At 68.7% G+C, this 110,374-nt stretch carries 109 protein-coding genes and 1 tRNA gene (2 of these 110 running past the window's edge); 55 read left to right on the top strand and 55 right to left on the bottom strand.

From position 1 onward, the window contains the following. From NPA30_RS01565 to NPA30_RS01550, 4 genes are all read right to left on the bottom strand, one after another. A protein-coding gene (locus tag NPA30_RS01565; RefSeq protein WP_256800572.1) for a glutathione S-transferase family protein crosses the window boundary here: on the bottom strand, positions 1–537 show its 5' portion. The gene continues 123 nt to the left of window position 1, outside the view; 537 of the gene's 660 nt are visible here — the first part of the coding sequence; the start codon lies at positions 535–537; its stop codon lies off the left edge, out of view. Between the two features lies 1 nt (position 538). Continuing rightward, entirely contained in the window at positions 539–1,003 is a 465-nt protein-coding gene (locus NPA30_RS01560) for an SRPBCC family protein (RefSeq protein ID WP_256800571.1), read from the bottom strand. Beyond that, entirely contained in the window at positions 1,000–1,329 is a 330-nt protein-coding gene (locus NPA30_RS01555; RefSeq protein ID WP_256800570.1) for an ArsR/SmtB family transcription factor, read from the bottom strand. Before NPA30_RS01555 ends, NPA30_RS01560 begins: the two co-directional genes overlap by 4 nt. Positions 1,330–1,421: 92 nt before the next feature. Then, positions 1,422–2,360 carry a LysR family transcriptional regulator gene (locus NPA30_RS01550; protein WP_306228637.1) on the bottom strand — a complete coding sequence of 313 codons (939 nt, stop codon included), beginning with the start codon at positions 2,358–2,360 and terminating at the stop codon, positions 1,422–1,424. 95 nt (positions 2,361–2,455) lie between these two features. On the opposite strand from NPA30_RS01550, the gene NPA30_RS01545 reads away from it, so the two are divergent. Further along, on the top strand, positions 2,456–3,298 hold the full coding sequence (locus NPA30_RS01545) for an oxidoreductase (RefSeq protein WP_256800569.1): 843 nt from the start codon (positions 2,456–2,458) through the stop codon (positions 3,296–3,298). Positions 3,299–3,461: 163 nt separating this feature from the next. Continuing rightward, positions 3,462–4,931: a DHA2 family efflux MFS transporter permease subunit gene (locus NPA30_RS01540; protein ID WP_256800568.1), complete on the top strand. Its 1,470-nt coding sequence runs from the start codon at positions 3,462–3,464 to the stop codon at positions 4,929–4,931. A 19-nt stretch (positions 4,932–4,950) separates the two neighbouring features. On the opposite strand, the gene NPA30_RS01535 is transcribed toward NPA30_RS01540, so the two are convergent. The 3 genes from NPA30_RS01535 to NPA30_RS01525 form a co-directional block, all read right to left on the bottom strand. Next, entirely contained in the window at positions 4,951–5,874 is a 924-nt protein-coding gene (locus NPA30_RS01535; protein ID WP_256800567.1) for a cytochrome c, read from the bottom strand. Between the two features lie 62 nt (positions 5,875–5,936). Next, positions 5,937–6,389 (bottom strand): c-type cytochrome, encoded by a 453-nt coding sequence (locus tag NPA30_RS01530; RefSeq protein WP_256800566.1) that lies wholly within the window; start codon positions 6,387–6,389, stop codon positions 5,937–5,939. Between the two features lie 188 nt (positions 6,390–6,577). Then, entirely contained in the window at positions 6,578–7,180 is a 603-nt protein-coding gene (locus NPA30_RS01525) for a superoxide dismutase (protein ID WP_256800565.1), read from the bottom strand. 205 nt (positions 7,181–7,385) lie between these two features. On the opposite strand from NPA30_RS01525, the gene NPA30_RS01520 reads away from it, so the two are divergent. After that, on the top strand, positions 7,386–7,847 hold the full coding sequence (locus NPA30_RS01520; RefSeq protein WP_256800564.1) for a hypothetical protein: 462 nt from the start codon (positions 7,386–7,388) through the stop codon (positions 7,845–7,847). 9 nt (positions 7,848–7,856) lie between these two features. On the opposite strand, the gene NPA30_RS01515 is transcribed toward NPA30_RS01520, so the two are convergent. Continuing rightward, complete coding sequence (locus tag NPA30_RS01515; RefSeq protein ID WP_256800562.1) at positions 7,857–8,222, bottom strand: cupin domain-containing protein; 366 nt, start codon at positions 8,220–8,222, stop codon at positions 7,857–7,859. A gap of 11 nt (positions 8,223–8,233) precedes the next feature. Next, positions 8,234–9,103 carry a branched-chain amino acid aminotransferase gene (locus tag NPA30_RS01510; RefSeq protein WP_256800561.1) on the bottom strand — a complete coding sequence of 290 codons (870 nt, stop codon included), beginning with the start codon at positions 9,101–9,103 and terminating at the stop codon, positions 8,234–8,236. A 475-nt stretch (positions 9,104–9,578) separates the two neighbouring features. Between NPA30_RS01510 and NPA30_RS01505 the strand changes: the two genes are divergently transcribed. From NPA30_RS01505 to NPA30_RS01490, 4 genes are all read left to right on the top strand, one after another. Further along, positions 9,579–11,276, top strand: a complete 1,698-nt coding sequence (locus tag NPA30_RS01505; protein ID WP_256800560.1) for a sensor histidine kinase — start codon at positions 9,579–9,581, stop codon at positions 11,274–11,276. A 106-nt stretch (positions 11,277–11,382) separates the two neighbouring features. Then, on the top strand, positions 11,383–12,795 hold the full coding sequence (locus NPA30_RS01500; protein WP_256800559.1) for a methylmalonyl-CoA mutase family protein: 1,413 nt from the start codon (positions 11,383–11,385) through the stop codon (positions 12,793–12,795). After that, a complete protein-coding gene (scpA, locus tag NPA30_RS01495; RefSeq protein WP_256800558.1) occupies positions 12,792–14,909 on the top strand; it encodes a methylmalonyl-CoA mutase in 2,118 nt (705 codons plus the stop codon). The genes NPA30_RS01500 and scpA overlap by 4 nt, the downstream gene beginning before the upstream one ends. Before the next feature lie 122 nt (positions 14,910–15,031). Then, positions 15,032–16,081, top strand: a complete 1,050-nt coding sequence (locus NPA30_RS01490) for a magnesium transporter CorA family protein (protein WP_256800557.1) — start codon at positions 15,032–15,034, stop codon at positions 16,079–16,081. A 25-nt stretch (positions 16,082–16,106) separates the two neighbouring features. Here NPA30_RS01490 and NPA30_RS01485 read toward each other — a convergent pair whose 3' ends face one another. After that, entirely contained in the window at positions 16,107–17,288 is a 1,182-nt protein-coding gene (locus tag NPA30_RS01485) for an MFS transporter (RefSeq protein WP_256800556.1), read from the bottom strand. A 255-nt stretch (positions 17,289–17,543) separates the two neighbouring features. On the opposite strand from NPA30_RS01485, the gene meaB reads away from it, so the two are divergent. Then, the gene (gene meaB, locus NPA30_RS01480; RefSeq protein ID WP_256800555.1) at positions 17,544–18,533 is read left to right on the top strand and encodes a methylmalonyl Co-A mutase-associated GTPase MeaB; all 990 of its coding nucleotides are present in this window, start codon (positions 17,544–17,546) and stop codon (positions 18,531–18,533) included. Positions 18,534–18,581: 48 nt separating this feature from the next. Here meaB and NPA30_RS01475 read toward each other — a convergent pair whose 3' ends face one another. The 3 genes from NPA30_RS01475 to pcaD are packed head-to-tail and all read right to left on the bottom strand — an operon-like array spanning position 18,582 to position 21,491. After that, positions 18,582–19,583, bottom strand: coding sequence for an asparaginase (locus tag NPA30_RS01475; protein ID WP_256800554.1), 1,002 nt, complete (start codon positions 19,581–19,583; stop codon positions 18,582–18,584). 46 nt (positions 19,584–19,629) lie between these two features. Then, complete coding sequence (locus tag NPA30_RS01470) at positions 19,630–20,700, bottom strand: 3-carboxy-cis,cis-muconate cycloisomerase (RefSeq protein WP_256800553.1); 1,071 nt, start codon at positions 20,698–20,700, stop codon at positions 19,630–19,632. After that, positions 20,697–21,491, bottom strand: coding sequence for a 3-oxoadipate enol-lactonase (pcaD, locus tag NPA30_RS01465; RefSeq protein ID WP_256800552.1), 795 nt, complete (start codon positions 21,489–21,491; stop codon positions 20,697–20,699). Before pcaD ends, NPA30_RS01470 begins: the two co-directional genes overlap by 4 nt. A 127-nt stretch (positions 21,492–21,618) precedes the next feature. On the opposite strand from pcaD, the gene NPA30_RS01460 reads away from it, so the two are divergent. Next, the gene (locus tag NPA30_RS01460) at positions 21,619–22,575 is read left to right on the top strand and encodes a carbohydrate kinase family protein (RefSeq protein ID WP_256800551.1); all 957 of its coding nucleotides are present in this window, start codon (positions 21,619–21,621) and stop codon (positions 22,573–22,575) included. A 93-nt stretch (positions 22,576–22,668) separates the two neighbouring features. Here NPA30_RS01460 and NPA30_RS01455 read toward each other — a convergent pair whose 3' ends face one another. Next, positions 22,669–23,412, bottom strand: coding sequence for an outer membrane protein (locus NPA30_RS01455; protein ID WP_256800550.1), 744 nt, complete (start codon positions 23,410–23,412; stop codon positions 22,669–22,671). Between the two features lie 403 nt (positions 23,413–23,815). On the opposite strand from NPA30_RS01455, the gene NPA30_RS01450 reads away from it, so the two are divergent. After that, the gene (locus tag NPA30_RS01450; RefSeq protein WP_256800549.1) at positions 23,816–24,256 is read left to right on the top strand and encodes a c-type cytochrome; all 441 of its coding nucleotides are present in this window, start codon (positions 23,816–23,818) and stop codon (positions 24,254–24,256) included. A 69-nt stretch (positions 24,257–24,325) separates the two neighbouring features. Here the strand turns inward: NPA30_RS01450 and NPA30_RS01445 are convergent, their stop codons facing one another. After that, positions 24,326–25,237 (bottom strand): class I fructose-bisphosphate aldolase, encoded by a 912-nt coding sequence (locus NPA30_RS01445; protein ID WP_256800548.1) that lies wholly within the window; start codon positions 25,235–25,237, stop codon positions 24,326–24,328. Between the two features lie 108 nt (positions 25,238–25,345). On the opposite strand from NPA30_RS01445, the gene NPA30_RS01440 reads away from it, so the two are divergent. Then, a complete protein-coding gene (locus NPA30_RS01440) occupies positions 25,346–25,789 on the top strand; it encodes a hypothetical protein (protein WP_256800547.1) in 444 nt (147 codons plus the stop codon). 14 nt (positions 25,790–25,803) lie between these two features. Here NPA30_RS01440 and NPA30_RS01435 read toward each other — a convergent pair whose 3' ends face one another. After that, positions 25,804–26,721, bottom strand: coding sequence for a hypothetical protein (locus NPA30_RS01435; RefSeq protein WP_256800546.1), 918 nt, complete (start codon positions 26,719–26,721; stop codon positions 25,804–25,806). 219 nt (positions 26,722–26,940) lie between these two features. Here NPA30_RS01435 and NPA30_RS01430 point away from each other — a divergent pair, with 219 nt between their 5' ends. The 4 genes from NPA30_RS01430 to NPA30_RS01415 all read left to right on the top strand — a co-directional run bounded on the left by NPA30_RS01430 (position 26,941) and on the right by NPA30_RS01415 (position 31,078). Beyond that, the gene (locus tag NPA30_RS01430) at positions 26,941–28,956 is read left to right on the top strand and encodes an FUSC family protein (RefSeq protein ID WP_256800545.1); all 2,016 of its coding nucleotides are present in this window, start codon (positions 26,941–26,943) and stop codon (positions 28,954–28,956) included. Positions 28,957–29,084: 128 nt separating this feature from the next. Further along, complete coding sequence (gene rpsU, locus NPA30_RS01425) at positions 29,085–29,312, top strand: 30S ribosomal protein S21 (protein WP_256801525.1); 228 nt, start codon at positions 29,085–29,087, stop codon at positions 29,310–29,312. A 215-nt stretch (positions 29,313–29,527) separates the two neighbouring features. Next, the gene (locus NPA30_RS01420) at positions 29,528–30,388 is read left to right on the top strand and encodes a tetratricopeptide repeat protein (protein ID WP_256801524.1); all 861 of its coding nucleotides are present in this window, start codon (positions 29,528–29,530) and stop codon (positions 30,386–30,388) included. 156 nt (positions 30,389–30,544) lie between these two features. After that, a complete protein-coding gene (locus NPA30_RS01415) occupies positions 30,545–31,078 on the top strand; it encodes a DUF992 domain-containing protein (protein WP_256800544.1) in 534 nt (177 codons plus the stop codon). 83 nt (positions 31,079–31,161) lie between these two features. On the opposite strand, the gene NPA30_RS01410 is transcribed toward NPA30_RS01415, so the two are convergent. From NPA30_RS01410 to NPA30_RS01395, 4 genes are read right to left on the bottom strand one after another with little or no spacing between them, the layout of a single operon-like run. Then, complete coding sequence (locus NPA30_RS01410) at positions 31,162–32,562, bottom strand: NAD(P)(+) transhydrogenase (Re/Si-specific) subunit beta (RefSeq protein WP_256800543.1); 1,401 nt, start codon at positions 32,560–32,562, stop codon at positions 31,162–31,164. A 10-nt stretch (positions 32,563–32,572) separates the two neighbouring features. Then, on the bottom strand, positions 32,573–32,986 hold the full coding sequence (locus NPA30_RS01405; protein WP_256800542.1) for a proton-translocating transhydrogenase family protein: 414 nt from the start codon (positions 32,984–32,986) through the stop codon (positions 32,573–32,575). Continuing rightward, positions 32,986–34,143 carry a Re/Si-specific NAD(P)(+) transhydrogenase subunit alpha gene (locus tag NPA30_RS01400; RefSeq protein ID WP_256800541.1) on the bottom strand — a complete coding sequence of 386 codons (1,158 nt, stop codon included), beginning with the start codon at positions 34,141–34,143 and terminating at the stop codon, positions 32,986–32,988. The genes NPA30_RS01405 and NPA30_RS01400 overlap by 1 nt, the downstream gene beginning before the upstream one ends. Positions 34,144–34,200: 57 nt before the next feature. Then, entirely contained in the window at positions 34,201–34,434 is a 234-nt protein-coding gene (locus NPA30_RS01395; RefSeq protein ID WP_256800540.1) for an aa3-type cytochrome c oxidase subunit IV, read from the bottom strand. A 320-nt stretch (positions 34,435–34,754) separates the two neighbouring features. Between NPA30_RS01395 and NPA30_RS01390 the strand changes: the two genes are divergently transcribed. After that, a complete protein-coding gene (locus tag NPA30_RS01390) occupies positions 34,755–35,285 on the top strand; it encodes a PadR family transcriptional regulator (RefSeq protein WP_256800539.1) in 531 nt (176 codons plus the stop codon). 75 nt (positions 35,286–35,360) lie between these two features. On the opposite strand, the gene NPA30_RS01385 is transcribed toward NPA30_RS01390, so the two are convergent. After that, positions 35,361–35,924: a type 1 glutamine amidotransferase domain-containing protein gene (locus tag NPA30_RS01385; protein ID WP_256800538.1), complete on the bottom strand. Its 564-nt coding sequence runs from the start codon at positions 35,922–35,924 to the stop codon at positions 35,361–35,363. Positions 35,925–36,099: 175 nt separating this feature from the next. Next, positions 36,100–36,609 carry a regulatory protein RecX gene (locus NPA30_RS01380; RefSeq protein ID WP_256800537.1) on the bottom strand — a complete coding sequence of 170 codons (510 nt, stop codon included), beginning with the start codon at positions 36,607–36,609 and terminating at the stop codon, positions 36,100–36,102. A gap of 260 nt (positions 36,610–36,869) precedes the next feature. On the opposite strand from NPA30_RS01380, the gene NPA30_RS01375 reads away from it, so the two are divergent. Next, a complete protein-coding gene (locus NPA30_RS01375; protein WP_256800536.1) occupies positions 36,870–37,487 on the top strand; it encodes a TRAP transporter small permease subunit in 618 nt (205 codons plus the stop codon). After that, complete coding sequence (locus NPA30_RS01370) at positions 37,484–39,460, top strand: TRAP transporter large permease (protein ID WP_256800534.1); 1,977 nt, start codon at positions 37,484–37,486, stop codon at positions 39,458–39,460. Before NPA30_RS01375 ends, NPA30_RS01370 begins: the two co-directional genes overlap by 4 nt. Before the next feature lie 75 nt (positions 39,461–39,535). On the opposite strand, the gene NPA30_RS01365 is transcribed toward NPA30_RS01370, so the two are convergent. The 5 genes from NPA30_RS01365 to NPA30_RS01345 all read right to left on the bottom strand — a co-directional run bounded on the left by NPA30_RS01365 (position 39,536) and on the right by NPA30_RS01345 (position 44,104). Then, complete coding sequence (locus NPA30_RS01365; RefSeq protein WP_256800533.1) at positions 39,536–40,231, bottom strand: chromosome partitioning protein ParA; 696 nt, start codon at positions 40,229–40,231, stop codon at positions 39,536–39,538. A gap of 319 nt (positions 40,232–40,550) precedes the next feature. Then, positions 40,551–41,660 (bottom strand): TRAP transporter substrate-binding protein, encoded by a 1,110-nt coding sequence (locus tag NPA30_RS01360; RefSeq protein ID WP_256800532.1) that lies wholly within the window; start codon positions 41,658–41,660, stop codon positions 40,551–40,553. Between the two features lie 249 nt (positions 41,661–41,909). Continuing rightward, positions 41,910–42,242, bottom strand: a complete 333-nt coding sequence (locus NPA30_RS01355) for a nucleotidyltransferase family protein (RefSeq protein WP_256800531.1) — start codon at positions 42,240–42,242, stop codon at positions 41,910–41,912. Positions 42,243–42,416: 174 nt separating this feature from the next. After that, positions 42,417–43,523, bottom strand: a complete 1,107-nt coding sequence (locus NPA30_RS01350; protein WP_256800530.1) for a TRAP transporter substrate-binding protein — start codon at positions 43,521–43,523, stop codon at positions 42,417–42,419. Between the two features lie 137 nt (positions 43,524–43,660). Continuing rightward, entirely contained in the window at positions 43,661–44,104 is a 444-nt protein-coding gene (locus tag NPA30_RS01345) for a hypothetical protein (protein WP_256800529.1), read from the bottom strand. A gap of 202 nt (positions 44,105–44,306) precedes the next feature. On the opposite strand from NPA30_RS01345, the gene fabA reads away from it, so the two are divergent. The 5 genes from fabA (at position 44,307) to fumC (ending at position 49,067) form a co-directional block, all read left to right on the top strand. Continuing rightward, positions 44,307–44,846 carry a 3-hydroxyacyl-[acyl-carrier-protein] dehydratase FabA gene (gene fabA, locus NPA30_RS01340; RefSeq protein ID WP_256800528.1) on the top strand — a complete coding sequence of 180 codons (540 nt, stop codon included), beginning with the start codon at positions 44,307–44,309 and terminating at the stop codon, positions 44,844–44,846. Between the two features lie 102 nt (positions 44,847–44,948). Beyond that, the gene (gene fabB / locus NPA30_RS01335; RefSeq protein ID WP_256800527.1) at positions 44,949–46,166 is read left to right on the top strand and encodes a beta-ketoacyl-ACP synthase I; all 1,218 of its coding nucleotides are present in this window, start codon (positions 44,949–44,951) and stop codon (positions 46,164–46,166) included. A gap of 11 nt (positions 46,167–46,177) precedes the next feature. Further along, positions 46,178–47,041 (top strand): enoyl-ACP reductase FabI, encoded by an 864-nt coding sequence (gene fabI / locus NPA30_RS01330; RefSeq protein WP_256800526.1) that lies wholly within the window; start codon positions 46,178–46,180, stop codon positions 47,039–47,041. A gap of 292 nt (positions 47,042–47,333) precedes the next feature. Beyond that, complete coding sequence (locus tag NPA30_RS01325) at positions 47,334–47,498, top strand: CsbD family protein (protein WP_372338751.1); 165 nt, start codon at positions 47,334–47,336, stop codon at positions 47,496–47,498. A 177-nt stretch (positions 47,499–47,675) separates the two neighbouring features. After that, positions 47,676–49,067 (top strand): class II fumarate hydratase, encoded by a 1,392-nt coding sequence (fumC, locus tag NPA30_RS01320; RefSeq protein ID WP_256800524.1) that lies wholly within the window; start codon positions 47,676–47,678, stop codon positions 49,065–49,067. 62 nt (positions 49,068–49,129) lie between these two features. Here fumC and NPA30_RS01315 read toward each other — a convergent pair whose 3' ends face one another. The 6 genes from NPA30_RS01315 to NPA30_RS01290 all read right to left on the bottom strand — a co-directional run bounded on the left by NPA30_RS01315 (position 49,130) and on the right by NPA30_RS01290 (position 53,917). Continuing rightward, a complete protein-coding gene (locus NPA30_RS01315; RefSeq protein ID WP_256800523.1) occupies positions 49,130–49,309 on the bottom strand; it encodes a hypothetical protein in 180 nt (59 codons plus the stop codon). A gap of 187 nt (positions 49,310–49,496) precedes the next feature. After that, entirely contained in the window at positions 49,497–50,201 is a 705-nt protein-coding gene (gene hisG / locus NPA30_RS01310) for an ATP phosphoribosyltransferase (RefSeq protein WP_256800521.1), read from the bottom strand. Further along, positions 50,198–51,313 (bottom strand): ATP phosphoribosyltransferase regulatory subunit, encoded by a 1,116-nt coding sequence (locus NPA30_RS01305; protein WP_256800520.1) that lies wholly within the window; start codon positions 51,311–51,313, stop codon positions 50,198–50,200. The genes hisG and NPA30_RS01305 overlap by 4 nt, the downstream gene beginning before the upstream one ends. Positions 51,314–51,329: 16 nt before the next feature. Beyond that, a complete protein-coding gene (gene hisS, locus NPA30_RS01300) occupies positions 51,330–52,853 on the bottom strand; it encodes a histidine--tRNA ligase (RefSeq protein ID WP_256800519.1) in 1,524 nt (507 codons plus the stop codon). 154 nt (positions 52,854–53,007) lie between these two features. Beyond that, complete coding sequence (locus tag NPA30_RS01295) at positions 53,008–53,664, bottom strand: DNA-3-methyladenine glycosylase I (RefSeq protein WP_256800518.1); 657 nt, start codon at positions 53,662–53,664, stop codon at positions 53,008–53,010. A 58-nt stretch (positions 53,665–53,722) separates the two neighbouring features. Continuing rightward, positions 53,723–53,917, bottom strand: a complete 195-nt coding sequence (locus tag NPA30_RS01290; RefSeq protein ID WP_256800517.1) for a hypothetical protein — start codon at positions 53,915–53,917, stop codon at positions 53,723–53,725. A gap of 177 nt (positions 53,918–54,094) precedes the next feature. Here NPA30_RS01290 and NPA30_RS01285 point away from each other — a divergent pair, with 177 nt between their 5' ends. The 3 genes from NPA30_RS01285 (at position 54,095) to NPA30_RS01275 (ending at position 56,660) form a co-directional block, all read left to right on the top strand. After that, positions 54,095–54,814, top strand: coding sequence for a DUF2927 domain-containing protein (locus tag NPA30_RS01285; RefSeq protein ID WP_256800516.1), 720 nt, complete (start codon positions 54,095–54,097; stop codon positions 54,812–54,814). A 164-nt stretch (positions 54,815–54,978) separates the two neighbouring features. Further along, entirely contained in the window at positions 54,979–55,818 is an 840-nt protein-coding gene (locus tag NPA30_RS01280; RefSeq protein WP_256800515.1) for a L,D-transpeptidase, read from the top strand. Positions 55,819–55,958: 140 nt separating this feature from the next. Then, complete coding sequence (locus tag NPA30_RS01275; RefSeq protein ID WP_256800514.1) at positions 55,959–56,660, top strand: L,D-transpeptidase; 702 nt, start codon at positions 55,959–55,961, stop codon at positions 56,658–56,660. Between the two features lie 77 nt (positions 56,661–56,737). On the opposite strand, the gene NPA30_RS01270 is transcribed toward NPA30_RS01275, so the two are convergent. The 8 genes from NPA30_RS01270 to NPA30_RS01235 all read right to left on the bottom strand — a co-directional run bounded on the left by NPA30_RS01270 (position 56,738) and on the right by NPA30_RS01235 (position 63,866). Continuing rightward, positions 56,738–57,136 carry a YkvA family protein gene (locus NPA30_RS01270; RefSeq protein WP_256800513.1) on the bottom strand — a complete coding sequence of 133 codons (399 nt, stop codon included), beginning with the start codon at positions 57,134–57,136 and terminating at the stop codon, positions 56,738–56,740. Positions 57,137–57,222: 86 nt separating this feature from the next. Continuing rightward, positions 57,223–58,554 (bottom strand): glycolate oxidase subunit GlcF, encoded by a 1,332-nt coding sequence (gene glcF, locus NPA30_RS01265; protein WP_256800512.1) that lies wholly within the window; start codon positions 58,552–58,554, stop codon positions 57,223–57,225. 1 nt (position 58,555) lies between these two features. Then, on the bottom strand, positions 58,556–58,930 hold the full coding sequence (locus NPA30_RS01260; RefSeq protein WP_256800511.1) for a DUF5615 family PIN-like protein: 375 nt from the start codon (positions 58,928–58,930) through the stop codon (positions 58,556–58,558). Further along, positions 58,927–59,142, bottom strand: a complete 216-nt coding sequence (locus NPA30_RS01255) for a DUF433 domain-containing protein (protein ID WP_256800510.1) — start codon at positions 59,140–59,142, stop codon at positions 58,927–58,929. The genes NPA30_RS01260 and NPA30_RS01255 overlap by 4 nt, the downstream gene beginning before the upstream one ends. Positions 59,143–59,168: 26 nt before the next feature. Next, complete coding sequence (gene glcE, locus NPA30_RS01250; RefSeq protein ID WP_256800509.1) at positions 59,169–60,401, bottom strand: glycolate oxidase subunit GlcE; 1,233 nt, start codon at positions 60,399–60,401, stop codon at positions 59,169–59,171. Further along, positions 60,398–60,979, bottom strand: coding sequence for a Uma2 family endonuclease (locus tag NPA30_RS01245; protein WP_256800508.1), 582 nt, complete (start codon positions 60,977–60,979; stop codon positions 60,398–60,400). The genes glcE and NPA30_RS01245 overlap by 4 nt, the downstream gene beginning before the upstream one ends. Before the next feature lie 12 nt (positions 60,980–60,991). Next, positions 60,992–62,488: an FAD-linked oxidase C-terminal domain-containing protein gene (locus tag NPA30_RS01240; RefSeq protein ID WP_256800507.1), complete on the bottom strand. Its 1,497-nt coding sequence runs from the start codon at positions 62,486–62,488 to the stop codon at positions 60,992–60,994. Positions 62,489–62,579: 91 nt separating this feature from the next. Next, the gene (locus NPA30_RS01235; RefSeq protein ID WP_256800506.1) at positions 62,580–63,866 is read right to left on the bottom strand and encodes a DUF3422 family protein; all 1,287 of its coding nucleotides are present in this window, start codon (positions 63,864–63,866) and stop codon (positions 62,580–62,582) included. A gap of 155 nt (positions 63,867–64,021) precedes the next feature. Here NPA30_RS01235 and NPA30_RS01230 point away from each other — a divergent pair, with 155 nt between their 5' ends. The 7 genes from NPA30_RS01230 to NPA30_RS01200 all read left to right on the top strand — a co-directional run bounded on the left by NPA30_RS01230 (position 64,022) and on the right by NPA30_RS01200 (position 68,845). Then, positions 64,022–64,804: a (Fe-S)-binding protein gene (locus tag NPA30_RS01230; RefSeq protein ID WP_256800505.1), complete on the top strand. Its 783-nt coding sequence runs from the start codon at positions 64,022–64,024 to the stop codon at positions 64,802–64,804. Then, positions 64,801–65,328 (top strand): O-acetyl-ADP-ribose deacetylase, encoded by a 528-nt coding sequence (locus NPA30_RS01225; RefSeq protein ID WP_256800504.1) that lies wholly within the window; start codon positions 64,801–64,803, stop codon positions 65,326–65,328. The genes NPA30_RS01230 and NPA30_RS01225 overlap by 4 nt, the downstream gene beginning before the upstream one ends. After that, positions 65,325–65,789: a DUF29 domain-containing protein gene (locus tag NPA30_RS01220; RefSeq protein ID WP_256800503.1), complete on the top strand. Its 465-nt coding sequence runs from the start codon at positions 65,325–65,327 to the stop codon at positions 65,787–65,789. The genes NPA30_RS01225 and NPA30_RS01220 overlap by 4 nt, the downstream gene beginning before the upstream one ends. A gap of 4 nt (positions 65,790–65,793) precedes the next feature. Further along, positions 65,794–67,224, top strand: coding sequence for a LutB/LldF family L-lactate oxidation iron-sulfur protein (locus NPA30_RS01215; protein ID WP_256800502.1), 1,431 nt, complete (start codon positions 65,794–65,796; stop codon positions 67,222–67,224). After that, positions 67,221–67,898, top strand: coding sequence for a LutC/YkgG family protein (locus NPA30_RS01210; protein ID WP_256800501.1), 678 nt, complete (start codon positions 67,221–67,223; stop codon positions 67,896–67,898). Before NPA30_RS01215 ends, NPA30_RS01210 begins: the two co-directional genes overlap by 4 nt. Positions 67,899–67,959: 61 nt before the next feature. After that, the gene (locus tag NPA30_RS01205) at positions 67,960–68,592 is read left to right on the top strand and encodes a LysE family translocator (protein ID WP_256800500.1); all 633 of its coding nucleotides are present in this window, start codon (positions 67,960–67,962) and stop codon (positions 68,590–68,592) included. Positions 68,593–68,665: 73 nt separating this feature from the next. Then, positions 68,666–68,845 carry a hypothetical protein gene (locus NPA30_RS01200; RefSeq protein ID WP_256800498.1) on the top strand — a complete coding sequence of 60 codons (180 nt, stop codon included), beginning with the start codon at positions 68,666–68,668 and terminating at the stop codon, positions 68,843–68,845. A 98-nt stretch (positions 68,846–68,943) separates the two neighbouring features. Here NPA30_RS01200 and NPA30_RS01195 read toward each other — a convergent pair whose 3' ends face one another. Next, the gene (locus tag NPA30_RS01195; RefSeq protein WP_256800497.1) at positions 68,944–69,741 is read right to left on the bottom strand and encodes an SDR family NAD(P)-dependent oxidoreductase; all 798 of its coding nucleotides are present in this window, start codon (positions 69,739–69,741) and stop codon (positions 68,944–68,946) included. A 103-nt stretch (positions 69,742–69,844) separates the two neighbouring features. On the opposite strand from NPA30_RS01195, the gene NPA30_RS01190 reads away from it, so the two are divergent. From NPA30_RS01190 to NPA30_RS01175, 4 genes are all read left to right on the top strand, one after another. Beyond that, positions 69,845–70,609: a 16S rRNA (uracil(1498)-N(3))-methyltransferase gene (locus tag NPA30_RS01190; protein ID WP_256800496.1), complete on the top strand. Its 765-nt coding sequence runs from the start codon at positions 69,845–69,847 to the stop codon at positions 70,607–70,609. A gap of 122 nt (positions 70,610–70,731) precedes the next feature. After that, positions 70,732–72,105: a glutamate--cysteine ligase gene (locus NPA30_RS01185; RefSeq protein ID WP_256800495.1), complete on the top strand. Its 1,374-nt coding sequence runs from the start codon at positions 70,732–70,734 to the stop codon at positions 72,103–72,105. A gap of 114 nt (positions 72,106–72,219) precedes the next feature. Beyond that, entirely contained in the window at positions 72,220–73,107 is an 888-nt protein-coding gene (locus NPA30_RS01180) for a hypothetical protein (protein ID WP_256800494.1), read from the top strand. Positions 73,108–73,240: 133 nt separating this feature from the next. After that, positions 73,241–74,557 carry a hemolysin family protein gene (locus NPA30_RS01175; protein ID WP_256800493.1) on the top strand — a complete coding sequence of 439 codons (1,317 nt, stop codon included), beginning with the start codon at positions 73,241–73,243 and terminating at the stop codon, positions 74,555–74,557. Between the two features lie 85 nt (positions 74,558–74,642). Here NPA30_RS01175 and NPA30_RS01170 read toward each other — a convergent pair whose 3' ends face one another. Further along, positions 74,643–74,918, bottom strand: coding sequence for a DUF1127 domain-containing protein (locus tag NPA30_RS01170; RefSeq protein ID WP_256800492.1), 276 nt, complete (start codon positions 74,916–74,918; stop codon positions 74,643–74,645). 173 nt (positions 74,919–75,091) lie between these two features. Here NPA30_RS01170 and NPA30_RS01165 point away from each other — a divergent pair, with 173 nt between their 5' ends. Continuing rightward, a complete protein-coding gene (locus NPA30_RS01165) occupies positions 75,092–76,030 on the top strand; it encodes a LysR family transcriptional regulator (protein WP_256800491.1) in 939 nt (312 codons plus the stop codon). Here NPA30_RS01165 and NPA30_RS01160 read toward each other — a convergent pair. Continuing rightward, the gene (locus NPA30_RS01160; protein WP_256800490.1) at positions 76,014–76,832 is read right to left on the bottom strand and encodes a pentapeptide repeat-containing protein; all 819 of its coding nucleotides are present in this window, start codon (positions 76,830–76,832) and stop codon (positions 76,014–76,016) included. The two genes, NPA30_RS01165 and NPA30_RS01160, sit on opposite strands and share 17 nt — an antisense overlap. Before the next feature lie 134 nt (positions 76,833–76,966). Here NPA30_RS01160 and xseA point away from each other — a divergent pair, with 134 nt between their 5' ends. Further along, positions 76,967–78,565 (top strand): exodeoxyribonuclease VII large subunit, encoded by a 1,599-nt coding sequence (gene xseA, locus NPA30_RS01155; protein ID WP_256800489.1) that lies wholly within the window; start codon positions 76,967–76,969, stop codon positions 78,563–78,565. Positions 78,566–78,687: 122 nt separating this feature from the next. Here xseA and NPA30_RS01150 read toward each other — a convergent pair whose 3' ends face one another. From NPA30_RS01150 to NPA30_RS01135, 4 genes are all read right to left on the bottom strand, one after another. Next, on the bottom strand, positions 78,688–78,984 hold the full coding sequence (locus NPA30_RS01150) for a hypothetical protein (protein WP_256800488.1): 297 nt from the start codon (positions 78,982–78,984) through the stop codon (positions 78,688–78,690). Positions 78,985–79,009: 25 nt separating this feature from the next. Then, positions 79,010–79,573 carry a hypothetical protein gene (locus NPA30_RS01145; RefSeq protein WP_256800487.1) on the bottom strand — a complete coding sequence of 188 codons (564 nt, stop codon included), beginning with the start codon at positions 79,571–79,573 and terminating at the stop codon, positions 79,010–79,012. A 148-nt stretch (positions 79,574–79,721) separates the two neighbouring features. Then, positions 79,722–79,798 (bottom strand) — tRNA-His (locus NPA30_RS01140). Positions 79,799–80,060: 262 nt separating this feature from the next. After that, positions 80,061–80,528: a phasin family protein gene (locus NPA30_RS01135; RefSeq protein WP_256800486.1), complete on the bottom strand. Its 468-nt coding sequence runs from the start codon at positions 80,526–80,528 to the stop codon at positions 80,061–80,063. 260 nt (positions 80,529–80,788) lie between these two features. Between NPA30_RS01135 and NPA30_RS01130 the strand changes: the two genes are divergently transcribed. Further along, on the top strand, positions 80,789–84,655 hold the full coding sequence (locus tag NPA30_RS01130) for a PAS domain S-box protein (protein ID WP_256800485.1): 3,867 nt from the start codon (positions 80,789–80,791) through the stop codon (positions 84,653–84,655). A 55-nt stretch (positions 84,656–84,710) separates the two neighbouring features. Here the strand turns inward: NPA30_RS01130 and NPA30_RS01125 are convergent, their stop codons facing one another. Beyond that, the gene (locus tag NPA30_RS01125) at positions 84,711–86,663 is read right to left on the bottom strand and encodes an acetoacetate--CoA ligase (protein WP_256800484.1); all 1,953 of its coding nucleotides are present in this window, start codon (positions 86,661–86,663) and stop codon (positions 84,711–84,713) included. Between the two features lie 208 nt (positions 86,664–86,871). Here NPA30_RS01125 and NPA30_RS01120 point away from each other — a divergent pair, with 208 nt between their 5' ends. Then, a complete protein-coding gene (locus NPA30_RS01120; RefSeq protein ID WP_256800482.1) occupies positions 86,872–88,641 on the top strand; it encodes an AsmA family protein in 1,770 nt (589 codons plus the stop codon). A gap of 8 nt (positions 88,642–88,649) precedes the next feature. Here the strand turns inward: NPA30_RS01120 and NPA30_RS01115 are convergent, their stop codons facing one another. The 5 genes from NPA30_RS01115 to NPA30_RS01095 form a co-directional block, all read right to left on the bottom strand. After that, positions 88,650–89,462, bottom strand: a complete 813-nt coding sequence (locus NPA30_RS01115; RefSeq protein ID WP_256800481.1) for an ABC transporter permease — start codon at positions 89,460–89,462, stop codon at positions 88,650–88,652. An 85-nt stretch (positions 89,463–89,547) separates the two neighbouring features. Next, the gene (locus NPA30_RS01110; RefSeq protein WP_256800480.1) at positions 89,548–90,492 is read right to left on the bottom strand and encodes an ABC transporter permease subunit; all 945 of its coding nucleotides are present in this window, start codon (positions 90,490–90,492) and stop codon (positions 89,548–89,550) included. Beyond that, the gene (locus NPA30_RS01105; RefSeq protein ID WP_256800479.1) at positions 90,489–91,643 is read right to left on the bottom strand and encodes an ABC transporter ATP-binding protein; all 1,155 of its coding nucleotides are present in this window, start codon (positions 91,641–91,643) and stop codon (positions 90,489–90,491) included. Before NPA30_RS01105 ends, NPA30_RS01110 begins: the two co-directional genes overlap by 4 nt. 103 nt (positions 91,644–91,746) lie before the next feature. Beyond that, a complete protein-coding gene (locus NPA30_RS01100) occupies positions 91,747–92,841 on the bottom strand; it encodes a polyamine ABC transporter substrate-binding protein (protein ID WP_256800478.1) in 1,095 nt (364 codons plus the stop codon). 150 nt (positions 92,842–92,991) lie between these two features. After that, a complete protein-coding gene (locus NPA30_RS01095; protein ID WP_256800477.1) occupies positions 92,992–93,783 on the bottom strand; it encodes an aspartyl/asparaginyl beta-hydroxylase domain-containing protein in 792 nt (263 codons plus the stop codon). Between the two features lie 287 nt (positions 93,784–94,070). Between NPA30_RS01095 and NPA30_RS01090 the strand changes: the two genes are divergently transcribed. From NPA30_RS01090 to NPA30_RS01075, 4 genes are all read left to right on the top strand, one after another. After that, on the top strand, positions 94,071–95,549 hold the full coding sequence (locus tag NPA30_RS01090) for a glutamine synthetase family protein (RefSeq protein ID WP_372338722.1): 1,479 nt from the start codon (positions 94,071–94,073) through the stop codon (positions 95,547–95,549). An 8-nt stretch (positions 95,550–95,557) separates the two neighbouring features. Next, positions 95,558–96,850 carry an NAD(P)/FAD-dependent oxidoreductase gene (locus NPA30_RS01085; protein WP_256800475.1) on the top strand — a complete coding sequence of 431 codons (1,293 nt, stop codon included), beginning with the start codon at positions 95,558–95,560 and terminating at the stop codon, positions 96,848–96,850. 90 nt (positions 96,851–96,940) lie between these two features. Next, positions 96,941–97,147 (top strand): hypothetical protein, encoded by a 207-nt coding sequence (locus tag NPA30_RS01080; RefSeq protein WP_256800474.1) that lies wholly within the window; start codon positions 96,941–96,943, stop codon positions 97,145–97,147. A gap of 111 nt (positions 97,148–97,258) precedes the next feature. Beyond that, positions 97,259–97,393, top strand: a complete 135-nt coding sequence (locus tag NPA30_RS01075; protein ID WP_256800473.1) for a hypothetical protein — start codon at positions 97,259–97,261, stop codon at positions 97,391–97,393. 124 nt (positions 97,394–97,517) lie between these two features. On the opposite strand, the gene NPA30_RS01070 is transcribed toward NPA30_RS01075, so the two are convergent. Beyond that, positions 97,518–98,519: a GlxA family transcriptional regulator gene (locus NPA30_RS01070; RefSeq protein WP_256800472.1), complete on the bottom strand. Its 1,002-nt coding sequence runs from the start codon at positions 98,517–98,519 to the stop codon at positions 97,518–97,520. A 171-nt stretch (positions 98,520–98,690) separates the two neighbouring features. Here NPA30_RS01070 and NPA30_RS01065 point away from each other — a divergent pair, with 171 nt between their 5' ends. From NPA30_RS01065 to NPA30_RS01020, 10 genes are all read left to right on the top strand, one after another. Continuing rightward, positions 98,691–99,761, top strand: a complete 1,071-nt coding sequence (locus NPA30_RS01065) for a GlxA family transcriptional regulator (RefSeq protein ID WP_256800471.1) — start codon at positions 98,691–98,693, stop codon at positions 99,759–99,761. 161 nt (positions 99,762–99,922) lie between these two features. Next, positions 99,923–101,227 carry a quaternary amine ABC transporter ATP-binding protein gene (locus NPA30_RS01060; RefSeq protein WP_256800470.1) on the top strand — a complete coding sequence of 435 codons (1,305 nt, stop codon included), beginning with the start codon at positions 99,923–99,925 and terminating at the stop codon, positions 101,225–101,227. Beyond that, a complete protein-coding gene (locus NPA30_RS01055; RefSeq protein WP_256800469.1) occupies positions 101,143–101,997 on the top strand; it encodes an ABC transporter permease in 855 nt (284 codons plus the stop codon). The genes NPA30_RS01060 and NPA30_RS01055 overlap by 85 nt, the downstream gene beginning before the upstream one ends. A 49-nt stretch (positions 101,998–102,046) precedes the next feature. After that, positions 102,047–102,874 carry a glycine betaine ABC transporter substrate-binding protein gene (locus NPA30_RS01050; RefSeq protein WP_372338721.1) on the top strand — a complete coding sequence of 276 codons (828 nt, stop codon included), beginning with the start codon at positions 102,047–102,049 and terminating at the stop codon, positions 102,872–102,874. A 188-nt stretch (positions 102,875–103,062) separates the two neighbouring features. After that, entirely contained in the window at positions 103,063–104,316 is a 1,254-nt protein-coding gene (locus NPA30_RS01045) for a sarcosine oxidase subunit beta family protein (RefSeq protein ID WP_256800468.1), read from the top strand. A gap of 16 nt (positions 104,317–104,332) precedes the next feature. Further along, a complete protein-coding gene (locus NPA30_RS01040) occupies positions 104,333–104,656 on the top strand; it encodes a sarcosine oxidase subunit delta (protein ID WP_256800467.1) in 324 nt (107 codons plus the stop codon). Then, positions 104,653–107,637: a sarcosine oxidase subunit alpha family protein gene (locus NPA30_RS01035; RefSeq protein ID WP_256800466.1), complete on the top strand. Its 2,985-nt coding sequence runs from the start codon at positions 104,653–104,655 to the stop codon at positions 107,635–107,637. The genes NPA30_RS01040 and NPA30_RS01035 overlap by 4 nt, the downstream gene beginning before the upstream one ends. Next, on the top strand, positions 107,630–108,208 hold the full coding sequence (locus NPA30_RS01030) for a sarcosine oxidase subunit gamma (protein ID WP_256800465.1): 579 nt from the start codon (positions 107,630–107,632) through the stop codon (positions 108,206–108,208). The genes NPA30_RS01035 and NPA30_RS01030 overlap by 8 nt, the downstream gene beginning before the upstream one ends. A 17-nt stretch (positions 108,209–108,225) precedes the next feature. Next, a complete protein-coding gene (locus NPA30_RS01025; protein WP_256800464.1) occupies positions 108,226–109,575 on the top strand; it encodes an L-serine ammonia-lyase in 1,350 nt (449 codons plus the stop codon). A 155-nt stretch (positions 109,576–109,730) separates the two neighbouring features. Beyond that, positions 109,731–110,374, top strand: the 5' portion of a protein-coding gene (locus NPA30_RS01020) for an aromatic ring-hydroxylating oxygenase subunit alpha (RefSeq protein ID WP_256800463.1). 628 nt of this gene lie beyond the right edge of the window; only the first 644 of its 1,272 coding nucleotides appear in the window; it begins with the start codon at positions 109,731–109,733; its stop codon lies off the right edge, out of view.

The following is a 110,374-nucleotide window of genomic DNA, read 5'->3' as shown; positions in this document are numbered from 1 at the left end:
ATCCGTGTGCCGGATGAGACGGAGCACGGTCGTCATCAGGATGTCGGCAGCCGTGAACCGGCCGAGGAGGAAGTCGCGCGGTTCCAGCCATGCCGCCAATGCGTCCAGCCTCACCTGCACCGCCTCGACCGCTCCCGGCCGCCGAAGCTTCGCCCACTCCTCGCCGGGGTGCTGAAGATCCAGCACCGACAGGGCGTCGAGCGGTGGTTCGACCGTGTTGAGCGCGGCGAACATCCAGGCAAGCGTGTTGGCCCGTCCGGCCGCGTCCGTCGGCATCAGTTCCGGCGACACCTCCGCGATCCGGTGCAGGATGGCGCCGGATTCGAACACGTCGTGCCCGTCCGCCTCGAAGGCAGGGATCAGGCCGAAGGGATGCCTGCGGCGATAGCTCTCCGAATGCCGTTCGCCGAGATCGATCAGATCGACGTCGTACGCCAGGCCAGCCTCCTGCAGCGCCCAGCGGACGCGCAGGTCGCGTGCGAGACCCTGTGCGAAGGTCGGAACCCACCGGAACCCGGTGACGGTAATGCGCTCCATCTCAGTCCTCCTCTCCGGCGAACTCGCCGATCCGGCGGATGACCTTCGGCCATCCATTGCTCATGTTGCGGAATGCGAACTCGTTGCGCGGCAGGCGGAAGCCGGAATGGACGACACGAACCAGGGTGCCGCCCTCCGTCTGCGCCAGCGTCCAGGTCACGACCGTGTCGAGCAGCGAGCCGTACCCGCTGTTCGCCGCGCTGCCGCCCCGCCAGGAGTGGACGAGGCGCTTCAACGGAACGACGTCGAGCACCTCGCAGTGGATGGTGCCGTCCCACGGACCGGACGGCGTGGTCCGGTAGGTGAAGCGATTGCCGACCACCGGCTCGAAGCCGGTCGGCTCCATCAGCCATCGCGCCATCAGCTCGGGCGTGGTGAGCGCCTTCCACATCGCCGCCGCCGAATGCGGATAGCTCTGCTCGAGTGTGATGGCTTCAGTCTGTGCGTCTGCGTCCGACACGCTCATGGGTCGATCTCCTTCATGAGGTCGCTGAGACTGTCGAGGCGGCCACGCCAGAATGCGGCGTAGCGGTCCATCCAGTCGGCCACCGGCTTCAGTCCGTCCGGCCGCGCCCGATAGAACACCCGCCGACCCTCCGGTCGCTCGGCGACGAGGCCGGCCTGCTTCAGAAGCTTGAGATGCTGCGAGATGGCACCCTGCGTCACGCCGCTGCCGCGTGTGAGTTCGACCACCGTGATCTCCTCGGCATCGACGATGCGCTCCAGCACGGCGCGCCGTGTGGGGTCGGCAAGGGCCCGCAGGGCGGCGGTGACGGCAGCGGCTTGATCCATGCGAGATAGATTAGGCTCTGCTAATCCATTAGTCAAAGCTCATCATTTCATCGAGCTTCGAACTACGGTTCGAGGCCAAGCCGATGCTGCCGTCAGAGTGTCGTGCCGAACGGCAGCGGCACCTCGCGCGGCCGGCGGCGCTCGCGTAACGCGTCGACGAACGCGCGCAGCACCGGACGCATCTGTTCGCGCGACGAATAGTAAAGGTGGAAGCCCGGGAACGGCGGCGTCCAGTCGTCGAGCAGCCGCACCAGCCGACCCGCCTCGATATGGGCCGAGACCTCGTGGTCGAGGAGATAGCCGACGCCGAAACCGTCCAGCGCGGCCTGCAGCATGAGCTCCGGCTCGTTGAAGGTCAGCGGCCCGGTGACACGCACCTCCAGCGCCTGCCCGTCGCGCTCGAACTCCCAGGCGTAGATCGTGTCGGCGCTGATCATCCGGTAGTTGATGCAGCGCTGCCGCGTGAGATCGCGCGGATGTTCGATCGGCGCGGCCTGCGCGAGATAGCCGGGGCTCGCGACGACGGCCATGCGCAGATCCGGCCCGACCCTCAGCGCGATCATGTCGCGTTCGATCTTCTCGCCGAGCCGGATGCCGGCATCCAGTCGATCGGCGATGATGTCGCGATAGGCGTAGTCGATCAGCACCTCGACGATGGCTTCGGGATGGGCCGCGGCGAAGTCCGCCAACACCGGCCGCACGACCGCTTCGTAGGCCTGCCGTGTCGCCGTCAGCCGCAGCGTCCCGGACACCTGATCGCGTGCCTGGTCCAGCGCCATCAGGGCCGCGTCGATCCGTTCGAGCGTGGGATCCAGCGTCGCCAGCAACGTCGCCCCGGCTTCGGTGGGCGCGACGCTGCGGCTGTTGCGCTGGAGCAGCCTGTGGCCGAGCCGCCCCTCGAGCCGCCGGATGGTGTGGCTGAGATTGGAGGTCGATGTTCCCAGCGCCGCGGCGGCGCGGGTGAAGCTGCCGGACCGGGCGACCAAGGCGAAGGCGGCGAGATCATCGAGGCTGGCGGATCTCGGCATCATGCAATCTCGTTCAACGACCCTTGCGATAGATGAGATCTAATCGAACGACTGTCTGATCGCCACTTTCGCTTCATCAACCGATGGAGACTGATCCCATGATCGAGAAGAATGCCGTTTGGCTCATCACAGGCTGTTCCAAGGGGTTTGGCCGCGCCCTGGCTGAGGAGGCGCTCGCCGCCGGCTACCGGGTCGTCGTCACGGCACGCCGCCTTTCGGACGTCGAGGGACTCGTCGCCGCACACGCGGACGCCGCGCTTGGCGTTGCGCTCGACGTCACGGATCAAGCCGCCGTCGCCGCCGCGGTCGCGCAGGCCGAGGCACGCTTCGGCGCGGTCGACGTCCTCGTCAACAATGCCGGCTACGGCTACCTCGGTGCGATCGAGGAGGGCGACGACGCCGACATGCGCGCCCTGTTCGAGACCGACCTCTTCGCCCCGGTCAACCTCATCAAGGCCGTCCTGCCGGGCATGCGCGGCCGGCGGCACGGCCACATCGTCAATGTCAGCTCGATCGGCGGCCTCGTCACCTATCCTGGCGTCGGCTACTACAACATGGTCAAGGCGGGCGTGGAGGCCCTGTCGGATGCGCTGGCCAAGGAGGTCGGCCCCCTCGGCATCGGCGTGACGGTCGTGGCGCCCGGCGCCTTCCGCACCGACTTCCGCGGCCCCGACTCGATCAAGCAGTCGGCGACCCGCATCGACGATTACGCCGACACCGCCGGCCGGGCACGATCCGGCACGCAGGCCGGGCACGGCAAGCAGGCCGGTGATCCCGCGCGCGGCGCACGGGCCATCATCATGGCCGTCGAAGCGGAGCGCCCGCCGGTTCATCTCCTGATCGGCGGCGACGCCCTGGATCAGCTGCGGGCGAAGCTCGATGCGATGCGGAGCGAAACCGATGCCTGGGAGGCTGTGACGCGCGGCACGGACTTCGCCTGACCACCGATAGAGACTGCAGCGCCGCCGGCCCCGAGAGGGACCGGCGCGTTCGCTGGACACCCGGCGGATCACGGCGGCTGCCGCCGATGCGGCGGGAGCCTCTTGCGCTTTGCGATTGGTGACCTGAATAGCGCAGGGACATCCTCCTGTCCGGGACAAGCCTTTGACCGTCTCTCCTTCGCCGGCGGCCGAGCCGCATCCGCGGCGGTGGCTCGTGCTCGCCACCCTGCTTCTGGCCGGCTTCATGAACCTGATCGACGTGACCATCGTGAACGTCGCGATCCCGAGCCTGAAGGCGGATCTCGGCGCAAGCGACGCCGACGTCGAATGGGTGGTCGCCGCTTATATCCTCGCCTTCGCGCTCGGCCTCCTGCCGCTCGGCCGGCTCGGCGACATCGTCGGGCGCAAGCGCATGTTCCTCTGGGGCGTCGGCGCCTTCACCCTGGGCTCGGCACTGTGCGGCCTTGCGCCGAGCATCGGCACGCTCGTCGCAGCGCGGTTCTTCCAGGGCCTGTCCGGCGCAATGATGATGCCGCAGGTGCTGGCGCTGGTGCAGGTGACGTTTCCGCCGCACGAGCGCGGCTTCGCCTTCTCGTTCTTCGGCGTCACCGCGGGCCTGGCCTCGGTCGCAGGACCGCTCGCCGGCGGCGCGCTGATCTCGGCCGACATCTATGCGCTGGCCTGGCGCCCGATCTTCCTGGTCAACATACCCATCGGCATCTTCGCCGTCGCCGTCGGCAGTCTGCTGATCCCGCCGACGGAGCGCGCGCGCGGCACGGCCATCGACCTCGTCGGCGTCCTACTGGCGACCCTCGCCGTCTTTGCCGTCGTGTTTCCGCTGGTGGAGGGGCGCGAACTCAGCTGGCCGCTCTGGAGCTTCGTCATGCTCGGCGCGGCGCTGCCCCTCGCGGCCCTGTTCATCCTGTGGCAGAGGCGTCAGGCCGAGCGCGATGCACCCCAGCTGCTGCCGATCAGCCTGATCCGCAACCGCCACTTCGTCCTCGGCCTCGGCATGGTGACGGCCCTGTTCTCCGGCCTGCCCGGCTTCTTCTTCGTCATCGCGATCTTCCTGCAGATCGGCTTCGGCTTCACCCCGCTCCAGTCGGGTGTCGCCACGATTCCCTTCCCCGCCGGCGTCTTCATCGCCTCGCTGATCTCCGGCCGCTTCGGCAGCCGCCACGCCAAGCAGCGCCTCGTCGTCGGGCCGCTGATCCTGGCGAGCGGGATGGCGATCTTCTACGCCACGGTACTCGGCCTCGACGATACGCTGACGCATTGGGATCTCGTGCTGCCGCTCGGCGTCTCCGGCCTCGGCATGGGCGTGACCATCGCGCCGCTCTTCGCCACAATCCTGACGGTGGTGGGGCCGCGCGATGCCGGCTCCGGCGCGGGCGCGCTGCAGGCGTTTCAGCAGGCGGGCGGCGCCCTTGGCGTCGCCCTCGGCGGCCAGATCTTCTTCGGCATGCTCGGCGATGCGGACACCAGGGACGCCTATCGCGCCAGCCTGCAGATGTCGCTGATCTACGAGATGGCGGTGTTCCTGCTGCTGGCTCTCCTGGCAAGCCGGCTGCGGATCGGCACACCGGCCGGCGCGGCCGGTGCGGATCCTGCGTCCGTTCCTGCCGAGGCCTGACCGGCGCCCTCCGCGGAACTCAGTCGGACACTGGCGCGATCGCCTTCAGATAGGCGGCGATCGCCGTGCGGTCCTCGTCGGGCAGCCTGGCGAGGTTCTGCTGCACCTCGACCATCGCCCCGCCGACCGAGTCGAACTCCGGCGTGAAGCCGCTGGTCAGATACTCGACGATGTCGCTCTGCGACCAGGCGCTGATCTCGCTGCCGCCCGGCGTGATATTCGGCACCCGCCCCTTGCCTTCCGGGTTCGGTGCGCCGCCGAGCCAGTGCGTCAGATCGAGCCCGCCGGCGCCGGCGAGGGTGCGCGGCGTATGGCACTGGCCGCAATGGCCCGGCCCTTCGACGAGATACTGGCCGGCCTTGACAGCGCTCGAGGCGTCCGCCGGCAACGCGGCGATCGGACCCGGCCCGTCCATGAAGGCGCGCTTCCAGAGCCCCAGCCCGCGCCGGATGTTGAACGGGAAGGCGAGCTCGTTGTCGGGCGCCCTGCCCCCGACGGGCGGCAGCGTCTTCAGGTAGGCGAAAAGATCGGCGATGTCGCCCGGCCGCATGTGCGCGTAGGAGGTGTAGGGAAAGGCGGGGTAAAGATGTCGCCCCTCCGGGTCCACCCCGCGCTGCATGGCGTTGGCGAAGTCGGCAAGGCTCCACGCGCCGATCCCGTCCTTCGGGTCCGGCGAGATGTTCGGCGCGTGAAAGGTGCCGAAGTCGGTGACCAGCGGATCGCCGCCGGTGAGTTTCAGCCGGTCATCGCCCTTCGCGCTCGACGGCGCGTGGCAGGAGACGCAGCCGCCGGCCCAGAACAGTCGCTCGCCGCGCGCGGCGTCGCCCGAGCCTTCTGCCGGAAGCGCCGCGGCGTCGAGCCGCTGCGGCGCGCTGAGCAGCCAGAAGGCGCCGGCCGTGATCACGACCAGCGCGAGAAGCCCGATGAGCCCGCGCTTCAGCATCGCAGGTCACCGATCGTCAGAAGGGGCGGCATCCGAGATCCGATCCGGCCGCGGGCGAACCCTCAGCGCTCGACGCGGAAGTCCTGGTGGCAGCCCTTGCAGTTCTGCGCCACCATGCCGAAGGCCTGCTTGAAGGCGTCGACGTCCTGGGGCTTCTTGGCCATTGCCGCCTCGGTGTCCGACTGGAACTTCGCAAGCGCCGCCTTGAAGGCGTCCGGCTTGTCCCAGATCGCCGGCGCGGCCTCGGTCTTGCCGCCGGTCTTGCTGTCCTCGGGGAAATAGTCGCCGAACTTCACCGCCGTCTCGTGCAGGGTGGCGAACACCTCGTCCGCCTTGGCGGGATCATAGGCGACGTCGCCCTTGATCATCTGCGCCGCCGTCTTGGCGGCGCGGCCGTTGTCCTTCATCAGCTGCTGGCGGGCCGAAATGGCATCGAGGTTCTGCGCGAGCGCGGGTGCGAAGCTGCAGGCGACGGCAAGCGCGGCGACGAGGAAGCGGGAACGGGACGCGGGCATTCGGAAGTCTCCATGCTCGTGCCGAGAGGTCACCCGACCTCGCCGGCTGGCGCGGCACTTGAACCCGGCTGCGGCGCCTGCGCAACGCCCAATCGTCGCGGCCGCCTCACGTTGGCTTGAACACGCTGTCAAAGAAAAGGCCCCGCGCGTCGCGCAGGGCCCCGTTCACTGATCGGGGCGAGTGACCGTCAGCCGACAGCCTTCTCGTACATCTCCAGCACATGATCCCAGTTGATCAGGCTGTCGACGAAGGCCTCGAGGTACTTCGGCCGGGCGTTGCGGTAGTCGATGTAGTAGGAGTGCTCCCAGACGTCGACGCCGAGGATCGGCGAGGCGCCGTGCACCAGCGGGTTCTCGCCGTTCGGCGTCTTCATGATCTGGAGCTTGCCGTCCTTGACCGCGACCCAAGCCCAGCCGGAGCCGAACTGCGTCTTGCCGGCGTCGGTGAAGTCCGCACGGAACTTGTCGTAACCGCCGAGGTCGGAATCGAATGCCGTCTGCAGCTTGCCCGGGAGGCTCTTGCCGCCGCCATTCGGCTTCATCCACTGCCAGAAGTGGATGTGGTTGTAGTGCTGGCCGGCATTGTTGAAGAGGCCCTGGTTCTTGCCGAAGGACTGCTTCACCACCTCTTCCACCGGGAGGTCGCCCATGCCGGCGTCGGCCGCGAGCTTGTTGCCCGTCTCGACATAGGCGTTGTGGTGCTTGTCGTGATGGTACTCGAGGGTTTCCTTCGACATGTAGGGCTGCAGCGCGTCGTAGGCGTAAGGCAGCTCGGGCAGCGTGAAGGCCATGGTTCGTCTCCTTCTGGTCCTGAAATTCCGCTAGGGGCGAGCCCGCGGCCGGAACCCGGGCACCCGCTGGCGCGGTATGTAGTTCGAACGGGCGCGAAGGAAATGCAAGCCGCCCTTGCGGTCGCCGAGGGGTACGGCGTCGACGCGAAGCTCGCGCGGCCGCCGAAGGCCGCGCCTGTCGCATTCGACCGAGAAAGGATCAACGATGCGCCGCCTGTTGACCGCCATCCTGCTCGTCCTGCCGGGCGCCGCAAGCGCACAAGGCGCCTCGGTCGTGGACGAGGCGTTTTCCCGCGCCGGCTGCTACGCCCGCGTCTGGGACCGGTCCTGGCTGGTCGCCCATCCCGACCATGAGGCCGCCATGCTCGCGCTTGGTGCTGCCGCGGGTTCGACCGGAGGACCGGACCGCAATCTGAGGCTGACAATCCGCACCCGCGAGGGCGAGCGCTTCGACACTCCCGTCGCCTGCACGCCGAGCCCGGCCTTCGCCACGTGCGCCATTGCGGCGGGCGCCGGTCGCTTCACGCTCGGCGCGCTCGGCAGCGGACTTCGCCTGCAGCTGTCGGGGCCGCTGCGCGTCCAAGCGTCGGACGGCGCCATGCGGGACCTCGGCCTCACCGAGCCGCAGATCCACCTGCAGCCGGTGATCGCGGGCCTTTGCCGGTGAGGAACGCCCTCAGGCGTACTGTTCGGCAAGGCTGCGCGTGAGCGGGGTCGTCTCGTCGCCGGTGTGCCTGGTGGACTCCGGCTCGATCAGGAGGATCCAGCACTCCTCCTCGGCGACCGGATTGTGCCGCACGCCCTTCGGCACCGTCAGGAAGTCGCCTTCAGCGAGCTCGACGACGTGGTCCTCGAACTCGATCCGCATCCGCCCTCGGACGATGTAGAAGAGCTCGTCCTCGTCCTGATGCGCGTGCCAGACCAGTTCGCCCTTCACCTTGGCGACCTTCAGGAGCTGGTTGTTCACCCGGCCGACGATCTTTGGCGACCAGTGTTCGGTCACGCGCTCGAAGGCGGCGAAAAGGTTCTGTACCGGCAGCATCCCGTCCTCCGTCAGTTGCCAGCGCCGGCGCGGGCGCGGGCGAACCGCCAGTAGAGTTCGCGCGCCCGCTGGTACAGCGGCCCCGGCTGATACTCCCGCTCGTCGACCCGCGTCACCGGCACGACCTTGGAGTGGTTGCCGGTCGAGAAGACCTCGTCGGCTTCGAGGAAGTCGGCATGGGTCAGGCTCTTCTCGACCACCTCGGCGCCGTCCTCGCGCAGGAGCGCGATGACGCGCTGACGGGTGATGCCATTCAGGAAGGAGCCGTTCGGCACGGGCGTGAAGACCGCACCGTCCCTTGCCATGAAGACGTTGGAGGTGCCGGTCTCGGCGATGTTGCCGACGACGTCGCGCACCAGGGCGTTGTCGAAGCCGCGCGCGCGAGCCTCCATGATGGCGCGGGCGTTGTTGGGATAGAGGCAGCCCGCCTTGGCCAGCGTCGGCATGGTCTCGGGCGTCGGCCGGCGGAACGGCGAGAGCGCCAGCGAGAAGCCGGTGGCGGGGATCATCGGCGCCTCGTAGAGGCAGAGGAGGAAGCGGGTCGAGGCGGGATCGGCTGAGACGCCCATGTAGCCGCCGCTCTCGGCCCAGTACATCGGCCGGATGTAGACCGCCGTGTCGCCGTCGAACTTGCCGAGGCCCTCGTGCGTCAGTCGGGCGATCTCCGACGCCTCTAGCGTCGGCTGCAGGCCGAGGCCGGTGGCCGACCGGTTGACGCGCTCGCAGTGGCGGTCGAGATCGGGGGCGACACCCTCGAACCAGCGCGCGCCGTCGAACACGCTCGAGGCCATCCAGAAGCCGTGGGTGCGCGGACCGAACAGCGCCGGGTTGCCCTCCAGCCACTCACCGTCGACGAATGTCAGCGTGCGATCCTGCGCCATGCCGGCTCTCCTGTAGTCTGGAAGCGGCAGAGCTGCGGCCGCTGATTGGAAGCGGCAGCTTTAGAGCCTTTCGCCCGGCGATTGAAGGGCAACGCGGCGCGGATCACCCTGGCCCCCGGCCGCGGCCGCGTGGGGGCGCCTCCCAGGCGCCGAATCAGCAGCGCGTCCGCCGAGCGCTCGGCTCTTGCTCGGCTCTTGCGACCCGGGGGAGCGATCGCTCCGGCAAGCCGGACGAACACACACCGGGCACCCGTCGGGATCGTGGCGATCGTACGGCGCTTGCACCCCGCTTCGTCCTCGCCAGCACCCGGTGCCCGGTGCTCAGTGCTCAGTGCCCGATGAGGAGTGCCCGGCGGTGCCGCGGCTTCGGTCTGCGACCGTGCAGTCGTGGCGCAATCCTTCCAGCTGCCGTATACTGAGTCGTGTTCCGGCGGGCGTCTGCGTTCTGCCGCCTTGCCGTGCGACAGGAGAGGCCATGGCGATGACCTCGGATGCCCCTGCGTCGCTGCCCCTGAGACGCCGCCGCCTGCAGATCCGCCTCGGGCGATTGCTCCGCAGGCCGCCGCTGCTCGTCTATCTCGCCGGCTTCGCGCTCGTCGTGCTCCTCCCCGCCTTGATGTTCAGCGCGGTTCTGATCCTGCAATTCTCCCGCCAGCAGCAGTTGATTGCCGCGGCGCAAGTCGACGACACGGCGGAGATCGTGTCGAACGCGATCGACCGCGAGACCTTCGCGATGATCACCGCCGGGCGGGTTCTCGCCACTTCGCCGCTGCTCGACCAGGACGATCTCGAGACGTTCCACGAGCGCACGCTCGCCGCCCTGTCCAGCTCCAACACCTTCGCCGCGCTGGTCGACCCCAACCTCAACGTCGTGGTCAACACGCGCTCGGCCTTCCCCTCGCCGCTCGTGCCGCTGTCGCACACGGAGCAGGCCGAGAAGGTCTTCGCCACCGGACAGAGCCAGATCTCCGGCGTCTTCTACGGCAACAAGGCACGCGAACTCGTCTTCCACGTCGCGATCCCGGTCTTCCGGCAGGGCCGCGTGGTCTACGTCCTCGTCATCAACAAGACGACCGACTCGCTCGGCTCGGTGATCACCGACCAGAACCTGCCTTCGGCCTGGTCGGCCGTGGTGACCGACGCGACGGGCAAACGAATCTTCGCCGCGCTCGCCTCGAACGGCAAATATCAGAAGCAGCCGCAGGACGCGGCCTCCCAGACGACGGCCGACCAGCTCCTCGGCAACGCGTCGTCCGGCCGTCTCCTTGAAGCGAACTACGTCTCGCCGCTGACCGGGTGGACGACCACGGTCGCGGTGCCGCGCGCGGTCGTCGGGCAGGCGGTGCAGCGCTCCTGGCAGCTGCTCGCCACGGGCGGCATCCTTCTGATCGTCTTCTGCGTGGCGCTCGCGGTCTATGTCGGCAAGCGCATCGCGACGCCGATCCTGCGCCTCAAGGACCAGGCCGAGGCGATCGCCAAGGGCGAGCCGGCCCCGGCGATCAAGGCCGACATCGACGAGATCGGCGAAGTGTCGAAGGTGCTCGCGCAGGCTTCGCGCGAGCGGCTGGAGGCCGAGGAGCAGAACCGCTTCCTGATGCGCGAGATGACCCACCGCGCCAAGAACCAGTATGCCCTGATCGCCGCGATCGCCCGCCGGGCGGCCAAGGACAGTGCCGACACCAAGGAGTTCCTCGACACCCTGTCGCAGGCGCTCAACTCGCTGGCCCGCTCCGCCGACCTCCTGGCCGGCCACGAATGGGAGGGCGCCGCCCTCGCCGATCTGGTGGCGATGCAGCTCAACGCCTTCGGCGGTCGCCGCAACGAACAGGTGGTCATGTCCGGTCCGGCCCTGTGCATCAGCCCGGCCGCGGCGCAGACCATCGGCCTTGCCCTGCACGAGCTCGCCACCAACGCCGCCAAGTACGGCGCGCTGTCGGTGGAAGGCGGTCACGTGAGCGTGGAATGGTCGCTCGCGGAGAACTTCCGCCTCGTCTGGCGGGAGACGAACGGGCCGCCGGTGACGCCGCCCAAGCGGTCCGGCTTCGGGACGCTCGTCACCCAGCGGATGACCGCCCGGGGCCTCGGCGGCACGGTCGACATGGACTATGCGGCGAGCGGTGTCGTCTGGACGCTGACCGCACCGCTCGATGCGGTCGTGGCCGAAGCGGCGTGATCAAGATCGTCCCGCTGGCGCCGCTCTCAGGCGCTGCCGGCCGTGGCAGGCTGTTCCATCCGACACCGGCGCGTTCTAGGCTCGCGCTCGGGAGGAGATGCGGCCGGTGACAGACAGATCGGAAGACGTTCCCCTCGTCTCGGAGGCGGATTGGCGGGCGCTGGTGGAGCGCCAGTTGCATGGCGCGCCGTTCGAAACGCTGGAGACGCTTGCCGAGGATGGCTTCCGCTACGGGCCGATCCATGCCCGCCGGGGGGCGGAGCCCATCCTGCGGGAGGGCGCCGGTCGACCCTGGTCGGTCGTGCAGCGGGTGGACGACCCCGATCTTGGCCGCGCAACGCGCCAGGCAGACGACGACGTTAAGGGCGGCGCGACTGGCGTTGCCTTCTGCTTTGCCGGATCGCCGGCGGCGCGCGGCTTCGGAGTGCCGCTCGACGCCGACGCGCTCGCGCCGCTCATCCTGCACGACGCGGGCGACCGGGATGTCGCGCGGATCCGCCTCGAGCCGCACGCCGATCTCGCGGCCCTCGCGACCTTTGCCGGCCGTCTGACCCAGCTCGGCCGCCGAGGGGTGGATGTCGGTCTCGACCCCGTCGGCCCTCTTGCCGGAGTTGGACCGCGTCCGCACGATGCAGCCGACCTTGCGGCACGTTTTGCCGATGCGGTCCGGCAGGCCCATGAGGCCGGCGTCGTCGGGCGTTTGGTGGAGGCCGATGGACGCGTGTTCCACGATGCGGGCGCCACGCCGGCGCAGGAACTCGCGGCGGTCCTGGCGGTGGCGGTTCAAGCCCTGCGCACCCTCGATGGCGCCGGCATCACGGTCGGCGAGGCTGCCGACCGGCTGGGTCTGACCGTCGCCCTCGACCAGCGCGCCTTCATCGGAATTGCCAAGCTGCGCGCATTGCGCCTGCTCTGGGCCCGGCTGATGGAGCTTCTCGCCGGACCGGCGGCGCCGGCGCGCGTTCACGCCGAAACCTCGTTCCGCATGACCACGGTCCACGACGCGGAAACCGGGATCCTGCGCAACACGGTGGCCGCGTTCGCCGCAGGAGTCGGCGGCGCCGACAGCCTCACGGTCCTGCCGCACACGATCGCCGCCGGCCTGCCCGAAGCGAAGGCGCGTCGGCTCGCCCGCAATCTCCAGCTGCTGCTGATCGAGGAGAGCGGGCTGCACCACCTCGCCGACCCCGCGGCGGGCGCCGGCGGCCTCGAGGTCCTGACCGACCGCCTGTGCGAGGCGGCCTGGGCCGAACTGCAGCGGATCGAGGCGGAGGGCGGCATCCTGCGCAGCCTCGGCACCGGCCAACTTCAGACGCGCATCGCCGCCGCCGCGGCCGATCGGGAGGCGAAGATCGCCGCAGGCGAGGAGGTGATCGTCGGCATCAACCGCTATCGTGCGCCGAGCGAGGCTCCTGCCCCGGTCCTCACGATACGAGGCGACACGGAACAGGCTGCGACAGCAGTTCCGGGAGCTCTGACGCCGCGGCGGCTGGAAGCCAGGGCCGGAAGCGCCGCATGACGCTCCTCGATCTCAGCCGCATCGCCTGGCAGCGGCCCGCGCTCCCGCCCCGGGATGGCGGCGCGTCGCAGCCCGCTTCCGGCACCGCGGACCGCGCCGGGCTGCCCGAGCTCGACACCTGGCCGGGCCTGCCGCCATTCCTGCGCGGGCCCTACCCGACGATGTACGTCCAGAAGCCGTGGACGATCCGGCAATATGCGGGCTTCTCGACGGCGGAGGACTCGAACGCCTTCTATCGCCGCAACCTCGCGGCCGGGCAGAAGGGCCTGTCGGTCGCCTTCGACCTCGCCACCCATCGCGGCTACGATTCGGATCATCCGCGGGTTGCAGGCGACGTCGGCATGGCCGGCGTCGCGATCGATTCCATCCTCGACATGCGCCAGCTCTTCGACGGCATTCCGCTCGGCGAGATGAGCGTGTCGATGACGATGAACGGCGCCGTCCTGCCGGTGCTTGCGCTCTACGTCGTCGCAGCCGAGGAGCAGGGCGTGCCGCAGGCCGCCCTCACCGGGACCATCCAGAACGACATCCTCAAGGAGTTCATGGTCCGCAACACCTACATCTACCCGCCGGCGGCCTCGATGCGGATCGTCTCCGACATCTTCGCCCACACCTCGCGCGAAATGCCGCGCTACAACTCGATCTCGATCTCCGGCTATCACATGCAGGAGGCCGGAGCGACGGCCGACCTTGAACTCGCCTACACCCTCGCCGACGGGCTCGATTACGTGCGGGCGGGCGTCGCAGCGGGCCTCGATGTCGACCGTTTCGCGCCCCGGCTGTCCTTCTTCTGGGGCATCGGCATGCCGGTCTTCGCCGAGATCGCCAAGCTGCGGGCCGCGCGCCTCCTCTGGTCGCGCCTGATGCAGCGGCACTTCGCGCCGAAGGACCCGCGCTCCCTTGCGCTGCGCGCGCACTGCCAGACCTCAGGCTGGTCCCTGACCGCGCAGGACGTGATGAACAACGTCGTGCGCACCTGCGTCGAGGCGCTGGCGGCGACGCAGGGGCACACCCAGTCGCTCCACACCAACGCCTATGACGAGGCGCTGGCGCTGCCGAGCGAGGCCTCGGCCCGCATCGCCCGCAACACCCAGCTCGTCCTGGCGCTGGAAACGCAGACGACGGCCCTCATCGACCCCTGGGGCGGCTCGGCCCCTGTCGAGCGGCTGACGCACGACCTCGCGGCCGAGGCGATGGCGCACATCGACGAAGTCGAGGCGCTCGGCGGCATGGCCCGCGCCATCGAGGACGGCCTGCCGAAGCGGCGGATCGAGGCGGCGGCGGCGCGCACGCAGGCGCGCATCGATTCCGGCGAGCAGGCGGTGATCGGCGTCAACCGGCATTCACCGCAGGAGCCAGAACGCATCGACGTGCTGCGGATCGACAACGCCGACGTGCGCCGACGCCAGCTGGACAAGCTCGCCCGGCTGAAGGCCGAACGCGACCCCGCGCGCGTAGAGGCCTCCCTCGATGCGCTCACGGCCGCGGCCCGCGGCAGTGGCAATCTCCTCGCGCACGCGATCGAGGCGGCGCGTGCCCATGCCACCGTCGGCGAGATGTCGGCTGCGCTGGAGGCGGTCTTCGGCCGGCACGCCGCCGACACCAGGCCGGTCACCGGCGTCTATCTGAGCGAGGCGGGACCCATGCGCGACAGGGTGCTCGAGGTGCAGGCGCTGACGCGGAGCTTCGCCGAGGCCGAAGGACGTCGACCGCGCATCCTCGTCGCCAAGATGGGCCAGGACGGGCACGACCGCGGCCAGAAGGTGATCGCCTCCGCCTTTGCCGATCTCGGCTTCGACGTCGATGTCGGGCCGCTGTTCCAGACCCCCGAGGAGGCGGCCCGGCAGGCGATGGAGAACGACGTCCACGTCGTCGGCGTCTCCTCGCTCGCCGCCGGGCACCTGACGCTGGTGCCGCAGCTGATCGAGGCGCTTGCGGCCGAAGGACGCGGCGACGCGATGGTGGTCGTCGGCGGCGTCGTGCCGCCGCAGGACTTCGAGGCGCTGCGCCGGGCCGGCGTCGCCGCGATCTACCCGCCCGGAACGGTCATCGCCGAGGCCGCCGTGTCGCTCCTCGCCGAGCTCTCGGCACGGCTCGGACACGCCTACGCGTAGCGCTCAGCGCCATAGCGGCGCACGGCCGGCTTTCCGAGCGCGGCGCGATCGGCTAGAGGCTTGCCCGGCTCCTCGGGCCGCCCGTCCTCCTCAGCCCCAGCGGGGCGTCCCGGAGATCGCTGATGATCATCGTCTACCGCCATGCGGCCGGCCGGACCTATGCCGAGAAGGCGACGCCGCAGAACGTTCCCACCGACGCGATCTGGATCGATCTCCTCGATCCCTCCGCCGAAGAGGAGCGCGCGGTGGAGGCAGCCTGCGGACTGGAGGTGCCGACCCGCGAGGAGATGCGCGAGATCGAGGCGTCGAGCCGCCTCTACTCCGAGGGCAATGCCGACTTCATGACGGCGTCGATCGTCTATGGCCTCGAGAAGGGGATGCCGTCCTTCGCGCCCGTCACCTTCATTCTCGATGGCGTGCGGCTGATCACGCTCCGCTACACCGAGCCGAAGTCCTTCGTCCTCTATGCCTCCAAGCTCTGCAAGGCGTCGCCGCAGGAGCCCGGGCAGGCGCCGGATCTTTCCACCGCCGGCGAAGCGAACGCGGCGATCCGCAAGATCGTCGAGAAGGCGCCCTCGGGCGACTCGATCATGATCGGACTGATCGAGACGGTGATCGACCGGCTCGCCGACATGCTGGAGATGATCGCCGCCGATCTCGACCAGATCGGCACCGACATCTTCGCCGCCTCGAAGAACCGCAAGCCGACCGGGACGGCCGAATTCAAGGAAATCCTGGCCCGCATCGGCGCCGCCGGCGACTTCCACTCGCGCGCTCGCGAGAGCCTGGCGACGCTCGACCGCCTCCTGCCCTTCCTGCAGATGGCGCTCGACCGCCACAAGCCGGGCAAGGACACCAAGGCGCGGGTGAAGGCGATGGCGCGCGACATCCATTCGCTCAACGACTTCGTCGCCTTCCTGTCGCAGAAGACGAACTTCCTGCTCGACACGACCGTCGGGATGATCTCGATCGAGCAGAACGCGATCATCAAGATCTTCTCGGTGGCCGCCGTCGGGTTCATGCCGCCGACCCTCGTGGCGTCGATCTACGGCATGAACTTCAAGCACATGCCCGAGCTGAGCTGGCCCCTCGGCTACCCGATGGCGATCGGGTTGATGATCCTCTCGGCCGTGCTGCCGCTGGTCTATTTCCGCCACAAGAAGTGGCTGTAGGGCGGCAGCGCGTCGCGCTCGTCCCTCACACCGCCGCCGGCCGAGCCCGCAGCGCCACCGCCACGAGGAAGCCGACACCGGCCGCGAGTCCGCCGACGAGGAACACGCTGCCATAGCCGGCCCGGTCGGCAAGGAGACCCGCCAGTGGCCCGGTCAGACCATAGGCGAGATCCTGAAACGCCGAGAAGCCGCCGAGCGCCGTGCCGCGCAGATGCGGCTCGACGAGGCCGACCACTTCGCGTCCCATCGCCGGAAAGATCATCGAGCAGCCGAGGCCGGTGAGGAAGGCGCCGGTGAGCGCCGCGACCGGGTGCGGAACGCCCCAGATCAGGAATTGGCCGACCGTCTCCACCGCCAGCGAGCCGATCGCCACCGGCAGGCCGCCGATCCGGTCGGGCAGGTGGCCGAAGAGGACTCGCATGAGCACGAAGCCGGCGCCGAAGGCGGTCAGCCCGAGCCCGACATGGCTCCAGTCCCGCGCGATGAAGTAGAGCGCGAAGAAGGCGCCGATGGCGGCGAAGCCGATGCCCTGCAGGCAGATGACGAGGCCGTGCGGCCAGATCCGCCCGATCACCGCCCAGAACGGCGGACGGATCGCGGCGGGCTGCGGTGGCACGCCGGCAAGACCTGCGATCGCCATCAGGCCGAGGCCGGGAAGCACGGCCGCCGCGAGCATCGCGCCGACGAAGCCGACCTGGTCGAGGAGAAGGAGGCCGAGCGGTCCGCCGACGCCGAGGGCGCCGTAGAGCGCGGCCCCGACGAGGGCGAGCACCCGGCCCGAGCGGGCCGGACCGACGAGCCCGATGCCCCAGCCGATGACGCCGACGGCGACGAGGCTCTCGCCGACCCCGATCACCAGCCGCCCGGCAAGGAGGATCAGGAAGGCGGGGAGCGGCGGCAGCGCCGCAATGCCCGCGAGCGCCGAGGCGAACGCGCCGGCGACGTAGAAGCCGAGACCTGCGGAGACCGCGGTCCTCGCGCCGAGCCGGTCGGTGATGCCGCCGGCTCGACCGCGGCTGACGATGGTCGACAGGAATGCGATGCCGACCGCGAGCCCCGCGGCGACATTGCCGAAGCCGAGCCGGCCGGTGACGAAGACCGGCACGATCGGCAGCGCCATCGCGACGCAGAGATAGGATACGAAGAGAATGAGGATCAGAAGGTAGAGGCGGGCCGAGGTCGGGCCGCCCTTGTCCTGGGACGCCATGAAGGATCTCCTGGCTGATCCCGCCGGACGAAGCGCAAAAAAAGACGCACTCCGACCGGCAGGGTCGTGAAGTGCGTTGCATGACGTTAGACGCTTACGGTCAGCAGGGCTGACGGCGGTGCGTTAGGCCGCGGCGCCCGGGGTGTCAAGCCGGTGCCCGCGCCTCGCGAGGCTCGCGGCAGCGCACGACTTGCGGCTATCCTGCCGCAGGCGGAATCGTCCGCCCCGCCGGCCCTCGACGAACGCAGGAGCCCGATGCCAGAGCTCGACCTCGCAGACCTTGCCGGACGGATTTTTGCCGGTGAGCGTGCGGCCCTCGCTCGGGGGATCACCCTCGTCGAGTCGACGCGCCAAGATCACCGCCGCGCGGCGGCCGCCCTGCTGGAGCGGCTCGTCGCCTCTTCCGAAGCCGCGCTGCGCATCGGCGTTTCGGGCGTACCCGGCGTCGGCAAGTCGACCTTCATCGAGCGCTTCGGCTCGATGCTCACCGGCGCAGGGCGCCGCGTCGCCGTGCTCGCCGTCGATCCGAGTTCGGCCCGCAGCGGCGGCTCCATCCTCGGCGACAAGACGCGCATGGCGCATCTCGCGGCCGACCCGAATGCCTTCGTCCGCCCCTCTCCGACCAGCGGCACGCTGGGCGGCGTCGCCGGCCGCACGCGCGAGACGATCCGTCTGTGCGAGGCCGCCGGCTACGATGTCGTCATCGTCGAGACCGTCGGTGTCGGCCAGTCCGAAACCGCCGTCGCCGAGATGACCGACCTGTTCCTCCTGCTGATGCTGGCGGGCGGCGGCGATCAGTTGCAGGGGCTGAAGAAGGGCGTCCTGGAGCTCGCCGACATCGTCGCCGTCAACAAGGCAGACGGGGAGAACGTCGCGCGCGCCGGGACCGCGGCGGCCGAGCTTGCCGGAGCCTTCCGGATCCTTGGCGGCGAGAGCGCGCGCGTGCCGGTGCGCTGTGTATCCGGCCTGACGGGCACGGGCCTGCCGGAGCTATGGCGCGAGATCGAGGAACAGCGCGACGCGAGGACGGAGGGCGGCGCCTTCGAGGCACGCCGACGGGCGCAGGACGTCCGCTGGCTGCACGCCCTGCTGGAGGAAGGCCTCCGACGCCGCTTCCTCGCCGACCCCACCCTGCGCGCGGCGCTGTCGCAGGCCGAGCAGGACATCGCTGCAGGTTCCCGCTCCGCCCCGGCGGCGGCGGAGGCGCTGCTGCGCAGCGACGACGACTCCAGTCCCTCGTCGTGACCCTGACGAAGGGCAGAGGGCCCACGCCTCCCCGCGTCTGAAGTCCGATCAGGCGATCTTCGCCCGGATCGTGCCGACCTCGATCTTGTTCCAGTTGCGCAACGTCTTGTGCGCGAGCGCGCTATACGCCTCCGCCAGCTGCGGATCGGCCTTGGCGAAGATGAAGGCGAGCGTCGCCGCCGCGGCGACCTCCGAGGCCCGTCCGGCGCCGTCGTCGATCTTGAGCGCAAAGCCGAGGCCGAGCTCGGGCACGCCGCCGCAGAAGACGCCCTCGGCGCCGGTCTTCACGTAGACGCGGCCGGGCGCGGCCTGCATCAGCGCCACGCAGGCCCGGCCCGTGCCCGACATGTACCAGGGCTCGGCCATGGCCGCCTGCATCAGCCGGCGACCGGCCGTCGCCCGCTCGGCCGACACCCCGGTGCCGCCCGCGAGCTTGGCAAAGCCGAGCGCGAAGCCGGCGAGCGGCGCCGCATAGTTCGGAATGGAGCAGCCGTCGGTGCCGCGAACGTCCTCGCCGAGCGTGGCGCCGGTCAGATCCTCCATCGCCGCGCGGGCCCGCCGCTGCACCGGATGGTCCTTGCCCACATAGCCCGTCGGGTCCTCGCCGAGATGGACCGCGGTGCAGAGAAAGCCGGAGTGCTTGCCCGAGCAGTTGTTGTGCAGCTGACCGGGCTCTTCGCCGCGCTGGACCATCGCACGGGCGACGTCGAAGTTGGACGGCCAGTGGCAGCCGCATTCCAGCCGGCCCTCGTCGAGGCCGGCTCGTGCCAGGATGTCGCCGGCGAGGCGCACATGCTCCGGCTCGCCCGAATGCGAGGCGGTGGCGAGCGACAGCTCCTTCTCGCCGAAGCCGTAGGCATCGGCCGCGCCACTCTCGACCAGAGGCAGGCCCTGAAAGACCTTCACGGCCGAACGGGGAAACACCGGCCGCTCGACGTCGCCATGGGCGAGCAGCGCCGCGCCCGCGGCATCGACCACGGCGATGGCGCCGCGATGCAGGCTTTCCACACGCGGTCCGCGCGTCACTTCGACGAGTACGGGATTGCTCATGACTGTCCTTAAATGCGCCGGAGGCGGGATAGGGTCGTCGCCCTTGCTAGTCGTCCTTGCCGCCCGGCGCCAGCGACAGATGGGCGAGCACCTCGCCCGCAACACGCGTGGCCGCGCCGGTCGCCGTCGCCATCTGCGGCAGCAGCATCCACTCCAGGGTCCAGGCCGCGCCCGACCGCTCGTTCTCGTGCACCAGCGACTGATGCAGGCCGGCCAGAAGCGTGGCGTTGAACCGCGCGAGCGTGACGAGCACCTCCGGCCCGACCGGATTGCTCTTGTGCGGCATCGCCGAGGAACCGCCGCCGCCGGCAAGCTTCAACTCGCCGACCTCGTTCTGCAGCGAGAGCGCCGCATCCTGGCCGAACTTGCCGAGCACGCCCGTGACGAGCGACAGCCAGCTGGCAAACTCGGCGATCCCGTCGCGCTCCGAATGGAGCGAAGTGGCGGACGAGGCGAGCCCGAGTTCCGCCGCCACGTGGTCGGCCACCGCCTGATCCCGTTCGCCGAGGTCGGCGCGGTCGCCGACGGCGCCGCCGAAGCGCAGCACGAAGGCTCGGTCGGAGAGTTCCGATAGCCGCCCTCGGCACCGGGCCAAGGGATCGCGCCATGCGGCGAGCTTGCGCGCGAAGACCGTCGGCTTGGCGGCCTGCATCCGGGTGTGCGCCATGACGGTCGTCGCGCCGGCTTTGGCCTCCCACTCGTCGAAGCGCCCGATCAGATCCGCCAGACGACCGTCGATGATCGACGCCGCCCGCTTCAGGCGGATCGCCGCGCTCGCATCGATGACGTCCTGGCTGGTCGCGCCCTTGTGCAGCGCCTTGGCGGCCTGCGGCGAGAGCCGCGTGCGAAGCTGCTTCAGCAGCGCCGGCACGACGACGCCATCGCGCGCCGTGCCTTCGGCAAGGGCGTCGTAGTCGGCTTCGAACCTGGCAAGATCCATCGCAATCGACTCGGCCGCGGCGGGCTCGATCAGTCCCTCCGCCGCCTCGGCTCGAGCCAGCGCGCGCTCGAAGTCGAGCATCGCCTCGACGTCCGCAGCGGCATCGAAACAGGCGGCGAGTGCGTCGTCGCCGAGAAGCCGGCCGAGGATCGGATGCTGGAACGGCCCGACGCTCATCGGCCGCCCAGGTGCCGGTCGACGAAGCGGCGGATCAGGGCCGTCGTCGCCTCGGGCTGCTCGACGCAGGGGATGTGTCCGGCGTCCTTGATCACCTCCAGCGGGACACCGATCAGCTCGGCCATGGCGCGCACGAGATCGGGCGGTGTCGAGCCGTCCTGATCCCCGACGATGCAGAGCACCGGCTGGGCCAGCGCGCGGGTCGCCTCGGTCAGGTCGGCGTCGCGAATGCCCATGATCGTGCCGACGTAGCCCTGCTCGGGCGTCCGGGTCAGCATGGCGGTGTAGCCCGTATAGTCAGGGTTTTCCGACCGGCGATACGGCGGGGTGAACCAGCGCTCGAGGACGCTCTCGGCAATGCCGCCGAGACCCTTCTCCTCGATCGCCGCGATCCGCGCATTCCACATCTCGGCCGTGCCGATCTTCGGCGCCGTGTCGCACAGGACGACCGCCCGCACCCGGTCCGGCTCGGCACTCGCCAGGCCCTGCGCGATCATCCCGCCGACCGACAGCCCCACCATCACGAGGGCGTCGATCCCGACATGATCGAGCAGCGCCCGCAGGTCGGCGACGTGGTCGGCGATCGCATACGGCGGCTGCGGCGCCTCGGACAGGCCATGGCCGCGCTTGTCGTAGCGCAGGATCCGATACTCGGTCCCGAGCGCCGCGGCCACCGCGTCCCAGATTCGCAGGTCGGTGCCGAGCGAATTGGAGAACACGATCGCCGGAGCATCCTGCCGCCCCTCGTCGCGGTAGTGCAGCACCACCCCGTTCACCCGCGCGAATGCCATCGACGCCTCCCTGCGTTCGCCCCGTGCCCACCGAGCGGCGGGATTTTCCTGCGGCGGGTTTCCTGCTAGCGGCACAGCTATGGTGCGGCAAGGCCCGGTCCAGGGGCGCGGCCGAGGGAGGCTTTCGATGTTCTTGAGCTGCGGCGATTCGCTGTTCGACCTCTTCGCTGCGCAAGGCGGCGACATCGCCGAGGTCAGCCTCGCCGGCCGGGTCGGTGGCGCTCCACTCAACGTCGCGCTCGGGCTCGCCCGGCTCGGCCACCCCGTCGGCTTCTTCAGCAAGGTGTCGAGCGACCTGTTCGGACGCCAGATTCGCGGCTTCATGGCGCGCGAAGGCATCGACCAGCAGTTCCTGATCGCGACCGAGCGCAACACCACCCTTGCGATCGTCTCGCTCGATGCCGCGGGCGTGCCGACCTACAGCTTCGTGCTCGAAGGCACCGCCGATCGCTCGATCGAGCCGGGCGAGGTGCCGCGGAGCCTGCCCGACGCCGTGGAGGTCATCCACTTCACGTCCTATTCGACCGTCACCGAGCCGACCGCCTCGTCCCTGCTGCAGCTGGCACGGCAGGAGGCTGGCCGGCGCATCATCTCCTACGATCCCAACATCCGCGCCTCGGTGGAGCCCGATCTCGACCGCTGGCGGCAGAAGGTGTCCGAGATGGTGCCGCTGGCGACGCTGGTGAAGGCGAGCGACGAGGATCTCGCGCTGCTCTACCCGGGCCGCGCGGTCGAGAGCGTGCTGGCCGACTGGCTGGCGAGCGGCGTCGCACTCGCGGTGGTGACGCGCGGCGCCGAGGGCGCGACGGCCGTCACCGCCTCAGGGCGCAGCGCTTCGGCAAGGGGGCACGCGGTGAGCGTTGTCGACACGGTCGGCGCCGGCGACACCTTCCAGGCAGCCCTTTTCGCCGGCCTGAAGGAGAGCGGCCGGATGTCGCGGGATGGTATCGCAACGATCGACGAGGCCGGTCTCGCGGGTCTTCTCGATTTCGCCGTGCGGGCCGCGGCCGTCACCTGCGGGCGACGGGGCGCCGACCTGCCGACCCGCGCCGACCTCGGCCTGCCGCCCTTGCCGACCGCCTGACCCGCCTCGGCCCGTCGGACACATCGAAGAAAAAAGGGCCCGCCGGACCGAAGTCCGGCGAGCCCTTCTGCATGTTCTGGCTGAGCCGACCGCTTAGTTGAAGCGGTAGGACGCCTTCGCCCACACGGTGTGGAAGTCGAAGTCGTCGTCCGAACGGGCGTCGACCGTGGCGCCGCCGGTGCCCGGCAGATCCTCGAACTCGACCTTGTTGGAGCCGAGGTTGGTGTAGAGGTACTCCGCACCGATCGAGATGTTCGGCGTCACCAGGTAGTCGATGCCGCCGCCGACCGCGTAGCCGAAGTCGTTGTCGTCGTCATGGACATCCGCACCGGCCGGAACGTCCGAGTGCTTGGTGTCGAGGCTGGCATAGGCGAGACCGCCGGTGCCGTAGACCAGCAGGTTGCTGAAGGCGACGCCGGCGCGCAGACGAGCGGTGCCGAGGAAGTCGATCTCCTGCTGCGTGTTGTAGGTGGCGCCACCGGTGGTGAAGCCCTGGTTGCGCTCGGCGTCGATGTAGTTGGCATCGACCACCGCACCGATCACGAAGTTGTTGATCTGGTAGTCGTAGCCGGCGTGCACGCCGCCGATGAAGCCCGCGTCGTCACCGCCGCCGAACGCGTCGTCGACCACGCCAGCGCCGCCGAAGTCGAAGTTGTTGCTGTTGTCGCCGTTGAAGGCGACGCCAGCCTGGCCACCGACGTAGAAGCCGCTCCACATCGGCGAAGCAGGCGCGACCATCTCCACCGACGGCGCCGGCGGCTCGTCGTAGACGACGTCCGCGGCGAGGGCCGGGGTGACGAAGGCGGTGGACGCCAGGAGAAGGGCAAAGCGATTCATGACTGATACTCCAAAATGCCGTCCGAGGACGGCTCAGGTTCGATCGGCGTTCCGCATCAGGGCCGCTCGAAGGTTCGCAAAGTCCGGTCTGTGCCGGGCTCGCGGTGATTTATGGTTCGGCTGTTTGCCCGAACAATGGCAGGGATGTGTCTTCCTAAGTCACTGTTGCGATTGGGCAACTCTTAGCGCGCAGCCCGGAACGTCGAAGGACAGTCCTAAACCCGATGCGTTGCAGTCGATTTAACGAAGAGGGTTAATCGCAGGGGTTCGTTAGCCCTCCACCGATTAAAGGCGCGCTTGCGTCGCACCCTCCGCCCCGGCCGGTGCGACGCATGCGGCTGTCCTTCGCCGGCGCGCCGATCTACATTCGCGCCCGGGCACCTCGTATCGGTGTGGAGGATGAATGCGTAGAACTGCTCCCGTCATCGCCGCGGCACTGCTCGTGGCGAGCGGCGTGTCCGTCGCGGCGCAGACCGTCGGCGACGCAGATGCCGGCAAGAAGGTCTTCAACAAGTGCCGTGCCTGCCACGACATCGGGCCGGCCGCCAAGAACAAGATCGGACCGGAGCTGAACGGCATCGTCGGCGAGAAGATCGCGTCGGTCGAGAATTACAGCTTTTCCGACGATCTGAAGAAGTGGGGCGACGGCAAGTCCTGGAACGAGGAGCTGCTGACGACCTGGCTCACCAATCCGAAAGCCGTCGCGCCGAAGACCAAGATGGTGTTCCCGGGCCTGAAGAAGCCGGAGGAGATCACCAACGTGATCGCCTACCTCGCGAGCTTCGACGAAAGCGGCCAGCCGGCCGACCCCGCCGCTCAGCTCAAGGCTGCGGCCGGGCAGTAGGTCTCACGCAGGCGCAGGCAAAACCGGCGGCCGGCGCAGAACCGGCCGCCGCGGATCCGCGATCCGCCTTCAGGCGTAGACGTCGAGGACGTCCTTGAGGAGGGCCAGCGCTTCCGGCTTGGAGCGCTGGAAGGAATTGCGGCCGATGATCGAGCCGTTGCCGCCGCCGTCGCGGATGCCGCGAACCTCGTCCATCAGGGCGTCGCGGTCCTTCGAAGCGCCGCCGGAGAAGACCACCAGCCGCTTGCCGCCGAACGAGGACTGCATGATGTGGCGCACGCGCTCCGCGATGCTGCCCCTGGCGATGCCCTCGTAGCTTGCCCTGGCGTCCTTCAGATCGATCATGTCGGTCGGCAGCTTCACCTTGATGATGTTGGCGCCGATCAGCGCGGCCATATGCGCGGCATAGGCGACGATGTCGAGCGCCGTCTCCCCGTCCTTGGAGATCTTGCCGCCCCGCGGATAGGACCAGACGACGGTCATCAGCCCACAGGCCTTCGCCTCGAGCGAGATCTCCTGCAGCTCCTCCATCATCTCGTAGAAGTCGTCCGACCCGGGATAGATGGTGAAGCCGACGCCGACGCACCCGAGGCGCAGCGCGTCCTCCACCGACGCGGTGACCGCCTGATCCTGAATGGCGGACGCGGTCAGCGAGTTGGCGCTGTTCATCTTGAGGATCAGCGGCAGCTCCCCGGCGAAGGTGTCGGCGCCCTGCTGCAGCGAGCCGAGCGGCGCGGCATAGCCGTTGACGCCGGCTTCGATCGCGAGCTCGTAGAGGTAATGCGGGTCGTAGGCGGCCGGGTTCGGCCCGAAGCTGCGCGCCGGCCCGTGCTCGAAGCCCTGGTCGACCGGCAGGATCACCAGCCGCCCCGTGCCGGCAAGGCGCCCATGCATCAGGAGGCGCGCGATGTTGGTCTTCACACCGGGATTCTCGCCCTCGTACCAGGAAAGAATCTCACGCACCGCGTCGGTTCTGTACATTCGCCCGCTCCCGTCACTGTCGGCCTGATGGCCCCCGGCCTTCATCTATCGAAGATCGGCGTCCTGTCCATGCCTTCATGTATGACACCGGCGTCCGGTCCGCCGCACATGTCGAACTTGCCTTTACCTTTTGTGAACGATTCGGCCTCGTCCGGAGTTACTCCGCCACATCGGTTCACGGAGCCCAAGGCCATGCAGGTCGAGCACCCCCTTCCCGCCGGGTTCGGCGTCGACCCTTCGATGCTGATACCGGGAAGCGGCCTGAAGATGCCGCAGGTCGCCGACGGCCTCGTCGGGAGCGGTCATGCCGATGCACCGTGCCGTCTGGCGATACAGCCGATGCCGGCCCCATTCAGCGGAGCGCAGCGTCAGATCTTCGAGCCTGCCCGTCAGCAGGTGTCGCTCGATCCGGACAGCTTCTATCTCGGCGGCGGGCGGCATGACGAACCCGAACCCGAGCCGGCCGTATCCGAGCCGGGTGGCGTCATTCTCACCACGGCGATCGTCGGCGCGGTCCTCGCACTGATGGGTTATTTCCTCGATTTCGGCTGATCGACGGAAAACCCTCAACCCTGAGCGGTGACCAGCTTTCGGGGCGCACCAAGGAGACCGCCGACAGCGCCGGCAATCAGTCCCGCGAGCAGAACCACGAATGCAGCCAGCGCTGCCCGCGACATCCGCCGGGCTGTACGCGCCTCCGCTTCCTCTGCCTGTCGACGCACGGCCTGCAGACGGCTCGCGAAGGCTTCCAGGCGTGCGCTCGCGTCAGCCTGCGGGATACCGGCAGCGTCCGCGACCGCGACGACCGCAGCATGGCGCGTCTGCGCGTCGGCCTCCGAGGCGATGCCCGCAAGCACCACTTCACGCCGCGCGTCGGCGTCGAGCGGCGCGGCCGTATCGGCCTCGCGAGGCGCGGTCGGATCGGGGGCCGGTGCCGGAAGGGGGATCGCTGCAACCGGCTGGAACAGGTTGGTGTAAGCGTCTCCCGCCGCTGACGGGATGGCTGTCGTCGGATCGCCGTCCGGACTGGATCGCCTCAAGGCTTCGATGCCCGCGGCAAGGTCGCCCAGAGGCTCGCCGAGAAGGACGGCTCGGCCGTCGCCGAGGACCGCAAGAAGCACCAACGTCGCCACGATCCACGCGACGAGGCCGTGCAGCAGTCCGTCGCGGCGGCTCGCAAACCCGGCGAACCGGCCGGCGGCATAGGCGCCGATGAGCGTCGAGACGAGAATCGACCCGAGCGACCAGAGCCCGGCCGGCGAGGCGAGCATCCGCAGGCCTGCGGCGCGCACGTCGGAGGCGGCGGAGCCACCGGACTGCAGGCCGAGTCCGAGACCGAGCAGCGATGCCATCGCGTGCAGCATGAGGATCAGCAACGCACCGGCAAGTATCGCGCCCCACGAAATGCGGCGTATGCTGCCCATGACGATCCCGTTGCTCTTATCCACGCACACGCTCCCAGCCGGGCTGCACGCCGGCTTCACACTCCATCCAGATCTCCGCGGCAGCCGACGGTCCTGCGACCCTGACGTGCATCCGTCGCCACCCAAAGGATCGAAGCTGCATATCATCCCCGGTCCCGCGGTCCAACCGCACCCGGCACTTCGAAACGGCGCGACCGGCGGGCGGTCCGCAGCGGCGCATCCCTCTCCTTTCTGGCAGTCTCGGCGGAGCGGTCGCAGCCGATTCGAGTTTACCTTCCCATGACGTCCTCGCTCTCGATCCCGGCAGATCACGGCTCATCGCCGTTCGCGCGGCTGCGCTCATGGATCGCCGGCGACGATCCCGGGTTGACGCGGCTGCGCATGGCGACCCGCGTGACCCTGACGCTGCTGATCACAACCGGCCTTCTGATCCTCGTGCACGCGCTGATGCCCCTGCCGGCGACGGCGTACGGCATCGCGCTGATCACCGGGATGCAGGGTGCGCTCGTGGTGCGCGAGGCGCGGATCCGCGATCGCCTGGTCACCCGTCTCTACGCCGCCGGCGCCAGCTTCCTCTCGACCCTGTGCGTCGCGTTCACCGACACGAGCCCGCGCCTCACCGACGGTCTGTTCCTCGTGATGATCTTCGTCGCGGTCTATGCGCGCCGGTTCGGCGCACGCTGGAACGCCGTCGGGATGTTCGCCTTCATGTGCTACTTCCTCGGCGTCTATCTGCGTCCGTCGCCGGGCGATCTGCCGGGCGTCGCCCTCGCGTTGCTGCTGTCCGGGATCGTCGCCCATCTCGTGCGCAATCACCTTCTGCCGGAGCATCGGGCGCGGGATTTCCACCGCACCCTGATCGCGGTCGAGCACCGGATCGATCTGCTCGTCGAGGCGACGCGTGCGCTGAGCGACGGTGACACGTCGGCCCGCGCCCGCGCGGTCGCCGCGGAGATCCGCCTGAAGGAGGCGGTCCTGGGGGCCGAAGGCCTGCTGCCGGCCACAGCTCTGGCGGTCGCACGGGACGATGACGGTGGCGAAGGCGCGCTGGCGACCGCACTCTTCGACGTGCATCTGGCCGCCGAGGCGGTGCTTCTCGCGGCGCTTGCGGCGCCGGACGCGGCGGCGCGCCGTGATCCGAGACCGCCGTCCGCCGTCGCGCTGGCGTCGGAGCGCCTGCAGGCGGCGCGCCTCGATCTGCGGGCCGCGACGACACGGGTCGACGACGAGGCCTTCGACGCACCGCCGCCGACCCCGACGCAAGGCGGTGGCGGGATGGGCACGGGATGGCGCGACCCGTCCCTGCGCCTCGCGATCCAGGTGACGCTCGCCTCCGCCATCGCGATGGTGGCCGGCCAGGCGGTTTCGGAGACCCGGTGGACCTGGGCGATCCTGACGGCCTTCCTCGTCTTCACCAACACGCAGTCGCGTGGCGATACGCTGGTGCGCGCGTCGGCCCGCGCAGCCGGCACACTGATCGGCATCGTGGCCGGAATAGCAGTGGCGGTCTTGCTCGACGGTCAGACCACCGTGTCGCTCGTGCTGATCGTCGGCCTGATCTTCGCCGCCTTCTACTGGCTTCAGCTCTCCTATTCGGTGATGACCTTCTGCATCACCGTCGCAGTTTCGTTGCTGTACGGCCTGCTCGGGGAGTTCACCGCCGGCCTCCTCGTGCTCCGCCTGGAGGAGACGGTGATCGGCGCGCTCGCCGGGATCGGCATCGCCTTCCTCGTCTTTCCCCGCCGCACCGGCCACGTCGCGCACGCGGCTGCGGACGCCTTCCTCGCCGCACTCGACGACCTGCTTTCGGCGGCCACGGCCGGCAGCGGCGCGATGGATCTCCTGTCGCTGTCCCGCGTCGTGGACCAGCGCTACGCGGCTCTTGCCCTCGCGGCCCGACCGCTCGGCAGCAACTGGCAGATCGTGCGGCGGCCGGGACCCGTCCGGCGCGCGCTGCTGCGCTTCCTCGCCTGCACCTACTGGGCCCGCCGTCTCGCCCGGACCCTCGGCGAGACGCAGCCAGGCGAGGAGTCGCACACGCTGCCAGAGCCGGTCGTCGCGCGCATCAACGCGCTGCGGACGCAAGTCGCCGGGCTGCGCGAGCAACGCCGGGGCATCTTCGTCAGCGCCGAGACGGCGGCGCCTGCCCCGCGCGCGGCAGGCGAGGTCGACGCCTTGCCGCAGGCGCCCGACGCCATCGAGGCCCTCGACATGCTGGCGGCACTGCTCGCACGAATCGCGGGCGTCGCGCCCCCTGTCGCAGCCGCTGTGAGCGGCCGGTCATCCGACACCTGAACCTTGCGGCAGGTCTCGACATGGAGACGTCGGCCTGCTATCAGGCACGCCACTTGCGGGGCGCTGCCTCGCGAGAGGGTACGGTTGTTCAATCCTCTCCGCCATTCAACTTCGAGATGGAACGTTTCGTGCAGGTACTCGTACGCGACAACAATGTTGACCAGGCTCTCCGCGCGCTGAAGAAGAAGATGCAGCGCGAAGGCATCTTCCGCGAGATGAAGATGCGCAATTTCTACGAGAAGCCGTCGGAGAAGCGGGCACGCGAGAAGGCCGAGGCCGTGCGGCGCGCGCGCAAGCTCGCCCGCAAGCGGGCGCAGCGCGAGGGCCTGATGACGGGCGGCCGGGCGGCTCGCTGAGCGCCGCGACCTCTTTCGAACGGTAGCGGCTATCGACGGGTGGCGGGCGAAAGCTCCGCTGCCCTTTCTGCGTTTTCGGTCACAGGCGAGACGAGACCGTCCACCGCCGTCTTGAAGTCGCCGCATCAGCGGACACATGCGAAGGCATGGCTGTTTCAATTCGTCGGCGATGCCGGCCAGTCGAGGTTTGAGGAACTGAGCGCTTGACACAAACGATGGACCGCACTGCCCGCTCGTCCTCCTTCACGCGACCCCTGCCCCGGCGGTGCCGGCCGGTCCTCGCGGCACTCGGGGCGGCACTGCTGCTCGCCGCCTGCCAGACCGCCGGACCCGGCGCCCAGGCGATCCGGCTCGATCAGGCGCAGGGCTCGGCCGAGAACATCGACTCGCTGACCCGCACGATCGAAGCCAATCCACGCGACCCGGAGGCCTACAACGTGCGCGGCACCGCCTATGGCCGCGCCGGCGACTACAATAAGGCGGTCGCCGACTTCACCACCGCCCTGCAGCTCGATCCGAAGTTCTACCAGGCCTACGCCAACCGCGCGCTGGTCTACCGGCAGATGAGCGATCCGGCCAAGGCCGTTGCCGACTACAATGCCGCGCTGCAGATCAACCCGAACTACGACACGGCCTATATCGGTCGCGGCAACATCTACCGGCAGGCGAACCGCAATCGCGACGCGCTGCGCGACTTCCAGCGGGCGATCGATCTCAACACCACCGATCCGCGCGCCTATCACAATCGCGGCCTGCTCTATCAGCTGGACGGTCAGCACAAGCAGGCGATCGAGGACTTCTCGACGGCGATCTCGCTGCAGGCCGACGCGCCCGAGCCCTATTCGGGCCGCGGCGTCTCCTACCTGGCGCTCGGCGACGACGAGAACGCGCTGAACGACTTCAACATGGCGCTGCGGCTCGATCCCAACAAAGCCGAGTACTGGGCCAACCAGGCGCTCGTCTACGAGCGCAAGGGCGACCGCTCGCGCGCCTTCAAGTCCTACGCCAAGGCGGCCCAGCTCGACCCGAGCTACCGCCCCGCCAAGGACGGCATGTCGCGCACCAGCGGCTCCTGACGCCGCGGAGCAGCGCACGCAAGGCGGCAGCTGCAGTCGCAGCGCTGAAGGCCGTCCTGCGACGAACGCTGACGGCGCCTTCACGACTTGCGGCGGAACCCAGGCGGCACGCTCTGCATTTGGCTGGCAAACCTTCACCAGTCAGAGGAATTCATCATGCGTCTCCGCTCCGCCGCCCTGGCCCTTGCCGCCGGCGCCGCCGCCCTCGCGCCGATGTCCGCCTTCGCCGACGCCAAGCTCGGCACCCTCACCTGCCACAGCGACGGCCACACGGGCTTCATCATCGGCTCGTCGGACAACGTCGTCTGCGCCTTCACGCCGGCCAATGACGCGATAGGCGAAGAGGTCTATGCCGGCACGATCAGCAACATCGGCCTCGACGTCGGCATCACCGGCGAGACGCTGATGACCTGGACGGTGCTCGCGGCCAGCCTCGACACCTATGAGCCGGGCTCGCTCGCCGGCACATATGTCGGCGCCAGCGCCGACGCGTCCTTCGCCGCGGGCGGCGGCGCCAAGGTGCTGGTCGGCGGCCCGAGCGACGGCTTCACCCTGCAGCCGCTCAGCCTGCAGGCGCAGGAGGGTGTCAACGCGGCGCTCGGCGTCACGAACTTCACCCTGAAGGCGGCGCATCCGGTCGCGGTCGCCCCGGCGGCCACCACGACCACCACCGTCGTCGTGCCGAAGTAAGCTCCACACTTCGCCCGAAAGCGGAAGGCCCGCCGTCTCGCGACGGCGGGCCCTTTGCGTTTCCAATCCGACGCGCAGGGCGATCAGTCGGCCATCGCCTTGTTGATCTCCTCCACCATCTTCTTGGCGTCGGCGAAGAGCATCATCGTGTTGGGCTTGTAGAACAGGGTGTTGTCGATGCCGGCATAGCCCGAGCCGAGCGAACGCTTGACGAAGAGGCAGGTCGCGGCCTGGTCGACGTTCAGGATCGGCATGCCGTAGATCGGCGAACTCTTGTCGTCGCGCGCCGCCGGATTGGTCACGTCGTTGGCGCCGATGACGAAGGCGACATCGGCCTGGGCGAACTCCGAATTGATGTCCTCGAGCTCGAACACCTCGTCGTAGGGCACGTTGGCTTCGGCCAAGAGCACGTTCATGTGGCCGGGCATGCGCCCCGCCACCGGATGGATCGCGTACTTCACCTCGACGCCGGCCTGCTTCAGCTGGTCGGCCATTTCGCGCAGCGCATGCTGGGCCTGCGCCACCGCCATGCCGTAGCCCGGCACGATGATGACCTTGGCGGCGTTCTTCATGAGGTAGGCCGCGTCCTCGGCCGAACCCTGCTTCACGGTGCGGTCGCCGAGATCCTCCTGCCCGGCCGGCCCGGCGTCGCCGCCGAAGCCGCCGAGGATCACCGAGATGAAGGACCGGTTCATGCCCCGGCACATGATGTAGGACAGGATCGCGCCGGACGAGCCGACGAGCGCGCCGGTGATGATCAGCGCGAGGTTCTGCAGCGTGAAGCCGATGCCGGCTGCCGCCCAGCCGGAATAGCTGTTCAGCATCGAGACCACGACCGGCATGTCGGCGCCGCCGATCGGCACGATCAGAAGGCCACCCAGCGCCAGCGACAGAAGGATGATCAGCCAGAACAGGCCGTGGCTCTCGCTGGTGGCGAAGCCCACGATGCACAGCACCAGGACGACGGCGAGCGCGATGTTGATGAGGTGGCGCTGCGGCAGGAGGATCGGCTTGCCGCTCATCCGTCCGTCGAGCTTGAGGAAGGCGATGATCGAGCCGGTGAAGGTGATCGCGCCAATGGCGACGCCGATCGACATCTCCACCAGCGCCTCGCCGTGGATCGCTCCGACCGTGCCGATGCCGAGCGCCTCCGGCGCATAGAGCGCCGCGGCCGCGACCATCACCGCGGCGAGACCGACGAGGCTGTGGAAGGCGGCGACGAGCTGCGGCATCGCGGTCATGGCGATGCGCCGTGCGATCACCGCGCCGGTGCCGCCGCCGATGGCGATGCCGAGGACGATCAGCACCAGCCCGCCGAAGGAGGGTCGGGCGAGGAACAGCGTCGTCAGGATGGCGACGGCCATGCCGACCATGCCGAAGACGTTGCCCTGGCGGCTCGTCGTCGGATGCGACAGGCCGCGCAGCGCCAGGATGAACAGGACGCCTGATACGAGATACAGGAACGCGGCGAGGGTCTCGGACATCCGGCGTCCCTTACTTCTCTTTCTTGCGGTACATCGCCAGCATGCGCTGGGTGACGAGGAAGCCGCCGAAGATGTTGACGCTGGCGAGCACCAGCCCGACGAAGCCGAAGGTCGTGGCAAGACCGGAGGCGGAGATGCCGACCGCAAGCAGCGCGCCGACCACGATCACCGAGGAGATCGCGTTCGTCACCGACATCAGCGGCGTGTGCAGCGCCGGGGTGACCGACCACACGACGTAGTAGCCGACGAAGATCGCGAGCACGAAGATCGCGAAGTGGAAGACGAAGGGATCGACACCCGTGGCAGCGTGGACCGCCGTCGCCACCGGCTCGTGCAGCTGAACGATGCTGGCCCGCGCATCGCCGATCGCGACGCTCGCCCGGTCGAGCCCGTCAAGCGCGTTCTGGACGGTTTGATGTTCCATCAGGCAACGCCCTCCTCGGCGGCCACGGCCGGCGCCGGCGCAAAGCGCGGATGCACCACGCGGCCGTCCCGGGTCAGCATCGTCGCCTTCACCAGCTCGTCCTCGGGATCGATCCGGAGCGCCTTCGTCTCCTTGTCGATCAGGGTCTCGAGGAAGGCGAAGAGGTTCCTGGCGTAAAGCAGCGAGGCCGTGGCGGCGATCCGGCCGGGGACATTGACATGGCCGACCACCTTGGCCGGACCGACGCTCGCGACCGCGTCCGGTTCGACGCCTTCGACGTTGCCGCCGCGCTCAACCGCCAGATCGACCAGCACGGAGCCCGGCTTCATCGCGTCGATCATCGCCCGCGTCACCAGACGCGGCGCGGGACGGCCGGGGATCAACGCGGTGGTGATCACGACGTCCTGCTTGGCGATGTGGGCGGCGACGAGCTCGGCCTGCTTGGCCCGGTAGTCGGCCGACATCTCCTTGGCGTAGCCACCGGCGGTCTCGGCCTGGCGGAACTCGTCGTCCTCGACGGCGACGAACTTCGCGCCGAGCGATTCGACCTGCTCCTTGGCCGCCGGCCGTACGTCGGTGGCGGTGACCACGGCGCCGAGGCGCCGGGCGGTCGCGATCGCCTGCAGGCCGGCCACGCCGGCGCCCATGACGAAGACGCGTGCCGCCGGCACCGTGCCCGCCGCCGTCATCATCATCGGGAAGGCGCGATCGAAGACAGCCGCCGCGTCGACCACCGCCTGATAGCCGGCGAGGTTCGCCTGGCTCGACAGGACGTCCATCACCTGCGCCCGGGTGATGCGCGGCATCAACTCCATGGCGAAGGCGGTGACGCCGGCCTCGGCGAGCGCAGCGATCTCGCCGTCGTTGCCGAAGGGGTCGAGGATGCCGATGACGGCGGCGCCCGGCTTGTAGCCGCGGGCCTCGTCCACGCTCGGCCGGCGCACCTTGAGCACGACATCGGCGGCCGCAGCGTCCGGCGCTTCGCCGAGCGTCGCGCCGGCAGCCGCAAAGGCGTCGTCCGGGATCCGCGATCCCTCGCCTGCACCGCGCTCGACGACGACCTCGGCGCCCACGCCGACCAGCCGCTTCACCGTATCCGGCGAGGCCGCGACGCGCGGCTCTGCCGGGTCAATCTCTCTGGCAACGAAAACTCTCAAGCGACGCCTCCCCTCGCGCTTGCAGACGCCAAGGGCGTCCGGGATCAGGCGGAGCGGTCAGCGCGCCAGGACATACGCCACGACGAGGGCGACGATGAAGGTGAAGAGACCGCCGAAGATGCCGCCGGAGCCGACGAGGCCGACCGCCATCCCGAGCATGAGCGCGATGACGAAGATCGCGCCCCATTTGAAGGTGGCGAGGAAGAGCTCGTAGGTCGCCTCATGCTGCGGGTAGTCCATCTCAGCCGGCTTGCTGAAATCGTAGCCGTGGTCGGCGCTGTGCTCGGCCATGGTCGGCCCTCCCCTCGCGATGCCTCGTTCTGGCCACATACACGAAGCGGGACGGCGGTGGCAATCGGTATGCGCGGACGCTACCGCCACGCGGGGCCCTGCTGGCCCCGTGACACCCGACCATTCCTGATGCCCTGCACCGCGAGCCGGCGCCGCACCCCCGACTCCGAGGAGCGCCCCCGCCAGGTCTCTTGTATCTAGAAGTTATAAGATATATCTTGAGCCGATCGAAAGCGTTGAAAAGGATTTTGGAAATGCGATTTGGAATGGGACATCATCACCGGCGTGAAGATCACGGCTGCGGCCAGGACTGGCGCGCCATGCAAGCGGCCCGCTTCGGCCGCGACAGCATGGACTTCGGCGACATGCGCGGCGGCGGCCGCTTCGGCGGACGCCGGCGCATGTTCGACGGAAACGAGCTGCGGCTGGTGCTGCTGAAGCTGATCGCCGACGAGCCGCGGCACGGCTACGACCTGATCCGGGCGATCGAGGAGCGGACGGGCGGCGTCTATGCGCCGAGCCCGGGCGTCGTCTATCCGACGCTGACCTTGCTCAGCGACATGGGCCTGATCGCCGAGCAGGCGACCGAGCAGCCGCGCAAGCTGTTTGCGGTGACGGAAGACGGTACGCGCCATCTGGAGGAGCACGCCGACGAGGTGGTCGCCGTGCTCGCCCGCCTTGACGCGCTGCGCGACCAGCAGGATCGAGGCGGCGCGATGCCGCTGCGCCGTGCGATGATGAACCTCTGGACGGTCGTCGGCAATCGCATGCGCGAGCGGGTCGATCGGGAGAAGGTCAACGAGGCGGTGCGGCTGATCGACGAGGTGGCACGCAAGATCGAGCAGCTCTGACGCTGACCCGGCGTTCACGCAAAAAGAATGGCCGGCGCCCCGGGCGCCGGCCATTCTTCTACAATGCAGCGGGGGTCAGGCCGCCTGACGCTGCTGGTGCGGACCCTCCTGCACCTCCTCGACGATCTTGGCGACGAACGCCTCCAGATCGCCCGGGTTGCGCGAGGTGATCAGGCCCTTGTCGACCACGACCTCCTTGTCCATCCAGTTGCCGCCGGCGTTTTTCACGTCGGTCTTGATCGAATTGTAGGAGGTTACGTCGCGGCCCTCGATGACGCCGGCCTCGATCAGAAGCCACGGAGCATGACAGATCGCGGCGAGCGGCTTCTTGGAGTTGAAGAACTCACGCACGAACGTGACCGCCGAGTCTTCGGCACGCAGCTTGTCCGGGTTGATCTGGCCGCCGGGCAGGACGAGCGCGTCGTAGTCGGCCACCTTCACGTCGGACAGGACGCGATCGACGGGCACGGTGTCGCCCCAGTGATCCTTGTCCCAGCCCTTGATGGTGCCGGCCTCGAGTGAGACGACGTGCACGTCGGCGCCTGCCTGCTTGAGCTTGGCGAGCGGCACGGTCAGCTCCGCCTGCTCGAAACCGTCGGTGGCGAGGATCGCGATCTTGGCTTCGGTGATCTTCGGCATGATGTGCCTCCTTACGGTGGGACGCGCCGCGCAGATCCAGGGTCGTGGATGCCGGCAGCGTCGCGATGATCGGGGTTCGTGAAGTCAACGGCTGGCGGCCATCCGGGTTCCGCAGCACGGCGTGACGCACCCTTGAAGTCTTTGCCCGACCACATGAATTGGGCGTGGCGAGACCTCAGCCGTCACTCTGTTCGGCATCGACGGCCGCCACGGCATCGGCATAGGAGAACCCGGCGCGCATGACCGCCGCAATGTCCTTCTCCCGCCGTGCCTCCCGATCCCGGGTGCGATACGGCCCGAAGCGTCGCCGCTTGACGAAGGCGAACGCCGCCTCCCGATCGCTCGTCTCGTCGGCGGCGAGCACCGCCTCGACCATCCCCCGCTCGACGCCCTTCTGCGCAAGCTTGGCGGCCGCCATGCGCGTGGAGGCGCCGCGACGGCGCAGCGTCGCGAGCTTGGCGTCGGCAAAGCTGCGGTCGTCGAGAAGGCCGAGTTCGACGAAGCGCGCGACCGTCGCGGCGACGAGCGCGCCGTGATCTGCCGCCGCAGGCTCCACATCCGCCGTCGCGGCGGTGGCCGTGCGCCGGGCGACCTTGCGCTCGAGCACGCGCTGCAGGTTGGCCGCCGTCGAGCTGTAGCGCTCGAGATAGTGCGCCGCCGCCTTGAACAGCCACTCCGACGTCACCGGCCTCGCCTTCTGCTGTCGTGCTCCCCGTTGGCTCATGCGGCTCAAATGGACTTGCACCCGATTCGGAATCTAACTAACCAGCCCGAACGGGTTCGGACATCGTCATCCGGCTGGTCTAAAGCGTCCTTCAGTCCTCCGGCAACGAAGAAGTGGCTGCCTTCGAGGCAGCCGCCGTGCGACTTCGGCCGGCGTGTCGACGCGGGCCGAGAGCGCATGGATGCCGGTGATGGCCCGCGCGGACTTGCTTGGAGGAGATCATGACGGCGCTGCTTACGCTCTCGCGCGGCATCGATGCGGTGACCCGCTGGATCGGTCGGGGCGTGTCCTGGATGGTGCTCGTCGCGGTTCTGGTGAGTGCCGGCAACGCCATCGTGCGCAAGGCCTTCGACCTTTCATCCAACGCCTGGCTTGAACTGCAGTGGTACCTGTTCGGCGCAGTGTTCATGCTGGCCGCTGCCTGGACGCTGCAGAACAACGAGCACATCCGCGTCGACATCGTCTCCGGCCGGCTGAAGAAGCGCACGCGCGACTGGATCGACCTGATCGGCCACATCGTCATGCTGCTGCCCTTCCTGATCCTCATGGTCTGGCTGCTGATCCCCTATGTCTCGCTGTCCTACCGGTCTGGCGAGTACTCGCCGAATGCCGGCGGCCTGATCGTCTGGCCGGCCAAGGCGCTGCTGCTCGCGGGATTCATCCTCCTGCTGGCGCAGGCCTTCTCCGAGATCATCAAGCGCGCCGGCGTGCTCTTCGCCGGCATTCCGGATCCGACCCCGCAGCAGCACCCCGACCCCGCGGCCGATGAAATGCTGGCGACCGCTCCGGGCGAAGGCGCCGGCGAGCCGGCGACGGTGCACCAGGAGCACGTCCGATGATCGAGCTCATCGCGCACAACCTCGCGCCGATCATGTTCGCCTCGCTGGTGATCTTTCTCCTGCTGGGCTACCCCGTCGCCTTCTCGCTCGCCGCCAACGGCCTCCTGTTCTTCGTCATCGGCGTCGAGCTGACCCCTTATTCCGGCGGCGAGATCAACCTCTTCTGGCCGCTCCTCAACGCCCTGCCGGACAATTTCTACGGCAGCCGCGTGATGTCCAACGACACGCTGCTGGCGATCCCGTTCTTCACCTTCATGGGCCTGATCCTCGAACGCTCCGGCATGGCCGAGGATCTCCTCGACACCATCGGCCAGCTGTTTGGGCCGGTGCGCGGCGGCCTCGCCTATGCCGTCGTCTTCGTCGGCGCGCTGCTTGCCGCGACGACCGGCGTCGTCGCCGCATCGGTGATCGCCATGGGCCTGATCTCGCTGCCGATCATGCTGCGCTACGGTTACGACCGGCGGGTGGCGACCGGCATCATCGCCGCCTCCGGCACCCTGGCGCAGATCATTCCGCCCTCGCTGGTGCTGATCGTGCTCGCCGACCAGCTCGGCCGCTCGGTCGGCGACATGTACTCGGCTGCGATCGTGCCGGGCATCGTCCTGACCAGCCTCTATGTGGGCTACATCTTCCTCGTCTCGATGTTCAGAAAGGACAGTGCGCCGGCGATCCCGGTCGCGGCGCGCACGCTCGGCTCCGGCGTCCTGTCGCTGTTCGTGGCGCTCGCCGTCGCGGTCGGCCTGTCCTATGCGGCGACGCTGTGGTTCGAGCCGCGGGTGCCGCAGGCCGCCGGCATCTGGGGCGCCGTCTTCGGCGTCCTCGTGGTCTATGCCGCAGCGGTCGCGAACCGCGTCTTCAACCTGAAGATCATGTCCTATCTCGCCCAGCAGGTGATCATCGTGATGATCCCGCCGCTGGCGCTGATCTTCCTCGTCCTCGGCACGATCTTCCTCGGCGTCGCGACACCGACCGAGGGCGGTGCGATGGGCGCGGTCGGCGCGCTGATCCTCGCCTTCGCCAAGCGCCGCTTCTCCTATGACCTGCTGGTGCAGGCGATGGAGGCGACGACGAAGCTCTCGGCCTTCGTGATCTTCATCCTGATCGGTGCGCGGGTCTTCTCGCTCACCTTCTACGGCGTCAACGGCCATCTCTGGGTCGAGGAGCTTCTGACCTCGGTGCCGGGCGGGGAGACCGGCTTCCTGATCGTCGTCAACATCCTCGTCTTCGTCCTCGCCTTCTTCCTCGACTTCTTCGAGCTGGCCTTCATCATCGTGCCGCTGCTCGGCCCGATCGCCGACAAGCTCGGCATCGACTTGGTCTGGTTCGGCATCCTGCTCGCCATCAACATGCAGACGAGCTTCATGCACCCGCCCTTCGGCTTTGCACTGTTCTACCTGCGCTCGGTGGCGCCGCGCGGCAGCTACATCGACAAGGTCACGGGCAAGCGCACCGAAGGGATCACCACCGGGCAGATCTACTGGGGCTCGGTGCCCTTCGTGATCATCCAGGTGATCATGGTCGGGCTCACCATCCTCTTCCCCGGCATGGCGCTGCGCTACAAGTCGCCGGCTCCGGTGACACCGCCCTCGCAGCAGCTGGTGCTGCCGCCGCTGGGCGGCGGCGGCCAGGGAGGCGCCGGGAGCAACCAGTTCGGCCTGCCGCCGCTCGGCTTCCCGCAGCAGGGCGGAGGCAGCGGTGCCGGTGGCAACAATCCGCTCGGCCTGCCGCCGCTCGGACTGCCGCAGCAGCAACCGCCGGCGTCGTCGGCCGGCGCGTCGTCTGCCGCGCCGCAGGAGAACAATCCGCTCGGCCTGCCGCCCCTCGGCCTGCCGCCGGCGAGCCCGAACCCGATTGCGACGCCGCTGCCGAATTTCGGCGGCACCGACGCGGGGCCGCAGACGACGCCGGGCAATGGGTCGACACCGACCCCCGATCCGGCGACGGACCTGTCGCAGCCGCCGAAGTTCAACTGAGGCGAGAGCCGCCGCAGAACAGCAAGGCCCGCACCGATGGCGCGGGCCTTTCCATTTGCAGCGGTCTTGCGGACATCAGGCCGCCTGGGCGACCTCCGCCAGGGCCGACGCGGTCTGCGTGGTGCCGAGCACCCCGACCTCGAAGGCGAAGCTCGCCGCCTCCGCGCGGGCCCGGTCGAGACCGGGCGCGATCTCGTCGGCGAGGGTGAAGATGGTGCCGCCATGCAGGAAGGGCGCCTCGTAGGCCGCGCGCTGGACGAGGCCGATGTCGAGCTTGCGCGTCGGGCTCTGGTCGATGATCGCCTCGAGCGTGCGGGCGATGCGGCTGGGGATCGCCGTCATGCCGCAGGCGGCAAAGCAGCGGTCGCGGCCGGGACGCCCGCCGTCGACGTCGGCGGCGAGGATCCGGTCGGTGGCGACAGCCGCGTGGGCCGAGAGCGGCGAGAAGCGCACCGGCACGATCGCCCGGTCTGCCAGGCGAGCCCCGGCGGTGATCGCGGCGGCGGTGTCCCCGCAGTCGATGACGACGAAGTCGCCGCGGCGCCGGGCCGCACGCACGCAGCGCTCGAGTGCGGTGTCGTCTTCCACCCGTTCGACGCTGATGCGGGGCGGGCGCCCCGCCATGCGCGACCAGTTGCCGAGATCGGCATCCCTGGCGGCGTCCACGATGACGGTCGGGATTTCGGCCGCAGCAGCGACGCTGGCAAGGGTCAGCGACAGGGTCGTGGTGCCGGAGGTCTTCAGGGTACCGATCGAGATGACAGGGATCATGAGGTTGCTTCTTTCGCGAGAGCCTGTTGTCCGCTCGGCGCCGGTCAGACCGCCACCGCGGGCGACGTCTTGCGACATGAAAGAAGCTCGAAGCTGGATCACGGCCGGGCGAGGCCGGCGATCTTGGGCAGTTGCGCGCGTGAAGCTGCGCCGCCCGGAGGGTTCAGGCTTTGTTAACCTGCATTGACAAGGGCTTAACCTTGATCAACCGGCTGAATTATCAGGGGCTGGAAGCGCCAGTCCCGCGCAAGCCGAGGCAGAACGCGAGCGGCCCCGGCGCGGTGCCGGGGCCGCAATAGCGACACGACGAGAGGCTGGATCAGCCCTGCGGGTTCAAGGCGCCGGAGCGCTGCTTGATCATCATGAAGGTGTCGAAGGTGTATTCGGCGACCTGCTGCCAAAGATAGGTGTCGGCCCGGAAGCCGGTCATCGAGTCGTAGATCTTCTTGAAGGCCGGGTTCTTGCCGTTGATCTCGGCGTAGACCTGCTGGGCCGCGTCGAAGGCCGCGTTCATCACGTCCTGCGGGAAGGGGCGCAGCTGCGCGCCGGCGCCGACGAGACGCTTCAGCGCCGCCGGGTTCTTGTAGTCGTACTCCGACAGCATCTCGAGCGTCGCGGCGCGGCTCGCCGTGCCGAGCAGACTCTTGTAGGTGTCCGGCAGCTTGTCCCACTCGCCCTTGTTGATGAAGAAGCAGAGCGACAGGCAGCCCTCCCACCAGCCGGGATAGTAGTAGAACGGCGCGACCTTCTGGAACCCGAGCTTCTCGTCGTCATAGGGGCCGATCCACTCGGCCGCGTCGATGGTGCCGCGCTCGAGCGAGGGGTAGATGTCGCCACCGGCGATCTGCTGCGGGATCACGCCGAGCTTGCCCATCACCTGGCCGGCGAGACCGGCGATTCGCATCTTCAGGCCGTTCAGGTCCTGCACCGAGTTGATCTCGCGCCGGAACCAGCCGCCCATCTGCGTGCCGGTGTTGCCGCCCGGAAGGTAGTGGAGGCCCTGGCCCTCGAAGAACTCGTTCAGGAGGTCGTTGCCGCCGCCGTAGTAGAGCCAGGCATGCATGCCGCGGGCGTTCAGCGCGAACGGCACGGCGCCGCCGAGCGCCCAGGTCGGGTCCTTGCCGACATAGTAGTACGAGGCCGTATGGCACATCTGCACGGTGCCGCCGGTGACCGCGTCGGCCGCCTGCAGGCCGGGGACGATCTCGCCCGCGGCGAAGGTCTGGATGTCGAAATTGCCGTCGGTCGCCTCGCGCACGTACTTTGCGAGGTCTTCCGCGCCGCCGTAGATCGTGTCGAGCGACTTCGGGAAGGACGACGTGCAGCGCCACTGCACCTTCGGCATCGTCTGCGCGATCGCCGGAGCGGCAAGCGTGGCGGCGGCGGCCGTGCCGATCGCACCGCTGGTCAGAAACTTACGACGGTCCATGAAACTCTTCCTCCTCTGCCGCGCCCGCCTTCGCAGGCGCGTCTGCGCATCAGTATGGCAACCTCCCGATACGTTATCAAACCGCGCGGGGCCACAGGATTATCGAGGCTCGCGCGGTGGTGACCCACGGGCGAGTCGATCGCGTCCAAGGTCCTCTCCCATGACACTCGTCGGAGAGACCGGCCGCATTGGAGAAGTGTCGTGTGGCGGCAGCGACATCATCGTCCACGTCGAGCCAGCGGGCATCGGTCACGACAGCACCAGTCCCGTTGCGACGCGCGCGACGAAGCTTGGCCGCGAAGTTCGCGCATCGTGGAGATCGACCGGCAGATCCGCCGATGCGGCCGCATCCTCCGCGATCCGCCACGCCTCGCCGGTCCGCTCCGGGGGGAAGTCGAGGAGGATGTCCAGGTCGCTGTCGAAGCGCATTGCATCGACCACGTAGGATCCGAAGACGACGTATCGGCCCCCGAGCGGCGCCGCAGCAGAGTGCAGGTTTGTGACGATCCGACCAGCCGCAGCCTTGCGCCGGGCGGCTTCAGCGGCCTTGCGTTCGTTCAGCGTCGTGACCGCGACGGGCACCTTGTCCGGCGCATCGATTGTCGCTCTCCCGAGAGGACCATTCATCCGACAGGCGATGCCGGCCCAGCTCCCTATAGCCGGCAGACGCGCGCTCTGCGAGGTATCCGCCCGTGTCCCAGCGAAAACGGGCGGCCCGAAGGCCGCCCGCCGATCATGTCGAAGGCGCGTCGCTCGTCAGAGCGTGCCGTTGCGCTGCTGGATCATCATGAAGGTGTCGAAGCTGTACTCGGCCATCTGCAGCCACAGGTACGAATCACGCTTGAAGGCCTGCTGGCTCTCGTAGAGCGTCTTGAAGGCCTCGTTCTTCGCCATGATCCCCTCGAAGGTCTCCTTGGCGGCGTCATAGGAGGCCTGCATGATCTCCTGGCTGAAGCCGCGCAGCTGCGCGCCCTCGGCCAGGAGCCGCTTGATCGCCGGCGGGTTCTTCTGGTCGTAGGAGGCGAGCATGTCGCAGTTCGCCGCCTGGCAGGCGGCGGTGAGGATCGCCTGGTAGGTCTTCGGCAGCTCGTTCCAGCGGTCCATGTTGACGAGCGCGTGCAGCGCGGCGCCGCCTTCCCACCAGGCCGGGTAGTAGTAGTACTTGGCCACCTTGTAGAAGCCGAGCTTCTCGTCGTCGTAGGGACCGACGAATTCGACTGCGTCGAGCGTGCCGCGCTCCAGCGCGGGGTAGATGTCGGCGGCCGGGATCTGCTGCGGCACGACGCCGAGCTTCTCGGCGACCGTTCCGGCCAGGCCGCTGATGCGCAGCTTCAGCCCCTTCAGATCGTCGACCGTGTTGATCTCCTTGCGGTACCAGCCGCCCATCTGGGCGCCGGTGTTGCCGCAGGGCAGGCCGTAAAGGCCGTTCTTGCCGAGGAAGTCGTTCATCAGGTCGTTGCCGCCGCCATAGTAGAACCAGGCGTTCATCTGGCGGGCGTTGAGGCCGAACGGCACGGCGGTGCCGAGCGCGTAGGCCGGATCCTTTCCGACATAGTAGTAGGTCGCCGTGTGCGCGAGCTCGACGGTGTTCGACTGCACCGAGTCGAGCGCCTGCAGGCCGGGAACGATTTCGCCGGCCGCGAACACCTGAATGTCGAAATTGCCGTCCGTCGCATCGCGCACGTACTGTGCCATCTTCACCGAGGTGCCGAAGATCGTCTCCAGCGACTTCGGAAACGACGAGGTCATGCGCCAGGTGACCTTCGGCTTGTCCTGCGCGATGGCGGGGGCGGCAAGGCCTGCGGTTCCGGCTGCGGCGGCGCCGGCGAGGCCGGCTCTCTTGATGAACGAGCGGCGATCCATGGGTGTCCTCCCGATGATGGTGTGATAGGCGGCGGCGGTGCGGGAAAGCTCGGCGCCAGCCTCCAGTCCGGCGCGAGCGGCGCAAACCCTTAAACCTCCGTCGACAAAAGGCAAGCGGTGCGCGTCATCGCGCCGTGTCAGCCGCGGCAGGCGGCTTCCAGCGCGGCGATGGCCTTCGACGAACCCGTCAGGGGCAGAAGTAGACGCCCCTGCGGCGTCGCGATCTCCACCTCGTGCCCGCCCTTCAGCGCCGACAGGAGCTCGGTCATCGCCTCGAAGCTGGCGCGATGGAGGAGCGCGTGAGGATCGTCGGCCTCGGCCCGCCCCTCCAGAATGTAGGCGGTGAGGTCCACCGAGGCGGCGATCGTCGCCGGAGCGGCGGGCGCAAAATGCCAGTCGGCGGCGGCGACGCGCAGGTCGAGCCGCCCGTCGCCCCGCTGGCAGACGAGGCGAAGTGATGCGCCGTCGGCGTCGAGGCCGGCGCTCGCCAGCGCACCCCTGGTGTCGGCGGTCCATGCCGCGGCCTGTACCCGGACAGGGGCGAACAGCACGAGAGCCCCGATGATCCACAACCAGCGCACGCTGTGCTCCCTGAAATCGCCCCCTCCCGACGACTGCGATCCGCCTTGGAGGGCGCGGCCCAGCCTTCGTGCGCCGCTCCGACCGGAGGACGAGACGGTCCGGACGCGACCTCGGCCGCCGGTTTGCCTGTGGGAAGAGGCGTGCTAAGGGCGTCGCCAATCCTATACTCGCGCACGACCCGGGAGGTTTTGGAACGAGACGATGGCGACACGCAAGACGCGATATGACTACGAGGACCTTCTGGCCTGTGGTCACGGGCAGTTGTTCGGCGCCGGCAATGCCCAGCTCCCGCTGCCCCCCATGCTGATGTTCGACCGCATCACCGAAGTTTCGGAGGCGGGCGGCGAGTTCGGCAAGGGCATGATCCGCGCCGAGTTCGACATCCGGCCGGACCTCTGGTTCTTCGGCTGCCACTTCGAAGGCGATCCGGTGATGCCGGGCTGCCTCGGCGTCGATGCCCTGTGGCAGCTGACCGGGTTCTTCCTCGGCTGGCTCGGCGAGGAGGGGCGCGGCCGCGCGCTCGGTGTCGGCGAGGTGAAGTTCACCGGCCAGGTCACCCCGCGCGTCAGCCGGGTCGAATACGGGGTCGACTTCAAGCGGGTGATGCGCTCGCGGCTGAAGCTCGGCATCGCCGATGGCTGGATGAAGGCCGATGGCGAGGTGATCTACCAGGCGAGCGGATTGCGCGTCGGCCTCTTCCGCGACGAGGATTCGGGCGCGGCGGCCGGCCAGGCCTCGTGAAACTGGTGAGCTCGCGCACCAGATGAGCGCTGACGGAGGCTCGCCAGGAGCCTCCCTCGCCGGCCTGTGCCGTGCGCAAGAGACCATGATGGAGGAACAGGGATGAGACGGGTCGTCGTGACCGGGATGGGGATCGTGTCCTCCATCGGCAATACGGTCGATGAGGTGGCCGCCTCGCTGAAGGAAGCGCGCTCCGGCATCAGCTTCGCCCCCGAATATGCCGAACTCGGCTTCCGTTGCCACGTGCACGGCAAGCCGACGCTCGATCCCTCGCAGGTGCTCGACCGCCGGGCGCTGCGCTTCCACGGCGGCGGCACCGCCTGGAACCACGTCGCGATGGAACAGGCGATCGCCGATGCCGGCCTCGAGCCGGGCGAGGTCTCGAACGAACGCACCGGCATCATCATGGGTTCGGGCGGCTCGTCGACCCAGTCGATCGTCGCGGCGGCGGACATCACCCGCGACAAGGGCCCCCGCAAGGTCGGCCCGACGGTGGTGCCGAAGGCGATGTCCTCGACCGCGTCGGCGACGCTCGCCACCTGGTTCAAGATCAAGGGCGTCAACTACTCGATCTCGTCGGCCTGCTCGACCTCCAGCCACTGCATCGGCAACGCCTACGAGCAGATCCAACTCGGCAAGCAGGACGTCGTATTCGCCGGCGGCTGCGAGGACCTCCACTGGACCCTCAGCGTGCTGTTCGACGCGATGGGAGCGCTATCGTCCGGCTACAACGACAGGCCATCCGAGGCGTCGCGCCCCTACGATGCGGGCCGCGACGGCTTCGTCATCGCCGGCGGCGCCGGCGTGCTGGTGCTGGAGGAGTACGAGCACGCCAAGGCGCGTGGCGCGAGGATTCTCGGCGAGATCGTCGGCTACGGCGCCACCTCGGACGGCGCCGACATGGTGGCGCCCTCCGGCGAGGGCGCGGTGCGCTGCATGAAGATGGCGCTGGCCGGTCTCGAGGGTCCGATCGACTACATCAATCCGCACGCGACCTCGACCACCGTCGGCGACCGCATGGAGATCCAGGCGATCCGCGAGGTCTTCGGCGAGCGGATCCCGCCGATCTCCGGCACCAAGGCGCTGACCGGCCATTCGCAGGGCGCCACCGGCGTGCAGGAGGCGATCTACTGCCTCCTGATGCTGCGTGACGGCTTCATCGCCAAGAGCGCCCACATCGACGAGCTCGACCCGGAGTTTGCCGGCATCCCGATCGTGCGCGAGCGCGTCGACGGTGTCCGGCTGGAGCGCGTCCTGTCCAATTCGTTCGGGTTCGGCGGTACCAACGCTTCGCTCGTGTTCCAGCGCGTCGAGAACTGAGAGAGACCGGGATGAGCGACCTGATGAAAGGCAAGCGCGGCCTCGTGATGGGCGTCGCCAACCACAACTCGATCGCCTGGGGCGCGGCCAAGGCGCTGGCCGCCAACGGAGCGGAAATCGCCCTCACCTACCAGGGCGAGGCGTTCGGCAAGCGGGTGCGCCCGCTCGCCGACGAGATCGGCTCCAAGCTGGTGCTGCCCTGCGACGTGGAGGACGAGCGCTCGCTGGACGCGGTCTTCGACAGCCTCCGCCAGGCTTGGGGCTCGATCGATTTCCTGGTCCACGCGATCGCCTTTTCCGACAAGAACGAGCTGAAGGGGCTCTACGCCGACACCACGCGCGAGAACTTCGTGCGCACGATGCTGATCTCCTGCTACTCCTTCACCGAGTTGTCGCGCCGGGCGGTCGACCTGATGCCGAACGGCGGCTCGCTGGTGACCCTCACCTATGGCGGCTCGACCCGGGTGATGCCGAACTACAACGTGATGGGCGTCGCCAAGGCGGCGCTCGAAGCCTCTGTGCGCTACCTCGCCGCCGACTTCGGGCCGCGCAACATCCGCGTCAACGCCGTTTCGGCCGGCCCGGTCCGCACGCTCGCCGGCGCCGGCGTGTCCGACGCGCGGCTGATGTTCAACTACCAGCGCAAGAACGGTCCGCTCCGGCGCAACGTCACAATCCAGGAGGTCGGCGGCTCGGTGCTGTACCTTCTGTCGGAGCTGGCGAACGGGGTCACCGGCGAGGTCCACTTCGTCGATTCCGGCTACAACATCATGTCGATGCCGGCGCTCGAGGAGTTGAAGGCGCAGGAGCGACGAGCGGTTCTCGCCGGCGAGCCGGTCGGCGACGTGCCCGCAGGCGAAGCGCCGTTGAAGTAACCACTGCGCATCATCCGCGCCGGACCGCCCACCAGTCGCTGAACGCTCTGCCCGTCCGGCTGTCGGGGAACCGGCGCGTTGTTCCCCGTGCCTCCGCACTGAAACCTCTGCCGGCGGCCGGTTCGCAGCGTCGGCGCGGTGATCCGCCGGCTCAAGGGCGGCCGGATCTCAGGTCCCATGTCCCGACCTGCAGCAGTGTCGCAGGCGGAACGGAAGCTCAGCAAAGCCGTTGATTTCACGACCTGCCGATGGGCAGACCGATAACGGGAGATCCGTCATGGACAAGAACGAAATGAAGGGTGGCCTCAAGGAGGTCGGCGGCAACATCAAGGAAAGCGTCGGCCGCGCGACCGGCAACCGCGACATGGAGGCCGAAGGCGTCGTGGATCAGGCCGAGGGCAAGACCCAGAAGAACTACGGCAAGGTGAAGGACGCGGTGAAGGATCAGCTCGACTGAGCGCATCCATCGCGTCGAAAGGGACGACGGCCGCTCCGCAAGGGGCGGCCGTTTTCTTTGTGCCGTGTCGCGCGCCTGCTGCCGGAGGGGTTTTGCTGCGCGCCAAAGCGGAATAGGTATCCGCCACCGGCTGCTGGACGCCTGCGTCCGGCGGCCCTCAACGAATGGGCGGAAACGATGAGCGAGACGCGGCGAGAGACCGATTCCTTTGGACCGATCGAGGTGGCGAGCGATCGCTACTGGGGCGCGCAGACCGAGCGTTCGCGCAACAACTTCAAGATCGGCACCGATCGCCAGCCGATCCCGCTGATCCACGCCATGGCGCTCATCAAGAAGGCCGCAGCCCACGTCAACGCCGCCGCCGGCACGCTGCAGCCGGAGCTGTCGGCCGCCATCCAGTCGGCCGCCGACGAGATCATCGCCGGCAAGCTCGACGACCATTTCCCGCTCGTCGTCTACCAGACCGGTTCGGGCACCCAGACCAACATGAACGTCAACGAGGTGATCTCGAACCGCGCGATCGAGATGCTCGGCGGTGAGATGGGGTCGAAGAAGCCGATCCATCCGAACGACCACGTCAACATGAGCCAGTCGTCGAACGACACCTTCCCGACGGCGATGCATGTGGCGACGGTGCTGGAGGCCAAGCGCCGCCTGCTGCCCGCGCTGGACCGGCTGGAAGCGGCGCTCGCCAAGAAGGCGGACGCCTTCGCCTCGATCATCAAGATCGGCCGCACCCACACTCAGGACGCGACGCCGGTGACGCTCGGCCAGGAATTTTCTGGCTATGTCGCGGCCCTGAAGCTCGGTCGGCAGCGGATCGTTGCGGCACTCGACGGCGTCCACGCCCTCGCCCAGGGCGGCACGGCGGTCGGCACCGGCCTCAACTCACCGGTTGGCTTCGACGAAGCCGTGGCGCGCGAGATCGCGAGCCTCACCGGCGAGCCCTTCCGCACAGCGGAGAACAAGTTCGAGGCGCTCGCCTCGCATGGCGCCCTCGCCTTCTTCCACGGCAGCCTCAACGCGCTCGCGACCGATCTCTTCAAGATCGCCAACGACATCCGCTTCCTCGGCTCCGGCCCGCGCTCCGGTCTCGGCGAGCTGTCGCTGCCGGAAAACGAGCCCGGCTCCTCGATCATGCCGGGCAAGGTCAACCCGACCCAGGCCGAAGCGCTGACGATGGTGGCGACCGAGATCTTCGGCCACGCGACGACGGTGACGGTCGCCTCGAGCCAGGGTCATTTCGAGCTGAACGTCTTCAAGCCGGTGATCGCCAACGCGGTGCTGTCCTCGATCCGGCTCCTCGCCGACGGCATGGTCAGCTTCGCCGAGCACTGCGTCGACGGCATCGAGGCTAACGAGGCGCGCATTCGCGACCTGATGGAGCAGTCGCTGATGCTGGTGACGGCGCTGGCGCCGACCATCGGCTACGACAATGCCGCCACGATCGCCAAGACCGCCCACAAGAAGGGCACGACCCTGCGGGAGGAGGCCATCGCCTCCGGCCTCGTCTCGGCCGAAGACTACGAGCGGATCGTCGATCCCGCGGCCATGGTCCGGCCGGGCTGAATCGAGATCTTGGGGCGGCGCGTCACGACGCCGCCTCGCATCGACCCAGCGACGGACCGCCTTCAGCGCAGGCCGTCGGAGGACATCTCGTTGCCGCCGCGCTCGCCGGCGCAATCGCGCGCCTCTTCGATGGCGACCTTCAAGAGATAGGCGAGCATCGGCATCTCCGCTTCGCGCGCACGTGCCGCCAGAGAAACCAGTTCATCCATGATACGCTTGGCGGTTGCTCGCTGGTTGGTCATGGACGCTCCCTCAAAATCGCTTTCAGCAGGTCAGTCGAAGGATGCACACTTCGACCCCGCTACGACGTTCGACGAAATCTTACGAGAACGGGTAATAAGGTCAACAAACCAATGGGTTGCAGCGTCCCATGGCTCACCTCTCAGAGCGACGGGGATGCAAACCGTGGGTTGCATCTGCTGCAGATGCTCAGACGGCCGCGGCTCGCAACATCCTGCACAGCTGCGTCACCATCGCTGCCTCGGGAGGATCGCGCATCGCGCTCTTTCGCAGCGCGATACACGCCTGGGATGCGAGGATTAGCCCATCGTCTAATGTCTTCAGCCGGTTGGCACGCAGGGTCGACCCGGTTGTCGTGATGTCCACGACGATGTCGGCGGTTCCCGCCGCGGGCGCGGCCTCCGTCGCACCGAGGCTCTCGACGATCCGGTAGGTCTGGATGCCATGACGGCGGGTGAAGAAGCCTTCCGTCAGCCGGCGGTATTTGGTTGCGATCCGCATCCGGCGGTGATGCCGCTGGCGGAAGCCGGCGGCGACGTCGTCGAGATCGTCCATGCCGTCGACATCGACCCAGGCCTCGGGCACGGCGACGACGACGTCGGCATGGCCGAAGCCGAGTTCGGCGACGACCTCCACCGTGCCGGAGGCCTCCTCGATCGTCTCGTGCAGGAGATCCAGCCCGGTGACGCCGAAGTCGATCGACCCTGCTGCGAGTTCGCGGGCGATCTCGGAGGCCGACATCAGAATCACGTCGAGGCCCTCGATCTCGGGCGCTGCGGCGCGATAGCTGCGCGCGTCCTCGTCGAGCGCAACGCGAATGCCGGCCGCCGCCAGCCGCTCAATCGTGTCGTCCTTCAGCCGCCCCTTGGACGGAATGGCGAGGGTGACGCTCATGGCGTATCGCCTCCGATCGCCTCGATCCGGTCGAGCCAGAGCGAGAAGCCGACCGCCGGCACCGGCGCGCGCGCGCCGAGATAGGTCAGCAACCGGTCGTAGCGCCCGCCGCCGGCGAGCACCTCGCCCCCGGCTCGCGGCCGGATCTCGAAGACGAAGCCGGTGTAGTAGTCGAGGGGCCGTCCGAAGGCGGCCCGGTAGTCGAGCGCCGCCAGATCGACGCCGGCCGCCGCAAGGGCGGCGTTGCGCGCCTCGAACTGCGCGAGTGCCCGGCCGAAGTCGACGCCGCTCTCGGCCGCCAGCCGCCGCAACTCCCCGCTGGCCGCCGCCAGGCTGCAGTCGATCGCCAGGAACGCCTTCAGCCGCGCCAGCGCCGCCGCATCGAGGCGGGCCTCGGCGATCGCCACCTTCTCGATCAGCCGGGCCGCGATCTCACTGGGATCGCGGCCGGCATGGGGCGAGAGGCCGCCCTCCTCCATCCGCTCGCGCACGATTGCAGAGAGCCCGCCACGGTCGCCGGCGCGCGCCAGCGCGTGCAGCTCCGGTTCGAGGCCGGCGAGCCGGTCTTCCGCCGGGCGGGACAGGCGCGTCAACGCGCTCGCCAGCTGCACATCGTCGCCGAACGTGCGGATCAGCCGGCGCTGCCAGCCGGCCGGCAGGCCGAGCGCGGCGAGGAACGCCTCGAACAGGGCCTGATCGCCGACGAGCGTCGTCAGGTCCCCGGCGAGCCCGCAGGTGGCGAGCGCGGCCAGCGCATCGGCGAGGGCCCGCGCATCGGCCGCGGCGACGTCCGGCTCGCCGAGATCCTCGATGCCGGCTTGGCGAAACTCGGTTTCGCGCTCGCGGCGGTGCTGGCGGAAGACGAGGCCGAGATAGGAATAGCGGCGGGGCAGCACGCCCTGCGCCTCGATGTGGCGCAGGCAGACGGGGATGGTGAAGTCCGGCCGCAGGCACAGGTCCTCGCCGCTCTCGCCGCGCGTCAGGAAGATGCGGCGGCGCAGCGACTCGCCGGCCGTGTCGAGATAGGGATCGGCCGGCACGAGCACATCGACCGCGACGCGCGGTGCGTCGCGTGCGGCGAGCGCGGCCGCGAGGTCGGTCTCGAAGGTCATCGCGGCGGCGCTCACCTCAGCCCTGCCCGGCTCCAACACGCGCACGCTGCGCCTCTAGGATGCGGCGCACGGCGTCGACGAGGTCGGCCTCGTCCACCAGCTCCTGCCCGGCGCGCGCCTCGCGCCACTCGGCGTTGTCGGTGATCGTCTCGGCGATTGCCTTGCCGAGGGCGAGATCCTTGACCTGCACCTTGCCGGCCGCCTTCTCGTCGCCGCCCTGGATGACGACGACGGGCGCATCGCGCCGGTCGGCATATTGCAGCTGCTTGCCGAACTGCTTCGGGTTGCCCTGGAACACCTCGACGGGGACGGGCGGCTGGCTCGGGTCGCCGTTCAGCGCGTCGCGCAGCTTGGTCGCCATCGCCTGGTAGTCGGCCATGCGGTCGCGGTCCATGACGGTGACGACCACCGGGCCGGTACGGCTCGAGGTCTCGAGCCGGCCGAGATTCTTCAGCGCCGTCATCAGGCGGGAGACGCCGATGGAGAAGCCCGTCGCCGGCACCGGCTGGCTCATGAAGCGCGAGACGAGGCCGTCATAGCGTCCGCCGCCGCCGACCGAGCCGAACCGCACGACCTCGCCCTTCTCGTTGGTCACATCGAACAGGAGCTCGGCCTCGAAGACGGGACCGGTATAGTATTCGAGCCCGCGGACGACGGAGGGGTCGATCTTGACACGCCCCTCGTAGCCTGCGGCCTTCACGAACGCGCCGATGTCGCCTAGCTCACGGACACCCTCAGCGAGACGTCCGACCGTGGCGCCGACGCTGAGTGTCGTCGTCAACTCATCCATGTCTGGAGTCGTCAGAAATGGCAGCAGCTTATCGATCTGCTCGCCGTCTAGCTCCGCACCCTTGGTGAAGTCGCCGCTCTCGTCGAGCCGGCCCTTGCCCAAGAGTTCGCGCACGCCCTCAACGCCGAACTTGTCCAGCTTGTCGATCGCCCTGAGCACCGTGAGCCGCCGGCCGGCGTTCTCGTCGCCGCCGAGGCCGATCGCCTCGAGCACGCCGTCGAGGACCTTCCGGTTGTTCACCCGGATGACGTACTGCCCGCGCGGGATGCCGAGGGCCTCCATCGTGTCGGCCATCATCATCGCCATCTCGGCATCGGCCGAGACGTTCGGCGCACCGACGATGTCGGCGTCGAACTGCATGAACTGGCGAAAGCGCCCCGGCCCCGGCTTCTCGTTGCGGAAGACGTAGCCGGCGCGATAGCTGCGATAGGGCTTCGACAGGGTCTCGTAGTTCTCCGCGACGTAGCGGGCGAGCGGCGCCGTCAGGTCGTAGCGCAGGCTCATCCACGCCTCGTCCTCGTCCTGCAGCGAGAACACGCCCTCGTTCGGGCGGTCGCTGTCGGGCAGGAACTTGCCGAGCGCGTCGGTGTATTCGAAGACCGGCGTCTCGACCGGCTCGAAGCCGTAGGTCTCGTAGACGCGGCGGATCTTCGCCAGCATCGCGTCCTGCGCGCGCAGGTCGTCGGCGCTGCGGTCGACGAAGCCGCGCGGCACGCGCGCCTTCACCCGTGTCGGCTTGTTGGAAGCCATGATCTGCCCGGTCAAGAGATGCTGAAACGCCGCCACGCGACTTTGCCGGGTGGTTATCGCATCCCCGCCGGTGCGGCAAGTTCGGCGCGTCCCGCCCGCCCCGGCAGTCAGTTGTCGATCGGCCGGCCGCCTCGCGTCGGGGACGTCGGACCCGTCAGCCCGCCGTCACCTGCGGCCGCTGGAACAGGCCCCTCTCGGCCTCGCAGGCGGCGCGGCAGGCGCAGCCCTCGACGTGGTCGTTGACGAATCCCATCGACTGCATGAAGGCATAGACGGTCGTCGGACCGACAAAGGCAAAGCCGCGCTTGCGCAGCGCCTTCGACAGGCGCGTCGAGGCCGGCGTCACCGGGTTGGCGCGCAGCCACTCGGCCGTCAGCCGGTCGGGCCGCTCCTCGGCGGGCGGCTCGAAGGACCAGAGATAGCCGGCAAGCGAGCCGACCTCCTGCTGCAGCGCGATCGTGCGGCGGGCGTTGTTGATCACGGCCTCGATCTTGCCGCGGTGCCGGATGATCCGCGCGTCGGCGAGCGCCCGCTCGACGTCGACGGCGTCGAAGGCCGCCACCCGCTCGATGTCGAAACCGGCGAAGACCTCGCGGAAGGCCGGGCGGCGGCGCAGGATGGTGATCCAGGAGAGGCCGGCCTGGAAGCCCTCGAGACAGAGCTTCTCGAACAGCCGCCGCTCGTCGGCGACCGGCCGGCCCCATTCCTCGTCGTGATAGCGCTGGTATTCGGCGTCGCCGCCATGCCAGCGGCAGCGCAGCTGGCCGTCTTCGCCGCGGATCAGCCCGGCGCTCTCGCTCGTCTCGCTCATCCCGCTTCAGTGCCGTTTCGGCCGGGGCGAAGCAAGTCCGGCGGCGAGGCGCGTTCGATCAGGCGCGCACGAGGCGCCGGGTGCCGCAGCTCCATTTGCGCAGCAGCCATTTCGGCCGACCTTCGAGATAGTCGGCGGCGGCCGCCTGGCCGAAGATGGCGCACTGCATGATGCCGCCGTCGAAGGCGATCTCCTCGGAGTGGCAGTCGATCGGGGCGGTACGCAGGCACACGAGAAGCGTCAGGGCGATCATCGGCAAATCCTGGTCAATGGCGCGGAGCACTCGGTGAGCACGGCGCAGACTGCCAACATTTATTGCGTCGCACAAGATTGATGCTGCCATGCAGCAAGAGCCTTGCCGCAGCGGCGATCTCCATTCAAGATGACGTTGCTGATGCTCGGCTTGCGTCGCATCGAACGGAGCGTCCTCGTGTCTGCCCCGCACAAGCTCGGGATCGCCGCGACCCTGTCGCTGCTCCTCCTCCTGCCCGTCCCCGCGAGCTGCGCCGCGAGCGACGAGCGGATGATCGACGGCTTCGTCCGGGTCGTCTTCTCGTCGGAATTTTCAGGGCCGTTCGGCAGCGGACACTATGTGCGCAAGTTCGCCGGACCGGTGCGCTTCGCGCTGGACGACGCCGTCGGCGGCAAGCGGCGACGCGCGGCCGAGCGGTTCCTTCGGTCGCTGCCGGGAGCGATCCACGGCCTCGATGCCCGGCTCGTGCAACCCGGCGCCTCGCCCAATTTCGTCGTTCATCTCCTGCCGCGCCGCGACTATCAGCGGGTCGGCCGACAGGTGTACGGCAACCCCTTCATGACCGTACCCGGCAGTTGCATCGTTCGCGCGCGCTACGACAGCCGTGGCATCGTGCGTTCCGATGCGCTGATCGTGGCGGACGAAGGCGACCGGCTGTTCCGTCGCTGCCTGGTGGAGGAGGTGCTGCAGGGACTGGGGCCCCTCGACGATGACGCGGAGGCGCCGCAGAGCGTCTTCAACGATCGATCCACGGCGTCCGGCTTCACGGCCTACGACCGGATCATCCTGAACATGCTCTGCGACGACCGCCTGCGCCCCGGCATGAGCGAGGCCGAGGTCCGCCCGCTGCTGCCGGGCATTCTCCGCTCGGCACGGCGCCGGGTGCGCGCCCGCTGAGGCGCCCGAGGCAAAGCTTCGTCAACCATACCGGACGGTTTCGAGCCGTGCCGCCCGCCGGGCGGAATCGATTCACCATTCGCTCGCCTCTTTGCGGCAGCCTTGCGTGCAGCGGGACGGCGGATCGAGGCCGCGATGTCCCGACATCATCGAGGACCACGCAGATGCGCAAGATCATCGCCCCCGGACTGGCCGTCCTGGCCGTCGCCACCCTGGTTGCCGTTCCCGCCACTGCGCGTGACCGCTATGCGGCGCGCGCGCCGCTTCAGGTCGCGCCGGGCGTTGCCGAACCCTGGATCGTCCAGCTCGCTCCGAGCTCGGGCGTCGTCGCCGATTACCGCCAGCCGCTGCCCCCGCGAGCCAGCACCAATGCCGCAGGTGTCGTCGTCGGCACCACCGGGGCCGCGCTGATGGCGCCGGCACGCCCGGCCGGGCCGGCCTATCACCCGCAGGGCGGCACGGTCGCGCCCGTCCGCCGCGCCGCCACGGTGGCGACGGTCCCGACGCGCCGCACGACGACGGTCGCCTCGACCAGCGCCCGCGGGATCGACCCGCAATTCCTGCCGCAGGAGGTCGACTACGCCGGCAACTATGCGCCGGGCACGATCGTCATCGATACCGGGCAGAAGTTCCTCTACCACGTCGAGGCGGACGGCAAGGCGCGCCGCTATGGCGTCGGCGTCGGCAAGCCCGGGTTCGAGTGGGCCGGCACCCACAAGGTGACGGCCAAGCGCGAGTGGCCGCAGTGGCGTCCGCCGGCCGAGATGATCGCGCGCGAGAAGAAGCGCGGCCGCGACCTGCCAGCGATGATGGACGGCGGGCCGCAGAACCCGCTCGGCGCCCGCGCCATGTATCTCGGCTCGACGCTCTATCGCATTCACGGCACCAACCAGCCGTCCACCATCGGCAAGGCCATGTCGTCCGGCTGCATCCGCATGCGCAACGAGGATGTGATCGAGCTGTACGACAGCGTGAATGTCGGCACGACGGTCGTTGTGCTCTGATGGCAACAGTGGGCGCCTGAAACCGCTGCGGGCGCCGTTCGGGTGCATCGCATCAGCGGGCGATGCGTTCGGCAAACGACGCGTCGTCATACGATCAATCCGCCTGCCGAGTGCGGAAATCGAAAAACCGAGGGGGTAGCATGTTCGCAAAACATCTCGTGCTGGCGCTGTGCGCCGGCGTCATCGGCTTTGGCGCCCTGCAGCCGGCGAAGGCCGAGGAGCTCAAGCGCTACAACTACGCGACCGGCCAGTGGGAGACCTACGATCCGTCGCGTCTCCGCCACACCGTGCGGCAGGTGCCGAGCGAGTTCCGCCGCAAGAACGTGCGGATCGAGACCGCCGAGGCGCCGGGAACCATCATCGTCGATACCCAGCGCAAGTTCCTCTACTTCGTGCAGGGCGACGGCAAGGCGGTCCGCTACGGCGTCGGCGTCGGCCGCGAGGGCTTCGGCTGGTCGGGCGTGATGAAGATCGGCCGCAAGGCGGAGTGGCCGGGCTGGACTCCGCCGCCGGAGATGGTGGTGCGCGAGCGCAAGCAGGGCCACATCCTGCCGGCCTACATGGAGGGCGGCCCGGACAACCCGCTCGGCGCGCGGGCCATGTACCTCTACCGCAATGGCCACGACTCGCAGTTCCGCATCCACGGCACCAATCAGCCATGGACCATCGGCCTGAACATGTCGTCGGGCTGCATCCGGATGATGAACGAGGACGTCACCAACCTCTACGGTCGGGCCGATGTCGGCGCAAAGGTCGTCGTCATCGGGCCGAACGGCGAGGGACGCGACGGCGTCTATCGCGAGAAGGGCTTCGATCTCCTCGCCACCATCTTCGGCGGCTGATCGCAGCGATCGGGCACGCCTGGCCCTTTGGAGGCCCGCACCCGCGGGCCTCTCTCCCGTGAGCCGGCGCCATCGGCTCATGGCAGCTCGGACTGAAGGCAGGCCTTCAGGAACGGCCAGGACCACCAGAGGGTGGCGAGGCCGGCGAACAGCCAGACTCCGACGATCGCGATCATGCCCCACCGGCTGACGGGCCGCGAGCGGGCGGCGGCGGCGGCGCGATAGGCCTGCATCAGGTCGGCGGGAATCATCCTTACGATCAGCGCGATAGCGAGAGGCAGCAGGATCGCTTCGTCGACATAGCCGAGGATCGGGATGACGTCTGGGATGAGGTCGATCGGGCTGAGCGCGTAGGCTGCGACGGCGGCAGCGGCGGTTTTGGCGAGCCAGGGAGTCCTCGGGTCACGGGCGGCGATCCACAAGGCCACGACGTCCCGCTTGATCGCCCTCGCCCAACCTTCGATCGTGCTCAGCATCGGGTGCCATTCGTTCTGGCGCATCTCACGCATTTATCCGCGAGTGCGGCGACCCCCGTCGGACAGTCCTCTGCCTCTTCAATCGTTCACGGCGCGGCGACGACCGCTGCGACCCGATCAAGCGCAGCCGGACGCGGTCCGCCATAGGCCCAGTCGAGCAACTGCACCGTATGCAGGACGGGAACCGCCGTGCCGGAGCCGATCTGGGTGATGCAGCCGATATTGCCGGTGGCGATGACCTGCGGCGCGACGCTCTCGATGTTCCTCACCTTGCGATCGCGCAGCCGCGTGGCGATCTCCGGTTGCAGGATGTTGTAGGTGCCGGCCGAGCCGCAGCACAGATGGCCCTCCGGCACGTCGCGCACGACGAAGCCGGCTGCCGTCAGCAGTGCCTTCGGCTGGCGCACGATCCGCTGGCCGTGCTGCATTGAACAGGCGGAGTGATAGGCGACGGCGAGGCCCTCCCCGCCTGTCGGCCGTGGCAGTTCGATCCCCGCCAGATACTCGGTCACGTCCTTCGCAAGAGCGGAGACCCGCGCCGCTTTGTCGGCATAGGCCGGATCGAGGCGCAGCATGTGGCCGTAGTCCTTGATCGTGGTGCCGCAGCCGGATGTGGTGACGAGGATGGCGTCGAGCCCCCCGTTGTCGGCGCGCGCGCACCAGGCGTCCACCGCCCGGCGAGCGAAGTCGAGCGCCTCCGCCTCGCGGCCCATGTGATGGACCAGCGCTCCGCAGCAGCGCTCGCCCGCCTCCACGACCTCGACGCCGAGCCGGGCCATCAGCCGGAGCGTGGCGGCATTGATCTCCGGGTCGAGCACGCTCTGTGCACACCCACGCAGGATCGCCACGCGCGTGCGGGCGCCTGCCGCGACGGCGCCGTCGGTCACCCTGCGGGTGCCGGCCCTGTCTCGCCTCGGCAGCGCGGTCGGTGCGAGACGCAGCATCGCGGCGAGCGGGCGCAGCGGGCGGACCGCGTCGAACATTGGCGCCAGCGGCCGGCCGAGCCGCGCCATCTGCAGCGCGGCGCGGAACCGTCCGGGGAACGGCAGGACCTTGGCGAGCACCAGACGGATCATCCGGTCGAAAAGCGGGCGCCTGTAGGTCCGCTCGACATGCGCCCGCGCGTGATCGACGAGGTGCATGTAGTTCACGCCCGACGGGCAGGTGGTCATGCAGGCGAGGCAGGACAGGCAGCGGTCGAGATGGGTGACCGTCTCGGCGTCTGCCGGCCGGTCGTTCTCCAGCATCTCCTTGATGAGGTAGATGCGGCCGCGCGGGCTGTCGAGCTCGTTGCCGAGGGTGACATAGGTCGGACAGGTCGCCGTGCAGAAGCCGCAATGGACACAGGCGCGGATGATCCCTTCCGAATGGGCGGTCTCGGGATCGTCGAGCTGGGCGGGGGTGAAAGCGGTTTGCATCTTACGGCCGAGTCCCCGAACCAGGCTCTGTTTCGATTGCGGACAGCGTACCGGCTTCACCAATTAGGGTGAACTCGCCGGGCGAAAGATCAAAGAGAGCCGTAGCAATGAAACGGACAAGGCGTCGCACGCGCGGCCAGTTGTTGGTCGGAAGCACCAAGACCGCAATGGGCCGGCCAGACAAAGATTGTTGGTGCGCCATGTTCTTGTCGGCCGTGATCAGACAGTCATACCCATTCGCCAACGCATGATCGAGCAAATCGCCATCCGGCATCTGCTTCAGTGCATTTGGGAAATAATCGACCTGGTGACCGCGCTCGTTGAGCGCCGACGCAAGCAGCCGAGGCACGCCCTCGTCCAGGAGCACGCGGCTCATGCCGCATGTCGGTGGAGACCCCGAGCAGCCACCATGATCGCAGCTTCGGCTCGCTCGCGGCCGATGCCTGGGAAGTTTTGCAGGACCTCGTCGAGGGAAAGTCCGGCCGCCAGATTCTCGAAGAGCGCATCGACGGGGATGCGCGTTCCGCGGAACACGAGCGCGCCACTGACCACGCCCGGCTTACTCTCGAAAAGCTCGTCCTCTGTCATGTCGAAGTCTCCCATCCGTTGCGACCCTACCCCATCCGGCCGGGATTGAGCACGCCCTTCGGATCGAACTGCACCTTCAACCGCTGGGTCAGCCCGGCGAGCGGGCCGGGCTGCGGCTGGAACACCGACGTCGCGGCCCGCACCGCTGCGCTTGCCCGCACCAGCGTCGCATGACCGCCGCCGAGGCGCGCGAGGGTCGCCCGCACGAGATCCGCCTCCGCCTCGCCCGCTTCCATGCGCAGCCAGACGAGCCCGCCCTGCCAGTCGTAGAAGGCGTCGATCGCCGCCTGCATCCGCAACTGCATGACCAGTTCGTGACCCTGCGTCGGCGCGAGCGAGACGCGCCAGACCGGCTTGTCGGTGCCGTCGACGAACGGCCGGACGTCGCGGACGTCCCGCCAGAGCGCAGCGGACGCCGCGCCCTGATATCGCTCCAGCGGCGCCACCCCCTGCAGCGCCGCGCCGAGATGGGCCGAGCGCGCCGCCACCGACGGTCCGAACCCTTCGAGGCGCAGGAGCGTCGCGGCCTCCCGCCCGAGCGCGCCCTCGGCGATGCGCGCGGCCACCCGCATCGGCAGGTGCGCGGCGCCCGAGACCTCCGCCGACGAGCCCATCGCCGCCGCCATCGCACCCGCCGCGGCCGCGTCGTCGAGCCCGCGCAACACGAGCGTCGTCTCGGCCTCGCATTTCGGCAAGACCTTGATCGTGATGTCGGTCATCACGGCGAGCGTGCCGAACGAGCCGGCGAGACCCTTCGACAGGTCGTAACCCGTGACGTTCTTCACCACCCGGCCGCCGGACCTGAAGACCTCGGCGCGACCCGAAACGGCAGTGATGCCGAGAACGTGGTCGCGGGCGGCGCCCTGCTTCAGGCGGCGCGGGCCGGAGAGGTTGCAGGCGAGCGCACCGCCGAGCGTGCCCTGCCCGGCCTCGAGCCCGTGCAGCGGGCCATAGTCGATCGGCTCGAACTCCAGCCGCTGGCCGTGCCCGTCGACCAGCGCCTCGATCTCGGCAAGCGGCGTGCCGGCGCGTGCGGACAGCACGAGCTCCTCCGGCTCGTAGAGCGTGACGCCGCACAGCTGCGCCAACGACAGCGTCCGCGCCGCCTGCACCGGGCGGCCGAGACCGAGCTTCGTTCCGGTCCCCTCAACGGCGAGCGGCTCCTCCGCGGCGACCGCCGCCGCGACGACCTCGCGCACGTCGTCGATCGTTTGCGGACGAAGGGCGTCCGGATGTGCCGGAGTCGTCTGCGGCGTCATGCGAGATCGGTGTGGGCGTAGAGATCGGCCACGGCGCAGTCGAGCCCGAGATCCGGCAGGACGATCCGGTCGTCCCGGCTGCGGAAGATCCGTCCCTGCCAGTCGTCGGCGCGAGACCAGACCTCCACCGCGATGTCGGCCTGGGCGATGATGAGGACGTACAGACAGGTCGGCGCCGCCGCATAGAGGGCGCGTTTTCGACTGATCTCCTCGCGCGTCTTCGATGGGGATAGCACTTCGGCCGCGAGGTATAAGTCCTGGAAATAGACCGTGTCCCCGACGTCGGCAGGGACGATGGCGAGATCGGCGATCGGTAGAAAATCGGGATGCGACGGGACAGCAAGGCCGACCTCGCGCAAGACGTCCAGATGCGGGTGATGCCTCTCGAGCGCTGAGGCAAGTCGCCGGTCGAGGTTCGCTACGATCCTCTGGTGCTTGCCGGTCGCAGGACTCATCATCATGAAAGGCACGCCGTCGACGAGCTGCCAGCGCTCCTCGCGCGGGCGCGTGGCGACCATCTCCAGGAACCTGTTCGAATTCCAGCGCTCGCTGTTTCCTCCGATGGCGTGCTGGTTCATGGTGTCTCTCCGCTAGAACCTCGGCAGCTCGGGAAACGCCACCTGCCCCTTGTGAACATGCATCCGCCCAAGCTCGGCGCAACGGTGGAGCTGCGGAAAGACCTTGCCGGGATTGAGGAGGTGCTTGGCGTCGAAGGCGCACTTCACCCGCTGCTGGTGCTTCAGGTCGTCCTCGGAGAACATCTCCGGCATCAGGTCGCGCTTCTCCACGCCGACGCCGTGCTCGCCGGTGAGCACGCCGCCCACCTCGACGCAGAGCCGCAGGATGTCGTTGCCGAAGGCTTCGGCCCGATGCAGCTCGTCGCCCTTGTTGGCGTCGTAGAGGATCAGTGGGTGGAGGTTGCCGTCGCCGGCGTGGAAGACGTTGGCGACCCCCAGCCCGTAGCGTTCGGACAGCGCCTTCATCCCGGCAAGGACGCGCGGCAGCTCCTTGCGCGGAATGGTGCCGTCCATGCAGTAGTAATCCGGCGAGATTCGCCCGACGGCCGGAAACGCCGCTTTTCGCCCCGCCCAGAAGGCGGCCCGCTCCTCCTCGGACTGCGAGACCCGGCAGGTGACGGCGCCGTTGGCGTTGCCGATCGCCTCGACAGCGGCCAGCAGGTGATCGACCTCGGCGCCCGGTCCGTCCAGCTCGACGATCAGCAGCGCCTCGACGTCGAGCGGATAGCCGGCATGGACGAAGGCCTCCGCCGCGTGGATCGCCGGCCGGTCCATCATCTCCATGCCGCCCGGGATGATCCCCTTGCCGATGATCTCGGCGACGCACGCCCCCGCCTCCTCCGAGCTCGGAAAGCCGATCAGGACGGCGCGCGCGGTCTCGGGCTTCTGCAGGATGCGCACCGTCACCTCGGTGACCACGCCGAGCAGCCCTTCGGATCCGGTCATGAGGCCGAGGAGGTCGTAGCCGCCGTCACCGTCGAGGTGCTTGCCGCCGAGCCGGACGACCTCGCCCTCGATGGTGACGAACTCGACGCCGAGCACGTTGTTGGCGGTCAGCCCGTATTTCAGGCAGTGCACGCCGCCGGAATTCTCCGCGACGTTGCCGCCGATCGAACAGGCGATCTGCGAGGAGGGGTCGGGCGCATAGTAGAAGCCGCGATGTTCCACCGCCCGTGTGATGCCGAGATTGGTGACGCCCGGCTGCACCACGGCGCAGCGATTGTCGAAGTCGATGTCGAGCACCCGGTTGAACCGCGACATCACCAGGAGGACGCCGTCCTCCAGCGGCAGTGCGCCCCCCGAGAGCGAGGTGCCCGACCCGCGGGGCACCACCGGGATGTCTTGCTGGTGGCAGTAGCGCAGGACGGCCGCGACCTGCCCCACCGTCTCCGGCAGCACCACCACCAGCGGCAGCTGGCGATAGGCCGTGAGGCCGTCGGTTTCGAAGGGCCGCATGCCCGTGATGCCGTCGACGACGCCCTCGCCCGGCACGATGGCCTTGAGCGCATCGACGATCGCGGCACGGCGCGACAGGATCGCCGCGCTCGGCTTCGGCATTGCAACGGCCATCCGAGGTCTCCTCCCTGCGGTGCGTTCGCCAGACCCTGCCGCATCCCGGCGCAAAGGCCAAGCCCGCGGGTCGGCCTCCGGGCGGCAACGGTCAGTCGGGATGGTCCTCGCCGTGGCTGCGCCGGATGCGATGCACCAGGAACCAGACGGCGAGGATCGCCACCGGCACGAAGCCCGCGATCATCAGCGGCGAGCCGAGGCTCGCCCCGTCATGGTCGAGGCCTTTGGCGACATAGCCGAAGAGACCGACGACGTAATAGGCGATCGCCGCGACCGAGAGGCCCTCCACCGTCTGCTGCAGGCGCAACTGGACCTGCGCCCGGCGGTTCATCGAGGCGAGGAGGTCGCGGTTCTGGTGCTCGAGCTCGACGTCGATGCGGGTGCGCAGAAGGTTCGCCGCCCGTGCCAGCTTTTCCGACAGCGCGATCTGCCGCTCCTCCAGCGAGCGGCAGGTGCGCAGCGCCGGCCCGACCCGCCGCTGCAGGAAGCCGCTCCAGCTCTCGAAGCCGGCGATCGGCGCCTCGGCAAGGCTCTCGAGGCGCTCGCGCACGATCTCGCCATAGGCGCGGCTCGCGCCGAAGCGGTAGAGCACCGTGGCGGAGGCGGCCTCGACTTCGGCCGCGGCTTCGGTGATCTCGTCGAGCAGCACCCGGCTGGCATAGCTGCGCGCCCGCATCTCCTGCGTGATCTCTGCGAACCGGTCTTCGACGGCGCGCACGCGCGGTGCGACCTCCTGGGCGAGCGGCAGGCCGAACAGCGCCAGCGTGCGGTAGATCTCGATCTCAATCAGCCGCTTGGCGAGCGCGCCCACCCGCGCGGGCGTCAGGCCATCGTCGAGGACGAGGATCCGGGTCAGCCCGTCGCCGTCCTGGCGGAAGTCGGTCGCGACCTGCGCGAGGCCCTGCTCGACCGCCGACACGCAGAGGCTGGAGCGCTCGAAAACGTCGAGTGCGGCGCTCGCCCGGTCGTCCTGCGGCCGGATCTCGAGATGAACTCCGGCGACGAGCGGCCCGGGCGCGGCGAAGTCGGCGCCGAAGGGATGCCCTTCGACCATCATGCCGAAGCGCTCCGGCGGCGGCCCCGCCCAGGAATAGGTCGAGAACTCGGTGTGCCGCTCCCAGCGCAGGCGTCCCTTGCCCGAATTGAGGGTGAAGGTGCGGGCGTTTTCGGCGGGCGGCGCGATGCCACGGCGCAGGGCAAGGTCGGTGAGAAGCGCGATGTCGCCGTCGCCGTCCGACATGAAGGCAAGTTCGAGCACCGCGGAGGCCGGATCGATGAGCGGATAGGGCCGCGCGTGGATCTCGCCGAGCGCGAACGCCCGGCGCGGGTCCGCCGCAAAGCTCGCCAGTGCGCGGCCGCTCCAGGAGATCTCGTTCATGAGCCCTCGCCCGATCGGGTGCCCGCCTTACTGTTAGCGGGAACCGGAAGCCGGCGGAAGCGCCCTCCGCAGTTTGCGCTTCGGCGCCGGCCGGCTCAGAAAGGGACGGCGACGACCGTGGGACGAGCGGCGATCGGCGACGGGAGAGGAACGGGATGAGCGAAGCGACACTCGAAAGCCGCGATGGGCCCCGCGTCGGCCTGTTCGTCACCTGCCTGGTCGACTCCTTCAGGCCGAGCGTCGGCTTTGCGACGGTGAAGCTCCTGAAGGACGCCGGCTGCCGCGTCGAGATCCCGCGCCTGCAGACTTGCTGTGGCCAGCCTGCCTACAACTCGGGCGACCGCGCCGACGCGCGCACCATCGCCGAGCAGGTGATCGAGTTGTTCGAAGGCTACGACTACGTCGTCGCGCCCTCCGGCTCCTGCGCCGGCATGTTGAAGAAGCATTATCCTGAGCTGTTCGCCGGTGACGCCGCGTGGGAGCCGCGAGCGGACGCCTTTTCGGCGAAGGTGCACGAACTCGTCGGCTTCCTCTCGGACGTGCTCGGCGTGACGCAGGTCGGGGCCCGCGTGGAGACGCGTGCCACCTATCACGACGCGTGCTCGGGGCTGCGCGAGCTCGGCATCAAGGCCCAGCCGCGCCGGCTGCTCGAAAGCATCGAAGGGCTGACGCTGGTCGAGCTGAAGGACGCCGAGGTCTGCTGCGGCTTCGGCGGGACCTTCTGCGTCAAGTATCCCGACATCTCCAATGCCATGGTCGGCAAGAAGGCGAAGGCGGTGGCCGCCACCGGTGCCGACCTGCTTCTCGCGGGCGACCTCGGCTGCCTGATGAACATGGACGGCAAGCTGAAGCGCGAGGGTGTCGCGGTCGAGGTGCGCCACGTCGCCGAAGTCCTGGCCGGCATGACCGACACGCCGCCGATCGGAGGCAGGCTATGAGGATCGAGCGGGAGGAGACTCTCATCGAGGTCGTGACCGGCGACATCACGACCCTCGCGCTCGACGCCATCGTCAATGCCGCGAACGAGAGCCTGCTCGGCGGCGGCGGGGTCGATGGGGCGATCCATCGCGCCGCCGGGCCGGGGCTGCTGGCCGAGTGCCGGTCGATCGGCGGCTGCCCGACGGGCGAGGCGCGCATCACGCGTGGTCATGATCTGCCGGCCCGCCACGTCATCCACACCGTCGGCCCGGTCTGGCACGGCGGCGGACGCAACGAGGAGGCGTTGCTCGCCGCCGCCTACCGGAACAGCTTCGCGCTGGCGCGCGAGCATGGCCTCGCTTCGATCGCCTTCCCCGCGATCTCCACCGGCATCTACGGCTTTCCCAAGGATCGCGCGGCGCGGATCGCGGCCAGGGCCGCGCTCGCAGAGTGCGGGGCCTTCGCACGTATCGTGCTGTGCTGTTTCAATGCCGGCGATGCGGTAGTCTATGTGAACGCGTTGCGAGCGGAGGACGCTGCATGAGCCTCGCCAAGGACAAGCCGCTGTTCGAGACGCCGGCCCATTACGAGGAGGACGTCCATGCCTGGGCGTTCGAGCAGGCGCGGCTTCTGCGTCTCGGCCGGTTTTCGGAGCTTGATCTCGTCAACGTCATCGAGGAGATCGAGAGCTTGGGGAACGAGCAGCGCCACGCCCTCGAATCCTTCTACATCCTGCTCCTTGCCCACCTGCTGAAGTGGGCACATCAACCCGAGCGGCGGTCACGGTCCTGGGATGCGACGATCGACAGCGCGCGTGTCCAGATCGAACGTCGGGAGAAGCGCAGTCCGACGCTTCGCGCCCGCGCCCCTGAGATTGTCGCTGACGCCTATTCCTACGCCGTCCGGGAGGCCGCGAAGGAGACAGGGCTGTCGCGCACGGGCTTTCCCGGCACATGCCCCTGGACCCTCGACGAGCTCCGCGATCCCGACTTTCTACCCGAGTAGTCCGATGCAGATCACCTCGCACACCTTCAAGGCCAACGGCGTCAAGGCGCTCGCAGACGTCGACCTGCAGCGGGCGCTCGGCCATGTCGAGAAGGGCTTCATCGAGAAGCGGCAGATGGCGGTCGATGCGCTGCCCGAGTTCGACGCGCTGCGCGACCGGGCCGTTGCGATCAAGACGCACGTCCTGAAGCATCTCGACCTCTATCTCGAGACCTATGCCAAAGCGGTCGAGGCAGCCGGTGGCACGGTGCATTGGGCCGAGGACGCCGACCATGCGCGGCGGATCGTGCTCGACATCGCGCGCCGACGGAACGCGAAGACCGTCACCAAGGGCAAGACCATGATCTCGGAGGAGATCGGCCTCAACGCCTTCCTGGAGGAGAACGGCATCACGCCGATCGAGACCGACCTCGGCGAGTACATCATCCAGCTGCGCGGCGAGCATCCGAGCCACATCATCGCGCCCGCCGTCCACGTCAACCGCGATCAGGTGGAGGCCGACTTCCGCCGCGTGCACGTCGATCTGGCGCCCGACCGCGACCTGACCGAGCCGGTGCTGCTCCTCGCCGAGGCTAGGCAGATGCTGCGCCAGGCCTATGGCAAGGCCGACATCGGCATCACCGGCGCCAATTTTCTCGTCGCGGAGACCGGGACGTCGGTGATCGTCACCAACGAGGGCAATGGCGATCTCACGCAGCTGCTCGGCAAGTGTCATGTGGTGCTCGCCTCGATCGAGAAGATCGTGCCGACGCTTGAGGACCTCTCGCAGATCCTGCGCGTCCTCGCCCGCTCGGCGACCGGCCAGGAGATGAGCGTCTATACGACGCTCTCCACCGGGCCGAGACGCAGCGACGACCCGGACGGGCCGGAGGAGTACCACGTCGTCCTCCTCGACAATGGCCGGTCCAACATGCTCGGCACCGAGTTCGAGGAGATGCTGCGCTGCATCCGCTGCGGCGCCTGCATGAACCACTGCCCGGTCTATCATGCCGTCGGCGGCCATTCCTATGGCTGGGTCTATCCCGGCCCGATGGGAGCGGTGCTGACACCCTCGCTGATCGGCGTCGACAAGGCCGGACATCTGCCCAACGCCTCCACCTTCTGCGGGCGCTGCGAGAGCGTCTGCCCGATGAAGATCCCGCTGCCCAAGCTGATGCGGCACTGGCGGGAGAAGGAGTTCGAGAGCCACCTCCAGCCCCGCGCCCAGCGCTGGGGCCTTGGCGTCTGGGCCTTCTTCGCGACCCGCCCCCGGCTCTACCGGCTCGCGACCTCCTTCGTCGTGCCGCTCCTGTCGCGCCTGGCCGGAAGCAGGCGCCGCTTCGCCAGCCTGCCGCTTGCCGAGGGCTGGACGCAATGGCGCGATCTCCCGGCGCCCGAAGGCCGGACGTTCATGCAGCAATGGGCCGAGACGAACGGCGGGGAGGACCTGGTATGACCGCCTCCAGCCGGGACGCGATCCTCTCGCGCGTGCGCCACGCCATCGGTGGGCGCGTGCACGACGAGGCACGGCGCGAGGTGGTCGCGATGCGTCTCGCCGAGGCACCGGCGGGCGTGATCCCTGCACGCGGGCAACGGCCGCGGGCCGAACTGCTCGAGCTGTTCTGCACCATGGCGGGAAGGGCCAGCGCGAGCGTGACCCGCATCGCCGGCTATGACGGCGTGCCGGAGGCGGTGGCCGAGTGGCTGCGGGCAGCCAACCTGCCGGCGACGCTCAGGCTCGGCGCGGACCCGCGGCTCGCCGCGCTCGACTTTTCCGCGACGGCGCTGCAGCTGAGCCACGGCGCGAGCTCGGGCGACGACCTCAACGGGCTGTCGCACGCCGACGGCGGCATTGCCGAGACCGGCACGCTGATGCTGCTCTCGGGCGCGGACAATCCGACGAGCCTCAACTTCCTGCCGGAGAACCACATCGTCCTCGTCCATGCCGACGACGTCGTGGGCGACATGGAGGCGCTCTGGCCGAGGCTGCGCGCGCGCTTCGGCAAGGGCTTGATGCCGCGCTCGGTGAATTTCGTCACCGGCCCGTCGCGCTCGGCCGACATCGAGCAGACGCTGCTCCTCGGCGCGCACGGACCGCGCGCGCTGCACGTGATCCTGATCGGCGACTGAAAGCGGTGGACAGGCGCCTGCGAGGCTGGCTTGGTCGCAGGACCAAACCGGGAGCCGCGCCATGCCCGTTCATCTCGACACCATTCTGACCTTCGCCATCGCGAGCCTCGCCCTTCTGATCAGTCCGGGCCCGACCATCGTGATGGTCGTCTCGCAGGCGCTGACCCACGGTCGACGCGTAGCGCTGGCAAGCGTCTTCGGCGTCGGCCTCGGCGACGTGGTGGCCGCGTCGATCTCGCTGATGGGGGTCGGCACGTTGCTGGCCGCCTCCGCCACCGCCTTCACCGTACTGAAGCTCCTCGGGGCGGCCTACCTCATCTATATGGGCATCCGAATGTGGCGCGCGCCGATGTCCGACCTCGTGGCGGCAACCGGTCTCGACCAGCAGGCGTCGAGCCGCCGGGTGTTCCGCGATGCGTTCCTCGTCACCCTCTTCAACCCGAAGAGCATCATCTTCTTCGTTGCCTTCGTGCCGCAGTTCATCGACCACACTCGCCCGTTCGCGCCGCAGGCGGCAACGCTCGTCGCCGTGTTCGTTGGGCTCGGCATCGTCAATTCCTGGGCCTATGCCGTCGCTGCGGCCCGCGCGCGGGGCCTGATCGGCAGGCCGAAGCTCCTGCGGCGAGCGAGCCGCTTCGGCGCCTCCTTCCTGATCGGGGCGGGACTCGCCTCAGCCCTTGCGCGACGCGCGTGACGCGCCAAGGGAACGGCCCTTCGAGCCATCCGTTTGACGGGACAAAGCGTTTTCAATCCGCAAGGAGAGTTCGATGAGCAACCAGAACGACAACCGCGCGCCGCAGATGCCGAAGGGGATCGACGACAAGCCCTCGCCGGGCAACCAGGAGCGGCCGCTGACCGAGCAGGAAGAGCTCGACGAAGCTCTGGACGACACCTTTCCCGCCTCAGACCCGGTCGAGCCGTCGCGCGTGGACGGCCCCAACAACTGATCGAAAAACCGAGGGCGCCGGACGGCGCCCTCTCCGCATCGGCGGTCAGATCCGCCTCGTCTTCCGAGACACCGGGCTGCCGGAGCCTCGGCGAGGCATCAGTTCTGCACCGCCTGCACCGAGCCGCCATCGACGCGCAGGTTCGAGCCGTTGATGAAGGACGCACGCTCCGACACCATGAACGCGATCGCCGCCGCGGCCTCCTCGGCCTTGCCCCGCCGCTTCAGCGCGATGCCCGGGCGCTCTTCCTCAAGGAAGCTCTCCACCGCCTCGTCGAAGGACACGCCCATTTCCTTCGAGCGCCTCTCCATCATCCCATCGGTCATCTTGGTCTCGATGAAGGCTGGCGCCACCGTATTGCACAGCACGCCGTGCTCGGCCTCCTTGTAGGAGAGGTTCTTGACGAAGGCTGCGAGCGCCGCCTTGGCGACGTTGTAGACGGCTTCCTCCCAGTAGGGCTGCACCGCGTTCTCTGAGGTGATGCAGACGAAGCGGCCCCAGCCAGACCTGCGCATCAGCGGGATGGCGGCCCGCGCCATGCGCACGGCCGACATGAAGTCGATCTGCCAGGCCTCTTCATAGTCGGAATCCGGCAGCTCCAGCGGGTCGCCCTTGGCGCCGGTGACGCCTGCGGTGTGGACGACGATGTCGACCGTGCCGAAGCGCTGGACGGCGGCGGCGACGAGGGCCGTCACGTCGGCCTCGTCGGTGACGTCCGCCTTCACGCAGACGACGTCGCCGGGAAGCGCGGCTGCGTCCTTCTCCAGCTGGTCGATGGTCTTGTCGCTGAGCACGAGCTTCACGCCTTCGGCGGCGAGGATGCGCGCCGTCTCGAAGCCCATGCCGTCCGTCGCGCCGGTGATGATCGCGACCCTGCCCTTGATGCCGAGGTCCATGTCGTGCCCTTCAGGATTCAGTCGATGCGGTTGCGGGCCGGTGGCCGGGCGGCCTAGGTTGCCCGCGCTTTTCGCCCCTCTGAACGCGCGACCCGCCGGATCGATGCCCGACCACGATTTCAAAAGCCCGAGACTCTTCGTTGATGCCGCGATCGCCGAGGGCTCGGCCATCGCGGCCGAGCCGGTGCAGGCGAACTATCTCCTCAACGTCCTGCGGCTCGGCGAGGCGGACGAGATCCTGATCTTCAACGGGCGCGACGGCGAGTGGCGCGCCGGGCTCGCCAAGCCGGCCAAGAAGAAGCTCGACCTCGTGCCGCGCCGGCAGACCCGCCCGCAGACCCCGCCGCCCCGCCTCACCTATCTGTTCGCACCGCTGAAGCACGCGCGGCTCGACTACATGGTCCAGAAGGCCGTCGAGATGGGCGCCGGCGTCCTGCAGCCGGTGCTGACCCAGCACGTCCAGGCGCCGAAGGTGAACATCGATCGGATGCGCGCCAACGCGATCGAGGCGGCCGAGCAGTGCGGCATCCTGACCCTGCCCGAGTGTCGCGAGATCGTCCGCCTCGCCGACGTCGTCGAGGGCTGGGACGACGGCCGGCGACTCGTCTTCTGCGACGAGCGCGAGGACGCCGCGAGCCCGATCGAGATTCTGCGGCAGGAGGCGCCCGGCGCAGACGCCCTTCTGGTCGGACCCGAGGGCGGATTTTCACAGGACGAGCGGGCGATGCTGCGGGCCCTGCCCTTCGTCACGGTGATGTCGCTCGGACCCCGGATCATCAGGGCCGACACGGCGGCCGTCGCCGCGCTCGCGGTGCTCCAGGCGGCGGTCGGCGACTGGACACCCCCTGGCACGCCCACGGTGACTTGAACGGCCGCCGCCAGACCTCGATCTGAAAAGCCTTGCGGCTCGTCGCGAAAGAAGCGAGACAGCCGTCCCGAACCCGAACGACGCCGCCTGAGGACAGGCCGCTCGCCGTAGAGAGGACCGTCATGGCGCGCGACACCACCGATCTGACGCCGATCGCTTCGATCGAGGATCTCGTCGGGCATATCCGCGGCGGCGAGAAGCCGGCTTCCGAATTTCGCATCGGCACCGAGCACGAGAAGTTCGGCTTCTATACGGCCGACCTCTCCCCGGTGCCGTACGAGGGCGAGCGCGGGATCCGCGCGCTGCTGGAGGGCATGCGCGAACTCAACGGCTGGGACCCCATCACCGACGATGGCCGCATCATCGGTCTCGCCGGCCATTCCGGCGAGGGCGCGATCTCGCTGGAGCCGGGCGGCCAGTTCGAACTGTCGGGCGCCCCGCTCGAGACGATCCACGCGACCTGCCGCGAATCGAACGCCCATCTCGCGCAGGTCCGCGCCGTCGGCGAAAAGCTCGGCATCGGCTTTCTCGGCATCGGCTCGAGCCCGTCCTGGACGCTCGCCGAGACGCCGAAGATGCCGAAGTCGCGCTACGACATCATGCGCGGCTACATGCCGAAGGTCGGCACGCGCGGCCTCGACATGATGGATCGCACGACCACCATCCAGGTCAATCTCGACTTCTCGTCCGAGGCCGACATGCGCCGCAAGATGCAGGTCGGGATGCGCCTGCAGCCGGTCGCCTCGGCGCTGTTCGCCCACTCCCCTTTCACCGACGGCAGGCCGAACGGGCTCGTCTCCTGGCGCTCGGAGGTGTGGACCGACGTCGACAACCAGCGCTCCGGGCTCCTTCCCTTCGTCTTCGAGGAGGAGTTCGGCTATCGGGACTATGTCGAGTGGGCCCTCGACGTGCCGATGTATTTCGTGATGCGCGACGGACGCTACCACGACGCCACCACCGTCACCTTCCGCCAGTTCATGGATGGCGCGCTCGTCGGCAAGGTGCCGGATGCCGTGCCCAACATGGGAGACTGGACGAACCACCTGTCGACGGTCTTTCCCGACGTCCGGCTGAAGCGCTTCCTCGAGATGCGCGGCGCCGACGGGGGCCCGTGGCGCCGCATCTGTGCCCTGCCGGCCTACTGGGTCGGCCTCCTCTACGACGAGGCGACGCTCGACGCGGTCGCGGCGATGACCGCCGACTGGAGCTTCGCCGAAGTGGACGCGATGCGCAGCGCCGTGCCGCGGCTTGGCTTCCGGGCGCCGTTCCGCGACGGTACCGTGCTCGACATCGCGCGGCAGACGGTGAAGCTCGCGCGCCAGGGCCTCATCGCACGCAACCGCCTCAACGAGGACGGCAACGACGAAAGCTTTTTCCTGGCGCCGCTGGAAGAGGTCGTCGCGCGCGGCACCACCTCGGGCGAAGAACTCGTGCGGCTCTACGAGGAGCAGTGGGACCGGCAGATGGCCGCCGTGTTCCGGCACGTGACCTACTGACGCCGCCTTCCGCGCGCAGGAGAGCTGTCCAACCGCCGACCGCTTCGCCCGTGACCCTGCCGCTATCCTTCGGCGCGCTTTGCGTTAATCTTCCGGATCGGGAGGAACGCGAACATGAGCGACGGACGGGATCGAACGGCCGCGGCCTTCGAAGCGGCAGCGCGGGAGTGGGCGAAGCTCTTCGGCCTCAGCGCCGAGGAAATGCGCGAGACGGCGGCGGCACTGGCGCCGGCCTTCGACCTCGGCATCAAGCGGCTGATGGCCGACCCCTTCGGCCTCAGTCGCATGGCGGCCAAGCCCGCCGCCGGCGTGCCTGCGTTTCCGTGGCTGCCGACGTCCGGCGGGCCTGGCAGTCGCGACGATCTTGCCGCGAGCTTCTTCGGCTCGAAGGGCCTTGCCGAGGCAGTGGCGCGGCAGGCGAGTGCGGCGAGCGGCGTTGCGCCGGAGGCGGTGCGTGCTCTGATGGCGCCCTTTGCGGTTCTGGCCACGCAGGCGATGGCACAGGCCGCTGCATCCGAGGCCCTGAAGCAGGCCCCGGCCGGTCTCGCCGCGGGAGACTTCGGCGCGGCCACGGCCGAGATGCTGCGCCGGAGCGCCAACGCGATCGAGGCGCTGCAGCGGCCATCCTCGGCTGCAGCGCCTGCGCCCTTCTCGCCGGAGGCCTTCCAGCAGATGTTCGCGAACGCCATGCGCGCGGGGAAGCCTGCGGGAGCCCCGCCCCCGGACCGGGCGGACGCGCCGGACATGCCGCCGTTTCCCAACCCGTTCTCGCCCTTCTTCACCGCTGCCGAACCCGAGGCCCAGCCCGCCGAAGCCGAGCCAGACCGGGCACCGGAGCCGGCACCGAGCGGCGAGACTGCGGCGCCGGGGGCGCCACAGGACGTTGCCGGTGCGCTGTTCGCCGACCTCCTGCAGTCGGGCGAGCGGATGCGCGAAGACTACCTCGGCGAGATGACGCGGCTGTTCGAGCGCTTTCCGCAGGTCAAGGCCCGCCCGCGCTGACCTCGCTCCGCCTGTCGGAAAGAAGTCGGGCACGACCTTGGTATTGCGTCCGCCGGCACGATATTGTGCGGGCGCGAACACATGACGCGCGATGTGAGGTGCCGGACGACCGCGTGCGTCCTGCGGAGACCAGATGCTGACCGTCAACGCCCTGATCGTGCTGTTCCTGCTCCTGTTGAACGGCATCTTCGCCATGTCCGAAATGGCGCTCGTTTCGGCCCGCCGAGGACGCCTGCAGCAGATGGCGCAGGAAGGGAGCGCCGGCGCCGCGCGTGCGCTGAAGCTGCTCGACGATCCGACCGAGTTCCTCTCCACCGTCCAGGTCGGCATCACCCTCGTCGGCATCTTCGCCGGCGCCTTCGGCGCCTCGGCCTTCGCCGAGCCCCTCGCCGAGCAGTTGCGGCCGCTCCCGATGGTCGGTGCCCATGCCGACAACCTCGCCTTCGCGCTCGTCGTGGTGGTGATCACCTACCTTTCGCTGATCCTCGGGGAACTCGTCCCGAAGCGCTTCGCACTGACCCGTCCCGAGGCCGTCGCCGCCGCCGTCGCGCCGATGATGGCGCTGCTGGCGCGGATCGGCACGCCGGTCGTCTGGATCCTGCGGGTCTCGACCAATGCCCTCACCCGGCTGTTCGGCGGCAACACCGAGAGCCGGACGACCGTTACCGAGGAGGAGGTGAAGGCGATGATCGCCGAGGGCACGCAGACCGGCGTGTTCGAGGAGAAGGAGCGCGAGATGATCGAGGCGGTGCTGCGCATCGCCGATCGCAACGTGCGCTCGCTGATGGTGCCGCGCCCGGACACGGTGTGGCTCGACACCGAGGACGATGCCGGGGCGGTGCTCGACGAGATCCGTCGCAGCGGCCATTCGCGCTTCCCGGTCAGCCGCGAGGACGTCGACGACGTGGTCGGCGTGGTGCAGGCCAAGGATCTTCTGGAGCAGTACCGCCAGACCGGAACGGTGGACCTCACCGCCGCGGCCCGGGAGGCGCTGTTCGTCAACGAGACGATGCCGGCGCTGAAGCTCCTCGAGCGGTTCCGCACGTCGAACCTGCACATGGCGATCGTGCTCGACGAGTACGGGTCGTTCGAAGGGATCGTGACGCCGACCGACATCCTGGCGGCGATCGCCGGCTCGCTGCCGGAACAGGCGGGCGAATCGTTCGAGGCGGTGCAGCGCGAGGACGGTTCGTGGCTGCTCGACGCAGGCCTGCCGATCGACGAGGTGGAGCGGCATCTGGACGGGGTCGGTCTGCCGCGCGAGCGTGACTACGAGACGCTGGCGGGCTTCATTCTCGACCGGGTCGAGCACATTCCGGACGTGGGGGAGAGCCTGACCTGGGGCGACTGGCGCTTCGAGGTCGTCGATCTCGACGGCCGGCGCATCGACAAGGTTCTGGCTTCGGATCTGCGCATGGCGGACGCCGCGCAGGCTGCTGTTCAAAGCTGAGGACCGGCCCCGCGCAGTCTCGAAGGCAAGACGTGCGCGGGGACGGGAGGTGCCGCCGACGGGTTCTGGTCAGGCCAGCCGTCGATCAAAACGTCATCTCGTGGCTGCGGCGACGACGGCTGGCGGTGACGGCGAGCCGGAAGCTCGGATCGTCGTGCCAGGTCTGGTTCAGCGCGTCGTGAACGTCGTCGCGGCGCACGCCGAGATCGGACAGGAGATAGTCCGGCATTTCGGCGAGGCGGGCGACCGTCATCCGGTTGCGCAGGTTCTTCAGGATGGCGCGGGCCGCGGCGAGGGCGACCTGCAGGCTCTGGATGCGCGGCGTCGCGCGCCGGGCGGGTAATCTGACGATGACGGTCATCGATCTGTCCTTTGCTTGGGTTCATCAGGGAAAAGGACGCCCGTTCCTGCACATTGCTGTGCAGGTCGGGGCGTCGAAGGTGTTCCTGACGATGCGGAACCTAGGCGCGGGGCATTGATCAGTCCAACGAATGTTGCTTATATCCGTCATCATCAAATCTGATGGGGACAGCGATGGCCATTCCGCTCGATCTCGACCAGTTGCGCAGCTTCGTCGCCATCGTCGATACCGGCAGCTTCACGCGCGCGGCCGACGAGGTCTTCAAGACGCAGTCCGCGGTGTCGATGCAGATGCGCAAGCTCGAGGAGCGACTCGGCGTCACGCTGTTCGAGCGCAACGGGCGTGCGGTGCGCATCACCGAGGAAGGCAACCGCCTCCTCAGCTACGCCCGCAAGATCCTGGCTCTGTCACAGGAGACGCTCTCGGCCTTCGACGAGGACGCGATCCAGGGGCATGTGCGGATCGGCCTGCCGGACGACTATGCCGAACGCTTCCTGCCGGAGATCCTCGCGCGCTTCACGCGGTCCAACCCGCTGGTCGAGCTCGAAATCGCCTGCGAGCGCTCGCTCAATCTCGCCGAGCATATCGAGAAGGGCCGGCTGGACGTCGCGCTCGTGTCCAACTGCGAGCTGATCACCGGCGGCGAGATCGTCCGGCGCGAGCCGCTGCACTTCGTCACCTCCACCGCGCACGACGTCCACACCAAGGCGGTGCTGCCGCTGGCGCTCGGCCGCAACGACTGTGCCTGGCGCCAGCAGGGCTGCGAGGCGCTCGACGCGATCGGCCGCCAGTACCGCGTCCTGTTCAGTTCGTGGTCGGCGCAGATCGTCACCTCGGCGGTGCTGTCGGGCCTTGCGGTCAGCGTGCTGCCCGAATGCGCCCTGCGGCCGGGGATGCGCGTCCTCAGCGAGTACGAGGGCTTCCCGCGGCTGCGCGACACCGAGATCGCCGTCCTGAAGGCGCGCAACGTCGACAATCCGGTCGTCGATGCCTTGATCGACCACATCCGCGAGAGCCTGCAGAACCTCGCCCCACCGGCGGTTCAGCCTGCTCCCTCCGGCATACCGGAGACGCGGGTGGTGCGGGCTCCGCAGCTCACTGCGGCCTGGTAGTCGCCGGCGTCGGCATCGAACGCGCGACGCCCCTGGCCGTCTCGAGGTGCAGCGGCGCGCCGATCATGCCGCCGAGCCTGGCCGACTGGATCTCGGCCCGCTCGAAGTCGGCGCCCTCGACCTTGGCGCCGTCGAAGTCGGCGCCGCTGAGTTCGGCTGCGACGAGCCGGGCTCCGGTGAGATCGGCGCCGGTGAGATCGGCGAATTCGGCCGAAGCGCGCGACAGCTCGGCGCCGGCGAGGCTGGCATCCGCCAACTTGGCCGAGTCGAGAATGCCGCGCATCATCCCCATCGACTGGTTGCGCATGTCGGCCGAAAAGTCCGCGCCGTCGAGATGGGCGCCCTTCAGCGAGGCCCGGGTGAAGTCGCCCGCCAGCCTTGCCTTGTCGAGCGTCGCACCGTCGAGCTTGGCATCGCGCAGCTGGGCCTGGAAGAGGCTCGCCCCCTTGAGGCTCGCATCGCTGAAGTCGGCCTTCAACGCCCAGGCCTGGTCGAGCTTGGCGCGGTCGAGCATGGCGCCCTTGAGGTTCGAGCCGTTGAGGTAGGCCGCCGTCAGGTCGGCCCCGGTGAAGTCGAGGCCGGAGAGATCGAGGCCGTTCAGCCGCCTGTGCGACAGGTCCGGCATCGTGCCGGGCTCCAGGCTGCGCAGGAGGACGATGACGTCCTCCCGGCTCATCTCGGCCTCGGTCATCTGCGGCGAGGTGAGGTTCACCCCGTTGAACATGTCCTGCCCGCAGGCCGGATGCGCCGCAACGAGCACGGCAGCGGCGGCCACCGCTCGCAAGGCTTTCCATCGCCGCATCGCGCGTCTCCTCCCCGATGGTGCCCCCCGCCAGCTTCCCGCGCCGTGCGGCAGCTGTCAAAACACGTGCGCGGCAGACGCCTGGTTGCGGCTCCGCCTTGACCCCGCCCCCGTGGGATCGCCAGATTCGGCGCATGACCCTGTTCGACGAATCACGCCCGGCCAGCGGCTCCAATGTCGCCGAGTACTCGGTGTCGGAGATCTCCGGCGCTCTGAAGAAGACCGTCGAGGACACCTTCGGCCACGTGCGCGTGCGCGGCGAGATTTCCGGCTATCGCGGCCCCCATGCCTCCGGGCATGCCTATTTCTCGCTGAAGGACGACCGCGCGCGGCTGGAGGCCGTCGTCTGGCGCACGAGCTTCGCCAAGCTCGCCTTCAAGCCGGAAGAGGGGCTCGAGGTCGTCGCGACCGGTCGTCTCACCACCTTCCCGGGCTCTTCGAAGTACCAGATCGTCATCGACGAGCTGCAGCCGGCCGGGGCCGGCGCGCTGATGGCTCTCCTCAACGAGCGGCGGCTGAAGCTCGAGGCGGAGGGCCTCTTCGCCGCCGAGCGCAAGCGGCCCCTGCCCTACATGCCGAGGGTCATCGGCATCGTCACCTCGCCCACCGGCGCGGTCATCCGCGACATCTGTCACCGGATCTCGGATCGCTTTCCGGTCCACCTCCTGGTCTGGCCGGTGCGGGTGCAGGGCGAGGGATCCGGCGCGGAAGTCGCCGCGGCGATCGAGGGCTTCAATGCGCTCGCAGACGGCGGCCCGGCGCCGCGGCCTGAGCTCTTGATCGTGGCGCGCGGTGGCGGCAGCCTCGAGGATCTCTGGGGGTTCAACGACGAGGCGGTGGTGCGCGCGGCGGCGGCGTCGATGATCCCGCTGATTTCCGCCGTCGGGCACGAGACCGACTGGACGCTCATCGATCATGCCGCCGACCGGCGCGCGCCGACCCCGACCGGCGCCGCCGAGATCGCCGTGCCGGTGAGAGCCGAGGTCGCGGCGAGCCTTGCCAGCCTGCACGCTCGCAACGGCGCGGCGATCAGCCGGCAGCTCGACCGCGACCGGCGCGCCGTCTCGGCTTCCGCCCGCGGCCTGCCGTCGCCCGACATGCTGCTGGCCCTGCCGCGGCGGCGGCTCGACGAGGCGGCGAGCGGCATCGGCCGTGCGCTGCGTGTGACCGTTTCGGTCAAGCGCGGCGGGTATGGCGAAGTCGCAGCACGGCTGTCGCCGGTCAATGTGGAAGGCGTCGTGCGGCACAAGCGGGCGGACCTGCGCCAGGCCGAGACGCATGCGATCCACGCGATGGGCTCGCTCCTCTCGCTGAAGCGCCAGCGGCTGGAGCGCTCGGCTGCGCAGATCCGGCCGCAGGCGATCGCCGCGCAGAGCGCGCAGGGCCGCCACCGGCTGGATCACCTGACGCATCGGCTCGAGCAGGCGCTGCGCGGTGCGCTGGACCGCAAGCGCGGCGAGTTCGCCGGCGCCGCGCGCATGGCGGCGAGCCTCGACCCGCGCCAGGTGCTGCAGCGCGGCTACGCGATCATCCGCGGACCGGAGGACCAGCCGATCACGCGGGCGGACGACCTGACGGAGGGGATGGCGTTCGAGGTGGAATTTGCCAACGATCAGCGTCGCAGCGCGGTCGCGACGGATGCCGGCACGCCGCTCGCCGCCGTCAGGCCGCTCCGTCGGCGTACGCCGAAGCCACGTCCGGCCGAGCCTGTCGACCAGGGCACGCTGTTCTGAGCGGCCAGCCCACGCGCAGGCCGGTCGACGGCATCAGAGTCTTGCGATGTGGGGATGGTACGGTTGGGTGGATTCGAACCACCGACCTTTGGAGCCACAATCCAGATAGCAGTTCGCGCTCTTCATCGAGGGATCTGCCGAACCTTGATCTGCTGGTAGACCGTCTTGCCTGGCGTCAGTCTGGACGAAGAGTCCTTGCCGACATCCACGGCCTTGCCCGCTGCGTCGAGGAAGGCGCAGGCCACCATGACCATCCGCGGCGTCCAGTCCCCGTCGTTCGTGACTTTCACTATCGCCTTGATCGGCCCGTGATCTTTGGACACCCGCTCGACGGACAAGGAGATGTTCGTCTCCTGCGCCTGCGCAAGCGACGCACTGGCGAGCATGGCTGCTGCCACGAGGATGGCTGATCGGATCATGGACACATTGTCCTCTGGAAAAACGCTATTGCTGGCGCTTGAGTGCGTTCAAAGCAGTCTCGAAAAATTGCTGCATCGACTTTGTCGCTTCAGCGTAAAGTCTGACCTGCCCTGGACTTAGATGGAAGTAAGCCCGTCCGCCGTAAGCCAGTCTTACATCTCCTCCAGATATTATACTAATAACTTGAAAGTAATTATCAATAGCAAGATAAGCAGATACAACGTCTTTTAACGCCTCGCTCTTTATCAAAGTAATCCTCTCTCCAAGCCGAAAGAATATTAGATCGCTTTGGCTTATCGTCGTTACGATGAAGTGTCGACCACCGACGGCCTGATCAGAGGCTGACTCGGTGTTGCGCCGGAATGTCTCCCGTAGTGTGAAAAGTTCTGCCTGCAGTGCGAGCGCCACTGCCGTTGCATCGGTCTTCCGCAAGCGATCATCGCGGCGCCTGTTCAGCGCAGCATTGAAAAGAGCCCCGATCAAGACGGCGATCAGTCCCCCAAGCGCACCTGTGAGAGACCCAAGAAAACTCGACACACCGGGCTGCAGACCACCGAGCCAATTGAGGAAATCAGCAGTCGTCACCATGTCGCGTTCCATGTCGCGTGGAGCTGCCGAGTGTCGCAGGAACCCCTTGGAAATCAAGGGAACTGCGCGCAACACAAACGCGACATGCGCTAGGCCGAGAAAGCGCGTCTCTTGTCGACTAAAATTCTGAGATCACTATGAAAAAGAGTGGTACGGTTGGGTGGATTCGAACCACCGACCTTTGGAGCCACAATCCAACGCTCTAACCAACTGAGCTACAACCGCGGAAGATCGCGTCAAACGCGGCCATCCCATTAGAAGCTTTCGCCCGCAGGCGCAAGGGCCGGGCCGGCGATCGGGGCTCACCGACCCTTCGTGCCATCCGGCAGGGCCTCCGACAGCCTGCAGCCGCCCGACGCCGGCATCACCTGAGGCCACTGCGGATCCGCCCCTCGCGGATGACGGCAGGTGTGACTATACCGGACCCAGTTCGCCGCAGGCGATCGGCCAGTGCACCCCGGTGCAGCACGGTACGTCCGGCTGAGGCTCAGCCTCTGCGGGTTGCCCGCTCCAGGGCCTCGCGCCCCGGCGTCATCACGTCGCGAGTCACGGCCTGAGACAGGCTCTGCATCTCCTTGATCTGGTCCGACGCGATCTCGACCTGTCGCCGCAGATAGGAGGACTGCAGCTCGATCACCTCGGCAAGCGAACGCGCCCCCATCAGGCTGTCGATATGGGCGAACCCCATTTCGGCATTGCTGCGCATCACCTCCATCGCCTTCTTCGACAACGAAAGCGAGCCATGGTGGGCCGTCTTCATCGTGGTTTCGAGGGTCCGCGACGCGTCCTCGGCCGCACCACGAAGGCGCGCATAGACCTCTTTGGACTGCATCATCGAGCGCTGACCGTACGCGCTGAACCGATCCTCAGCCGCAGCCGCCGGCTCGGCCTCGGTCGCCTCGTCTGCCGCAGTCCTGAACTCGGCAGCCGGCTCGCCGGAATTCTCCTCAGCCATCGTCCACTCCCGCCTTCGGCCCAGCCGCCGGTCCCGACGGGCTGCCGGGTCACAGGACGACCGGAAAGATATGGCCGTCCACAGACGGCTCCATCATGCGGTCAAGATAGGCTGATCCTGTTAACTTTCCATTAACCTTTGAAGGAAAGCGTCGATCTCGACGGGCCGCGATTCTGGATTCCCCTCGAAGCTTTCATTATTAACAGAAGCTTAAGGCACGGCTTGAGTTTCGGCCAAGCAGGTTAGCGGATCCTCGACGCATGGCGATCTTCAACGGCGCTTCAGGACTGGCGGTGATGACCCGGAGCGACGTGCGCCGTCGCAACGGCGACGGCATGCCGCTCGTGCTCCTGACGCCGGCGATGGACGAGGTGGTCTGGGCCAATACGAGCGGCGCCCGGCTGCTCGGCCGACGTCTTCCGATCGCTCGGCAACCGCTCGGAGCGAGCACCGTCGAGCGGCAAATTGCGAGCGCGCGCCGCCAGGTCGCGTCGACGGGCCGCGCGCGCCTGCTGCTGCGCACCGCTTCCGGCGGGCTGAAGCCGCTGCTGGCCGATCTCGAGCGGACCGACGACGACGCCTATGTGATCCTCGCGGTCGGCAAGCCCGTCGCCGAGCCGCGTCCGGCGGACGCCGTCGGACGGTTCCTCGACGAAGCCGGCATGACCGGCGAGGCCGCGGCCCTGTTCGACCGCGCCGGCCATCTGCTCGCCGGAACGGCGGCGTTTCCAGCAACCGAGCTGCCGCACCTCGAGCACGTCATCGCGGACTTCGATCGTGACGGCGGCGACCTTGCCGAACTCGTCGTGGAGCGGCACGCGGTGACCTGCGCGCGTCTCGGGGAGGACGTCGTGCTCCTGCGCCTCGACGCGCTGCTGGAGCCGACCCCGGAGCCCGCTCCAGCGCCGGCCGCGTCGGATGCGCCACCGACTTACGCACGGCCGCTGGTCGGGACCTTCTCGGTCAAGCGACAGAAGCTGCCCCAGGCGCCGAGCGGCGGCATCGGTGCCTTGGTCGAGCGATGGCGGCACCGGCAGGCGAGCGACCGCTCGGTCGATCCGGCACCGGAGGATTCCGGCACGACGGCCGCTTCCGGCGAATTCTCTGCGAACCGCGAGACGTCGCCTGCGTCGCAGGCGGAGGCGGAGGCCGGGGCCGAAGCGGCCGCGGCACCGTCGGCGTCCGCCGAGGCAACCCGCGAGACGCCGGAGCCGGCCCCGCCGCTGCGCTCGCGTTGGGATGCGGCGCCGCTGCCGCATCCGGTCTCGCAAGAGCCCTCGGCACACCGGGCGGCGCCCCACCCCTCTGACGCCGTGCTTGCTGGCCCCCGCCGTGACGACGCCATCGAGGCGTCCGGAGCGCCGGTGGCGGATACGACCGCCTCAGCCGATCCTGGAACGGGCGAGGAGGCGGTCGAGGCGCCGGCCGCATCGGCAGCGCCGGATCATTCGCTGCGAGACGTCGTCGAAGGCACTCCGCGCTTGGCCGGAGCGGAGCTCGAGCCGGCGCCAGATCCCGCCTCGAGCGAACGCGAGCCAATGGATCCGGCCGCGGCACAGGCGCCCTTCGACACGCTCTCCGACACCCCCTTCGAGGCCGACTTCGCGCGGCAGCCGGTGCGCTTCGTCTGGCAGATCGACGAGGCCGGCCGCTTCCGCTCGCTGTCCCCCGAGTTCGAGGCGGCGGTCGGCCCGCGAGCCTCCGACATCATCGGGCGTCGCTTCAGCGACGTCGCGCAGGTCTTCGGCTTCGACACCGACGGCGAGATCGCCCGCCTGCTCGAGCGCCGGGACACCTGGTCGGGCCGCAGCATCCTCTGGCCGGTGCAGGGCAGCGGGCGCCGCGCCCCCGTCGACCTCGCAGGCCTGCCGGTGTTCGCCCGCGACCGCAGCTTCGACGGCTTCCGCGGCTTCGGCGTCGTCCGGCTCGGCGATGCCGTCGACGATCCGGACCGGATCGGCCACGTGCTCGCCGCGGACGCTCCCTACCAGCAGCCGTTCGAGGAGCCGCCGGAAGAGGCCTGGGCGGCGATCGAGGGCCCAGCGGCGGCCCACCAGCGACCGGATGGCCTCGTGCTGCACAGCTTCCCGGCCGAGCCGGCGCCGCCACCCTTCGGCCGTCGCACCGAACCGCCGGCGACTGCCGACGAAGCCGCGCCGGCGAACGACCGCCGTCCGATGCGCGAGGCCGCGCTGACGCTCGCCGAGGCCGCTGCCTTCCGCGAGATCGGCGAAGCCCTGACCGGATCGAACGCCGCCGCGCCGGGCGCCGAGGACACCGCGGTCGGCATGGCCGCGGACGAGGGATCGGCACCGCCTGTGGCGACGTTCGCCGACGAGACCCCGCCTGCCGGCGCCGACCAGACGTACGGTGACGCAGCGCTTCCCGCGCCGGCCGACCAGCCCTTCGCCGGGTGGCGCGAGCCGCCGGCTCCGGCCGGACCGGAGACGGGGACGGTGGCGGTGGCGGCGGGCGGGCGTGACCCGGATGCGATCCCGACAGGCGATGTGTCCGTCGACGCGTCCCCCTCGACCGGGACGCCGGACCCGCTCGCCCTGCAGAACACCCCCCGCCCGGGGGCCACCGACGACGAGGCGCCCGAGCCGGCGCCGGCCGCACCGGCCGTTCCCGAAGAGTTCGCGGCGATCTTCGCCGCGCTGCCGCTCGCCGTCCTTCTGGCGGCCGGTGAGCGCATTCTCTATGCCAACCGCGCGTTCGCCGAGCTCAGCGGCTTTGCCGACGCCGACGCGCTGGAGGCCGCAGGCGGGCTCGACCGGTTGTTCGTCGAACGCGGCGAGACGCCGGCCGAAGACGGGGAGGCCCCGAGCGGCGACGTCGAAATCCGGCGCGCCGACGACGGCCTGACGCGGGTGCGTGCGCAGATGCAGCGGGTGACGATCGCCGGGCGTTCCTGCCTGCTGATGTCCATCCGTGCGCCGGCCACCCCCGCTCTCGCGATGAAGACGGTCGAGCCGCAGGAACCGGTTGCATCCCCCGAACTGGATCGAGCCCGCCGCCGGGTTGAGGAGCTGCAGGCGGTGCTCGACACGGCGACCGACGGCGTGCTGCTGCTCGACCACGACGGCAATGTGCGTTCGGCCAACGGCTCGGCACAGGCCCTGTTCGGCGTCACGGAGGCGGAGGTGGAGGGGCGGCACGTCTCGACGCTTTTCAGCTACGAGAGCCGGCGCGCCACCCTCGACTATCTCGACCAGTTGCGCGACGGCGGCATGGCGCGCGTCCTCAACGATGGTCGCGAGGTCGTCGGCCGCGTCGCGAAAGGCGGCGACATTCCGCTATTCATCACCATCGGCGGCCTGCCCGGCGGCTGCGGCTGGTGCATGGTGCTGCGCGACATCGCGCACTGGAAGAAGGTCGAGGAGGACCTCACCCGGGCTCGCCGCCAGGCCGAGGAGGCGAGCGTGCACAAGACACGCTTCCTCGCCAACATCTCGCACGAGCTGCGCACGCCCATGAACGCCATCATCGGCTTCGCCGACGTCATGGCGTCGGAGTATTTCGGGCCGCTCGGCAGTGAGCGCTACCTGGAATATCTCGCCGACATCAAGAAGTCGGGCCACCACGTCCTCGACCTCGTCAACGATCTCCTCGACATTTCCAAGATCGAGGCGGGCAAGGCCGACCTCAACTTCGAGCCGGTGTCGCTGAACGAGACCATCGCCGAGGTCGTCGGGCTGATGCAGCCGCAGGCCAACCGCGACCGGGTGATCGTGCGCTCCAACCTGCCCGCTTCGGTGCCGCAGGTGATGGCCGATCGCCGGTCGATCCGCCAGATCGCCCTGAACCTCCTGTCCAACGCCATCAGGTTCACCCCATCCGGCGGCCAGATCATCGCCTCGACAGCCCGAAGCGAGGCGGGCGAGGTCGTGCTGCGGTTCCGCGACAGCGGCATCGGGATGAGCGAGCGCGAGATCGAAATGGCGCTGACGCCGTTCCAGCAGGTGCCGAACGCCGGCCGCGGCCGGGGCGACGGCACCGGGCTCGGCCTGCCGCTCACCAAGGCGATGGTCGAGGCGAACCGCGCGCGGTTCGCCATCCAGTCGCAGCCGGGCGAAGGCACGCTGGTGGAGATCGTCTTCCCCGCGCAGCGGGTCCTGGCCGGCTAGCGCGGCTCACGGGGCGGCAAGCGCCGGTCCCACTTCGGACCGGCGCCGGGACGATTCAGGCGGACAGCTCCTCGCGTTCCGCGAACAGCGCCAGCGCCTCCGGGTTGGCGAGCACCTCCATGTTCTTCACCGGGCGCCCGTGCACGACCTCGCGCACCGCGAGTTCGACGATCTTGCCCGACTTTGTGCGCGGGATGTCGGCGACGGGGAGGATCTTCGCCGGCACGTGGCGCGGCGAGGCGCCGGAGCGGATCGCGCCCTTCATGCGCCGGACGAGATCCTCGTCGAGACGGGCGCCGGCCGCGAGCCGCACGAAGAGGACGACGCGCACGTCGCCCTCCCAGTCCTGGCCGATGCACAGCGCCTCCAGCACCTCCGGCATCTGCTCGACGATGTTGTAGATTTCCGCCGTGCCGATCCGCACCCCTCCGGGATTGAGCGTGGCATCCGACCGGCCGTGAATGACGATGCCGCCGTTGTCGGTCCATTCCGCGAAGTCGCCATGCGCCCAGACGTTCGGGAACCGGTCGAAATAGGCGGCGCGGTAGCGCTCGCCGCTCGCGTCGTTCCAGAAGCCGACCGGCATCGCCGGGAATGCCCTGGTACAGACGAGCTCGCCCTTTCCTCCCCGCAGCGGCCGACCCGTGTCGTCAAAGACGTCGACCGCCAGCCCCAGGCCCGGCCCCTGGATCTCGCCCTCGTGGACGGGAAGCCAGGGCACGCCGAGCACGAAGCAGGACACGATGTCGGTGCCGCCGGAGATCGAGGCGAGGTGCACGTCCGCCTTGATGTCGGAATAGACGAAGTCGAAGCTCTCGGGCGACAGCGGCGAGCCCGTCGAGGCGATGGTGCGCAGCGGGTCGAGGTCGTGCGTACGGCGCGGCGACAGGCCGGCCTTGCGCACCGCGTCGATGAACTTCGCCGAGGTGCCGAAGAAGCTCGCCTTTTCGCTGGCGATGAAGTCGAACAGCGCGTTGCCGTCGGGATGGAAGGGCGAGCCGTCGTAGAGCAAGAGCGTCGCACCGCTGCCGAGCGCCGACATCAGCCAGTTCCACATCATCCAGCCGCAGGTGGTGAAGTAGAAGACCCGGTCCCCGGCACGGACGTCGCAGTGCAGCCGGTGTTCCTTGAGGTGCTGGAGCAGCGTGCCCCCGGCCGAATGGACGATGCACTTCGGCACGCCCGTGGTGCCGGACGAGAACAGGATGTAGAGCGGGTGGGCAAACGGCAGGCGCTCGAAGCTCAGCGGCTTCGCCTCGAACGGCGCGAGAAAGTCGCCCAGCGCCATGCCACCGTCGATCCGCCCCGCGACGCTCTCGGCCTGCTGGAGATAGGGCACGACGATCGTTTTGGCCGGCTTCAGCGCCGCGGCGACGGCCGCGAGCTTCGTCCCGAGTTCGATCGTCTTGCCGCCGTAATAGTAGCCGTCGCAGGCGATCAGAAGCTTCGGCTCGATCTGGCCGAAGCGGTCGAGAATGCCGCGCTCGCCGAAGTCCGGCGAACAGGAGGACCATACGGCACCGATCGAGGCGGCGGCGAGCATCGCCGCCAAGGCTTCCGGCATGTTCGGCATCACGCCGGCGATCCGGTCGCCGATGCCGACACCTGCGCCGCGGAAGGCCTGGGCGAGGCGCGAGACCAGAGCGCGCAGCTCGTCATGGGTGAGGCGCCGCTCGACCTTGTCCTCGCCGCGAAAGACGACGGCCTCGCCCGACGCTTCCGGCCGCAGCACGGTTTCGGCATAGTTCAGCCTGGCATCGGGGAAGAAGCGGGCGTCGATCATCGCGCCGTCCTCGCGCAACGCCTCGCCGGCCTTGTCTCCGATGACACCGCAGAAGTCCCAGACCTCGGACCAGAACGCGCCCCGGTTGTCGATCGACCAGCGATGCAGATCCGCGTAGCTGTCGAACGCACGACCGGTGCGCTCCGCCACCGACCGCGCGAATGCGGTCAGAGCGCTCGCCTCGACCCGCTCGCGCGCGGGAGTCCACAGGAGTCGTCCGCCCATCTCTACCGCCTTCCCGGTGTCCGAAGCCCTTCGCCATCAGCGACCTCCCTCCGACGCGAGTCGGCAGCCGGCTGATGGCTTTGCGTGGCGGCGAGAGTCTCGCTAAAAGGAGCCCACGGCAAGAGGCGGGCGGCAGAGGCGCACCACGCACGTCCGCACCCCGCATCATCGGAAAGGTCCCGTCTTGGGAAGAACAGTGCGCCGACGAGTGAGCCTTGTCGCGGGACTTTGCGCCCTCGCCGGCATCGTGGCCGTCTCGATCGCCTGGTTCTCCTCCCTCACTCTGCAATCGGGCACCGCACAGGAGGAGCTGCGCCAGCGGCTGCAGGATCTCACGGGGCTTCCGCTGCGCTCGAGCTTCGCGTCGAACTACGAGCTCCTGCCGCGAAGCCGTCTCACCTTGTCCCAGGTGAGCTTCGGACGCGAGGGATCGGCGCTGAAGGTCGACAGTGTCGTCGCCGACCTCGACCTGTGGGCCGCGCTCACCGGGCGCACGAGCGTCACCCGGCTCACCCTGATCCGCCCGGAGATCGGCTCGCCCCGCAGGTTCGCGGCCGCACGCGCCCTGAAGGTCGACGCGCCGGCCTCGCCGCGTCTTCTGTCGGACGTGATCTCCCCCTTCTTCGAGCGCTTCGGCGATCTCACCCGCATCGAGATCCGCGACGGCGCGATGCGCACCGGCTCCGGGCGGCCGATCAGCGACATCGACCTCGTGATCGCCTGGCCGGCGCCGGACGAGCCGGGCCGGATCTGGGGCAGCTACGTCTGGAACGGCCAGCCGACCGAGATCAACCTGCGCATCGCCGCGCCGCTCGCGCTTCTGCGCGGCGAAGCCAGCGCCGTGCGCATCGACAGCACGGCGTCGCCGCTGCGGGTGAGCTTCGACGGCACGGCGGCGTTCGCGGAGCCGTTCCGGATCGACGGACGCCTGTCGCTGCAGACGCCATCCTTCAACCGCGCGGTGAACTGGCTCGGGAGCCGTGGCGGCACCCTGCCGAACATGGGGCCGATGGGGATCGACAGCGAGGTTTCCGCCATCGGTGCGAGGGTCACGCTGCGCGACGCAGCGGTCACGCTCGCCAGGAGCAGCGGGCGTGGTGCGCTCGAATTCGACCTGTCCCGGGACGGCAGACCCACCATCGGCGGAACCCTGGCCTTCGGCACCCTGGACGTCGACGATCTCCGGCGCGCCGTGCTGCCCCTGCCCTCCAATCCGCTCGATCTGCAGCGGCCCTTGTCCTTCGCCTTCGTCGACGACCTCGACCTCGACGTGCGCCTGTCGGCCGGGACCGCGCGGATCGGACGCCTGCCGCTCAGCGACCTTGCGGCGACCGTGAAGTTCAAGGACGGGGTGGCGACCGTCGACGTCGGCGACTGCAGCCTGCTCGGAGGGCGTGCGCAGGCGCGCCTTCAGATCGACACCATGAAGCAGCCGCGCACCGTCAAGGGCAGCGCGGCGCTGAACGGGATCGACATGAGCGGCTTGATCGACGTCGCCCAGACCGGCAGCTTTTCGATCGCCGGCCAATCTGACGTCGGCATCGACCTCATGGCGCCGGCGAGCGACTGGCTGAGCTTCATTCGCGAGAATCGGCTCGACGTCACGGTGTCGACCGGGAACGGCAGCCTCGGGGGCTTCGACACCGACAGTCTTACGAACCTGCCAGCGCCCCTAAAGGGACTCGCCGCCTCCGGCGACGGCATCGCCTTCACCCGCTTCGAGTCCCACCTCACGACGTCCGGCACGTCGGTGCGCATTCCGAACCTGCGTCTCGAGGGTCCGGCCGGCCGTCTGGAAGCCACCGGCACGGTGGAAGCGGACAGCGGCCGCATCGACCTGTCCGGCAACTTTCTGCCGGCGGACGCCGCCAAGTCCCAGGCGGACGCGGCGATCGGCTTCGCCATGAGCGGCGACTGGCCGGGACCGACGGTGCGCCTCGATGCGGCCGGCGCGCGGGACGCATCCTCGAGCTTCTGACCCGCCCGCTACTGCGCAGCCAACCGTTCGTCCCGGGCGCGGCGCTGTTCCTGCCGACGGTTGACCAGGGCCGCCACGACGACGCCGAGCGACACGATCGCGATGAGGATCGTGCAGACCGCGTTGATTTCCGGCGTCACGCCGAGCCGCACCTGGCTGTAGATCTTCATCGGGAGCGTGGTCGCGCCGGGACCGGAGGTGAAGCTTGCGATGACGAGATCGTCCAGCGACAGCGTGAAGGTGAGCATCCAGCCGGCCGCGACGGCCGGCCAGATCACCGGCAGCGTCACGAGGAAGAAGGCCTTCCAGGGCGGGCATCCGAGATCCTGCGCCGCCTCCTCGAGCGAGCGGTCGAAGCTGACGAGCCGCGACTGCACCACCACCGTGACGAAGCACATCGTGCAGGTGATGTGGGCAAGCACGACGGTCCAGAACCCGCGGTCGAGGTCGAGCGAGACGAACAGGAGGAGAAGCGACAGCCCGAGGATCACGTCCGGCATCACCATCGGCGCGGCCACCATGCCGCTGAACAGGAGGCGGCCGGGAAAGCGGTGGAAGCGGTTCAGCACCACCGCCGCCATCGTCCCGAGCACGGTCGTCACGCTCGCCGAGAGCAGCGCGACGCGGATCGTCACCCACGCCGCGTCCATCAGGCCCTGGTTGTGAAACAGCTCGCCGTACCAGTGGGTGGAGAAGCCGCCCCAGACTGTGACGAGGCGCGACGCGTTGAAGGAATAGATCACCAGGATGGTGATCGGCAGGTAGAGAAAGGCAAGGCCGACCGCGACCGAGGCGATGTTGAAGCCGCTCCAGTGCTTCATCGGCCACCCCCTCTCCCGTCGGCGGCGCGAGGGCCTGCCGATGGGGTCCGCGGGCGCCCGCCCCCTTCGATGCCGAACCCCGCCATCAGACCGCACCCTCCTGGCGAGCCTGCAGGCGCTGGAAGATCATGATCGGGATCACCAGCACCATCAGGAGGACGACTGCGACCGCGGACGACACCGGCCAGTCACGGTTGGAGAAGAACTCGTCCCACAGCGTCTTGCCGATCATCAGGGTCGAGGAGCCGCCGAGAAGATCCGGGATGACGAACTCGCCGACCGCTGGGATGAAGACCAGGAAGATCCCGGCGAGCACGCCCGGCAGCGACAGCGGGAAGGTGATCGCCCAGAAGGCGCGCGTCGGCGGACAGCCGAGGTCGTTGGCTGCCTCCACGAGCCGGTGGTCCATCCGCTCGAGGCTGGCGTAGATCGGCAGGATCATGAAGGGCAGGTACGAGTAGACGATGCCGATATAGATCGCGACGTCGGTGTTGAGGATCGTCAACGGCTGCGCGATCACCCCCAGCCACAACAGCAGCTGGTTCAGGAGGCCCTCGTTCTTGAGGATGCCGATCCAGGCGTAGACGCGGATCAGGAAGCTCGTCCAGAACGGCAGGATCGTCAGCATCACCAGCAGCGAGCGGATCGAGCGCGGCGCCCGGGCGATGCCGTAGGCGACGGGGTAGCCGACGAGAAGCGCGAGCGCGGTCGAGATCGCCGCCATCCTCAGGCTGGAGAGGTAGGCCTTCACGTAGAGCGGGTCGCCCGCGATCCACGTGTAGTTGTCGATCGTCAGCTGCCGGAGCTTGGTCCACCCGCCGGAGACAAGGTCGGCGAGCCCGATCACCGGCAGGTACGGCGGCTGGGCGATCGCGGTCTGCGAGAAGGAGATCTTGAAGACGATCAGGAACGGCAGCAGGAAGAAGAAGAGCAGCCAGAGATAGGGCACGGCGACGACGAAACCGCGCGACAGCCGCGACGGGCGCCGGCGGGTGCGCTGTCCAGGCGAATTGTCCGGCACAGCCGTCATGCCGTCAGCACGATGCCGGCGTCGGACGGGAAGGACAGCCAGACCGTCTCGTCCCAGGTCAGCGGGTCGGCGATCCCCCGATGCGCGTTGATGACGGTCGAGCGCAGGACGTTTCCGGTCGCCAGCTTGACGTTGTAGAGCGTCACGTCGCCGAGATAGGCGATGTCCCAGATCTCGCCGCGCAGGGCGTTGACGTCGGCTCGCTCCGGAGGCGTGCGGCTGATGCGCATCTTTTCCGGCCGGATGGCGAAGGCGACCGGATCGGCGCTCCGCACGCCGTTCGCGCCTTCCACCTCGACCGCGCCGGCATCGGTTGCGATCCGTACCCGCCCGTCCGCGACGCTCTCGACCGTGCCATCGAGGATGTTCACGTTGCCGATGAAGTCGGCCACGTAGCGCGTCGCCGGCGCCTCGTAGATGACCGCGGGCGTCGCCACCTGCTGGATGCGCCCGTCGCGCATCACCGAGATCCGGTCGGCCATGACCATCGCCTCCTCCTGGTCGTGGGTGACGACCACGAAGGTGAGGCCGAGCTCCTGCTGCAGGTCCATCAGCTCGAACTGCGTCTCCTCGCGCAGCTTCTTGTCGAGGGCGCCCAGCGGCTCGTCGAGGAGCAGCACCTTCGGCCGCTTGGCGAGCGAGCGGGCGAGCGCGACGCGCTGCTGCTGGCCGCCCGACAGCTGCTGCGGCTTGCGCTTGGCGAAGGGGCCGAGCTTCACGAGCTTCAGCATCTCGGCGACGCGGTCGGCGATCTCCGAGCGCGCCATGCCGTCCTGCTTGAGGCCGAAGGCGATGTTCTTCTCCACGCTCATGTGCGGGAACAGCGCATACGACTGGAACATCATGTTCACCGGCCGCCGGTGCGGCGGCACACCGGTGAGGCTGCGGCCGTCGAGCCGGATGTCACCGGCGGTCGGTGTCTCGAACCCGGCCAGCATGCGCAGCAGCGTCGACTTGCCGCAGCCGGACGGGCCGAGCAGCGCGTGGAACTCGCGCGGATGGATGGCGAGCGACAGGTCGTCGACCGCCTTGAAGCCAGCGAAGCTCTTGGTGACGCGGTCGACCTCGATCAGCGGCTTGGCCGCCGGATCGCTCCAGGGCTCGAAGCTTCTGCGGATATTGCCTAGCGACTTGGGAGGGGCAGCGGCCATCGGCCTCTCGACAGGCGGGGACGGGAGTGCGGGCGGGTCGGCACCCGCCGCACCGGCGGGCGCCGCGTCGGATCACGCCGGCGCCGAGGCCGGCTGCCCGGCCTTACTGGCCGGTCTTCACCGTGGTGAAGGCGCGGGTGACGACGCGCTGGGTGCGCGCATCGTACGGGCGCTTCACGTAGAGCTTGTCCATCGTCGCCTGGTCCGGATAGACCGCCTTGTCCTCGAGGATCTCCGGCTCGACGAACTGCTGCGAAGCCTTGTTGCCGTTGGCGTAGACGACGTAGTTCGTCGCCTTGGCGATCACTTCCGGCCGCATCAGGTAGTTGATGAAGGTGTGGGCGTTGTCGACATGCGGAGCGTCGGCCGGGATCGCCAGCTGGTCGAACCACATGATCGTGCCTTCCTTCGGGATCGAGTAGGCGATTTCGACGCCCTGGCCGGCATCGGCGGCGCGGTCGCGCGCCTGGAAGACGTCGCCCGAATAGCCGAGGGCGACGCAGATGTCGCCGTTGGCGAGGCCGTTGATGTACTCGGAAGAGTGGAACTTGCGCACATAGGGCCGGATCTTCAGAAGGGCGTCCTCGGCCTTCTGGATGTCGTCCGGGTTGGTGCTGTTGGGATCGAGGCCGAGATAGTTCAGCGTCATCGACATGATGTCGCTCGGCGAATCGAGAATGTCGATGCCGCAGGACGCGAGCTTCTCGGCGTTCTTCGGGTCCAGCACAAGCGCCAGCGAATCGGTCGGCGCGTCCGGCAGCGCCTCGGCCACCTTCTTGGTGTTGTAGCCGATGCCGGTGGTGCCCCACATGTAGTTGACCGAGTAGTCGCTCATGTCGGGATACTGCGCCAGCCGCTCGCTGACGACGTCCCACATGTTGCCGAGATTGGTCAGCTTCGACTTGTCGAGCTTCTGGACGACGCCAGCCTGGATCTGCCGCGCGAGAAATTCGGCCGAGGGCACCACGACGTCGTAGCCGGAGCCGCCGGCGAGCAGCTTGGTCTCCAGGATCTCGTTCGAATCGAAGACATCGTAGACGACCTTGATGCCGGTTTCCTTGGTGAAGTCCGCCAGCACCGATTCGTCGATGTAGTCCGACCAGTTGTAGACGTTGACCACCTGCTCCTGCGCCTGGGCGGCGGAGACCAGAGCGAGGAGCGCGGCACCGGCGCTCCATGCGGCAAGCTGCAGTTTCATCGTCGTTGGGCCCTCACGGTGGTCGGTTCGGTTCCGCGCCGGCGCCGGCCGCGCGCGCTCGACTGCGGCGCAATATCGACGAGAACGTGACATATTGCCAGCCCTCGCGGTCGCGCTTTGCCGCGCGTGACGCGAGATGCCGCAGGCGCCTCAGCGGTGCTTCTGCCCCTCGCCGTAGAACAGCTTCTCCCACTTCTTGTGGGCCTTGTAGCCCTCCCGGATGAAGGGGGTGAACACGGCCATGTTGAGGATCGCCTTGTTGGTCAGGCTCGCCGGGAACTTCGTCGGCTTCTCGAAGTCGACGAACAGCACCACCCGCACCTTGTCGGAGTGGTTCCACGCCTCGTGTTCGAAGGCGTCGTCGAAGATCAGCGCCTTGCCCTCTTCCCAGTGACACACCTCGTCCGCGACGCGGATGGCGATCTTGTCCGGCTCCGGCGGCACGACGAGGCCGAGATGGAAGCGCAGCACGCCGTTGTAGGGGCCGCGATGCGGCGGCAGATGCTTGCCGGGCTCGAAGATCGAGAACATCGCCGACTTCAGGCCCGGGATCTTCTGCAGGATGCGCCACGTCTCGGGGCACTGGCGGATCGCCTCCTCCGACTTGATGCCGTAGCCGCAGAGGAAAAAGGTCTTCCAGTTCTGGTCGGACGAGATCGAGCGCACCTCCGAGGAGATCTCGTGGAAGGCGGGCAGTTCGCCCTTGCGCACCAGGATCTTGTCGAGCTCGGCGCGGATCAGCCGCCATTCCGCCTCGACCTCCCGCGCCCAAGGGAAGTCGTCGGTGGGGAACACCGGAGGATTGCCCACTGCCGAATACTTCAGGTTCAGCTTCTCGGCGCCGTCGACGAGCCTCTGCACGGTGCGCCCCACCGCGCTCTGGCCACCCATCGTGTCTTCCAGGCCCTCGGTCTTGCCCTTCTGCTGGCTGGTGTTCTGCATGATCTTCGGTCCGTACTCGATACTGCTTTGCCCTTGGCTTAGGCCGATTCCGCCCCGAAACATAGGGCGAGGGGCGACAATGCACCGCCCGGCGCCATCCGCTGACCGTCCGGGCGCTGCCGAAGTGCCGCCAGCGGGCCGCACACACTGCGCCGCGGCCTCGCCTTTCCTTGCCGCGGCGGGCGGACTATCCTCAGCGTGACCGGAACACAGTGACGGAACGCATGGCGGACTATAAACGACCGCGAAAACCCGAGAAGTCTGGCTCCAAGCTCAAGCAGGACAAGATGAAGCGTCGTGCCTCCGAGCCCCTGCTCGTCGCCGAGGCGGCGCCGGCGCCTGCGCGCAGCGAGGTGCGGCGCACCCGGCCGCTGGAGATCGACCGCCCGGCCTTTCTCGATTCCAAGCGCGGCGTCCAGTCGATGGCCGAGGCGACGGAGTGGCTGCGCGCCCGCGGCATCGATGACATCGAGTGCATCACGCCCGACCTCGCGGGGGTGGCGCGCGGCAAGATGATGCCGGCCAAGAAATTCGTCGGCAACACGTCGCTGGCGCTGCCCTCGGCGCTGTTCATGCACACGATCTCCGGCGAGTATCCGCAGGAGAGCGGCGAATTCCGCTACTCGCCCAACGATGGCGATCTGAAGCTCGTCCCCGATCTTGCCACGCTGTCGTCCGTCCCCTGGGAGAGCGACCCGACGGCGCAGGTCATCTGCGACGTCGTCGACACCGGCGGCCTCGCCGTCGGCTACACGCCGCGCAACGTCCTGAAGCGCGTCCTGGCGCTTTACGACGCACAGGGCTGGCGACCGGTGATCGCGCCCGAGATCGAGTTCTACCTCGTCTCCAAGAACGTCGATCCGGACTATCCGCTGACACCGCCCACCGGCCGCTCGGGCCGCCAGATCCAGTCGGGCCAGTCCTACTCGATCGGCGGCGTCAACGAGTTCGACGAACTGATCGACGACATCTACGACTTCTCCGAGGGACAGGGACTGGAGATCGACACCCTGATCCACGAGGAGGGTGCCGCCCAGCTCGAGATCAACCTGCGGCACGGCGACCCGATCGCGCTCGCCGACCAGGTCTTCATGTTCAAGCGCACCATCCGCGAGGCGGCGCTGAAGCACGGCATCTACGCCACGTTCATGGCCAAGCCGATCCAGGGCCAGCCCGGCTCGGCGATGCACATCCACCAGTCGGTCATCGATGCCGAAACCGGCCGCAACATCTTCTCGCAGGAAGACGGCAGCCCCTCCCGGCACTTCTACAACTTCATCGGCGGCATGCAGCGCTACGTGCCGGCGGCGCTCGCGATGATGGCGCCCTACGTCAACTCCTACCGCAGGCTCACCTACGGCATGGGCGCGCCGACCAACACCGCCTGGGGCTACGACAACCGCACCACGGCCTTCCGCGTGCCGAGTTCGGACGCCGAGGGCCGGCGGGTGGAGAACCGCCTGCCGTCCTCCGACGCCAACCCCTATCTCGCCATCGCCGCCTCGCTCGCCTGCGGCTATCTCGGCCTTGCCCGCGAGATCGAGCCAGACCAGCCGACCGACAAGACCTGCAACGAGACCGGCGAGATCTCGCTGCCGCGCGGCCTGCTGGAGGCCGTCGCCGCCTTCGAGAGCGAGGACGCCTTTGCCGAGCTCTTCTCGCGGCCGTTCGTCGGCACCTATGCAGGCGTCAAGCGGGGCGAGTTCGAGACCTTCATGCAGGTGATCAGCCCCTGGGAGCGCGAGTTCCTGCTGCTCTCGGTCTGATCCGCCCGATGCCCGAGGCTGCCCACCAGTCGCCGATTTCGCCCGGCCGGTCCTTCTACGAGGACACGGTGGGCGAGCGGCCGCGCTACCCGGCGCTGACCGAGAGCCTGGAGGCGGACGTCCTCGTCGTCGGCGGCGGCTTCACCGGCCTATCGGCGGCCTGTCATCTCGCGAGCGCCGGCGTGCGGACCGTGCTGCTCGAAGCGCATCGGGTGGGCGACGGGGCATCGGGGCGCAACGGCGGCCAGATGGGCACCGGGCAGCGGCTCTGGCCCTCGGAGATCGAGCCGGCCGTCGGCTTCGAACGCTCGAAAGCGCTGTTCGACCTCGCCGAGGAGGCCAAGGCGCATCTCCTCGACTTCGCCCGCGTCCACGGCATCGACATGGACTATCGGCCCGGACAGATGAACGTCGTCCACAAGCGGGCCTACCTCGACGACTACCGCCGGGATGCCGAGGATCTCGCCAGCCGCTACGCCTATCCGCATGTCCGCGTCATGGATCGCGCCGAGACCGCCGAGCGGCTCGGCTCGAGACACTATGTCGGCGGCGTGCGCGACACGGGCACCGGGCACATCAATCCGCTGAAGCTGCTCGTCGGCAGCGCCCGCGCGGCGACCGCCGCCGGCGCCCGCCTCTTCGAGGACACGCCGGCGACTGCGCTGCGGCGCGAGGGCAACCGGATCGTCGCCGAGACGCCGCGCGGCCGGGTAACCGCCGAGCGCGCGCTGATCGCCACCAACGCGCATGGCAAGGACCTGAACCCGACGGCTGCCCGCTTCGTGATGCCGATCGGCTCCTTCATCGGCGCAACCGAGCCGCTCGCCGATCCCGCCGCCGTCCTTCCCGGCAACGAGGCGGTCGCCGATTCGCGCTTCGTCGTGCGCTACTTCCGCAAGAGCCCCGACGGGCGGCTCCTGTTCGGCGGTCGGGAGGCCTACACCTCGGCCGCGGGCGATATCGGCAAGCACCTGAAGCGGCAGATCGCCGAGATCTACCCGCACCTGCAGGGCGTGCAACTCACGCACGCCTGGGGCGGCTCGGTCGGCATCACCATGACGCGGCTGCCCTTCGTGCGCGAGGTGGAGCCCGGCATCACGGCGATCGGCGGCTTCTCGGGGCACGGCGTGATGCTCTCCAACTTCACCGGGCGGCTTTATGCCGAGCGGATCACCGGCAACCGCGACCGGCTCGCGATCCTTGAAGAACTGAAGATCCCGCCCTTCCCGGGCGGCCAGCGCCTGCGTGCGCCGCTTCTCTTCCTCGCGATGACCTGGTTCTCGCTGCGCGACCGGTTCTGAACGGCGGGCCACGCGCCGGCCGATGCCACAGGACGGAACACTCGTGCGGCCCCGCTGGTTCAGTGAGGACAAGCCAGTTGCGAGACGTCAATGACCCACGATGAGAACAGACCCGATCGTCCAAGCCGCGCCCCCGTCGACCGCCCCGGCGGCCTGCCGGTCGCTGTCTGGATGGCGATCTTCGTCGCGGTGATCGCGATCGGCTACTTCGTCTTGACCGGTCTCTACGACTACCCCGAGGGAGCCGCGGAGGGCACGGCGCCGCAGCAGACCTCCGGCGATCAGGCCCCGCGGTAACCTTGTCGAAGAATTTACGCTCTTGTGCGCCGCAGCAGAGCTGCTAGCGTCGGAACCTGCAGCAGGTCGCCGCGTTCACCGGATGGTAAGCTGTTTGTGGGGAGTACATTCATGCAGTCGAGTCAGACCGTTCTCACGCTTTCGCCCGAGCACCGCGCCATCCTGACCAAGGCCGTGCTCGCGGACAAGAAGCTGGCGATCGTGACCCGTGGAGGCGCAAGCGCCGCACGGCCCAACGCGCGCTGAACGGCCGGGAATCGAACGCCGTCTCGGCCCAGCTTCGTACCGACATGCGCCGGCCCCTGGTGGCCGGCGTTTCCATGTCTGACGTCCGGTACGCAAATCGCTGCCGGACGACCTTCTGCCGCACCTAGCCTTCGAACGTCGCCGCCAGGGCACGGGACCGCGCGCTCGGCGGTTTGCCGCGCTCGACGCTGGGGCTTCGGCCGTACCACTCGGCGTAGCTCTGAGAGAAGTGCGAGGCCGAGACGAACCCGCAGGCGAGCGCGATCGACAGCACCGGCATCGAGGTCTGGCGCAGCAGGAACCGGGCCTGCTCCAGCCGGATCGAGAGGTAATGGCGGGTGGGCGAGCGACCGAGATGCTTGAGGAACAGCCGTTCCAGCTGACGCGGCGAGATGTTGACGCTGGCGGCGAGCTCGGCGCTTGTCAGCGGCTTCTCGATGGTGCGCTCCATCAGCGCAACGACGTTCACGAGCTTCGAATTGGCGATGCCGAGGCGAGTGCGCAGATCGACTCGCTGCCCTTCGCCTGGCTCGCGGATCCGGTGGTGGATCATCTGTTCGGCGACGGCGAAGGCGATGTCGGCGCCATGGTCCTGCAGGATCAGCGAGAGCATCATGTCTGCCGCCGCGGTGCCGCCGGCGCAGGTGTAGCGACGGCGGTCGATGACGAAGAGATCGGATGAGATGTCGAGGTCGGGAAAGCGACTCATCAGGCTCGGCCGGTTCTCCCAGTGGATGGTTGTGCGGTGCCCGCCCAGGAGCCCGGCGAGCGCGAGCACGTAGGTTCCGGTGCAGACCGCGCCGAGCGCGGTGCCGAGCGCGTTCATGCGGCGCAGGACCGAGGTGAGTTCGCCGTGATCGTGGCTCTGCACGTCGAGGCCGGCGCAGACGATCGCCATGTCGAGCCCCCGGGCACTCGCGAAGGCCGCGCTGCAGGCCGTCTCCACGCCGTTCGACGCCGCGACCGCGCCGCCGTCGCGCGAGTACAGCGTCCACTCGTAGAGCGGACGGTCCGCCATGCGGTTGGCGATCCGCAGCGGCTCCAGCGCAGCCGCAAACGCGATCATCGAATATTGCGGGACCAGGAGGAAGCCGATCCGGATCGGGCGGCTCAATGCTCCATCCATCCTGTCACCTCCACGCTGACCGCGACGTGCAGACGTTTCGTTCTCTGCGACCTGTGCCGTTCCGTCGCCTAAAAAGCGAAGGTCACGACATCGCATGTCGGTTTTGCAACAGAGCATGTCAGAACAGTGTTGCAAGCTCGGCGCTTCAAAAAAGTTGCGAAAGGGTCGTCCATGACCGGGATCGCCAGCGTCGTCACGTCCAGCAAGCCGAAGGCGGCGGAGCGCGGTCCGCTGCGGATCGGCTTCCTGCTTGCCCACAACTTCACTTTGTCGGCCCTGTCGCTCTTCGTCGATGCGCTGCGCCTCGCGGCCGACGAAGGCGATCGCTCGCGCCCCATCCGCTGCACCTGGTCGGTGATGAGCGCGCGGAGCGAGCCGATCCGGGCGAGCTGTGGCCTGATGGTGAACCGCACGGCGCCGCTCGGCGATCCGCGCGACTTCCACTACATCGTCGTCGTGGGCGGGCTCCTGCACGGCGGTCAGGCGTTCGACGAGGTGACGCTGCGCTATCTGCGGCAGGCGGCCGCGGCGGACGTGCCGCTGGTCGGGGTGTGCACCGGCAGCTTCGTCCTGTCGCGTCTGGGTCTCATGCGCGGTCGCCGCTGCTGCGTCAGCTGGTTTCATCTGCCCGATTTCCAGGCCGAGTTCCACGACGTGCAGGCCGATGCCAACCAGCTCTTCATCGTCGATCGCGACCGCATCACCTGTGCCGGGGGCAGCGGCGTTGCCGATCTCGCCGCCTGGCTGATCGAGCGCCACATCGGGGCGGACGCCGCCCAGAAGAGCCTGCACGTCCTGCAGCTCCAGAACGCGCGCGCCGGCAGCGAGGCACAGCCGCATGCGAGCTCGGAGCATTTCCGCGACGAACGCGTCCGGCGGGCCGTGCTCCTGATGGAGCAGCACATGGCCGAACCCCTCTCGGTGGAGGCGATCGCGGCCCGCCTTAAACTGTCGAGCCGGCAGCTCGAGCGGCTGTTCCGCGAGGCCACCGGCAAGAGCCCGGCGATCGCCTATCGCCTCCTGCGGCTGCGCTACGCCCAGCGCCTCCTGCAGACCACACAGAAGAGCGTGACCGACATTGCAGTCGAGTGTGGATTTTGTGACGGCGCGCATTTCGCCCGGCAGTTTCGCGCCGCGTTCGGTGTTGCACCGCGAAAGATACGCACGGCCGATGCGATCAAAGAGATGGCAGAATCGCTGGGTGCGAGCGTAAATATTGAGCAGGTGGACGCCTTCGTCTGACGCCTCCCTGGGGCGCCTGCCATTAACATTTTTGGATGTCGGGATTTTACAAAGCGATGTCGGTGATGGTATCGCCGCAGACATAGCTTCCCGACACGATCCTTTGCGAGCGCGGAGGATCGCCCCATCACGGCGCGTCCTCGCGTACCGACGGAGGGTCCATGACCAAAGAGCGCGTGGTCGTACGCGACGTCGTCAAGATATTCGGCAGCCAGGACAAAGAGGCCGCGGCCCTTCTGCGCGACGGTGTCCCGCGCAACGAGGTGATCGAGCGCACCGGCGGCGTCATCGGCCTCGGCGGCGCCTCGTTCAGCGTCGAGGAGGGCGAGATCCTCGTCGTCATGGGTCTCTCCGGCTCTGGCAAGTCGACCATGCTGCGCTGCATCAACCGGCTGATCGAGCCGACCGCAGGCTCGATCACCGTCGACGGCACCGAAGTGACGACGCTGACGCCGAAGCAGCTGCTGCAGTTCCGGCGCGAGAAGTTCGGCATGGTGTTCCAGCACTTCGCCCTGTTTCCGAACCGCACCATTGCCGAGAATGTCGAGTACGGGCTGGAGGTGCAGAAGGTCGATAAGGCCAAGCGCCGCCAGAAGGCCCTGGAGGCGATCGAGCTCGTCGGCCTCAAGGGCTGGGACGCCAAATATCCGCGGCAGCTCTCCGGCGGCATGCAGCAGCGTGCGGGCCTTGCCCGGGCGCTCGCGGTCGACGCCGACATCCTCTTGATGGACGAGGCCTTCTCGGCGCTCGACCCGCTGATCCGCCGCGACATGCAGAACGAACTCGGCACGCTGCAGCGCAACCTGAAGAAGACCATCGTCTTCGTCAGCCACGATCTCGACGAGGCGATCCATCTCGGCGGGCGCATCGTGCTGATGAAGGACGGGCTGATCGTCCAGACCGGCTATCCGGAGGAGATCCTGCTCAACCCGGCGGACGACTACGTGCGCCGCTTCGTCGAGAACATCGACGTGTCTTCGGTCATCACCCTCGGCCGGCTCGCCAGCCGCCGCTCGCCGGCGCTGCCGCGCCACAAGAGCGTCGGCGATCTGCGCGAAGCGGTCGCGGCAGCCGAGGATCCCATCCTGGTCGTCACCTGCGAGCACAACAGACCGGTCGGCTGCGTCAGCCGCGAGGCGGTGCTCGCCGCCAAGCCGGATGCGGAGATCGCCAGCCTGATCGAGGCCGAGATCCCAACCGCCGACGGCTCCAAGGTGCTGAAGAGCGCCCTGCGCAAGCTGTCGGCCCACCCGGCGGGCCTTGCCGTCACCGACGCGGACGGACGCTATGTCGGCACCGTGACGCAGGACATGGCGCTCGCCGCCCTCACCGGCACCTCCGCCGAACTCGATGCCGCCGCGCAAAGCGAAAGAGAGAACGCATGGACTGGAGCGTCCCCAAATTCCCACTGGACGACCTCAGCGACGACGCCCTCACCTGGCTCACCCAGCACATCTCCTCACTGACGCGGGCCGTCAGCCACGTCGTCGCCGACTGGATCGAGATCCTCACCCGGTTCCTCGACACGACGGTGCCGCCGCCGGTCACCATCGCCCTGCTCGTGGCGATCGCCTGGTATCTCGCGGGACGCCGCATCGGCCTGATGTCGCTCGTCGGCCTCCTGTTTCTGTGGAACCTCAGGCTCTGGACACCGACCATGCAGACGCTGGTGCTGGTGACGCTGGCGACCCTCGCCGCGCTCGCCATCGGCATCCCGATCGGCATCTTCTCGGCGCTCAACCGGCGGGTCTGGAAGACCGTCAGCCCGTTCCTCGACATGATGCAGACCATGCCGAGCTTCGTGTACCTGATCCCGGCGATCCCGTTTTTCGGCATCGGGCCGGTGTCGGCGGTGTTCGCCACCGTGGTGTTCTCGATGCCGCCGGTGATCCGGCTGACGGCGCTCGGCATCATGAACGTGCCCGGCGAGCTGATCGAGGCGTCCGACGCCTTCGGCACCAGCCCGGCGCAGAAGCTCTTCAAGGTGCAGCTGCCGCTGGCGCTGCCGACCATCATGGCCGGCATCAACCAGACCATCATGCTGGGCCTCTCGATGGTGGTGATCGCCTCGATGATCGGCGCCGGCGGCCTCGGCCGCGAGGTCTGGCGCGCCATCCAGCGCCTCGACGCGGGCTCCGGCTTCCAGGCCGGCATCGCAATCGTCATCGTCGCGGTCATTCTCGACCGCGTCACCCAGGCAATGGCCGCGCGTGCGCGGCCGGCGCCGATCGACTGAGCCTTCGGGCTCACCCACCCCCTACCCGCAGAAGACGAAAGGAACACGAATGCTCCGCAAACTCGCTGCTCTCCTGGTTGCCACCGCCGCCATGACCGGCGTCGCCCGGGCCGCCGACGTCAACCTCGCCTATGTCGAGTGGTCGGATGCCGTCGTCGCGACGAACATCCTGAAGACCGTGCTCGAGGACGAGGGGAACACCGTCACCCTCACCCCGCTGCCGGCCGCCGCAATGTGGCAGGCCGTCGCCACCGGCGAGGCCGACGCGATGGTCGCCGCCTGGCTTCCGGTCACCCACAAGGACTACTACGAGAAGCTGAAGGACCAGGTCGACCTGATCGGTCCGAACGTCGAGGGCGCCAAGATCGGCTGGGCGGTTCCGGCCTACACCGACATCTCGTCGGTCGCCGAGCTGAAGGACAAGGGCGACCTCGTCGACAACCAGATCATCGGCATCGATCCGGGCGCCGGCCTGATGCAGGCCTCGGAGAAGGCGGTCAAGGAATACGACCTGCCCGAGAAGCTGGTGGACGGCTCGGACGCGACGATGACCGCCGCGCTGAAGGACGCCATCGACCGCAAGCAGAACATCGTCGTCACGACCTGGACGCCGCACTGGATGTTCGGCCGCTGGGACCTCAAGTACCTCGATGATCCGAAGGGCGTCTTCGGCGGCGAAGAGACGGTCAACACCGTCGCTCGCAAGGGCCTCAAGGACGACATGCCCGAGGTCTACGCGATCCTGTCGAAGTTCAAGCTGACCCTCGACGACGAGCAGAAGGTGATGCTCGAGAACGAGGAGGGCGGCGATCCGGCCGACACCGCCAAGAAGTGGGTCGAGAACAATTCCGACAAGGTGAAGGCCTGGACCGAATAAGCGTCCAGGACCTTCAAAAGCATCGAGGAAGCCGGCGTTTCGCCGGCTTCTTTCGTTTCGGCCGGTGACGCGTCGGCGTCGACGAACCAGCTGATGTCGCAATTGTTCAAGCAGGCGTCGCTGCGGCGCAAGCGTCGGACGCAGCGCCGACCGATGATGGACGTGTTTCGATCTCCGGGTCCGCCGCCATGCGCCGCTTCTCCCTCACCACCCTCGTCAAGCAGGCGATGAACGCCCATGCCGGCTGGGAGCGCCAGTGGCGCAATCCCGAGCCGAAGGCGTCCTATGACGCGGTCATCGTCGGCGGCGGCGGCCACGGCCTCGCCACGGCCTACTACCTCGCCAAGGAGCATGGGCTCACCAACGTCGCGGTGCTCGAGCGCGGCTGGATCGGCGGCGGCAACACCGGCCGCAACACCACCATCGTGCGCTCCAACTACCTCTACGACGAGAGCGCCGGGCTCTACGAACACGCCATGAAGCTGTGGGAGGGCCTCAGCCAGGACCTCAACTACAACGTCATGTTCTCCCAGCGCGGCGTGCTGATGCTCGCGCACAACGTTCACGACGTGCAGAGCTTCAAGCGGCACATCTACGCCAACCGGCTGAACGGGGTCGACAACGAGTGGCTGAGCGCGGAGGAGTGCAAGGCCTTCTGCCCGCCGCTGACGCTCGACCCGAACATCCGCTATCCCGTGATGGGCGGCGCCCTGCAGCGGCGCGGCGGCACCGCCCGCCACGACGCCGTCGCCTGGGGCTATGCGCGCGGCGCCGACGCCCGCGGCGTCGACATCATCCAGAACTGCGAGGTGCTCGGCCTCAAGCGCAATCGCGACGGCTCGGTCGCCGGCGTCGAGACCTCGCGCGGCTTCATCGGGGCAAAGCGCGTCGGCGTCGTTGCGGCCGGCCACACCAGTGTCGTCATGAACCGCTTCGGCCTGCGGATGCCGCTGGAGAGCTTCCCGCTGCAGGCGCTCGTCTCCGAACCGGTCAAGCCGGTCTTCCCCTGCGTCGTCATGTCGAACGCGGTGCACGCCTACATCTCGCAGTCGGATAAGGGCGAGCTGGTGATCGGCGCCGGCACCGACCAGTACGTGTCCTATTCGCAGCAGGGCGGCATCCACATCACCAACCACACGCTCGACGCCATCTGCGAGCTGTTCCCGCAGTTCACCCGGATGCGGATGCTGCGCTCCTGGGGCGGCATCGTCGACGTGACGCCGGACCGCTCGCCGATCATCGGCAAGACCGAGGTGTCCGGCCTCTACGTCAATTGCGGCTGGGGCACCGGCGGCTTCAAGGCAACGCCCGGCTCCGGCCACGTCTTCGCCCACACCATTGCGACCGGCGAGCCGCACAAGATCAACGCGCCCTTTGCGCTCGACCGCTTCCGCACCGGCCGCCTGATCGACGAGGCCGCCGCCGCGGCCGTCGCGCACTGATCCCGGAGACCGTCCCATGCTCGTGATCACCTGCCCGAACTGCGGCGACCGGCCGGAACTGGAATTTCGCTGCGGCGGCGAGGCGCACATCGCGCGTCCGCAGACCCCGGCCGAGCTCGATGACGGCCAGTGGGGCGCCTTCCTGTTCACCCGCACCAACCCCAAGGGCGTCCACGCCGAGCGCTGGATCCACCAGCATGGCTGCGGACGCTGGTTCAACGCCTTGCGCGACACCGTCAGCGACCGGCTGATCGCCACCTATCCGATGGGCACGCCGCGGCCCGACGCCGGCGCCGGCGCCGCCCCGTCCTCGCCCGCTTCCCCGACGAGCCAGCCATGAGCCAGACTTATCGCCTCCCGCAGGGCGGCCGCATCGACCGCTCGCAGCCGCTGACCGTGCGCTTCAACGGCAAGGCGCTCCAGGGCTATCGCGGCGACACACTCGCCTCGATCCTCCTCGCCAACGGCCAGCACCTCGTCGGCCGCTCGTTCAAGTATCACCGGCCGCGCGGCATCCTCAGCCACGGCTCCGACGAGCCGAGTGCGCTCTTGTCGGTGAACTGGCGGGCCGAGCGCGGGCCGGGCTTCACCGACCCGAACAACCGCGCCTCGGTGGTCGAAGCTCGCGAGGGCCTGGAGACGCGCTCGCAGAACCACTGGCCTTCGCTCGAGTTCGACCTCGGCGCGGTCAACGACCTCCTGTCGCCGATCTTTGTAGCGGGCTTCTACTACAAGACCTTCATGTGGCCGCGGAAGTTCTGGGACAGCGTCTATGAGCCGGTGATCCGCGCCGCGGCCGGCCTCGGCAAGGCGCCAGAGGTGCCGGACGGCGACCGCTACTCCAACCGCCATGCCCATTGCGACGTGCTCGTCGTCGGCGCCGGGCCGGCCGGTCTCGCCGCGGCGCTCGCGGCCTCGAAGGACGGCGCCGCCCGCGTCATCCTCGCCGACGAGGGCCGCGAGCCGGGCGGCGCCCTGCTCCACGACCTCGGCTCGACGATCGACGGCAAGCCGGCGTCGGACTGGGTGGCGGAGGCGGTCGCGACGCTCGACGCCCGCGAGAACGTGGTCGTCCTGCCGCGCACGACCGCCTTCGGCTACTACAACCACAACCATGTCGTGATGGTGGAGCGGGTCGCCGATCATCGCGTCGATGCGGCCGCCGGCCTGCCGCGTGAGCGGCTGTGGCAGGTGCGCGCCGGACGCGTGATCCTCGCCACCGGCAGCCACGAGCGCCCTCTCGTCTTCGCCAACAACGACCGGCCGGGCATCATGCTGGCCGAAAGCGTGCGTGTCTTCGTCAACCGCTATGCGGTGGCGCCCGGCCGCCGGATCGTCTTCGCCACCAGCGGCGCCTCGGCCTACACCGCCGCCCTCGACGCCAGGCGCGCCGGCATCGACGTGACGCTCGTCGACCTGCGGCTGGAGGAGGACTGCGGGCCCGAGCTCGGCGAGCTTCGGGCCGTCGGGGTCGAGGTGCTGACCGGCCACACCGTGGTCGACGCCACCGGGCGCAAGCGGGTCACGGGTCTCGTCGTCGCACCGATCGGACGCGACGGTCGCGTCGGCGCCCGCCGCACGCTCCCCTGCGACGCCGTCGGCATGTCCGGCGGCTGGACGCCGGCGGTGCATCTCTTCTCGCAGTCGCGCGGCAAGCTGCGCTTCGACGTCGAGCTCGACGCCTTCGTGCCCGGCCAGTCGGTGCAGGCCGAGACATCGGCCGGCGCGTGCCGCGGCCTCTACGACCTCGCCGCCGTCGTCGCCGACGGCTTCCGCGCCGGCGGCGCCGAGCAGCCGGTCGAGGCGAGCGCCTCGCGCACCGGCTTCCAGCCGGCCCGGGTGCTGCCGACCGACGCCGACCCGGCCAAGGTCCGCGCCTTCATCGACTTCCAGAACGACGTCACCGCCAAGGACATCAAGCTCGCGGTGCGCGAGGGCTTCGAATCGATCGAGCACGTCAAGCGCTACACCACGACCGGCATGGCGACGGACCAGGGCAAGACGTCGAACATGAACGCCCTCGGCCTCGTCGCGGGGCTCCTCGACAAGGAGATCCCGGCGGTCGGCACCACGACGTTCCGCCCGCCCTACACGCCCGTGACCTTCGGCGCGCTGATCGGCCCCTCGCGCGACGCCCTGTTCGAGCCGGTCCGCAAGACGGCTCTGCACCAGTGGGCCGAGAGCCAGGGCGCCGCCTTCGAGAACGTCGCCCTGTGGAAGCGCGCCTGGTACTTCCCGAAGGCGGGCGAGGACATGCACCGGGCGGTCTCGCGCGAGTGCAAGGCGGTGCGCGAGACGGTCGGCATCTTCGACGCCTCGACCCTCGGCAAGATCGAGGTCGTCGGCCCGGACGCGGCCGAGTTCATGAACCGCATCTACACCAACGCCTGGACCAAGCTCGAGCCCGGCCGCTGCCGCTACGGCCTGATGCTGCGCGAGGACGGCTACGTGATGGACGACGGCGTCGTCGCGCGCCTGGCGCACGACCGCTTCCACGTCACGACGACCACCGGCGGCGCGGCGCGCGTGCTGCAGCACATGGAGGACTACCTCCAGACCGAGTGGCCGGAGCTCGACGTCTTCCTCACCTCGATCACCGAGCAGTGGGCGGTGATCGCGCTGCAGGGCCCGAAGGCGCGTGAGGTGATCGCGCCCTTCGTCTCCGACATCGACCTCGACCCGGCGGCCTTCCCGCACATGGCGGTGCGCACCGGCTATATCTGCGGCGTGCCGACCCGGCTGTTCCGCGTCTCCTTCACCGGGGAGCTCGGCTACGAGATCAACGTCCCCGCGGACTACGCCGAGTCGGTGTGGAAGACCCTCTGGGAGCGCGGCCAGACGCTCGGCATGGTGCCCTACGGCACCGAGACGATGCACGTGCTGCGCGCCGAGAAGGGCTACATCATCGTCGGCCAGGAGACCGACGGCACCGTGTCGCCCGACGATCTCGGGCTCGGCGGCCTCGTGTCGAAGGTCAAGCCGGACTTCATCGGCAAGCGCTCCCTCGCGCGTCCGGACCTCGTCGGCAGCGGACGCAAGCAGCTCGTCGGCCTCCTCGGCAAGGACCCGGCGGAGGTGCTGGACGAAGGCGCCCAGATCGTCGCGACGCCGGACCAGCCGGTTCCGATGACGATGATCGGCCACGTCACCTCGAGCTACCATTCGCCCAATTGCGGGCGTTCCATCGCCATGGCCATGCTCGTCGACGGGCGGTCCCGCATCGGCGAGACGCTCTACGTGACGACCCCCTCGGGCTTCACGACGGCCACCGTCTGCGAGCCCGTCTTCTTCGAGCCGAAGGGAGAGCGCTTCAATGCTTGAGACTGGTCGCCTCGCCCGCCGCGCCGCCGTCCTGCCGGCCGCCTCCGTCACGCGCGGGGCGGTCGTCATCCGACCCCTCGGCGCCCAGAGCCGCTTTTCGCTGCGGACACGACCGGCGACCGCCGAGGCGCTCGGCACCGTCGCCGGCTTCACGCTGGCGCTGCCGATCAACCGGATGAGCACCGCGGGCGAGCGGACCTCGCTGCGCCTCGGGCCCGACGAGTGGCTGCTGATCGGTCCGGAGGCCGAAACGGACGAGCTGGCCGAAGCCGTTTCGGCGGAGTTCGGCGAGCGCGTCTTCTCGCTGGTCGACGTCTCGCACCGGAACGTCGGCATCGAGATCACCGGTCGGAACGCCGCGCACGTCCTGAACGCCGGCTGTCCGCTCGATCTCGCCGAAGCCGCCTTCCCGGTCGGCATGGCGACGCGCACGGTGCTCGGCAAGGCCGAGATCGTCCTTGCGCGCACCGGCGTCGATGCCTGGCGCGTGGAGTGCTGGCGGTCCTTTGCGACCTACGTCCACGGCTTCCTGGGCGAAGGCGCGCTCGACTTCGTCGCCGTGACCGGCTGACGGCAGGGCGGGCGCGGATGATCAGCGTCTTCGACCTCTTCAAGATCGGCATCGGCCCGTCGAGTTCGCATACCATGGGGCCGATGCTGGCGGCGCATCGGTTCGTGACCGAACTCGGCGATGTCCGGCCCGCTCGCATCACCGCCGAGCTGTTCGGTTCGCTCGCCTGGACCGGGCGCGGCCACGCCACGGACACGGCGATCTTCCTCGGCCTGCTTGGCGAGACGCCGGCGACCATCGACCCGGACGCCGTGCCGGCGATGGTGGCCGAACTGAAGGCGCAGAAGCGCATTCTCCAGCGCGGTCGCGCCGTGCGCTTCGATCCCGAGACCGATCTCGTGTTCGATCTCGTCGAGATCCTGCCGCGCCATACCAACGCCATGCGCTTCCGCGCGCTCGACGCGCACGGCGCGATCCTGAAGGAGGCGATCCTCTACTCGATCGGCGGCGGTTTCGTCGTCACCGAGGAGGAAGAGGCGCTGGTGACTGCCGTCGAGGTGCCGCATCCCTTCGACAGCGCCGAAGAGCTCCTGAAGCAGTGCGACACTGCCGGGCTCGGCATCGCCGAGGTCCAGTACGCGAACGAGCGTGCGCTGCGCTCGGAGGTCGAGATCGAGGACGGCCTCGACGCGATCCGCGACGCCATGTTCGCCTGCATCGACCGGGGCCTGCGGATGGACGGGCAGCTGCCCGGCGGCCTGAAGGTCAAGCGCCGCGCCCGCGCGCTGATCACCGCGTTGGAGAGCGACCGGGGCCGCAACGACCGCCCGCCGCACGATGTGATGGACTGGGTCTCCACCTATGCCATGGCCGTCAACGAGGAGAACGCGAGCGGCGGCCGTGTCGTCACCGCGCCGACCAACGGCGCCGCCGGCATCGTCCCCGCCGTGCTGCGGTACTACCGCGACATCCGGCCCACTGGCTTCGAGGGGCGCTCACGCACCTTCCTCCTCGCCGCCGCGGCCATCGGCGGGCTGATCAAGTCGCGCGCCTCGATCTCGGGGGCCGAAGTCGGGTGCCAGGGCGAGGTCGGCTCGGCCGCCTCGATGGCGGCGGCGGGGCTGACGGCGGCCTTCGGCGGCACGGCGCGCCAGATCGAGAACGCCGCCGAAATGGCCATGGAGCATCATCTCGGGCTGACCTGCGATCCCATCGGCGGGCTGGTGCAGATCCCCTGCATCGAGCGCAATGCGTTCGGCGCCAACAAGGCGATCGTCGCGGCCTCGCTGTCCCTGCGCGGCGACGGCACGCACCGCGTCACCCTCGACGAGGTCATCGAAACCATGCGGCAGACCGGCGCCGACATGGCCTCGAAATACAAGGAAACCTCGCAGGGCGGCCTTGCCGTCAACGTCGCCGAATGCTGACTCGTGAGGCAGGTTCGGGCGTTGCCTCAAATCAGGTCGGAAAGGCGTAACAGGATGTCGCTTTTCAGAGAGTGTGACAGTTCGCAAACATAGAAGAATTCCAGGCAGAGACGGGCCCGAGGCCCGGTCTGCACCGCCGTTTCGAGGATGCTACGATGCTCGATTTCGTGTCCAATCCGCTGCTCGACCTCCTGCGCCGCCGCCGTCCGGGCTACAGCCTGGAAGCGCCGTTCTACACGAGCCCGGAGATCTTCGAGGCGGACCTCGAGGTCATCTTCGGCCGTCACTGGATCTTTGTCGGTGTCGAGCCGGACGTGCCGGAGCCGGGCGACGTCATGGTCGTCGACGTCGGCAGGAACTCGGTCGCCATCGTGCGTGACGACGACGGCGCGGTCCGCGCCTTCCACAATGTCTGCCGGCACCGGGGCGCGCGGCTGGTGCACGAGGAGAAGACCACCGTCGGCAATCTCGTCTGCCGCTACCACTCCTGGACCTACGACCTGAACGGCGCCCTCATCCATGCCGAGCACATGGGCGACGGCTTCGACCGCAGCTGCCATGGCCTCAAGCCGGTGCACCTGCGGTCGCTCGAAGGCCTGCTCTTCATCTGTCTCGCCGACGAGCCGCCGGCGGATTTCGACGAGATGGCGCGGGTGATGGCGCCTTACATCGCCCCGCACAACGTGCGGGACACCAAGATCGCCTACCAGCACGACCTCATCGAGCCGGGCAACTGGAAACTCACGATGGAGAACAATCGCGAGTGCTACCATTGCAACGCGAACCATCCCGAGCTGAC

The sequence above is a fragment of the Mangrovibrevibacter kandeliae genome (genome assembly GCF_024519155.1).
In the GTDB taxonomy this organism is placed as follows: Bacteria; Pseudomonadota; Alphaproteobacteria; order Rhizobiales; family Rhizobiaceae; genus Mangrovibrevibacter; species Mangrovibrevibacter kandeliae.
This window is presented reverse-complemented; position numbering and strand designations above follow the sequence as displayed.

Coding starts and splice junctions, on each gene's coding strand:
- NPA30_RS01230 (WP_256800505.1), top strand. CDS start 64,022: ATGAGCGAAGCGACACTCGAAAGCCGCGATGGGCCCCGCGTCGGCCTG.
- NPA30_RS01530 (WP_256800566.1), bottom strand. CDS start 6,389: ATGCCCGCGTCCCGTTCCCGCTTCCTCGTCGCCGCGCTTGCCGTCGCC.
- NPA30_RS01515 (WP_256800562.1), bottom strand. CDS start 8,222: ATGCTGCCGGTACAGAACCTTTTCGCCGCCTTCGAGCGCGTGACCGAA.
- NPA30_RS01135 (WP_256800486.1), bottom strand. CDS start 80,528: ATGGCTGAGGAGAATTCCGGCGAGCCGGCTGCCGAGTTCAGGACTGCG.
- NPA30_RS01170 (WP_256800492.1), bottom strand. CDS start 74,918: ATGACCGTCATCGTCAGATTACCCGCCCGGCGCGCGACGCCGCGCATC.
- NPA30_RS01255 (WP_256800510.1), bottom strand. CDS start 59,142: ATGACAGAGGACGAGCTTTTCGAGAGTAAGCCGGGCGTGGTCAGTGGC.
- NPA30_RS01420 (WP_256801524.1), top strand. CDS start 29,528: ATGGACCGCACTGCCCGCTCGTCCTCCTTCACGCGACCCCTGCCCCGG.
- NPA30_RS01415 (WP_256800544.1), top strand. CDS start 30,545: ATGCGTCTCCGCTCCGCCGCCCTGGCCCTTGCCGCCGGCGCCGCCGCC.
- NPA30_RS01115 (WP_256800481.1), bottom strand. CDS start 89,462: ATGAAGCACTGGAGCGGCTTCAACATCGCCTCGGTCGCGGTCGGCCTT.
- hisS (WP_256800519.1), bottom strand. CDS start 52,853: ATGGCTTCCAACAAGCCGACACGGGTGAAGGCGCGCGTGCCGCGCGGC.
- NPA30_RS01370 (WP_256800534.1), top strand. CDS start 37,484: ATGATCGAGCTCATCGCGCACAACCTCGCGCCGATCATGTTCGCCTCG.
- NPA30_RS01535 (WP_256800567.1), bottom strand. CDS start 5,874: ATGCTGAAGCGCGGGCTCATCGGGCTTCTCGCGCTGGTCGTGATCACG.
- scpA (WP_256800558.1), top strand. CDS start 12,792: ATGACGCTCCTCGATCTCAGCCGCATCGCCTGGCAGCGGCCCGCGCTC.
- NPA30_RS01165 (WP_256800491.1), top strand. CDS start 75,092: ATGGCCATTCCGCTCGATCTCGACCAGTTGCGCAGCTTCGTCGCCATC.
- NPA30_RS01470 (WP_256800553.1), bottom strand. CDS start 20,700: ATGAGCGTCGGGCCGTTCCAGCATCCGATCCTCGGCCGGCTTCTCGGC.
- NPA30_RS01545 (WP_256800569.1), top strand. CDS start 2,456: ATGATCGAGAAGAATGCCGTTTGGCTCATCACAGGCTGTTCCAAGGGG.
- NPA30_RS01290 (WP_256800517.1), bottom strand. CDS start 53,917: ATGATCGCCCTGACGCTTCTCGTGTGCCTGCGTACCGCCCCGATCGAC.
- NPA30_RS01025 (WP_256800464.1), top strand. CDS start 108,226: ATGATCAGCGTCTTCGACCTCTTCAAGATCGGCATCGGCCCGTCGAGT.
- NPA30_RS01125 (WP_256800484.1), bottom strand. CDS start 86,663: ATGGGCGGACGACTCCTGTGGACTCCCGCGCGCGAGCGGGTCGAGGCG.
- NPA30_RS01090 (WP_372338722.1), top strand. CDS start 94,071: ATGAAGCGTCGTGCCTCCGAGCCCCTGCTCGTCGCCGAGGCGGCGCCG.
- NPA30_RS01360 (WP_256800532.1), bottom strand. CDS start 41,660: ATGGACCGTCGTAAGTTTCTGACCAGCGGTGCGATCGGCACGGCCGCC.
- NPA30_RS01105 (WP_256800479.1), bottom strand. CDS start 91,643: ATGGCCGCTGCCCCTCCCAAGTCGCTAGGCAATATCCGCAGAAGCTTC.
- NPA30_RS01085 (WP_256800475.1), top strand. CDS start 95,558: ATGCCCGAGGCTGCCCACCAGTCGCCGATTTCGCCCGGCCGGTCCTTC.
- NPA30_RS01350 (WP_256800530.1), bottom strand. CDS start 43,523: ATGGATCGCCGCTCGTTCATCAAGAGAGCCGGCCTCGCCGGCGCCGCC.
- NPA30_RS01520 (WP_256800564.1), top strand. CDS start 7,386: ATGCGCCGCCTGTTGACCGCCATCCTGCTCGTCCTGCCGGGCGCCGCA.
- NPA30_RS01475 (WP_256800554.1), bottom strand. CDS start 19,583: ATGAGCAATCCCGTACTCGTCGAAGTGACGCGCGGACCGCGTGTGGAA.
- NPA30_RS01035 (WP_256800466.1), top strand. CDS start 104,653: ATGAGCCAGACTTATCGCCTCCCGCAGGGCGGCCGCATCGACCGCTCG.
- NPA30_RS01240 (WP_256800507.1), bottom strand. CDS start 62,488: ATGGCCGTTGCAATGCCGAAGCCGAGCGCGGCGATCCTGTCGCGCCGT.
- NPA30_RS01235 (WP_256800506.1), bottom strand. CDS start 63,866: ATGAACGAGATCTCCTGGAGCGGCCGCGCACTGGCGAGCTTTGCGGCG.
- NPA30_RS01385 (WP_256800538.1), bottom strand. CDS start 35,924: ATGCCGAAGATCACCGAAGCCAAGATCGCGATCCTCGCCACCGACGGT.
- NPA30_RS01445 (WP_256800548.1), bottom strand. CDS start 25,237: ATGTACAGAACCGACGCGGTGCGTGAGATTCTTTCCTGGTACGAGGGC.
- NPA30_RS01490 (WP_256800557.1), top strand. CDS start 15,032: ATGATCATCGTCTACCGCCATGCGGCCGGCCGGACCTATGCCGAGAAG.
- NPA30_RS01045 (WP_256800468.1), top strand. CDS start 103,063: ATGCGCCGCTTCTCCCTCACCACCCTCGTCAAGCAGGCGATGAACGCC.
- fabI (WP_256800526.1), top strand. CDS start 46,178: ATGAGCGACCTGATGAAAGGCAAGCGCGGCCTCGTGATGGGCGTCGCC.
- glcE (WP_256800509.1), bottom strand. CDS start 60,401: ATGACGCCGCAGACGACTCCGGCACATCCGGACGCCCTTCGTCCGCAA.
- NPA30_RS01130 (WP_256800485.1), top strand. CDS start 80,789: ATGGCGATCTTCAACGGCGCTTCAGGACTGGCGGTGATGACCCGGAGC.
- NPA30_RS01030 (WP_256800465.1), top strand. CDS start 107,630: ATGCTTGAGACTGGTCGCCTCGCCCGCCGCGCCGCCGTCCTGCCGGCC.
- NPA30_RS01055 (WP_256800469.1), top strand. CDS start 101,143: ATGGACTGGAGCGTCCCCAAATTCCCACTGGACGACCTCAGCGACGAC.
- NPA30_RS01295 (WP_256800518.1), bottom strand. CDS start 53,664: ATGAGCGAGACGAGCGAGAGCGCCGGGCTGATCCGCGGCGAAGACGGC.
- NPA30_RS01375 (WP_256800536.1), top strand. CDS start 36,870: ATGACGGCGCTGCTTACGCTCTCGCGCGGCATCGATGCGGTGACCCGC.
- NPA30_RS01070 (WP_256800472.1), bottom strand. CDS start 98,519: ATGGATGGAGCATTGAGCCGCCCGATCCGGATCGGCTTCCTCCTGGTC.
- NPA30_RS01190 (WP_256800496.1), top strand. CDS start 69,845: ATGCCCGACCACGATTTCAAAAGCCCGAGACTCTTCGTTGATGCCGCG.
- NPA30_RS01060 (WP_256800470.1), top strand. CDS start 99,923: ATGACCAAAGAGCGCGTGGTCGTACGCGACGTCGTCAAGATATTCGGC.
- NPA30_RS01050 (WP_372338721.1), top strand. CDS start 102,047: ATGCTCCGCAAACTCGCTGCTCTCCTGGTTGCCACCGCCGCCATGACC.
- NPA30_RS01560 (WP_256800571.1), bottom strand. CDS start 1,003: ATGAGCGTGTCGGACGCAGACGCACAGACTGAAGCCATCACACTCGAG.
- NPA30_RS01485 (WP_256800556.1), bottom strand. CDS start 17,288: ATGGCGTCCCAGGACAAGGGCGGCCCGACCTCGGCCCGCCTCTACCTT.
- NPA30_RS01455 (WP_256800550.1), bottom strand. CDS start 23,412: ATGAATCGCTTTGCCCTTCTCCTGGCGTCCACCGCCTTCGTCACCCCG.
- NPA30_RS01065 (WP_256800471.1), top strand. CDS start 98,691: ATGACCGGGATCGCCAGCGTCGTCACGTCCAGCAAGCCGAAGGCGGCG.
- NPA30_RS01195 (WP_256800497.1), bottom strand. CDS start 69,741: ATGGACCTCGGCATCAAGGGCAGGGTCGCGATCATCACCGGCGCGACG.
- NPA30_RS01145 (WP_256800487.1), bottom strand. CDS start 79,573: ATGGTGACGACTGCTGATTTCCTCAATTGGCTCGGTGGTCTGCAGCCC.
- fumC (WP_256800524.1), top strand. CDS start 47,676: ATGAGCGAGACGCGGCGAGAGACCGATTCCTTTGGACCGATCGAGGTG.
- hisG (WP_256800521.1), bottom strand. CDS start 50,201: ATGAGCGTCACCCTCGCCATTCCGTCCAAGGGGCGGCTGAAGGACGAC.
- NPA30_RS01450 (WP_256800549.1), top strand. CDS start 23,816: ATGCGTAGAACTGCTCCCGTCATCGCCGCGGCACTGCTCGTGGCGAGC.
- fabB (WP_256800527.1), top strand. CDS start 44,949: ATGAGACGGGTCGTCGTGACCGGGATGGGGATCGTGTCCTCCATCGGC.
- NPA30_RS01260 (WP_256800511.1), bottom strand. CDS start 58,930: ATGAGCCGCGTGCTCCTGGACGAGGGCGTGCCTCGGCTGCTTGCGTCG.
- NPA30_RS01325 (WP_372338751.1), top strand. CDS start 47,334: ATGAAGGGTGGCCTCAAGGAGGTCGGCGGCAACATCAAGGAAAGCGTC.
- NPA30_RS01305 (WP_256800520.1), bottom strand. CDS start 51,313: ATGACCTTCGAGACCGACCTCGCGGCCGCGCTCGCCGCACGCGACGCA.
- NPA30_RS01430 (WP_256800545.1), top strand. CDS start 26,941: ATGACGTCCTCGCTCTCGATCCCGGCAGATCACGGCTCATCGCCGTTC.
- NPA30_RS01150 (WP_256800488.1), bottom strand. CDS start 78,984: ATGATCCGATCAGCCATCCTCGTGGCAGCAGCCATGCTCGCCAGTGCG.
- fabA (WP_256800528.1), top strand. CDS start 44,307: ATGGCGACACGCAAGACGCGATATGACTACGAGGACCTTCTGGCCTGT.
- NPA30_RS01440 (WP_256800547.1), top strand. CDS start 25,346: ATGTCGAACTTGCCTTTACCTTTTGTGAACGATTCGGCCTCGTCCGGA.
- NPA30_RS01510 (WP_256800561.1), bottom strand. CDS start 9,103: ATGGCGCAGGATCGCACGCTGACATTCGTCGACGGTGAGTGGCTGGAG.
- NPA30_RS01160 (WP_256800490.1), bottom strand. CDS start 76,832: ATGCGGCGATGGAAAGCCTTGCGAGCGGTGGCCGCCGCTGCCGTGCTC.
- NPA30_RS01075 (WP_256800473.1), top strand. CDS start 97,259: ATGCAGTCGAGTCAGACCGTTCTCACGCTTTCGCCCGAGCACCGCGCC.
- NPA30_RS01040 (WP_256800467.1), top strand. CDS start 104,333: ATGCTCGTGATCACCTGCCCGAACTGCGGCGACCGGCCGGAACTGGAA.
- NPA30_RS01525 (WP_256800565.1), bottom strand. CDS start 7,180: ATGGCCTTCACGCTGCCCGAGCTGCCTTACGCCTACGACGCGCTGCAG.
- meaB (WP_256800555.1), top strand. CDS start 17,544: ATGCCAGAGCTCGACCTCGCAGACCTTGCCGGACGGATTTTTGCCGGT.
- NPA30_RS01395 (WP_256800540.1), bottom strand. CDS start 34,434: ATGGCCGAGCACAGCGCCGACCACGGCTACGATTTCAGCAAGCCGGCT.
- NPA30_RS01175 (WP_256800493.1), top strand. CDS start 73,241: ATGCTGACCGTCAACGCCCTGATCGTGCTGTTCCTGCTCCTGTTGAAC.
- NPA30_RS01555 (WP_256800570.1), bottom strand. CDS start 1,329: ATGGATCAAGCCGCTGCCGTCACCGCCGCCCTGCGGGCCCTTGCCGAC.
- NPA30_RS01245 (WP_256800508.1), bottom strand. CDS start 60,979: ATGAACCAGCACGCCATCGGAGGAAACAGCGAGCGCTGGAATTCGAAC.
- NPA30_RS01100 (WP_256800478.1), bottom strand. CDS start 92,841: ATGAAACTGCAGCTTGCCGCATGGAGCGCCGGTGCCGCGCTCCTCGCT.
- NPA30_RS01200 (WP_256800498.1), top strand. CDS start 68,666: ATGAGCAACCAGAACGACAACCGCGCGCCGCAGATGCCGAAGGGGATC.
- NPA30_RS01205 (WP_256800500.1), top strand. CDS start 67,960: ATGCCCGTTCATCTCGACACCATTCTGACCTTCGCCATCGCGAGCCTC.
- NPA30_RS01220 (WP_256800503.1), top strand. CDS start 65,325: ATGAGCCTCGCCAAGGACAAGCCGCTGTTCGAGACGCCGGCCCATTAC.
- NPA30_RS01275 (WP_256800514.1), top strand. CDS start 55,959: ATGTTCGCAAAACATCTCGTGCTGGCGCTGTGCGCCGGCGTCATCGGC.
- NPA30_RS01550 (WP_306228637.1), bottom strand. CDS start 2,360: ATGATGCCGAGATCCGCCAGCCTCGATGATCTCGCCGCCTTCGCCTTG.
- NPA30_RS01080 (WP_256800474.1), top strand. CDS start 96,941: ATGACCCACGATGAGAACAGACCCGATCGTCCAAGCCGCGCCCCCGTC.
- NPA30_RS01225 (WP_256800504.1), top strand. CDS start 64,801: ATGAGGATCGAGCGGGAGGAGACTCTCATCGAGGTCGTGACCGGCGAC.
- xseA (WP_256800489.1), top strand. CDS start 76,967: ATGACCCTGTTCGACGAATCACGCCCGGCCAGCGGCTCCAATGTCGCC.
- NPA30_RS01185 (WP_256800495.1), top strand. CDS start 70,732: ATGGCGCGCGACACCACCGATCTGACGCCGATCGCTTCGATCGAGGAT.
- NPA30_RS01505 (WP_256800560.1), top strand. CDS start 9,579: ATGGCGATGACCTCGGATGCCCCTGCGTCGCTGCCCCTGAGACGCCGC.
- NPA30_RS01460 (WP_256800551.1), top strand. CDS start 21,619: ATGTTCTTGAGCTGCGGCGATTCGCTGTTCGACCTCTTCGCTGCGCAA.
- NPA30_RS01095 (WP_256800477.1), bottom strand. CDS start 93,783: ATGCAGAACACCAGCCAGCAGAAGGGCAAGACCGAGGGCCTGGAAGAC.
- NPA30_RS01390 (WP_256800539.1), top strand. CDS start 34,755: ATGCAAGCGGCCCGCTTCGGCCGCGACAGCATGGACTTCGGCGACATG.
- NPA30_RS01410 (WP_256800543.1), bottom strand. CDS start 32,562: ATGTCCGAGACCCTCGCCGCGTTCCTGTATCTCGTATCAGGCGTCCTG.
- NPA30_RS01180 (WP_256800494.1), top strand. CDS start 72,220: ATGAGCGACGGACGGGATCGAACGGCCGCGGCCTTCGAAGCGGCAGCG.
- glcF (WP_256800512.1), bottom strand. CDS start 58,554: ATGCAAACCGCTTTCACCCCCGCCCAGCTCGACGATCCCGAGACCGCC.
- NPA30_RS01215 (WP_256800502.1), top strand. CDS start 65,794: ATGCAGATCACCTCGCACACCTTCAAGGCCAACGGCGTCAAGGCGCTC.
- NPA30_RS01365 (WP_256800533.1), bottom strand. CDS start 40,231: ATGATCCCTGTCATCTCGATCGGTACCCTGAAGACCTCCGGCACCACG.
- NPA30_RS01280 (WP_256800515.1), top strand. CDS start 54,979: ATGCGCAAGATCATCGCCCCCGGACTGGCCGTCCTGGCCGTCGCCACC.
- NPA30_RS01110 (WP_256800480.1), bottom strand. CDS start 90,492: ATGACGGCTGTGCCGGACAATTCGCCTGGACAGCGCACCCGCCGGCGC.
- pcaD (WP_256800552.1), bottom strand. CDS start 21,491: ATGGCATTCGCGCGGGTGAACGGGGTGGTGCTGCACTACCGCGACGAG.
- NPA30_RS01270 (WP_256800513.1), bottom strand. CDS start 57,136: ATGCTGAGCACGATCGAAGGTTGGGCGAGGGCGATCAAGCGGGACGTC.
- NPA30_RS01405 (WP_256800542.1), bottom strand. CDS start 32,986: ATGGAACATCAAACCGTCCAGAACGCGCTTGACGGGCTCGACCGGGCG.
- NPA30_RS01315 (WP_256800523.1), bottom strand. CDS start 49,309: ATGACCAACCAGCGAGCAACCGCCAAGCGTATCATGGATGAACTGGTT.
- NPA30_RS01210 (WP_256800501.1), top strand. CDS start 67,221: ATGACCGCCTCCAGCCGGGACGCGATCCTCTCGCGCGTGCGCCACGCC.